The following is a 115,343-nucleotide window of genomic DNA, read 5'->3' on the forward strand; positions in this document are numbered from 1 at the left end:
AGGAGCTCTTTCCATTCGGCTTCCGATTTTTGTATAGGATAATTGCTCATATAATTTTGTTGTGTTTATTTCTGTGCCGGTATGAATTTAATGGAAACCGAATTGGTGCAAAAACGATTACCGGTAGTCTCTGTTGGGCCGTCATCAAAAACGTGTCCTAAATGCCCTCCGCAATTGGCACACATCACTTCAGTACGTGTCATGCCTAAGCTTTTGTCCTGCTTATAAATTACCGAACCGTCAATGGCCTGGTCGAAAGACGGCCATCCGCAAGGCGAATCGAATTTAGCATCTGATTTAAATAACGGATTGCCACAGGCAGCGCAAACATAAACGCCTTTCTCAAAGGTCTTATAATATTCTCCTGTAAAAGGGCGTTCGGTTGCTTTTTCGCGAAGCACGGCATACTGCTCTTCGGTAAGCACTTTTTTCCATTCGGCATCAGAGGTTTTCATGTTCAGTCCTTCTTTCTTAGCGGGTAATTGTGTCGATTCCTTCCTGGTTGCCGCGGTTTTCTTCTTTTCCTGTCCATTGCACGAGGTGAGGGAAACTAGTGTGATTAATAATACAAGTATTTTTTTCATTGTTCTTCAGTTAAAAATTGGATTATCTTTTTGATGACTTTGCTGTCGCCAAGGATTTTTCGGTGGCCGAGCCCTTTGGTAATTACCAATTCGGCATTTGTCAGGTGTTCCTTAATATGATATGCCGCGCTTACAGGCACATCGGCATCATCTTCGTCATGAAACATCAATACCGGCACATCAACTTCCTTTGCTGCTATATACGCCGAATAAGTGTTGATGGTTTCACCGAATTTCTTCTCGAACATGCGTATCATCAATTCTCCTGTTGCAACATTCATGCCTAATTTTCGAGAAAAGTCATCCATAATATCTTTGATCACGTCACCACTGCCAATGATGACTACCTTTTTTACGTTAAGCCCCCTTTTAATAGAATTCAATACCGACATTGCCCCAAGCGAATGCCCGACAGCAAACTCAAAAGGGCCGTATTGTTTTTCAAGTTCAAGAATGCATTTGATAAACTCAGTCATATCACTTGTTTTGCCTTCCGACTTTCCATGTGCAGGTGCATCGAAACTAATGGTTGAATAACCACACTTCAGCAGCTTGTCGGCAATCGAATGCAGCTGTGTGCCTCGCCCGCTCCACCCGTGAACAAGGAGTACTTTGTGTTGGCAGTCTCCATAATGATATACATTTATTTTTTTTCCTAGTACAGGAATTTCAACCATTTCCTGGCGGGTGTTACGGTCCATTTCTACTTCTCTTTTAGGAAGTGCGAATTTCATTGGGGTTGTGAACAGCTTTATTGCGAATTTGGCAGCAAGCTTAGGCGAAGTTACTTCCAATATTTTAGCGGTTACCAGTATTGGCTTAGGAATTCTCAATGACGACTGGTGTTTAGTGCTTTTTTCTGACATTTCGCTAAAACTTTAAGGCAAGTTATGAATTAAATAATTTTTGGCTATTTTTAAGAGTCTTAAATATACAATAAAATGCAGGATCAACGCAGGGTACACATAGAAAACATACAACCACAGATCAATAACGGTAAAAATTTTATCAAGCGGGTTACCGGGCAGAAGGTAAGCGTTACCGCCGATATACTTTCGGATGGGCACGATGTGATGGCCGCCGTGGTAAAATTCCGCCATGAAAAAGAAAAAAACTGGAAGGAGAACCGCATGCACGAAACTGGCAATGATGCCTGGGCAGGTGAGTTTACTGTTGAAAAGCAGGGATTTTACAGTTATTGCGTAGAAAGCTGGATAGATTATGCGCTGAACTGGCAATATGGTACCGGGCGTAAGATAAAGGATAACCAAGGGGTGACATCTGAGCTTCTTGAGGGTGCAGAATATATAAAGATCATTTATGATAAGGCCTCGAAACCTGAAAAGGACTACCTGAATACATTAGAAAAACTGTTTACGGATGAGGCTTCTTATGACCGTGCAATTGCTGAAGCGATGTCGGATAAGCTGAAAGACATCTTTAAAAAATACCCCACGAAATTCCTCTCGCACCAATCGGCAGAATTACGGGTATATGTAGACAGGCAAAAAGCATTATTCAGCACCTGGTATGAGTTTTTCCCGCGTTCGGCATCTTCTGAACCCGGAAAGCATGGTACGTTTAAAGACTGTGAAGCATTGTTGCCCCGCGTTGCCGCTATGGGATTTGATACGCTCTATTTTCCTCCAATACATCCTATAGGCGAGGTGAACCGCAAAGGGAAAAATAATGCTACAACCGCACAGCCGGGCGATGTAGGTTCGCCATGGGGCATCGGTTCGCAATATGGCGGGCATAAAAGCACACATCCGGAACTGGGTACTATAGATGAATTTAAATCACTCGTGAATGCCGCAAAGGAGCAGGGAATAGAGGTGGCAATGGATTTTGCATTGCAGGCCGCGCCGGACCACCCGTATGTTAAGGAATTTCCGCAGTGGTTCAAATGGAGGCCGGATGGTACGGTGCAATATGCCGAAAACCCCCCTAAAAAATACCAGGACATATTACCGATATATTTTGAGTCGGCCGACTGGAAAAACCTTTGGAAGGAGTTATTAAGTGCAGCCCTGTTTTGGGTAGAGAAATGCGGCATACGAGTGTTCCGTGTAGACAATCCGCATACTAAGCCTTTCTATTTTTGGGAATGGCTTATCGCCGAAGTAAAAAAGAAATACCCTGACGTGCTGTTTTTGGCGGAAGCCTTTACGCGTCCAAAGATCATGGATGAACTGGCAAAGGTGGGCTTTACACAATCGTATACGTATTTTACGTGGCGTAATAGCAAAGCAGAGCTAATTGAATATGTAAACGAACTCACGAAATCACAGCAGAAAGAATTCTTCCGCCCTAACTTTTGGCCGAACACGCCGGATATCAACCCGTTCCCGCTACAGGGAGCGAATGAAGCCACGCATTTGCAGAAATACTTTTTGGCTGCAACTCTTAGTTCAAGCGTTGGAATCTACGGGCCTGTTTTTGAGTATATGGTTACCGATGCCATTCCTGGACGCGAGGAATATATGGACTCCGAAAAATACGAAGTGCGCCATTGGGATTGGAAAAAAGAGAACAAGCTCACAACGCTCATCGGCAAGATAAACAGGATACGGAAAGAAAACGCATCATTACAGCAAACTAATAATATAGAGTTTTGTGACACCGATAACGACCAGTTGATCGCTTATTACAAATATGACGACAGCCGCCAGAATGAGACCCTGATGATCGTGAGCCTCGATGCCTATTATTCCAAACAGGGCTGGGTGAAAGTGCCGTTACAGTCACTGGGCATTCATGAAGGGCACAATATCGTAGTGACCGACCTCATTACCGGCAACAGCTACCATTGGGACAAGGAGTGGTGCTACATTGAACTGCACCCGGCACTGCCTTTTCATTTATTTAAAATCCGCAAATAATCATGGCAACCTCTATACAAGACACGTTCAATGCGCCTTTTGTCTTCAGGGCCGACTGGAAAACGGCATTTGAAGACGATGAATTCGTAAAGGTATTCGCGTCGGATATATTAGAGAATTATATCATTAAAAAAAGATGGTATGGCGGCAAGGCCAGCACGCTAAAGTATATTGAGGTGGTAGATCATTTCAAGATCGCTTCCGAAAAGAATACATATTACGGAGTGCTTATTGAAGTCAATTACAAAGAGGCGTTCCTTCAGCATTATTTTATGCCGGTGGCTTTTATGGCCGAGGATGAGCTGGATACCAAAACCCTGATAGCGCCTGTGACACTGAACGGCCTTGAGGGCTACCTTGTAGATGCGCTCCATCAGGAGGACTTCCGCAGGTTGGTCTTTGAGAGCATAGTGCATGGTGCAAAGAATGATGCTTTTAATGTAAAATACCATAAAGGCAAATCGTTGTCAAAGGATACAAAGTATATTTCCTCACGCTTTATGGGGATCGAGCAGAGTAATACCTCGATCATTTATAACGACAACCTGGTACTGAAGTTCTTTCGGCGCATTTACGTGAGCACCAACCCGGATTATGAAATAAGCCGTTTCCTTACAGAGCGTATGAAATTTAAGCATACGCCTGCTTATAAAGGCAGCATCAACGTTGCGATGGCCGAGGATAATATTACCCTGGCGCTCATGCAGGAGCTCGTGCCCAACCAGGGAGATGCCTGGAAGTACATGCTCGAAGCGGTGGATGGCGTGTTCGATAACCTGAATGCCAAGAAAATAAAGATCGACAAGCTGCCCGACCTGGAGCTTTTCAAAACCATAAAAATAAACAATATCCCGCCGGAGATCATTGACTGGGCGGGGCTTACACTGTTTCTACGAATAAGGACTTTAGCACAGCGTACTGCAGAAATGCACATTGCCCTTGGCGGCGATACGACCGATACTTCTTTTACACCAACGACCTACAATGGCGACTATACGGTTTGGCTCAAGAACCGCCTGATCTACCAGTTCCAGAACAGGCTGAATACTATTGAGAACAACCTCCACAAGCTGGACGGGCTTGCATTGGAACTGGCACATCAATTCCTCGATAAGAAGAAAGAGATACGGAAGCACTTCCTTGACTTCGACTGGACACAACTGAAGAGCGAGCGCATACGCATACACGGCGATTACCACCTCGGGCAGGTACTGGTAAATGGCGACGACTTTTACCTTCTTGATTTTGAAGGTGAACCCGAAAGTACCATCCGTGACCGAAAGGTAAAACAGCCGCCGCTAAAGGATGTGGCCGGGCTGTTCCGCTCGTTCCATTATGCGATATATGCTACTATATTTAATAACAAGGACAAGTATCCCTTTGAGCAGGAAGACCTTTTTAAAGCCGGTGAGTTGCTATTCAACTATATGGTGGGCGTGTACCTCGACACCTACGTGGAAAAGGCGCAGGAAGGCAACCTGAATATCGGATATAATAAGGAGATAGCATTCCTTTTAAAGTATTGCATCCTGGAAAAAGCTGTGTACGAACTGGGATACGAGCTCAACTCAAGGCCAAGATGGGCAGTGATACCTTTAAGGGGGATTGCAAGTATAATGGGTTATTAGATCTCAGAATGTAGATTTCAGATTTAGCTACATTCTATCGTAAGTTTGAACGGTCTGTCGGCACGTCTCGCTCCCCTCTCCTTCGGAGAGGGGTCGGGGGAGAGGACTGATTAACAAATTATATATATAAAAGATTATAAAAATAATGAATAAAGTACAGCCCCATTCTTTTTTTACCGATTTTGATATCGACCTCTTTAAGGCAGGCAAACACTACCGCCTTTACGAAAAGCTCGGTGCGCACCTTACGGAAGTAGACGGGCAGAAAGGCGTTTATTTTGCCGTTTGGGCGCCATCGGCGAAGGCCGTATCTGTTATAGGCGACTTCAATTACTGGCTGGAAGGCGAGCACCCGCTCAACGTGCGCTGGGACGGTTCCGGTATTTGGGAAGGGTTCATTCCCGGCATCGATAAAGGCACCAAATACAAATACAAAATACATTCGCATCACAACGATATAAAGACGGAGAAGGCCGACCCGTTTGCCTTTTATTGTGAAACACCGCCCAACACCGCATCGGTGGTTTGGAATACAAAACACGGCTGGAAAGATACAAAATGGATGGCTACCAGACAGGATAAGAACGGCCTGGACAAACCCTATTCTGTGTATGAAGTGCATCTTGGTTCGTGGCGCAGGGCAGAGGGTGGAAGGTTCTTAAGCTATATCGAACTTGCCGACCAGCTTGTAGCCTACGTAAAGGAAATGAACTTTACCCACGTAGAGTTCATGCCCGTGATGGAATACCCGTACGACCCTTCATGGGGTTACCAGTTGGTGGGTTATTTTGCCCCGACATCCCGTTTTGGGAAACCGGAAGATTTTATGGTTTTAGTCGATAAGCTGCACCAGGCGGGCATAGGCGTGATACTGGATTGGGTACCTTCGCACTTCCCAAGTGATGCGCACGGGTTGGGCTTTTTTGACGGAACCAATCTGTACGAGCACCCCGACATCCGCAAAGGTTACCATCCCGACTGGAAAAGCCTGATATTTAATTACGGGCGCAATGAAGTCCGCTCGTTCCTGATAAGCAATGCTGTTTTCTGGCTTGATAAATACCATATCGACGGGCTTCGTGTAGATGCTGTCGCTTCAATGCTTTACCTTGATTACTCGCGTGCTGATGGCGAATGGGAGCCGAATGTTTTTGGCGGAAGGGAAAACCTGGAGGCGGCCAGCTTCCTGAAAGACATGAATGAGGAAGTGTACCGCAGTTTTACCGGAGTACAGACCATTGCCGAGGAAAGCACTTCATTCCCAATGGTATCGCGTCCTACCTATATAGGTGGCCTGGGCTTTGGGATGAAATGGATGATGGGCTGGATGCACGACACGCTGGAATACTTTAAGAAGGAACCAATATACCGCAGGCACCACCAAAACGACCTGACCTTCAGCATGACGTATGCCTTTACAGAAAATTTCATGCTGCCGCTTTCGCATGACGAAGTGGTATACGGCAAGCACTCTATCCTTGGACGCATGCCGGGCGACGAATGGCAGCGTTTTGGCAATCTCAGGCTGTTGTATGCTTTTATGTTTACGCATCCCGGGGCAAAATTGCTCTTTATGGGCAGTGAGTTCGGGCAAAGCGGGGAGTGGAACTTCGAACAGAGCCTTGACTGGCATTTGCTGGATTATGATTATCACAAAGGGATTAAAAACCTCATAACCGCGCTCAATAAATTATATAAAAAACAGCCGGCATTATACGAAAAGCAATTCTCTGCCGACGGATTTGAGTGGATCAATTATGGAGATAATGAGAATTCGGTGCTGTCTTTTATCCGCAAAGGCAATAACCCGGAAGATAACCTTATCATTATATGCAACATGACACCGGTTATCAGGGAAGATTACCGCATCGGCATTCCTGTTGCCGGAAAGCTGAAAGAGCTTTTCAATAGTGATGACGGGCAATTTGGCGGAAGCGGCGTTACCAATAAAAAACTCAAAACAGACGATATACCATGGAACGGCAGGGACTATTCTGCCGCTATGACATTGCCGCCTTTGGGGGTGATGGTATTTTCTGTGAAGTAATTTTTTGTCATTCTGACGAAGGAAGAATCTCTTTGTTGGATTCTTCTTTCGTCATAAAGACAAGACGTCAAACCTGTTAGCCCGAAGTTATCAACAACCAACGTTTGCGTAAAAAATAAATCCCTTAAAATTCCATCAAACTTATAAATTTGAAGTTTTGCACTTTATACAGCATTTATGATAATAAATACCGAACTTGAACGTAAGGGCGACCTGTACCCCTCCAAAATAATAAAATTCAGCAAAGAGGTCGACAGCGCCTTTTTCCATACCGATAATAATGTTATCCTTAAAATAACCGTATTACGCGACAGCCTGTTGCGTTTCAGGTTTACGGCAAAGGGCTATTTTAGCAGCGATTTTTCGTATGCCATCGACGAGAACCACTCGCGCGGCTTCAACAAATTTGAAGTTACCGAGGAAGAAGAATACTATAAAATATTGACCAGTAAGCTGGAATGCCATATTCATAAAAGCGACTTACGTACAGGTATTTACGATATCAACGGTAATGTATTGCTTGAAGATGAGCAGGGCTTCCATTGGGAGGAGATCTACGAGTATGGAGGCAATGTGGTAAAAATGAGTAAGGTATCGCCGGACGGTGAGAATTTCTATGGGCTTGGTGATAAAGCTACCCATCTTAACCTGAAAGGCAAGCGCCTGGAGAACTGGGCTACCGACCAGTATGCTTACCAAAAAGACCAGGAGCCGTTGTATAAGGCTGTACCATTTTACATCGGACTTAATGGAAAAGATGCCTATGGGGTTTTCTTCGATAATACCTTCCGCAGCTTTTTCGACTTTTGCCATGAGCGCCGCAACGTAACCAGTTTTTGGGCGGATGGCGGCGAGATGAACTACTATTTCTTCTACGGTCCGCAAATGCAGGAAGTAGTTACATCCTATACCGACCTCACCGGGAAACCGGAGCTTCCGCCTATGTGGGCATTGGGCTATCACCAGTGTAAGTGGAGCTATTATCCCGAAAGCAAGGTGAAAGAGATAACCTCAAAATTCCGTGAACTGCAAATCCCGTGCGATGCCATCTATTTGGATATTGATTACATGGAAGGCTTCCGCTGCTTTACGTGGAGCAAGGAATATTTCCCCGACCCGAAACGCATGGTAGCCGAACTTGCCGAAGACGGCTTTAAGACCATTGTAATAATTGACCCGGGAATTAAGATAGACCCGGAGTATTCCGTTTATAATGAAGGCATAGAAAACGACTATTTCTGCAAACGCGCCGATGGGCCTTATATGAAAGGCAAGGTTTGGCCGGGCGAGTGCAACTTCCCCGATTATACTAACCCGGCAGTGCGCGAATGGTGGGCAGGATTGTTTAAAGAACTTGTAGCGGAAATAGGCGTGAAAGGTGTGTGGAACGATATGAATGAGCCCGCCGTAATGGAGGTGCCTACCAAGACCTTTCCGCTGGATGTACGCCACGATTATGACGGCCATCCGTGCAGCCACCGCAAGGCGCATAACATATATGGTACCCAAATGGCGCGCGCTACCTATGAGGGCGTAAAGCGTTTCTCGTATCCTAAAAGGCCGTTTATCATAACGCGTTCGGCCTACTCCGGGGCACAGCGTTATACCTCGTCGTGGACAGGTGATAACGTAGCGACATGGGAACACCTTTGGATAGCCAACGTGCAGGTACAGCGCATGAACCTGAGCGGGATGGGCTTTACCGGGAGCGATATCGGTGGTTTTGCCGAGCAGCCTACAGGGGAATTGTATGCTCGTTGGATTCAGTTGGGCGTGTTCCATCCATTCTGCCGTACGCACTCTTCGGGCCATCATGGCGAGCAGGAGCCATGGGCTTTTGGGCAGGAAGTGATCGATGTAACGCGTAAATTCATCGAGCTTCGCTACGAGCTGCTTCCGTACCTGTATACCATGTTCTGGCAATACATCGACGAAGGCCTGCCGATGCTTAAGCCTTTGTTTTACTACGACCAGGAGGACACGCAAACGCACTACAGGACCGATGAGTTCATCTTTGGTAATCACATATTAGTATGCCCGATATTGGAACCTAATGCCGTAGGCCGCAGGATGTACATCCCGAAAGGGCAGTGGTACAACTTCTGGACCAACGAATTGGTTACAGGCGGCAGGGAAATGTGGGTAGATACAGCCTTCGACCAGATCCCGATTTTTGTTAAGGCAGGTGCAATTATCCCGAAATATCCCGTGCAGCAATATGTGGGGGAAAAAGAAATTGAAGAGCTTACCCTTGATGTATATTACACAGAAGGCAAGGAGACCTCGGTAGTATTTGAAGACGCGCAGGATGGCTACGATTATACCAAAGGCAGGTATAGTTTAAGGACGTTCACCCTTACGGGAAAAGAAAATGACCTGGTGATCCGCCAGCATACCGAAGGTAAATATATACCTACATATTCAACCTTTAAGATTAACCTTACAGGGCTTCCGTTTAAAGTGCAAAGCATTGAGGTTGACAACGAAGCGGTTTCGTTAGAAGATCTTAAATTAAATATTCACAATAGTTTAACTATAAGCAAGGATTTTTCTGAATTACATATCAAAGGTATTTAGTAAATTTGAGTAAAATTTAATAATTTAAGATATGAAACGAAGCTTGCTAACCGTATCGGGCATCCTCTTCATTTTGGTTTGCGCCTGTACAACCAATCCTTTTACAGGGAAGAAGGACTTTAATATTGTGTCGAACGACCAGATTTTTCCAACAGCTTTTGCGCAGTATGACCAGTTTTTGAGCGAAAACAAGGTGATAAGCGGTACCAGCCAGGCACAAATGGTGACCAACGTTGGGCAAAAGATTAAAGCTGCTGCCGAAAAGTACCTTAATGCCAATGGCTACCAGGGCTATCTTGATGGTTACAAGTGGGAGTACCACCTGGTACAGAACAACGAAGTGAATGCATGGTGCATGCCGGGCGGCAAGATCGTGGTATATTCGGGCATACTTCCCGTTACAAAAGATGAGGCCGGCCTTGCTACGGTATTAGGCCATGAGGTAGCACATGCCTTAGTAAACCATGGTGCACAGCGTATGAGCGCAGAGACCGTTGCCCAATTAGGCGCTACAGGTGTTGCCGTTGCAACATCGGGTAAAACGGCTCAGACACAGCAATTGTTCCAGCAGGCGTACGGCCTTGGGGCACAATACGGCGCAATATTGCCTTTTAGCAGGAAACATGAGAATGAAGCGGACGAAATAGGCCTTACCCTGATGGCAATAGCAGGTTACAACCCTGATAAGGCGCTGGAATTCTGGCAAAGGATGCAGGCACAATCGTCAGGCTCGGCACCGCCGGAGTTTATGAGCACCCACCCGTCTGATGCCACCCGTATCAATAATATTAAAAGCGAGATACCAAAAGCAAAGGCACAAGCTGCTAAATTCGGTGTAAAATTTTAATCTGCTGAAAATAATAATATCCAGGAGCTGCCATGGTAGCTCTTTTTTTTTTGTGTCGGCTTCGTGCCACGCCATCCGTCACGCAGGGTTTCAATTATACATAAGTGTTATATAAAACTGGAAATTTCAATCATAATTAAGTACTGGGAGAACATCCGTGGTTATCCGCCAAAATCGCCTGACCCGCGTTCCTTAATATTTATATTGCATAGCCATTATTTCAAAAAATACATTAGTTTTGGCACACAAACCAAACCACTATGGCACAACTTGAAAAAGGAAGCAAAAAGCTCCTTAACGCCTGGGCTTTTTATGACTGGGCCAACTCTGTTTACAGTCTTGTTATCGCCTCGGCTGTATTCCCTATCTTTTATACATTGATCATTCCAAAAGGGGAGATGATCGATGTCTTCGGTACTTCAATGAAAGGCACCGCGATAATAAGCTTTACCACTGCTTTTGCATTTCTTATCGTAGCCTTCATATCACCGCTGCTTTCGGGTATTGCCGATTATGCGGGGAATAAGAAATCTTTCCTAAAAGCTTTTTGTTATATAGGGGCATTAGCATGCATCGGGCTTAACTGGTTTAGTAAAGAAAACCTTTACGTTAGCCTGGTTTGCTACTTGTTCGGGCTGGTAGGTTTTTGGGGAAGCCTCGTATTTTATAACTCTTACCTTCCGGATATAGCTTATCCCGAACAGCAGGATGCTGTTAGTGCCAGGGGCTATTCTATGGGATATATTGGCAGCGTACTTTTATTAATCTTCAACCTTGGGATGATTATGTACCCGCATGTGTTTGGAATAGATGAAGGCAACGACAGGGACACGGCAATTCTTGCTATGAAATACTCCTTTGTGTCGGTAGGCATCTGGTGGATAGTCTTTAGCCAGTACACTTACTATTATCTGCCAAAAGGCGTTAAAAGGAATAAGGTAACCGGCGATGTGATGCTCAACGGTTTCCGCGAGCTCCGCAGGGTTTGGCTCGAGCTCAAAGAAAATATGATGCTGAAAAGATATCTTGGCGCTTTCTTTGTTTACAGCATGGCAGTGCAAACCGTTATGCTTGCTGCAACTTATTTTGGTGCAGAAGAGATCAACTGGCCTGATGAGGATGCCAAAAGCATGGGGCTGATCATCAGTATTTTGGTAATACAGCTTGTGGCGGTTGCCGGTGCGATCATCACTTCAAAACTATCGGCAAAGCATGGTAATATAAAGACGCTTATACGCATCAATTGCATTTGGGCAGTGATATGTATTTGCGCGTGGTTCGTGACCGAGCCGGTACATTTCTATGTTACTGCGGCATTCGTAGGCCTGGTGATGGGGGGCATACAGTCGCTTTCACGCAGTACATACTCTAAATTTCTTCCCGAGACCAAAGACACCGCTTCCTACTTTAGCTTTTATGATGTAACCGAGAAAATTGGCATTGTGATCGGTATGCTGTTATATGGCGCTATCGACCAGCAATGGCACAGCCAGCGGTATTCAGTAGTGTTCCTTGCAGTATTTTTTATTGTGGGAATTTTACTCCTTTTAAGGGTGCCGAAAAAGTTAAAGGATTGATTTATTTTATATATTTGGCGCACTAACCCAATTAACCAATAAACTTTATGAAAACGATCAAAATGCTGTTTGCCGTTGTGCTTCTTGCTTCAATAGGCATTTCATGCGATACCGAACCTGCAGATCCGGTGCTTTCTGAACAAAATCCGGATGATAACAATCCGGGAGATGGTGGAAACAATGGCGGCGGGAACAACAATGGCGGCGATGGTACCTATTGGCCATTGGCTGTTGGAAATACCTGGACATATACGGTGAGCGGCACTAACCAGGATATGATTATAACCGGTACAGAAGCGATAGATGGGGAAACGTATTACAAAATGTCAGGAACTACAAGTGGAGGATCCGCTACAGGAAATAGCTACCTGAGATATGATAATGGCACTTATTACATGCAAAGCTCCGGTCAAACTAACGACGGGACTGTTGTTTCCGGTATACATTATGTAGTACTCAAAGATAATATAGCTGTAAATGCTACATGGACAGACAGTTTCACCCAGTCCGTTTCTTATGGTATGCCGGGTATTCCTGATATGGAATTTCCTGTTACCATTGCCGGGAAAATGCTTGAAAAAGGTATCAGCTATACGGTAGGGGGGCATACTTATAATGATGTAATACATTCACGTATTCAGCAAACTATGACTGGTGAGGGGTTTATAATAATAACCACGACAGATTACTGGTTCGCTAAGAATGTGGGGCCTGTCAAAATTGATACGATCACCGCACAGGAATCAATTGTACAGACACTCGTTTCATACGACCTGAACTAAGATAAATACAGTATATCAAGCCGCTCCTTCAGGGGCGGTTTCCATTTGGAATAGTCGCAGTCAGACTATTAACAAAATAACGTTTTTATATTAATTTAATTCTATTATATTTGAAACCTTAAAATAAAAGAAATTTCGCTATGAAAAAACTAAGCTTTTTATCAGCTTTTATACTATTGTTCGCAGCTATAGGCTTCACATCATGTGATTCTGAGCCGGTTGACCCGCTGCTTATAGATAATGGGCCGCAGCCTGCAGGCCCTGCTTCATTTAAAGTAGATTTTAATGGAGCTACCTATGCAACTGACCAGGCAACGGCAATAGTGAACGCAGGCTTAATATCCGTAACCGGTATCAAGATGCCGAGTGGAGAAAGCGTAACACTTACTGTACCGGGCACAACAACAGGTACCTATAATGGCGCAGATGGTGCTATGTTGTCCTACCATTCTTCGCTTTCTGCAACGTATTATTATATGAACGTAAACCCGTCGCTTGAGGATGATCCGAATGGTTCGATAACCATAACGTCTATCAATACGACAAATCATACCATCTCCGGAACATTTAATTTTGTAGGCTACAGGAATGACGTAGAAGAAGATGCGCCTTCGATCACCTTTACAAACGGGGCATTCCAGAACGTTCCGTATACTGGCAACGTTGGGCCTCAGCCGGAGTCATTGTTTAAGGTTAAAATTGACGGTGCCCAGTTTACCGCTGACGATGCACAGGCCACAATGGGCATAGGTTTGATATCTATAGCCGGTTTCAGGGGCGCGAATGGCGAATATGTAGCTATTATTGTAAATGCTACCACTGAAGGTACTTATACTGATCAGGCTGTATTATCTTATGCGGCAAGCGAAGATGATGAAAATGTATACAGCAGTCTTTTAATTGAAAATGCGGGAACTATTACCATATCGGATATTGACACGGTGAATCATACTATTTCGGGCACGTTTAGTTTTACTGCCTCTAACGATGCCGATGATGAGAAAGAATTTACGGAGGGTGTATTCACAAATATCCCATACACTACTGAGAATACGACCAGCGACATATTTAAAGCAACGGTAGACGGAACAGCTAAGGATTACGCCAATAGCGTTATTACATCTCTTGTTGATGGCGGAAGCGGCGCTTTTATAAACATCCAGGGAGTTGATACCAACGGTTCAGGAATCCTTTTGGTTATTTCAGACGATCTTGGGGCAGGTACCTACCCGATCAGTAATGAGATCGGAAGTGATGCTAAGGCGTTTTACATAGTGGATGAGGATACTGATCTTAGCGCTTTAACAGGCTCAGTTACTATCAGTGCCAAACAAGATGGCCACATAGTGGGCACTTTCCAGTATGTTATTACAGAACCCGGTGGAGGGGCTCCAACCCATACAATTACAAATGGGCAGTTTGATGTAGAATATGATTTCTAACAGATATTCTTATAAATATATTAAAATCCGCTACGGCGGATTTTTTTATGGCATAAAGATTGAAATACAGAGAATGCAAATTTGGATGCTATAGCGTGTTAGTGCTGTCTTCCAACAGGTAAGGACGGTTTTATTGCTATAATCCTGCCCCAATAACAAATACGTTTAATGACAAAATGACCTTTTAAGGATATGCCTAATAGAAAAATATTAAATATTGACAGTTTGTCACTTCAGGAACTTGACACAGATGCAGAATTAATTCCGTTGATGACCCCTGAAGATGAGGAGGAAATGAATAACGAAGAGCTGCCCGGCACACTGGCGATATTGCCCCTTCGTAATATGGTGCTTTTCCCGGGTGTTGTTATTCCCATAACGGCCGGCAGGGATAAGTCGATAAAGCTTATCAACGATGCTAACGCCGACAGCAAGATCATCGGTGTTGTCGCACAAAAAGACGAATCGGTAGAAGAGCCGGGTGCCGACGATATCCATACGGTAGGTACTGTAGCAAGGATATTGCGCGTACTCAAAATGCCTGATGGGAATACTACAGTAATCCTTCAGGGGAAAAAACGCTTTGAAATAGATACTGTAACTACCGACCAGCCTTACCTGAAAGCGACAACCAAAGAGGTGAGCGAAGTAAGGCCGGATAAAAAGGATGCAGAGTTCAATACGATCATAGAATCAATCAAGGACCTGGCTATTCAGATAATTAAGGAAAGTCCGAATATTCCTACCGAGGCTACTTTCGCAATTAAGAATATCGAAAGCGATTCGTTCCTGGTGAATTTCGTGTCATCGAATATGAACCTTTCGGTTAAGGAAAAGCAGGACCTTCTTGCTATAAACAACCTTAAGGACAGGGCACTGGAAACCCTTCGTTACATGAACCTTGAGCTTCAGAAACTGGAATTAAAGAATGACATCCAGAGCAAAGTGCGCTTCGACCTCGACCAGCAGCAGCGCGAGTACTTTCTGCACCAGCAGATGAAAACGATACAGGAGGAGCTTGGCGGTGTTTCGCACGATCAGGAAATCGAGGAAATGCGCCAGAAAGCAAGGTCTAAAAAATGGAATGATAAGGTAAGGGCACAGTTCGATAAGGAAGTGGCCAAGCTGCAGCGCACTAACCCGCAGGCAGCCGAATACGGCATACAGCGCAACTACCTTGAGCTGATGCTCGACCTGCCCTGGAATGAATACTCCAAAGACAATTTCGACCTGAAGCGTGCCGAAAAAGTGCTCCATAAGGACCACTATGGCCTTGAAGATGTAAAAAAACGCATTATAGAGCACCTTGCCGTGCTTAAATTGCGCAACGATATGAAGTCGCCTATCATATGCCTTTATGGCCCTCCGGGTGTAGGTAAGACCTCAATTGGCAAGTCGGTGGCCGAAGCGCTTGGAAGGGAATACATCCGTATCTCTTTGGGCGGCCTGCGCGATGAAGCGGAGATCAGGGGGCACAGGAAAACCTATATTGGCGCAATGCCGGGAAGGATTATCCAGAGCCTTAAAAAAGCAGGTACTGCCAACCCTGTGTTTGTATTGGATGAGATTGACAAGCTGAGCGTAAGCAACCAGGGCGACCCGTCTTCGGCATTGCTGGAAGTACTCGACCCGGAACAGAATGCAGAATTTTATGATAATTTCCTTGAAATGGGCTTCGATCTGTCCAAAGTGATGTTCATTGCTACAGCCAATAACCTTTCAACTATCCAGCCGGCATTGAGGGACAGGATGGAAATCATCAACATGACGGGTTATACCATCGAGGAAAAAACAGAGATTGCCAAAAAGCACTTACTGCCAAAACAGATAACAGAGCATGGGCTGAAACCTAAAGATGTACAGATAGGCAAAAAACAACTCGAAAAAATTGCTGTGGGCTATACCCGCGAATCGGGTGTGCGTGGCTTTGAAAAGCAGATTGCGAAAATGGTGCGATACGTTGCCAAATGTATTGCGATGGAGGAGGAGTATAATGTAAAAGTCACCGATGAAGATATTGTAACAGTGCTTGGTGCGCCAAAAATGGAGCGCGACAAGTACGAGAATAACGATGTTGCCGGTGTGGTTACAGGCCTTGCGTGGACAAGCGTTGGCGGTGATATTTTATTCATTGAGTCCATACTTTCTAAAGGTAAGGGCCACATGACAATGACCGGAAACCTGGGCACGGTAATGAAAGAGTCGGCTACAATCGCCCTTGAATATATAAAGTCGAATGCAGAACAGCTTGGCATCAGCCCGGAAGTGATAACAAATTATAATGTGCACATTCACGTGCCGGAAGGCGCAACCCCAAAAGACGGCCCAAGTGCCGGTGTGGCCATGCTGACATCCCTGGTATCTTCATTTACCCAAAAGCGGGTAAAGAAAAACCTGGCCATGACAGGAGAAATAACACTAAGGGGCAGGGTATTGCCTGTAGGCGGCATCAAGGAAAAGATACTGGCTGCCAAGCGTGCCAACATTAAGGAGATCATCCTTTGCGAAGAGAACAGGCAGGACATTGCAGAGATCAACCAGGATTACCTGCAGGGGCTTACTTTCCATTATGTAAGGGAAATGGGCGAAGTAATAAGGCATGCCATCACCGACCAGAAGGCAAAGCATGCAAAAGTGCTTTAAACCACTTCAAAATACACAGAAAACGGCTAAAATTCTTAGCCGTTTTTTTATTTAAAAAATAATATCTTCGCACTTGCGTTATAGTAAGCACAAAACGTATAAACAATAATGTTTAAAAACCGGTTCCTTTATCTCTTTTTATTCTGCACCACTTTGTCTTTTAGTCAGATAGGAGGTAAATATACGTACCAGTTCTTAAACCTTGTCACCTCGCCGCGCCAGGCCGCCCTTGGCGGAAAGATCATCACGCTTTACGATTATGATGTCAACCAGGGCATTTATAACCCCGCTACTATCAATCCGGAAATGGATAACCAGCTATCGGTAAATTATGGAAGCTATTATGGCGAAGTTACTTATGGTACTGCTGCCTATGCTTATACCTGGGACAGGCACATTCAGACATTCCATGCCGGGGTGAACTATGTGAATTACGGCACCTTTGAAGGCCGTGACGAATCGGGGATGCTTACCGGCGATTTTACAGGAAGCGAGATAGCGCTTTCTTTTGGCTATGCTTTTAATATTCCCTATACCGATATTTACCTGGGTGCGAATGCCAAGCTGATATCCTCCACGCTGGAAAGTTATAACTCTTTTGGAGGCGCGGTAGATATTGGCGGTATTTATATTGATGAGGATAATGATATCAATATCGCGCTTGCCATACGGAATGCGGGTATGCAGATCACAACCTACGCAGGCCTGCGGGAGCCATTACCGCTTGAGGTTATAGCCGGTATATCCCAAAAGCTGGAAAATGTACCATTGAGGTGGCACATTACCCTGGAAAACCTGCAGCAATGGAACATCGCCTTCTCTAACCCAAACAGGGCCGAGCAGAACATTGACGGCGGCAGCACCCCGGAGAAAGTATCTTTTATAAATAATGCCCTGCGCCACGTTATTCTTGGGGCAGAACTGTTCCCCGGCAAAAGCTTTAATTTGAGGGCAGGCTACAACTTCAGGAGGGGCCAGGAGCTGAGTATCCAGGACAAGCGAACTTTTTCGGGTATTTCTGTCGGTGTAGGCTTAAGATTTAATAAATTGCGGTTCGATTATTCGTACTCAAGATATACCCTTGCAGCCAATACCAGCCTGTTTGGGCTAACGATAAACCTACAGTAGCTTTGGATAAAAAAATTACCATTGCCATAGATGGCTTTTCATCTACAGGAAAAAGCACGCTTGCAAAACAGGTTGCGGCCCATTTGGGCTATGCCTATGTAGACAGCGGGGCTATGTACCGCGCCATAACGCTGTATGCCATGGAAAACGGTTTTATATCCCCATCGCATTTTGATAAGCAGGGCCTCATAAGCAGATTGCAGGATATTAAGCTCGACTTCCGTTTTAACCCTGATGCAGGATTTGCCGAAATGTATATCAACGGGCAAAATGCCGAAAAGAAGATACGGACACTGGAAGTATCCTCGCTGGTTAGTCATGTGGCGGAAGTATCCGAAGTACGTGCTAAACTCGTTGAGCAGCAGCAGCACATGGGCGAGAACAAGGGCGTTGTGATGGATGGCCGGGACATTGGTACTGTAGTTTTCCCAAACGCCGAACTCAAGCTCTTTATGACCGCCAGCCCGGAAACACGTGCCCAAAGGCGTTTTGACGAACTTACCCAAAAAGGCGAAGCTGTTACCTTCGAAGCGGTACTGAAAAACGTTCAGGAACGCGACTATATAGACTCCAACAGGGAAGATTCCCCTCTTATACAGGCAGTTGATGCCATAGCTATTGACAATTCTACATTATCTAAAGAAGAACAACTTGAATTGGTTCTTGGCCTGGCGCAGGAAGCTATCCAACTTTAACGATATAGTTGTTCCGAATATCTGTTTTTTATTATAGATTTACCGCCGTTAATAAAATGTTAATTTAGCATAGAAGATTTATGGGCATAAAGAACCGTCTTGTTATAATGAGTTTCCTCCAGTTCTTTGTATGGGGGGCCTGGCTGATCACTATCGCGAACTACTGGTTCGGTACCAAACACTGGGACGGTACACAGTTTGGGCTTGTTTTCAGCACCATGGGGTTCGCCTCTATATTCATGCCTACCCTTACCGGTATCATTGCCGACCGCTGGGTAAATGCCGAAAGGCTATATGGTGTACTGCATATACTTTATGCCGGTGCGTTATGCTGCCTGCCAATGGTTGAAGACCCTACAACATTCATTTATGTAATGTTCGCTGCCATGTGCTTTTATATGCCGACCATTTCCCTAAGCAATTCCATATCATATACCGCTTTGAAGCTTAATAACAATGATGTGGTTAAAGATTTCCCGCCTATACGGGTATGGGGTACTATAGGGTTTATTGTAGCCATGTGGATAACCAATCTTACTAATAATAAAGCTACGGAATTCCAGTTCTATATAGCTGCTATTGCCGCAGTTGCGCTTGCTGTATATGCTTTTACGCTTCCAAAATGCGAGCCGCAGCGACTTATTAAAGAGAATGCTTCCCTGGGGGAGACACTTGGCCTTGGTGCATTTAAATTATTTGGCAATTACAAGATAGCCTTGTTCTTCGTGTTCTCGATGTTTTTGGGTGGTGCACTTCAGCTGACAAATGCCTATGGCGATGTGTTCCTTGATGAATTCAAGCATTTCCCGAGATATGCCGATTCATTCGTGGTGGAGTATTCCACCATCATAATGTCAATCTCCCAGATTTCCGAAACATTATTCATACTTGCCATACCATTCTTCCTTAAGCGTTTCGGTATTAAGCAGGTAATGCTGATTAGTATGTTTGCCTGGGTATTGCGTTTTGGGTTATTTGCTTTTGGCGACCCGACAACCGGATTATGGATGATCATATTGTCCTGCATTGTTTACGGAATGGCATTTGACTTTTTCAATATTTCCGGTTCCCTGTTTGTGGAAACGAGTACGAGCGCTAAAATACGCTCATCGGCACAAGGTTTGTTTATGATGATGACCAATGGTTTCGGCGCTGTAATGGGTAGTGTGGTTTCGGGATGGCTGATTGACAGTTATTTTACAAAGTCATTCAAAAGCACTACAGAACTTGCCGCTTACCTCGATACCACAACAGATAATTCCGTTATGGCAAAATTTTTGGCGGAAAGCGGGATAAAGGTTGATGCACATGGAATTTTTAATAATGCCGTTACGATGAGGGAATGGCACGATATATGGATTTCCTTTGCTGCATATTCTTTGGTTATAGCAATTTTGTTTGCCATCATGTTCAAGCATAAGCACGACCCCACTGTAATAGGTGAGGTAAAACATTAAAAAATAAAATTGAAAAAAATATCAGGCTGCCTTTTTAGGCAGCCTGTTTTGCTTTATAATAATCACATATCACAGTCAGTTTGTCTAAAAATCAACAATCTAATACCCTTTTTTGGGCGTGTCCCTGCGGGTCGGGCTATCGCCTTATCTGCTCCGTTCCTCTGCAGGATATCGGCACTATCCCTCACGCAACCGGAAATATGATTGAAGTTTTTCGTAGAGACGCATTGAATGCGTCTGACATAAGGATTGGAAATACCACTAGCTTGTTAGAGGCATTCAATGCGTCTCTACATTCACGTTCCAATTAAAAATCAACGGATCATCGAGAAATGCCCTTTCTTTTCCTCTCCATTCTGCCTTACTACTACAAACCAGTAATCGGTTGACGGCAGCGGTTTGCCGTTTAGTGTGCCATCCCATCCCGGGCTTTCATTGTCAAAGCCGGTAATGAGCTTGCCGTAGCGGTCAAAGATATAAGTAAACATATCCGGCTCCATAATGGCGTATTTAATGCGCCATGTTTCATTGATACCGTCGCCATTGGGCGTGAAGAATTTAGGATAGGTCAGGAGGAAGGCCGGCCTGGTGGAAAGGCCACAATCGAATTTGTCCTTTACGAATACGATGTAAGGGCCTGCGGGAAGCCCTGAAAAAATATTGCTGTCCTGAAAGTTGATGCCATCCACAGAATATTCAAAGCTGGCAGCAAGGGTTTCATCTTCCATGACAACGGTGATGGTGTTGTTATTATCCGTCCAGTCGGTAATGTCAATACGTTTTATAACAGGAATCGGTGATATGGATACCTGAATTGTTTTCTCAGCTGCGCACCCATATTCGTTGGTTACCTTTACGGTGTGGCTACCGGTTTCGGATACTGTTATCGATTGTGTTGTTTGCCCGCCGGACCATTCATAGCTGGTGTATCCGGCATCGGCTGTTATTTCTACACTTTGTCCCTGGCAGGCCGTCCATATGCTGTTCATCTGCAATTGGGGGATGCTGTGCACAATAATGTCAAACGATGTGGTGGCAAAGCACTCGGTATTGTTGTTGTACACCACCCTTGCATAAATGGTAGCCGTGGCAGATTCATATAGTACTGCCACCGGATTTTGCCCGGTATCGGCATCTGCCTGGGATGTGTGATAGGTTATGTCCACCATCGTGGGGTCCTGCCCGTCGAGTATTACAGCATCCTGCTGTGACAGGTCAAATGTTTCCTTTCCATTATTGCCTTCATCGCAAAGCTCAAGGTCGCCGGGCTGCACTGCTGTAACCAGTGAGGGAAGGTCGGCCACATTGAACGTCTGTGTTTTCAGGTTGCCGCACAGATCGGTTACCCTTACGACATAAAAGGCGGTATCCAGCGCATTGAAAATATTATTTTGACCGTTGTTAATGTAAAAGGAAGTATCGCCATTCTTGCTGATTATTTCATAATTGATTGGGGCGGCGCCTTCCACATCTACCTGTACATCGCCTATTGCCCCGGAACAGGTGAGGCTTGCTATCCTTGTTATCTGGAGGTCGTTCAGGAATTCAAAGTTATATATCTGTTCATCGCAGATCTTTTTGGTCTCAACACTGCCGCTGGGGAACGACTGGAATACTTTCATAACGCGGTACTGCCCCGTTTGGGTAAGGCTATATACGGTGCTGTTATTGGTAAGCTGTAATGCATTTTCAGCATCATATGGCCCGGTGGTGGGCACTGATTCTCCGGTAACGGGGTGGCCCCATGTACCGGTAACAGCGTTGTACTTTTGCAGCCAAAACGCAAGAAAAGCTACAGCGTTACTGGTATGGTGCATCTCGAGGTCGAAAGAACCGCAATGCCGTATCAGCTCAAAATCATTCTGCGTGACCGAGTAGGCATTTAAGTTTGCCGTTCGCGTCACGCCTGTCTCGCAGGAGGTATCTACAAGGAAGCTGTAATTTCCCGGCGGAAGGTTATCCATGTAAAATGTATAGTCTATAGGGGAAATATTGAAAGACACATCATAGGGCAGGGGTTCTGTAAACCCAGCCGGCGCAGCAGTGATTCTTACCACAGTCAGCGTGCCACCGGTTGAACCCATTGTAAGACTGGCTTTTCCCGGCGTGCAGTCAGGCCGTGCGAGCGGTGTACCTACCGAACCGGGTGCCTGCTTGATTTCAAAATGAAGCGGGGGCCACACAGTACCACAGGTATCTATAAGCGTAACAACATATTCTCCTATAGGCAGGTCGTTTATTTTCAGGCCATCGTCTTCGGTGACAAATTCTGACACATCATTTGGCAACCCGTGTTCCTCTTCATAGTCTTCTGGCGCTTCGGTAACCGTTGCTGTTCCTATTATAAACCCCGGAATGTTAATTTCTACACGGCCTGTCCCCCCGGTACACCCGGCGTTAAACACGCCTGCGATAGGCTCAACTTCAGGTTCTACATATTCGGCTTCTCCTGTTCCGGTGTGCCCGCAGGAATCGGTAATGCTGTATTTATAAAGCCCGACAGGAACAGGGTTTTCCAGGGTACCATAAGTTACATGCGGATCATTAAACGGGCCCGGGTGGGCAGCATTAAAAGCCACGGGGTCAAAACCGGTGGGCGCCTGAATAAACGTAATATTATAAGGTGGGATGTATTTGCCGGGCGTAAGGATAAGCGCTTTAAAACCGCAACCCATATCATCGAATACGGGGCTTATGGCAAGTTTTTGGTCAACCAGGTTATTTTGGGACAGATATACCGTACCGCAGGGATCCACTACCTTTATGTCGTAATAATAAGGTGTGTCATAGTAAAATTGAATTACCTGCCGCACATTTGTTTCCTGAGGCCCGCCGGAGTCTACAGACTGCGTATAGACCAAAGGCGTACCACCGCCCGGCGGATGCACGGTAACAGTAACTGTCAGCGGATAGGCCATGTCAACATCATTAGACGAGCTTACAAGATTGCTGATGGTTATCTGGTCGCATGCAGGCAATATCTCGTCAGGGAAGAGTGCAGGGCCAATTCCCAGGATAGCGCTGTCTGAAAAAACTTCGTGGGTAATTACATTTCCCGAACCGCAATTGTCAACCACCCTTACGCTGTAGTTTCCGGCAGGAAGGTTGTTAAAAATGTTAGAACTTTGCGGGGGCCTTGTTACTGGGCCTACAAGTATCTCATAAGTAGCGGCAGTGCCGGATGTTACTGATATCGTAATCGAACCATCCGGGCCGCAATAGGCATTCACGTGTTGTACATCATATGTAAGCGTTACCGTATGGTCCTCTATAGTAACCTGTTCCTGGTCGGTCATAGGGCTTCCGTTGACCATCTGGGTCGCTACCACAAGATACGTTCCATCAATCAGGCCGGTAACCGATGTGTTGGAATTGTCGGAAATAGCAGTAGTGGTATTAGGAAGCGCATATACCTTGTAATTTACCGGTATACTTGGTGCAGCATTTTCAACAGAAAAAGTCATGGAGCCATTGCCGGGGCAAAGCTCATCGGTTTTACTTACATTTAAAGTAAAATCCTGTGCTGTTGCCTGCCCTGTTATGAGCAGTATTGCTATGCATATATAGCTGCATAGCGGTACTGTTTGCAGCTGCCGGTAATATTTTTCCAGGTAAATATTCATAGCAAAAAATTAAGTTTGTGCTTAATTATTTTGCTAAAGATATCATTTATAGCAATTAGTTAACAATATCTTATTGTTTTTAACATAAACCCGATTTTTTGTTTAGAATATAAATTTATGTTTTTTTAGTACTTATGACATCTATCTTACTATTGCGAAGTGCCCTTTTAATTCCCTGCCATCACCGCGTCTCACGATAAACCAGTAATCGTCCGCAGGCATTGCACGACCATTAAAAGTGCCGTCCCAGCCCTCGCTGGTTGCACCAAAATTGGTGAGAATTTTTCCGTAACGGTCAAATATCTGCACGGTAAGTCCCGGTTCAAGGGCGGCAAAAGCTATACGCCACCTGTCATTGTTGCCATCACCATTGGGTGAGAAATATTTTGGATAAGAAGCTAAAATCACTTGTTTCTCATCCGGAGGGAAGCACCCGAACCTGTCGCGTACGTATACCGTTACTATTCCCGAAGGCACGTTGGTCAGGATCGATTCGTCCTGATAATTGATACCGTCAAAAGAATATTCATAGGCAGAAGGATCTGTGCCGTCAGTAAATACTGTAATCGTATTGTTGTTATCGGTCCAGTCCGCTACTTCCAGGTTTGTTATTAGCGGTTGGTTAGCTACTACAGCAGATACCGTTTTGGAAACCTCGCAAATATCGGTAACAGTAACAGTATAATCCCCGGGTTCGGTTACGGTAATGCTTTGGGTGGTTTCTCCGGTAGACCAACTGTACGATGGGTATCCTGAATCAGCGGTTATTGTAACAGGCTGCCCATTGCACATTCCCCAGGTATCGGCCATTGCCAACTCAAATATCGGCCTTGAAACAATGTTGAAAGAACTTGTACCGTAGCACAATGGGTTTACCACCCATTCTACCCGGGCATAAATAGTAGCCGAGCCGGAGCTGTAGTTGTTCGGCAGTGGGTTAACGCCCTGGTCGGCATCCTGTTGGGTAGCGTGGTAAGTTACAACTGCAATATCGGGGTCTACATCGCCAAGTACCCCGTCATCCTGTAGCGACAGGTCGAAGGTACCCGATCCGGCTCCGGCTTCGTCGCAATATAAAAGATCGTCGGCTACGCTTGCAGTAATAAGTGGGGGTAGCTCTGCGATATTGAACTGCTCCACACGGAACTCGCCACAGGCATCGGTCACCCTTACAACATAAAGCGCCGATTCCAGCCCCGTAAAAATATTATTCTCGCCGTTGTCTACATAAAAAGAGGTGTCATTATTTTTACTGATGAGCTCGTAGCGAGGTGTGATACCCGTAGCATTCACTTCCACATCAAAATCTTCGCCTACACAGGTACGGTTATAAATGCTTGTAATGGCAAGCACGTTATAAAATTCAAACTCATAGGCTTCCTCGATACAGATCTTTTCATTTTTACCCAGGCTGCCCATACAATAAGATGTTTGCTGTTTCAATACACGAAACTCGCCATTTACGGTAAAGCCGGTGTTTGATACCGACAACGGAATTGCATTTTCGGCAGTAAGCTCGTCATTTTCGGTATAAACACTTCCTGTATTTGGATGTTCCCACATTTCGGTTTCCTCATTAAACCTTTGGAGCCAGAAACTAACCGATGCGTCCGCATTGGAAGTGTAAGCGATATTTAAACTAAAATCATCACAGGTTGGGTCTACTGTAATTGAATTTGTCGTAACCGTAAACGGCAATACTTCAACGGTTTGGCTATAGCCATTCTGGCACTCTGTGTCTACAGAAAACGTATAATTGCCCGGCGTAAGATTGTCCATGCTAAAGCTGCCTTCAAAGATATTAGAGGTAGCCGTGTAGGGTAGGGGATAGCCAAATCCCGATGGCGCGGCGGTAATGGTTACTGCTGTAACCGAAGGCTGGATCAGGATGGTTCCCATACCTGCGATACAGTCCGGGCCTGTGGTATAATCCGGGGCAAGGGCAGAAAATTGCGGGATGGTCACTGCAACATCTTCATAGCTATTGCCGCAGGAGTCGGAAAGGTCGAAGGTGTAGTTGCCGGGCGGAAGGCTGGAAACCGTAAGCCTCCCGTCATCGGTTATATTGCCGGATACATCGGTTGGGGTATCTCCTGAATAGGCCGAAGGCGCCGAAACCAGGGTACCGCTCTCAAACACTGCGCTTCCGGGTATCCTTATGGTTACCCTCCCAAGTTGTGTCTGGCAATTATTGTTCACGGCATTTACAATTGGTTCCGGTGCGGCAGGCTGGTTTATCTCTTTTGTAAAGCTGTCGGTGTGTCCGCAGGCATCGGTAATGGTGATTGCATAAGAGCCTAATGGCATTGGGTTATTTTCGGCTCCAAATACGGCCGGGCCGGTAAATGGACCGGGGTAGGAATTGTTATAATCTGAAGGGTTAAACCCTGCCGGCGCCGAAGTAATATCTATGGTATAAGGGGGCATTAGGTTTGTCGTATTTACCGTAAGGCTTTGCCCGCTGCAGGATACCTGGGTAAGATTGGCACTGGCGCGGAGCGCAACATCTGCGGTACCGTTTTGTTGGTATGCATTGCCGCATGGATCGGTTACTTTAATGCTTACCTGGTAAGGCTGGGAAAAGTAAGCAACGGCCTGGCTGACGGTAAGAAGGGATGAATCGCCGGAGGTGATATTTTGGTTGTACACCAGGTCTGCACTACCATCGGGAGGAGTAGCTGTTATCTGTACAGTAAGCGGATAGACGATACCCGATGCTGTTGCGGTAGTAACGGTGAAGTTTACATTGACAGTATTACAATTGGAGAAAACGGTATCAGGAAATTCGGGCCCGGCGAGTGTAAGCGTAGTCTGTTCGGTAACAAAGGTGTGCGTACCGGTAAACCCATTCCCGCATGTATCTGTTATCTGAACCTCATAAGTGCCTGAAGGGATGTTGCTGAAAACATTCGATGATTGTGCCGGCACAGTCACAGGCCCGCTGGTAATTTCATAAGTTGCTGCCGATCCTGCCGTAACTGTAACGGTCATATCAGTCCCTGTGCTGCAGGTGGCTGTGGTATTGCTTATATAGAATTCAATAGGCACATATAGCGACCCAATGGTTGCGTTGGCCTGGCCGGTTGAGGTGCTGTCACCAACTTCCTGTGTCGCTGTGACAAGATAGTCGCCATCCTGAAGCGCCGGCACATATGATTCGGTGCTGTTCCATACAGGTATCGTTGTTTCGGGCAGTAAATACACCTTATACACTACAGGTGCGGAAGGGCTGGCATTGGATACTGATATTGAAAGCGCGCCATAACCGGGGCAGGTTTCATCAGTTGGCGTAACAGTTACATTAAGTTGTGCGTAAGACACTCCGGTACATAGCAACGCAAGCAATGCAAAGGTATATATGTTGGCTAAAGAAGTAATATTTTTCATGCAGCACATTTGATTTTCAGTAGTTTATACTTTTGGTTTTCAGAGAATAAAATAACTGAATATAAAACGGACAGGCTGTTAAGGTGATTATAAAGAGTGTTAATCAAAAGCTATATTTTTCCTTATGATAACTTTAAGACTAATGTTTTGTAAATCAAAAAAATATCGTACATTTGCGCACCTTTTGGCAGTACAGGTTTCCTTAAGGTTTAAAAACATTTTTATGTAAAACGCTTCTGCTGTTTTGCTGCTGCACGAAACCCCGCAACGCACAGGATACAAATTTTTAAATCAGCATGTCTGAACAAACAAAAACAAAAGAGGAATTTCTACAGGAGTTTAACTGGCATAACTTCGAAGAAGGTATTGATCCGGTAGATGAGCAAAACCTGAGGGAATTTGAAACATTGGTTGAAAAGACTTTCATTTCGACTGACAGTGATGAGGTAGTAGAAGGTACAGTTGTAAGGATCACTGACAGGGATGCGATCGTTGACATCAATGCTAAATCTGAAGGTGTTATCTCCCTTAACGAATTCCGCTACAACCCGAACCTTAAAGTAGGTGACAAAGTTGAAGTGCTTATCGACGTTCGCGAAGATAAATCAGGTCAGCTTGTTCTTTCTCACAAGAAAGCGCGTACTATCAAGGCTTGGGACAGGGTTATCAGTGCTAACGAAACAGGAGAGATCGTTAATGGTTTTGTAAAATGCAGGACTAAAGGCGGTATGATCGTAGACGTTTTCGGCATTGAGGCTTTCCTTCCGGGATCTCAGATCGATGTTAAGCCGATCCGTGATTACGACCAGTACGTAAACAAAACTATGGAGTTTAAAGTTGTGAAGATCAACCACGAATTCAAAAACGTTGTTGTATCCCACAAAGCGCTTATCGAAGCGGATATCGAAGTACAGAAAAAAGAAATCATCGGGCAGCTTGAAAAAGGCCAGGTACTTGAAGGTGTTGTTAAGAACATTACTTCATACGGTGTATTCATTGACCTTGGAGGTGTTGACGGACTTATCCACATCACTGACCTTTCATGGAGCCGTATCAACCACCCAAGTGAGGTTCTTGAATTAGACCAAAAACTTAACGTGGTTATCCTTGACTTTGATGATGAGAAAACAAGGATCCAGCTTGGTCTTAAGCAATTGAACGCACACCCTTGGGATGCGCTTGATGCTAACCTTGCCGTTGGTGACAAAGTAAAAGGTAAAGTAGTGGTTATTGCTGACTACGGTGCATTTATCGAGGTTGCTGAAGGTGTTGAAGGCCTTATCCACGTTTCTGAAATGTCATGGTCTACACACCTTAGGTCTGCACAGGACTTCGTAAAAGTTGGCGATGAGGTAGAAGCAGTTATCCTTACTCTTGACAGGGAAGACCGCAAAATGTCTCTTGGCATCAAGCAGCTTTCACAAGACCCATGGACTGACATCACGACTAAATACCCTGTAGGTTCACGCCACACAGGTATCGTAAGGAACTTTACAAACTTCGGTATATTCGTAGAGCTTGAAGAAGGCATCGACGGATTGATCTACATCTCAGACCTTTCATGGACTAAGAAGATCAAGCACCCAAGTGAATTCGTAAACGTAGGCGATAAGCTTGACGTTGTAGTTCTTGAGCTTGATGTTGAAGGACGTAAACTTTCTCTTGGCCACAAACAGACTCAGGCTAACCCTTGGGACAAGTATGAGGATTCTTTCGGTGTAGGATCAGTTCACACTGGAGAGATTGCTGAAATAGTTGACAAAGGCGCTACTGTAGAGTTTGGTGACGATATCGTTGCTTTCATCCCTACACGCCACCTTGAAAAAGAAGACGGAAAAAAACTTAAAAAAGGCGAATCTGCTGAATTTAAAGTAATTGAATTCAATAAAGAATTCAAGAGGGTTGTTGCATCGCATACAGCTACTTTCCGTGATGAGGAAGAGAAGAATGTAAGGCAGCAACAGGAGTCTGTGACTTCTTCTTCAAACAATGCTGAGAAAACCACCCTTGGTGATATCGATGCACTGTCTCAATTGAAAGAAAGAATGGAAAAAGGAGAGCAGAAGTAATCCCCAGCCATTTTAGATATGAAAGCCCTTCCGGAAACGGAGGGGCTTTTTTTATTACGCTAAACCCATACGTGTCTTCGCAGTTAGAGGATGGGAATTGTAATATTTTTCAGCATTAGAATAGTTTCTATATGCACAGATAGCTACTACAGAAAAAAACGAATATTAACTCAAACTGAACGCTCTTTCATTTGGATGCCCCGAATTAAAAATTGCCAGTAAATGCTGCCGAAAAGAATGTTTTCGCATTACAAATTTTGATAGTTTTGGCAGCGGTTAAAGTGTTTTTAGCCGGGGGAAAATGAGCCGAACAGAAACCCATATACGATAGTAGGCATAACCAATCAAACCTATACCAATGAAAATTTCAAAACTACTGGTACTGCTGGCAGTACTAATGACACTAAGTGTTAGCGCACAGAAAAAAGCAACGGCTGCCAAGCCTGCCGCCAAAACAACGAGCTCCAAACCGAGCAAAGCTGAAACAATGGACTGGATTGCTGCTAAAATGCAGGAAAACCTGGCTGCACCAAGAAAATTCATTTCTTACAGCAACGGCCTTTTCGTGTATTCAAAACAAATGAATTCAGGCGACGTTTGCACCACGACAATCGACCTTAATAAAATAACAGGCCTGAGCAATGAGTATTCTGATGACTTCTTCATGTCAGGTAAACAACTGGGCGGTTCAAAGTGCGGTGATGGCAGCACAAATCAGTTTGAGTATATGTCTATTGCCGGCCCCAACTATAATGATTACAGTGCGCCGTTTAATTTTACCCCGGACCAAACACTTGTGGAAAGGATGAAGAAAGCGCTTGCTACACTTGTAGAATATAATGGTGAATCTAAAAAAGCTGCTGGAGAGAAATTCTAACTCCGGCAGAAAATAATTGAATAAAGCCACCTCAATGCAGGTGGTTTTTTTTATGACTTTAAGATTAATAACGTTTCCTTATATTTGTAATAATGGACAAAAACCTTTACATCATAGCAGGCTGCAATGGAGCGGGAAAGACAACGGCTTCCTTTACTATATTGCCCGAAATACTAGATTGTAAAGAGTTTGTCAATGCTGATGAGATAGCCAAAGGCTTGTCACCTTTCCAGCCTGAAAAGGTTTCTTTCGAAGCTGGAAGGATAATGCTCCACAGGATCAACGAACTTTTGGAAGCGGAATTACTACATTATCAACCAAAAGCTACAGGGGAAAAATTGCAATAGCACAGCAGAAAGGATATAAAGTGACCTTGCTATTTTTTTGGCTGGACAGTGTAACATTGGCTATAGAAAGGGTTGCCACAAGAGTGAAGGAGGGAGGCCATAATATCCCGGTTGATGTAATTGTCCGTAGATATAAAGGTGGCATCAGAAATTTGTTCGATATTTATATCCCGGTTGTTGACGAAGTCCTTATCTTTGATAATACAATGAATGTGCCTAAGCTAATAGCTGCAAAGAAAGAAAAAGTAGAGTTGAGTATATTTGACAATAAAATATTCGATAAATTGAGGGAGAATTATGAAGGATGAAAGATTAAGTTCCCATCAGAAAAAAATCATTGATGCTATGGCAAAAGTCAGTGAAGATTTGATCGCCTTTAAAAAGAGGATGGATAGCCCATTGGTTGTCAGCCGTGACGGAAAGATCATGCATATCAAGCCGTGGCTCGAAGAAAATGAAAACACACAAAAGAAATGATAATGGCCTTCCTGTATAGTGAAGGCTTTTTTTTTATGCGTTAATTGCGACCGTATTTCATTATTTCATAAATTAGTAATCAAAACCAACTAATTATGAAACATTTACTATTCTTTGCAATCCTGTTCACAGGCATTGCAGCCAGTGCACAAACGTACCCGAAATACAGCAATCAGGCCGGCAATAGCAAGGCCGCTTCAAAACCTGAAAGTGCCAAAAAGGAAACCGCTGTAAAAGTAGTTGAGGAAGCTGCAGCAAAAGGAAATAGGAAGCCTGAAGGCGATTTCCAGGAATTAATGGAAAAAGCTGTAGTACAGAGCAAAGCGCGCAGGTATGAAGCAGCTGTGATGATTTATAGCAAAGCGCTCGAGGTAAGCAATGAAGAACAGGCGTGGAGAGCATTGATATCGCGGGCAACAAATTATCAGATGATAGGGCAGTTTGACAAAGCTATGGCTGATTACACTACTATAATCAATGCACAAAATGCTCCTCAAAAGAACCTGGCCTACATCTATTCCTGCAGGGCAAGGCTGGCGCAGGAAAAAAATGATATGGAACTGGCATGCGCTGATGTAAAGAAAGCAAGGGAGCTTGGCCTGCCGGAAATGGCAATGCAGGGTATTAATTGTAAATAAAGAGCTACACTTACACTTTGTATTTCCACCCCGGTAACCTGAAACAAAAACGAAAAAGCCCTGCAAATTCCTTTGCAAGGCTCTCCTTCAATAACCTAAGTAACAAAAAATAACGTTATTATTGTTCTCCGGTACGTGTTGAAGTTTTCTTAGTGGATATATTGTTAATAGTCGTATTGTCCGTTAACTGCGTGCGCTCCTCGCGTTTTTGCCGTTCAAGTTGTACCCTTCGTTCCTGATCTGCTTTCTGCCGCTGTTGCTGTGCCTGCTTTGCGTCCTGCTCAACCTGTTGCTGTGTTACAACGGGCGGTTGGCGTTGCGTCACATCCTGTTTTTCCTGTGCAGCCGCAAAAGCCGTAAAGGCAAAGAAAGCGAGTAATATGAGCGCTGTTTTTTTCATGGCTGCGATTTTTTACTTTTATAAAATTAGGCATTCCCTTCGTAATCAGGAAGCTGTAAGCCTATGATTAACCTATGTTTAACGCTTACTATTAATTTGCGTTAACAATACTTACATGCCATGTTAAAAATCCTGATTTCGGCGTTACAGGGCACACCGTAATCACTATATTTGTTGTAAAATGTGCACAGTGAGCGAGATCAACAAGCTTAAGATTTTAAACGACCCTATTTACGGGTTTATTTCCATAACTAACCCGCTGGTATACGACCTTATCCAACACCCTTATTTCCAGAGGCTCCGCCGCATTTCCCAAATGGGGATGTCCTACCTGGTATATCCGGGGGCGCACCATACACGGTTTCATCACGCGCTTGGATGCATGCACATTATGCAGCGTACCGTTCAGGTACTGAAATTCAAAGGTGTTGCAATATCCCCTGAAGAAGAGGCCGCTCTCGATATAGCCATACTGTTGCACGACATTGGCCACGGCCCGTTCTCTCATGCAATGGAGCACAGTATCGTAGAGAATGTGAGCCACGAAGCTATATCGCTGCTGTTCATGGACAGCCTCAACAAAGAATTTGACGGAAAACTGACACTGGCGATACAAATATTTAAAGGCGAATACCACCGCAGGTTTATGCTGCAGCTCATATCGAGCCAGCTGGATATGGACCGGATGGATTACCTGAAGCGTGACAGCTTTTACAGCGGCGTTGCCGAAGGGAATATCAATAGTGAGCGGCTGATACAGATGTTCAATGTGCAGGATGATATGCTGGTGATAGAGGAGAAGGGGATATACTCTGTAGAGAAATTTCTTGTGGCGCGAAGGCTGATGTACTGGCAATGCTACCTCCATAAGACCAGTGTTGTTGCCGAACTGATACTTACCAAAATATTAAAGCGCGCCAAAGAACTTACACAGCATGGCAAACACCTGGGCTCCAGTGCACCATTACAGTTTTTCCTCGAAAATAAGATAAGCCTCGACGACTTCAGCGAGGAAGTGCTGGTGAAATTTTCATACCTCGACGATTTCGACATTATCAGTGCAATAAAAATGTGGCAGTTCCATGAAGACCTTGTATTGCGGGAACTGAGCAGGATGATCATTAACCGCGACCTGCTAAAAATAAAGATGCAGGCCGAAAAGGTGGATAAGGAAAAAGCTGTGGCCCTTCGCAAACGCATCATGGAACTATATGGCATTAGCGAGAAAGAGGCTGAATACTTTGTGTTTAAAGGAAAAATTAAGAACCAGGCTTACAATAAGACCGGGGAGCCCATACATATATTAAAGAAGGACAGGACCATAGAAGATGTTGTTGAGGCATCGGATCAACTGAATTTAAAGGCTTTGTCTAAGCCGGTGACCAAGTATTACCTGTGTTTTCCAAAAGTGCTTTTGGAACAGGCAGCTATTTAATTAAATTTTATATTTTTGTCGGGATGAAATTTACAGCAGAACAGATAGCAGGTTTACTGGAAGGTGACATTGTGGGCAATCCCAATGCCGAAGTCTTCAGATTGGCCAAAATAGAGGAAGGGACTGATGGTTCGCTTACTTTTTTGGCTAACCCTAAATACCTGCCCTACATATATTCCACACAGGCAACCATTACAATAGTGAACAGGACTTTTGAGCCTGAAAACGATATTACTACCACACTCATTAAGGTAGATGATGCCTACCAGTCGTTCTCCAAACTTCTGGAATACTACAACCAGGTAAAGCTGATGAAAAGCGGCATAGAGCAACCCTCTGTCCTTTCGGAAGGCGCTACCTATGGAGATAACCTGTACCTGGGGAGTTTTTGCTACATAGGCAAAAATGTAAAGATAGGCAGCAACGTGAAGATATATCCCAATACTTTTGTGGGTGACAACGTGGTCATTGGCGATGATACAATACTTTTTGCAGGTGTCCGTGTTTATTCGGAAACCGTTATAGGTAAAGGATGTACCATTCATTCCGGTGCCATTATCGGATCGGATGGCTTTGGCTTTGCGCCCAATGATGAAGGTGTTTATAATAAGATTCCACAGATTGGCAACGTAATTATAGAAGATAACGTTGATATTGGCTCCTGCACTACCGTAGACAGGGCCACGCTTGGATCGACCGTAATAAAGAAGGGCGTTAAGCTGGACAACCAGATACAGATAGCCCATAATGTGACCATAGGTGAAAATACCGTGATCGCATCCCAAACCGGGGTGGCGGGATCTACCAAGATTGGAAGGAACTGCATCATTGGAGGTCAGGTAGGGATCGTAGGGCATATCACCATTGGCAATGGCGTACGCATCCAGGCACAGTCGGGGGTTGGCAAAAGCATTCCCGACGGGGAGACTGTTCAGGGCAGCCCGGCATTAGGCTATTCCGACTTCAATAAGTCCTACGTACATTTCAGGAATTTCCCAAAAATTGTGTCGGATATTGAAGAACTCAAACAACAAAACAAACAATAACTAAAAGGATAGGTAATGGTTAAACAAACCACAATCAAGAGCGAAATATCGTTAAAAGGTGTCGGCCTGCATACCGGTAAGGAAGTTACAATGACCTTTAAGCCCGCACCGGTAAATAACGGATATACTTTTGTTAGGGTAGATTTGGAAGGCCAGCCCGTTGTAGAGGCTGATGCCAATTATGTTGTAAATACCCAAAGAGGGACAAATCTTGAAAAGAAAGGCGTTAAGATACAAACATCAGAGCACGTGCTCGCCGCATTTGTTGGGTGCGATGTAGATAATGTTATAATAGAGCTGGACGCTTCCGAACCTCCTATTATGGATGGATCGTCTAAGTTTTTTGTGGAAGCCATAGAAAAAGTAGGCGTGGAGGAACAGGATGCCGAACGCCATGTATATGTGGTAAAGGAAGTAATATCGTATACGGATGAAACTACCGGAAGCGAGATCATTGTAATGCCTTCAGACGAATACCAGGTTACCGCGATGGTAGATTTTGGCACCAAAGTACTTGGTACACAAAACGCCACGCTTAAAAATATAAGTGATTTTAAAACCGAGATTGCCGATTCGCGCACCTTCAGCTTCCTTCATGAGCTGGAAGCATTGCTGCAGAACGGACTCATAAAAGGAGGCGACCTTAACAATGCTATCGTTTATGTAGATAAGGAAATATCACCCGAGACAATGGAAAGCCTTAAGGTTGCTTTTGGGAAAGAAAGCATTGCAGTGAAGCCTAACGGGATACTGGACAACCTTACGCTGCATTACCCGAACGAGGCGGCACGCCACAAGCTGCTTGATGTAGTAGGCGACCTTGCGCTTATCGGTACACGTATCCGCGGTAAGGTAATTGCCAACAAGCCGGGGCATTTCGTGAACACGCAGTTTGCCAAGAAAATGTCGAAGATAATCAAGATTGAACAGCGCAACCAGGTGCCGGTTTATGACCTTCACAAAGAGCCTTTCATGGATGTGAACAAGATCATGAGCATGCTGCCGCACCGTCCGCCGTTCCTGTTGGTAGATAAGATCCTGGAAATGAGCGACAGCCATGTGGTAGGACTTAAGAACGTAACGATGAATGAAAGCTTCTTCGTGGGCCACTTTCCGGGTGCGCCGGTTATGCCGGGCGTGCTGATTATAGAAGCAATGGCGCAGACAGGCGGTATCCTTATCCTGAGCTCTGTGCCGGATCCGGAAAACTACCTGACCTACTTCATGAAGATAGATAATGTAAAGTTCAAGCATAAAGTACTTCCGGGAGATACCCTTGTATTCAAATGCGACCTTATTTCTCCTATACGCAGGGGGATATGCCACATGCAGGCAAATGCTTATGCCAACGGCAAACTTGTTGCCGAAGCAGAACTAATGGCACAAATTGCCAAAAACAGCTAAAACAAAAGTAAATGAACCAACCGCTAGCATACGTACATCCGGGCGCCAAGATAGCCAAGAATGTGGTAATAGAGCCTTTCACTACCATCCATAATAATGTAGAGATAGGCGAGGGAACCTGGATAGGGTCTAACGTTACCATTATGGAAGGAGCCAGGATAGGTAAAAACTGTAATATATTTCCGGGTGCCGTAATATCTGCCGTGCCGCAGGATCTTAAATTTGGGGGTGAAGAATCGCTTGCGATAATAGGAGATAACTGCACTATACGTGAGTGTGTTACCATTAACAGGGGAACTATTGCATCCGGCCAGACAAGGCTGGGCAATAACTGTTTGGTGATGGCTACCGCACATATTGCACACGACTGCCATATTGGCGATAATGCCATAATTGTAAATGGTGTGGCCTTGGCCGGTCACGTAACGGTGGGCAATTTTGCCATTATCGGAGGTCTTGCTGCCGTGCACCAGTTTATAAGCATTGGCGACCATGCTATGATTTCAGGCGGATCGCTGGTGCGTAAAGATGTGCCACCTTATACCAAGGCTGCAAAAGAGCCGCTTTCGTATGTGGGCATCAACTCTGTAGGGTTGAGGCGCAGGGGTTTTACACCGGAAAAGATCAGGGAGATACAGGATATTTACAGGATATTGTACCAGAAAAATTATAATACCACGCAGGCTCTTAGTATAATAGAGGCTGAAATGGAGGCAACCCCGGAGCGCGACGAGATCATTCTGTTCATCAGGAATTCATCTCGCGGCGTAATGAAGGGATATACCGGGTTTTAATTATTTTAGGTTGAAATAATTATATTGGTAACCAGGCAATAATAAATAGAAAACAAACAATAAAAAATTTAAAATGGCAAGTACATCAGATATCAGGAACGGCTTATGCATCAAGTTCAATAACGATATATACAAGATAATCGAATTCCTTCACGTGAAACCGGGTAAAGGCCCTGCTTTCGTAAGGACAAAGCTAAAAAGCCTTACTAACGGTAAAGTGCTTGACAACACTTTTTCTGCAGGACACAAGATCGAGGATGTAAGGGTAGAAACACACAAGTTCCAGTTCCTTTACCCTGAAGGCGACCAGTACCATTTCATGCATGCCGAAACGTATGAGCAGATATCCCTTAACAAGAACATCCTTGACGCTCCGGACCTTTTGAAAGAAGGCGAGAATGTAATGGTGATCTGGAATACGGAAACGGATGCGCCGCTATCGGTAGACATGCCTGCTTCAGTTGTTCTTGAAGTGACTTATGCAGAACCGGGCGTGAAAGGCAACACTGCCACGAACGCTACCAAACCTGCCACTGTAGAAACAGGCGCAGCGGTAAACGTGCCGCTTTTCATCAATGAAGGCGACAAGATCAAGATTGATACCGCAACCGGCCAGTACATGGAACGCGTAAAAGAGTAAGCGCGGGTGAAACGGCTTGTTACCCTTGCATTATGTCTCTCAGCACTTGGTTTAAAAGCGCAGGTTAAAGACAGTATTAACGAAAGTTCTCCGGAGAAAACGGAGAACTTTACTTTTCATGCGCAAACAACCACTATTTTTCAATACAAGCCGGGGTTTTCGGCAGATTATACCGGGCAGAACAGTTTCCATACCGAAGAAGAACGGGCAAGTTCCGTCACTTCTACACTTTTTGCGGGAGCAAGGCTCTGGAGGGGTGCATCAGTATATATTAATCCCGAAATGGCCGGAGGTTCAGGACTTAGTAAAGTACTGGGCATAGGCGATGCCACAAACGGAGAGACATTTAGGGTAGGCAGTGCAAACCCTAAGATCTACCTTGCGCGGCTATACATCACACAAGTGTTCAGCCTTGGTGGCGACTATAAATTTGCCCATTGGCAGGAAAGCGGACAAAACCAGCTGGCAGGCAAGATAGAACCAAATTACATAGCCGTAACAGCAGGTAAGATATGCCTTTCGGATTATTTTGATAACAACAGCTATAGCCATGACCCGCGTTCACAGTTCATGAACTGGGGGCTTATGAGCAATGGCGCTTGGGATTACCCGGCCAATACACGTGGCTATGTGCCGAGTGTTGTAGTTGAATATGTAACGCTGGAAAATGAGTTGCGTTTCGGTTTATCGCTCATGCCTTTGGAAGCCAATGGCCTGAAGATGAACTGGAACATATCACGTTCAAATTCAGCTACATTAGAATATACCCGGAATTATAATTTTTCCGGACGAAAAGGCGCTATTCGCGTTTTAGGATTTTTAACCAGCGGCCGTATGGGAGATTATCGCGAAAGCATAACGGTTAACCCGCAATCGCCGGTAATAGAGGCAGTACAGCAGTACGGCAACAAAAAATACGGTTTTGGTATCAACGCCGAACAGGAGCTCAGCGATAACCTGGGTGCCTTTTTCCGCGCAAGCTGGAATGATGGGCATACGCAAACCTGGGCTTTCACCGAAATAGACCGCAGCGTAAGCCTTGGCCTGAGCGCTAAAGGAAGCTGGTGGGGCCGCAATAACGATACCGCCGGACTTGCCACGGTGCTTTCCGGAATTTCCGGGCCGCACAAAGATTATCTTGCGGCAGGAGGTTACGGTTTCATGCTGGGTGATGGCAGGCTGTCCTTTGCGGCGGAAAGCGCAACGGAATTTTATTATGCGGCCGAATTAAATAATAATCTGTATATTACATGCGGTTACCAGTTGCTGCTAAATCCGGGCTATAACCGGGACAGGAGCGGGCCGGTAAACGTTTTTTCACTCCGGCTGCATGCCGAAATATAACTTTTTTTGAAATATGAAATTTCCAAAAGTACATACCCTTAAAGATATCGCGGCTATAATAGATAGCACGTATGTGGGCGATGATAATTTCCCGGTACACGGCATGAACGAAATACATGTTGTTACACCGGGTGATATTGTGTTCGTAGACCATCCCAAATACTACGACAAAGCATTGCAGTCGGCTGCTACAATCGTGCTTATCAATAAGGAAGTAGACTGTCCGGAAGGAAAAGCATTGCTCATATCAGACGATCCGTTCAGGGACTTCAACAAGCTTACAAGGCATTTCAGGCCGTTCGTATCCTCTGCCGCTTCTGTTTCGCCATCTGCAGAAATAGGAGAGGGGACCGTGATACAACCGAATACCTTTGTTGGCAATAATGTAACGATTGGGAAGAACTGCCTTATCCATTCGAACGTTGCCATTTATGACAATACCATCATTGGCGATAATTGTATCATTCATGCGGGCACTGTACTTGGCGCAGATGCGTTTTATTATAAAAAACGCCCCGAAGGCTACGATCAGCTGTTGTCAGGCGGCAGGGTAGTGATAGGCAACGATGTGGGTATTGGTGCCTTGTGTACCATTGACAAAGGCGTTACAGGTGATACTACGATCGGCGATGGCAGCAAGATCGACAACCAGGTGCACCTTGGGCATGATACGGTTGTTGGCAAAAAAATGCCTTATTGCGGCGCAAACAGGCATTGCAGGCTGTGTAGTGATAGAAGACGAAGTGACCATCTGGGGCCAGGTAGGCAGTACCAGCGGTATAACCATTGGGAAAGGTGCAGTTATACATGCACAAACTGGAATCAGCAAATCGCTGGAAGGCGGAAAAGTATACTGGGGTACACCTGCACAGGAAGCCAGGGAAACTATGAGGCAAATGGCCAATGTGAAGCGCATACCGGAACTATTTGAAAAACTGAAATAATATGACCGCAAAAGAAGTTGTAACGGAATACTACCTGTCCGGCGCTTCGAGGACAGCAGCAGGCGTAAAGCGTTACCTGCATGAAGATCTTATGCTGAAATGGCACAGTTCTAAAGGCTACCTGCAGCTTGAAAAAAACGATGTACTTACGCTGGTGGCCGAACTTGAAAAATCGTATTGTGCCTCAAGGCTGGAAATAAGCCATATCTTAGCCGAAGGCGACACGGTATCGGTACGCTATACGCATTATGTCAATGCTTTTGAGAACCCGCACGAAGAGATGATCCTTGCCCATTTTGTGGTGATATGGGAAGTGAAGGACGACTTGCTTCACACAGGCTACCTTATGAGCCAGTTGGGTTAATTTTACGCAAAAACTATAAAATTATCCTTATAAAATTTACCGGAATTCCCGATTATATTTTATAAAAACCCTATTTTTGCATCACGATTTAAAAATAATTTAAAAAATATATCATGAGTGTTCTGGTTAATAAAGATTCCAAGATAATTGTTCAGGGATTTACAGGAAGCGAAGGTACTTTCCACGCTACCCAAATGATAGAATATGGTACTAATGTAGTTGGCGGTGTAACGCCGGGCAAAGGCGGTACTACGCACCTTGACCGCCCTGTATTCAACACTGTAAGAGATGCAGTAGAGATAGCAGGTGCCGATACTACCATCATATTCGTTCCGCCGGCCTTTGCCGCTGACGCAATTATGGAAGCTGCCGAAGCAGGCATCAAAGTGATCATCACGATCACTGAAGGTATTCCTGTTGCGGACATGATCAAGGCTTATGACTACATACAGGATAAAGACTGCCGCCTGATAGGCCCTAACTGTCCGGGTGTTATCACTCCGGGAGAAGCTAAGGTAGGTATCATGCCGGGCTTCGTTTTCAAAAAAGGTAAAGTAGGTATCGTATCAAAATCAGGTACGCTTACGTATGAAGCTGCTGACCAGGTTGTAAAACAAGGCCTTGGCATCACGACAGCTATCGGTATCGGTGGCGACCCTATCATCGGGACAACGACAAAAGAAGCTGTTGAGCTTTTAATGAACGACCCTGAGACAGAAGCCATCATCATGATTGGTGAGATTGGTGGCCAGCTTGAGGCTGACGCTGCTAAATGGGTTAAAGCTGACGGTAACCGCAAGCCTGTTATTGGCTTCATTGCCGGTGAGACTGCCCCTAAAGGCCGCACTATGGGCCACGCGGGCGCTATCGTTGGCGGCGCTGATGATACTGCTGAAGCGAAAAAACGCATCATGAGAGAGAACGGCATCCACGTGGTGGATTCTCCTGCTGAAATAGGCAAAAAAGTGAAAGAAGTATTGGGATAATTTATCCCATTAGATATATTAAAGGCTGTCCGAGAGGATGGCCTTTTTGTTTTAAGCACTGTAACCATTTTTATATTGCAGAAGTTACCATTTTTTGGTACTTTTGAAACAAAGATATTGTCATGGGTAAAAACACATCCATATCATTAGGAAACCATTTTGAAGATTTCATTGAGAGTTCAATAAACACCGGAAGATTCAATAACGCAAGTGAAGTTGTTCGTGCGGGTTTAAGATTATTGGAAGACGAAGAAAATAAAGTAATCGCCCTAAGGAAAGCCATTCAGGAAGGCATTGATAGCGGCATCGCCGAAGATTTTGAGCCTAAAGCATTTTTAGCATCTTTAAAGGCACGGAAAGAATAATGGCAAAATTCCATTTTTCTAAAAAGGCGCTCGATGATCTTACATCAATTTGGGATTACACTGTCAGAGAATGGTCAGAAAGCCAGGCTGAAAAGTATTATCACCTGATATTGGCTTCATGTGCCGATTTAGCGGAGAATCCACAGCTCGGTAAATCGTATGATGTCCTTGCAATGAATATTCTTGGTTACAAATGTAGCCAGCATATAATATTTTTCCATCAGATATCTAAAAAAGAAATCGTAGTAGAAAGGATACTGCACGGAATGATGGATTTGAAGAACCATCTTTAGAGAAATTTTTACCATGCGGCTTAGGAAGCTATACATTAAGACAGCTTTTTGCGCATGACTGTACTACCCCAACTTATCCAACAGCTCCTTCAGATCTACAGCATTATCAAAAAAGTCTTCCCATAAGTCGCCTTTTTCTTTTACCCGTTCCGGCAGTGTCTTGATGTTGTAATTCTTTACCGTAAAATTCTTTTCATCCAGTTCTTCCCATTCTAATGGTGTGCTTGCTGTAGCGCCATCTCGCGGTCGGAGGGAATAGGCGCAGGACATGGTTTTACCTTTCCCGTTTTGAAGGAAGTCGAGGTACACCTTGCCAATGCGTTTTTTAGGCATACGTTCCAGGCTGGTTATTTTCGGCAGTGCATTATTTACTGCCTGGCTGATAATATGCGAAAAATCACGGCTTTGCTCGTAAGTATATTTAGGCTTGATGGGGATAAAAATATGAAGCCCTTTGCCACCCGAGGTTTTAAGGTAGCCTTTAATGCCAAGCGTATCCAGTATCTCTTTCACCTTTTTTGCCGTAGTAACAAGGTTTTCCATGGTGGTTTCATTGGGATCCAGGTCGAAGATAATATAGTCAGGATTATCCAGCGAACCTAAGCGGCTGCTCCATGGGTTGATTTCAATGCAGCCCAAATTGGCCATGTAAATCAGCGTCTCTTTATCATTGCAGATAAGGTATTCAATATCCTCATCGGTAGAATCAGAATGGATCTTCTCCGTTTGAGCCCAGTCCGGTGCGGAGCCGGCTACATTCTTTTGAAAGAATCCCTCATGGTCAATCCCATTTGGTGTCCTGCGCATTGACTGCGGCCTGTCTTTGATGTACGGTAATATCCACTTCGCCATTTCATCATAGTAATTGATCACATCGCCCTTGGTATAACCTTCCTTCGGCCAAAATACTTTCTCAGGATGGGTTACCTCGACTTTTTCGGTGTCCCATCCGGGCTTACCTGTTTTGGATTTTTTTTTTGTGACTGTTTTAGCTTTTGGTGTTCCGGTTTTAGTTTCATCAGCAGGCTTTTCTTTAGCTTTCGCCGAAGTTTTTGTTATTGTGCTTTCTTCAGCTTTTTCGATAGCCTTCGTCTTTTTAACTTCTTTTTTTCCTTTCTCTTCAGGAACTACTTTATCGGTAGGTGTCGCAATTTCTTTTTTCACGTCTTTTGGTTTTTTATCGGTACGTAGCGCGATAAATACAGGATGGCGCAGGCTGTTGGTCTCTGTCCACTCCGAGTATTTTATCTGGGCAACGAGTTCCGGCTTTATCCAGTGTACTTTTGGCTCTCTCGGTTTTACTTTAAAAGGCGATGTTTTCTGTACCAAAGCCGTCAGTTTTTCATACATATCCTTTAACGAGTCTTCGTTAAATCCTGTTCCTACCTTACCGGTATAAATCAGGTCGTTGCCTTCATAATAACCCAGCAGGAGGGAACCGAACCCACTGCGGGAACCCTTTGGTTCCGTAAAACCGCCTATCACCATCTCTTGTTCTTTGGTGACTTTTATTTTCAGCCATTCCTTGCTGCGCTTGTTCACATGGTAATGGGAGGTTATCTTTTTTGCGATAAGCCCTTCCGTGCCCTTTGCTTCAGCTTCTTTCATGGCTTTTGTGCCTTCGCCTGCAATGTGTCCGGAATAAATGATCTCGTCCGTTTGCGGAAGCACAGCTTCCAGTATACGCTTGCGTTGCAGCAATTCCAGTGAAGTAAGGTCGTAACCGTTAAAATACAAAATGTCGAACACATAGCATTTCAACTTCCCGCGATTAGGGTTCTCGGCAAAATACTGCAGCCATTGGAAATGGCTCAGCCCTTTTTCATCTTCCACAACGATCTCGCCATCCAGGATCATATCGTCTTTTATAATACTAAAGGCTTCAACCAGTTCCTTGTATTTTGAATTGAATGACAAGCTATTACGGGATACTAATTCAACCTTCCCTTTGTGTATTTGAATCAGGGCCCTATAGCCGTCATATTTGTTTTCGAATACCCATTCGTCACTATCAAAAATGGCATCGGCCAGTGTTGCCAGCTGTGGTTTCCATTCCTTAGGGAAGGTCTTGCGGACTTTGGCAGCGGCCACATCTTCGGCTGTGAAAGTGGGGGAGTTTTTAGTCGAAGTCAAAGTCTCAGTTTTTTCAGTAGCTTTAGTTTTCTTTTTTGCTGTCGGCTTTGACTTTGATTTCGACTGAGACTGAGAACTCTTCTCAGGTTCTTCATCGAGGATATGATCTACATCGCCGTGGAAGCTCTTTTTTTCTTCCCTGTTGCTTTGCCATACTTCCGATTTGTTGTCGTTTTCAATTTCCTCCAGCGTTCGCCCTGTAAGTACCGAATGCTGGTCGAATTCCCTTTTATCTGCATATTCATCCTTGCCTTTTAGCAGCAGCCATTCGTCCTCTTTCCCGCTCATACGGACTAAGTGATAGGAGCCTTTCAGCTTTTTGCCATGCATAACGACTTTAATATTACCATCCTTATGCATCTTCCTGAGCATCTTCTCACTCTCCGCCACGTCATCTGAACCTTCTGCCAGATAAGTCCCCGTATCCCATACCATCACGGTACCGCCGCCATATTGCCCTTTGGGTATCGTACCTTCAAAATCAATATAGTCCATGGGGTGGTCTTCCACATGCATGGCAAGCCGCTTTACCGAAGTATCCGCAATAGGCCCTTTTGGTACCGCCCAGCTTACCAGCACGCCATTGATCTCGAGCCTCCAGTCATAGTGAAGCCGCGAAGCATCATGTTTCTGTACAACAAAATGCAGTTCCTTTCCCGACTTTTTTACTTTACCTTCAGGTTCCTTTGTCTTGTCGAAATCACGTTTGCGGTTATATTCAGATAGCTTCTTCATAGGGATTAATTTTTAATTGCGGCAAGGCTTGCTTTAAGCTGGTCAAGCAGGTCGTCTTTGGCTGCAGGCGTTTTCCTGCGTTTTGTAGGAGCAGGTTCTTTCGCACCGGGTTTTGCAGCTGCTTTTTTCTTAATCATTTTTATGAGTTCCGCTTTGTAGGTGTCCTTGTATTTTTCCGGCTCAAATTTGTCTGTAAGCTGGTCGATGATGCTCATGGCCATGTCCAGTTCCTTCTTGGATATCGTAATGTCTTTTGGTATCATGCCGGCTTCGTCAGGGTCGCGTAATTCATCCTGGAACCGTATTTGTATCAGTAATATGGCATCATCCTCAACTTTCAGGATGCCCAGGTGCTCGGTGGTTCGCATCACAAATTTGCAAAGGCCAACTTTGCCCGACTTCCTCAGGGCTTCGCGCAATAAGGCATATACTTTCTTAGCTTCTTTGGCAGGCTCGGTTATATATGGCTTTTCAAGATATTTGGAAGGTATCTCATCTTCATTGATGAATTCAAATATATCCAGCGATTGCGTTTTTTCGGGCATCACTTTAGCGAAATCATCTTTATCGATGATAACATAGTCCCCATTCTCCTTACGGTAACCCTTGGCAATATCCTCCCACGGCACCTCTTTACCGTCTTTTTTACAGACACGCACATATTGTATAGCGCACTTGTCTTTTTCGCGTACCATATCCAGGGCGATGCGGTGCGTCTGTGTACCGCTGTATAATTTAATGGGTATATGCACAAGCCCGAAGCTGATGCTGCCTTTCCATAATGCTTTCATAATGTTGTATTTTGTTTAAAGAGGTATAGTAACCTAAAGGTTAGCGTATCCTAAGTTAGCTACAACCATCAGAACATCAAAGGTTTTTAATACTACTTTCACATCATTTTCGAAAATCGAGGTACGTAGCTGTAAGTTTATTAGCCTTAAATTTTTGTTAATGCAATTTTTAATACCGAGATTTGCAACTCCATATAAGTATCTGGAATTCATATTACATAATTCACCATTTTTATTGCATAATAATGAAACTTCATTTCTTAAAAGCATTATTGCTTTTTTATATTCTTACAACTAATGTTTTTGCACAGGAAGTATTGACCGAAACTCAGGAAAGATATACCTCACACAACAAAGGAAAGTTCTTCGTTTACTGGGGAGGAAATCGTGAAAGCTATTCTAAATCGGATATAAATTTTACCGGAAACGGCTATAATTTCACGCTGTATGATGTAGAAGCGCACGACAAGCCAAAAGGGTGGAGTGTAGATTACGTTAATCCGTGCCGTATGACCATTCCCCAAACCAATGCGCGTATTGGTTATTACATTTCCGACCACTACAGTATTGGCATTGGGCTGGACCATATGAAATATGTGATGACACAAAATAATTCGGTGAAAATGAACGGGTATATAGACCTTCCGCAGGATGAGGCAGGGTCGGTTTTCAATGGGACCTACAATAATGTGCCGGTGGTGCTTACTGAGGATTTCCTTACGTTCGAACATACCGACGGGCTTAACTTCGTTAACGCAGGCGTATCGCGTATAGATGATTTTTCTAAATATTTCGGAATTACAAATACCGACATCGTGCAGCTGAACCTCGTTGAAGGTGTATATGGAGGCTTTTTATATCCCAAGACAAATGCAAAGGTTCTTGAGAAAAGAAGGCATGATGATTTTCACATTTCAGGTTTTGGCATCATGGCCGAAGCAGGTATAAACATCACTTTTCTTAAGCACTTTTTTATTGTGGGGGAATTTAAGACCGGTTATATCGATATGCCGGATATCCGTACTACCTACCAGGGTGCCGACAGGGCCTCGCAGCATTTCACTTATTTCCAAAAGATGATTTCTTTCGGCGGAACCTTCAGGCTGTAAAGCTTAAAATACAAGCATCATAAAAGGCGGCAACCTGATAAGGTTGCTGCCTTTTTTATTAGCTATTCCCCGGTTTCGTAATGTGGCGCATCTACAGGCTTGGATTGGGAAGATCCCTGCTGCCTTAAATAAATGGAAAGCACGATAATGGCAAATACCGAGAGGAATTCGCTTTGCCAGTTCTGGAAGGATTCGAACCAAAAGCGGGAATCGGCAATATAATCGCCTGCAGTTTCCAATGCTTTGCCTTTAAGCTGGTTTTGTACGTTCTGGTCTTTAAGGCTGCCGTAAAAATGTGCTACAAACGACAACAGGAATAAAATGAAAAGCGCAATGGTGAGTGAGTGCTTGTATAGCTTGAGTATAAACCCGCCTTTTTTCACCGGCCATGGCGCGTCTTTCCGGTTTGGGTCGGGCTCGCGGTCTACCTCTTCATCTTTATCGAAACTTTTTGATTCTGATGAACCTTTTTCCTTTAAGAAAATGGTAAGCAACACGAGCAGTGCCATTTGCAGGAATTCGCTTTCCCAGTTCTCGAAAGTTGATTCGATAAAATGTCCTGATGTAAAATACTGCGACAGGGTAACGGCTGTGCCACCATCGTCAATAAGGTCGTTATTATATTCCTTGATGCCAAAGGCCACTTGTGCGCCCAGCGAAACCGCAAATAATATAAAAAAGGTAAGCGACAAGCTATTGTTTTTTATAAACTCTTTCATAATGTGCTGTAAAATTGATTATATAAAAAATGGGGTTCATTACAAACCCCATCTTTCAAGAATGCTGCTGCATTACTCCATCATACTATCATCTGCATCAGCAGCATCAAAGTTTATGGTGTTATAAGCGGCTTCCGTAAGTGTTGTGTCAGCTTCTTTCTCTTCAGCAAGTGTCTGCTCAAGAAGTGCGACTGCTTCATCTTCGCCCAATGTCTGGGCAAAGGCGCGGATAGTCCCGTAAGTAGCGATTTCATAATGTTCGATCTTTTGCGAGGCGGCAATGATGCCGGCATCACGCACCGGGCCCGGCTCAGTGCTTTCCATAATGTCCTGGCCTTCTTTGATAAGTCCGTCCATTGCTTCGCATTTTTTTGCTACTGCTTTTTTACCGGCAAGCTCAAATACTTTTTCAAGGCGTGCTACCTGCTCTTCCGTCACGTTAAGGTGGTCTTCAAGCGCCGCTATCAGGTTAGGGTTTTCAGCATTTTTAGCCATTTTTGGCAGTGCTTTTGTCAACGCTTTTTCTGCCCAGTAAATGTCTTTAAGCGAGTCGATGTATAGCTCGCGAAGGCCTTCGGCTGCAGTCCTCTTTGGTTTTATCTGACCCCTTGAGTTGGTTGAAGGTGCTTTGGTTCCTGTTTTTGCGCTGCTTTTAGAGGCAGTTGATTTGGAACCCGTACTTTTTGTTGCTGTTGTTTTAGCAGTAGATTTTGTTGCTGTTTTCATAATGTTTATTCTTAATTTGATTAATTATCCTTAATTTGTTACAGGCTATTATGTCAAAATTATAGAATGCATTACAGTTGCTTTCCTAACGAACTCATAAAATAAATTACGCTAACAGTGTTTTAACTCACTGTGTTACAGAATACTTAAAAAACATTTTATTAATTATACTTTAGTGAATTAAATTTATATCCTGATGAAAAAAGCTTTTCCGCCAATTGCAGATATAAATTCTCAAATAGTGATCCTCGGTACCATGCCGGGCGAAAAGTCGCTTGAATTGCAGGAATATTACGGGAATAAGGGCAACCAATTCTGGAAATTGCTGTTTACAATTTTCAATACAGAGTTTACCCATGATTACAACGAGAAACAAAAGCTGCTTAAAACGCACCATATAGCGGTTTGGGATGTACTGGGATATTGTGAAAGGGAAGGAAGCCTGGACAGCCGGATAAGGAATGAAGTGCCAAACGATTTTGCTACTTTCTACAAGGAATATCCCAATATAAAGAATGTACTTTTTTCGAGTAAGAATGCTGCAGCCTATTATGATAAATATGTGGGCAGAAAAGGTGGTATTGATTATGCCGTCCTGCCATCACCGAGCGGGGCGAATGCTTCTATGTCATTTGCCAAAAAGCTGGAGGCATGGAAAGAAAAAATCCTGCCGCTTACCTTAGAAGAATAAATGGAAGGATTCTCGTTCTTAAGTCAGGAAGTGAAATACTTCTTCAGCCGTCGGTGCCTGTAGCTTCTTATACTTGCATGTATAAAATGCTTCAATCTGTTTTTTAGGTTAGTCAAGTTCATGGGGATTGCTTTTTTCCTGTTAAACGCACTGCAAGTTCAAAAAATAAAAATAGATTTTTTTTAAATTAATATTAAAGATTTGTTACCTTGAAATTTTTACTAAAGTAATATTTTTTTAATTAAAAAATTAAATAATAAATATATATTTTCTTATAATAGTGCTGTAAGTATATTTTATAAAAAAAGTTTTCTTAAATTTTAGTAGATATTGCTTATATGTAAGACAAAAGTAATTACATATGATCTTTTGTAAAAGGTAGAAATTACCTGTTTCATTAAGTACGTAGTTTTACCAAAGGCTTATAAAGGAATCATTAAACGGAGCAATGCCTGTAAAATCAGTAAAAATCCTACAGAAAATGTGTTTAAATATAAGAGGTGTAATGCAGTGCGAAATAAAATTATACATATATTTGAAGCGTTTATACTTTTAGTGTAAAATACTGATTTACATGAGAAAAATCATTCTACTTTTATTGTTTTCGACAACCTGCTGGTCACAGGCGACCAATTTCATTGCGCGAAAAAAAAACCTGGTATGGGAAAATGTAGTGATAAGTGACCAGGCCAATATTCCCGAACTGATATCAAAGCATCCAAGGCTTACTGTCACTTCTTCAAATAATTCTGTTTATAAAGGAAAAGGAACACTCATTAAAAATACATGCCCGAATACATCACCTTTTATGGAGAATGAATTCAGCTTTGATTTTGAGATTGAGCCCGGCGAAGGCAAATACAGGGTGACTGTTTCCAACATTGTCTACTCGCATGCCAAAAGTAAGAACACTACCGCTGCCGAAAAATATTTTCTTGAAAAAGGAAACCTGAAACAGGATACACAGTCAAAAACCGATCTGGAATGCCTCAGCCTTTATTTCAGCAGGATATTTACAATGACAATGGTTTACAAAAACAAGATGTAACCGACACGATCTGAATTTGGACATGACATGAAAGCATAAAAAAAATCCGGTTGTATAAACAACCGGATTTTTAGTATCCTGACGGGCTCATTATTTACCTCCCTGGCCTTTCATTTCTTTTTCGATCATATCGTAGAACTGGTCAATTTTAGGCAATACAAGTATCCTTGTCCTCCTGTTTGTAGCTCTTCCTTCAGCAGTGTCGTTGCCTGTAAGCGGCACATATTCGCCACGTCCTGCAGCCACAAGGCGTTTAGGGTCGATGCCAAAGTCATTTTGCAGTATCCTCACGATAGAAGTAGCACGCTTAACACTCAAATCCCAGTTGTCCTGAAGCACAGGGTTTTTGATAGGCACATTATCCGTGTGGCCTTCTACCATGCATTCAAATTCAGATTTGTCTTTTACGATCGCTGCAACTTTGCCTAAGATTTCCTTAGCACGGTCGCTCACCTGGTAGCTTCCGCTTTTGAAAAGCAGTTTATCAGCAATAGATATATATACCACGCCTTTCTCAACATTTACCTGGATATCCGGGTCGTTTACGCCAACAGCCCTTTTTATGCTTGTTACAAGCGCAATAGTAACTGAATCTTTGCGGGTAAGCGCATCCTGCAGGCGTGTGATCTTAAGGTCTTTTTCTTTGAGGCTTTCCAACGTCTTTTCAAGGTTCTCAGCGCCTTTAGACGATAACGTAGTTATCTGGTCCTTAGTTGTGATCAGTTGGTTGTTACTTGACTTAAGGTCCTCGATACGGGCAGCCATAACGTCTTTCTCTGCAAGACAGGTATTTAGCTTCACAGTAGCTGAATTCAACATGTCCTGGCATTCCTTGTTCTTGGCTTCAAGCTCGGCAATTTTTTTCTTTGCCCCGCACGAAGTCAGCGTCATAGCTGATAATGTGAGTAATACAATGGCTCTTTTCATACATTCGTGTTTTTAAATTTTAACAAAATTAAGAATTACGCGACAAAATAATAACGCATTTGTCTATAAACTATTGTTAAAATTTTTATCAAACACCTTACCGCCTTTCACGAAATAAGTCCAAATGATACTTTTTGTCTTGTAGTAATTTTTGTACTTATTTGATTTCCTTTTGTTTAGAAAGTGAAAAAATTTTACATAAAGATAGTAATGTGCCATCAGGATCGCCCAAAAATGTGACAGCTGTCCGCTAAATAAAAACCGTATTCCGGCTATGCCGTCCAGCACCATTCGCATAACCAGTACGGGAAACAGCTTACCTGCAGGAAGGTTCTTAACCATCATCCATAGGGAATTCCTAAAATTTAGGTGTGTTTTACGCGGATTGCCGGTGCTTAGGGTTGCCCCGCCCACGTGATAAATTACCGACTTATAGCAGAACGTTGCTTTGTAATTAAGGTTGAAAGCCCGCCAGCAAAGGTCGATTTCTTCCTGGTGCGCAAAAAAGTCTTCATCGAACCCGCCCAATTCCCGATAAACATCTTTTCTTATAAAGAAACATGCGCCCGAAGCCCAGAAAATTTCTGTAGTATCATCATACTGGCCATTGTCTTTTTCTATGGTGTCAAAAATCCTGCCCCTGCAAAAAGGATAGCCGTATTTGTCGATGAACCCACCGGCAGCGCCTGCATATTCAAAGTGTGTTTTGTTCTTGTAGTCGAGTATTTTAGGCTGTATGATCGCCGTCTCAGTGTCTTTTTCGAAAAGCTCTATCACAGGTTCCAGCCAGCCCTCAGTTACTTCTACATCCGAATTGACGAGCGCATAAATTTCTTCCTCAACAACCTGAAGCGCGTCGTTATAACCTTTTGCGTAGCCAAAGTTACCTTTGTTCTCTATAATTTGTATCGCCGGATAGTTCGCTTTTACAAAAGCAACCGAATCGTCTGTAGAGGCATTGTCGGCTACATAAATCGCTGCTCCTTCAGAATGTGCCATTACCGATGGAAGGAACTGTTCCAGCAGGCCTTTGCCATTCCAGTTCAATATTACAATCGCGATGCTTTTCATAGATTCGGGGTATATTCAGGCAGGCCTGGTAGAAAAATATATTTTTCCTGCTCATGGTCCATTTGGCAAAAATAATGATTTAGCCCGTTCGTAACCATCATGTGCATGGCGTTTACGGTCATATTATAGCGCGCTATCTGGTCGAAGGTGCTTTGCGATATCGGCACGCCGGGAGCCTTGCATTCTACGAGTAAGAATATCTTCCCATCAGGCTGGAAAACAACAGCATCGTATCGTTTGGTTAAACCGTTTATCCTGATGATCTTTTCTACATTGATAAGCGATTTAGGGTATTTTTTTTGCTCCAGCAGAAAACGTACCACATGTTGCCGCACCCATTCCTCGGGAGTAAGGACAATAAATTTTTTACGGATCTCGTCAAAAATAGCGACCTTATTTTCACTATTTTTGAATCGGAAAGTATAGTCGGGAAAATTCAGTTTTTGCATCACGCAAATTTATGGTTTTTGGCTACACCATCAATAATTGTTTTAAAAAGCCACATGGACGAAGTAGTAAAGATTGTTAACGATATAAAGCAGGGCAATATAAAGCCCATTTATTTTTTAATGGGGGAGGAGCCCTATTATATTGACAGGCTCACCGAATATATCGAGAACAATATCCTTACCGAAGAAGAAAAAGGCTTTAACCAGATGGTGCTTTACGGGAAAGATGTAAGTATCGAAGATGTTATATCGAATGCCAAGCGCTACCCGATGATGGCCGACAGGCAGGTGGTTATCGTTAAGGAAGCACAGGAGCTATCCCGCAACATAGAAAAACTCGAAAGTTATGCCGAAAACCCGCAGTCTACCACGGTTTTGGTTTTTGCTTATAAATACAAAACCCTCGACAAACGCAAGAAGGTGACCAAAATGCTTGAGAAAGCAGGTGTGGTTTACGAGAGTAAAAAAATGTATGACAACCAAGTGGGTGACTGGATCAAGCGGCTGCTTTCAGGGAAAAATTACGGCATCGAACCCAAAGCCGCCGCCATGCTTGTTGAGTTTTTGGGCAACGACCTGAGTAAAATAAGCAATGAGCTGGACAAGTTGATGATTATCCTGCCCCCCGGCAGTACCGTTACGCCACAGGTGATCGAAGATAATATAGGCATCAGCAAAGATTATAATGTATTCGAATTCCGCAAGGCCATAGGGGAGCGTGACCAGCTGAAGGCTTACAAAATAGCCGAGTATTTTTCGCAGAACCCTAAAGATAATCCGCTGGTAATGACGGTCGGGCTGGTATTCGGGTTCTTTTCCCAACTACTGCAATACCACGGCCTCAAGGATAAGAACCCATCAAACGTGGCAAAATTGTTGAGGATAAACCCATACTTCGTTAAAGATTACGATATTGCCTTACGCAACTATCCCATGAAAAAAGTGAGCGGCATTGTGGCGACCCTGCGCGATGTGGATGTTAAGAGCAAAGGAGTCGGCGCCGGTAATATACCTCAGGCAGATTTGCTGAAAGAGATGCTGGTGAAGATTTTTAATTAGAGATATATTCCCGATATTTGCAGGCTTAAATGAAAAGATAACTATGGGAATGAATAAAAATACCATCCTTGGGTGGGCCACCTTTATAATGATATTAATGGGATTGCTGCTTATAGGCCTGGGTGTATACCGTTACGCCGATGTTGCGGGATGGGGCTTTAGCGCAGTGGGCATAGGCTTCTTTGCCATTGCATGGGTATTCAGCGCATTGAAGGGACGGGTATAGTTACGATAACAAAGCAATAAGCTTTTCTTTTACCTCATGCCATTCGGTATCAATGATGCTGAAATAAGCAGAGTTTCTTTTTGTCCCGTTATGCCTGATCATATCATTCCTCAGGAGACCTTCAAATTGGGCACCAATCTTAAGGATGGCCTTTCGCGAACGGATATTATTCTCATCCGTTTTTAGCTGGACCCTCGAAACCATTAATTCTTCAAAGCAAAAAGTGAGCAGCATCAACTTGCATTCGGTATTGATCTTGGTATGCCAATAATCAGGGTGCAGCCACGTCCAGCCGATCTCCAGCTTATTATGGTCAGGTTGTATGTCGAGAAAGCGTGTACTGCCTATCACAGTGCCGGTTTCACGAAGCATGATCACGAAAGGATATTGCAGCGTGTCGGTAAGGGAGCTGTTAAGGCTTTGCCCCAATACTTCCGGGTCGCTGCCGTCAATGGTGTAGTGCTGCCAGATGCTTTTTTCCTTTGCCAAAGCTATAAGGTTTTCAAAATGAGATTTTTCAAGCGGCAACAGGCTAACCTTTTCGCCATGCAGGATGATGGGTCGTGACAGTTTATTCATTATCATAGGCAGTTACTTATTTTCATCGTTCAGGTATTCATCCGTAAAATGTTGTTTATGCTTAGGCTGCGAAAACTTCTGCGAATTGAATTCTTTTGAATTGCCTTTTGGTATGGAGAGCCATTCCCATTTGCCTGCGGCCATTTTCCCTATAAAAACAATCTGCCCTATGTGGTAAGGATAATGCGCAAGCTGCCTGTTGATAGCTTCCATAACCGTATGCCCCTGATTGCGTATGTATATTATTTTTGAAAGGTCTTCGTCTTTAAGGGACTTCAATGTATCGAGAAATACCTTCCAGCCTGAATCCCATTTTTGCAGCATTTCTTCTTTTGTGGCAATGCTGTTTTCAAATTCGCCGTCGCGATCACGCCATTCTTTTTCGCCATCTGTGGTCAGAAAGTCAGTCCAGCGGCTCAACATGTTGCCCCACAGGTGCTTCACTATAGTGGCGATGCTGTTGCTGTCTTCATTATACTGCCAGAACAGCTTTTCGTCCGGCAGTTGCGCAAATGTTTTATCGCCCAGTAATTTGTAGTATTCAAATTGTTTGATCGTGCTTTCTAAGTACCCTTCCATGATGATTATTTTTTACAAAGTTGCGGGAATGTCCTCAAGCAATTGTTGCTCAGGCAGCTCAAAAACTTTTGCTTCCCGTCCATTTTCAGACTGGAACTGCTTTGGCGATATGCCGAAATGCTTTTTAAATTCATTGCTGAATGCCGAAAGGTTTTCATAACCGAGCTCAGTGTAGATTTCGGAAGGGCGCTTTCCCAACGAAAGAAGTACTTTTGCGTGTACCATTTTCTGCTGTAAAAAATACTTTTGAGGAGGCATATTATAAAGAGAAAAAAAATGCCGTTTGAATGTTGAGACGCTCATATTGCACAAAAATGCAAGCTCTTCTATAGTTAGCCCTTTATGCAGGTTCATTTCAACTATCTGTTTAATCTTAACGCCGTGGTTAACCGAAAGTGCCCGGGCAACGAAATGATTAAAAACGTTGGGGAAAGAGGTGCTGATATATCCCAAAATTTCCTGCACCTTAAAAGCGTACATACTGTTGTTCCCCTGTTCTTTTAAAAGCTGCAATGACCGGCAAAAGTTTTTCAGGAATGCATCCTGTGAAAATTTAAAGATGGAAGCAGAAGGCGCCTTTTCAGTAATGGCAACTTTGTTCTTTACGCAGAAATCGGTTAGAGTCTGGTTGCCAAAGAAGATAAGTATAGCTTCATATTTGCCTATCGGAGTACGTTCGGTCATTAAGGTGCTTCCGGCCGTGAGCAGCAGTACCTCGTTATTGGTAATAATCTCCTTTCCCGCAGCATTGTGCACTTCCTTTTCGCCATGCTGCAGCAGGCAAAGCATGTTTTTGGTAAATACTACCTTGTTCTTTACAGAAGGCCTGTCATTGGTATAAAAATAGATCATCGTGTCGGCAGAACCAATGTTGAAGTCTTCCGGCAAAGTGTAAATTTCGCTGCTCATAACAGGATAAAGGTAAACATTTTGCCGTTAGCATCATTTGCTTTTATTGCTTTAAAAGCTATCTTTGTTTTCAAATAATCAATATAATGTCAGACGATAAGAAAGTAATATTTTCAATGTCCCGTGTGGGCAAGACGTATCCGGGCGCACAAAAGCCGGTTTTAAAAGATATTTACCTGAGTTTTTTCTATGGTGCTAAAATTGGCATCCTGGGGCTTAACGGTTCGGGTAAATCGTCATTGCTTAAAATCATTGCCGGTGTAGATAAGAACTTCCAGGGCGATGTGGTTTTCGCACCGGGCTATACCGTAGGCTACCTGGAGCAGGAGCCATTGCTTGACGAAAGCAAAACAGTTATTGAAGTCGTTCGCGAAGGCGTGGCCGAAACGGTTGCACTCCTGGATGAGTTCAACAAGATAAATGACAGTTTTGGCGACCCTGAAGTATATGAGGATGCCGACAAAATGCAGAAGCTGATGGACCGCCAGGCCGAGCTGCAGGACAGGATCGATGCTTCGGGTGCGTGGGAACTTGATACCAAGCTGGAGATCGCTATGGATGCCCTTCGTACGCCGGAACCGGATACCCCAATAAATGTGCTTTCGGGTGGTGAGAAAAGGCGCGTGGCATTGTGCCGACTGTTGCTTCAGCAGCCGGATGTGCTTTTGCTTGACGAGCCTACCAACCACCTTGATGCCGAGAGCGTACTTTGGCTTGAGCAGCATTTGCAGCATTATGCGGGAACGGTTATCGCTGTAACGCACGACCGTTATTTCCTTGATAATGTAGCAGGATGGATATTGGAACTGGACAGGGGAGAAGGCATTCCGTGGAAAGGCAACTATTCCTCATGGCTTGACCAGAAATCGAAACGTATGGAGCAGGAAGAAAAAACAGCTTCCAAGCGCAGGAAAACCCTTGAGCGCGAACTTGACTGGGTACGCCAGGGAGCCAAAGGCCGCCAGACCAAACAGAAAGCGCGTCTGCAAAACTATGACAGGCTATTAAACGAAGACCAGAAAGAGCTTGACGAAAAGCTGGAAATATACATCCCGAACGGGCCAAGGCTGGGTACCAATGTTATCGAAGCCAAAGGCGTTGCTAAGGCTTACGGCGATAAATTGCTGTACGACAACCTAAACTTTACGCTGCCACAGGCGGGAATAGTAGGTATCATCGGGCCGAACGGTGCCGGTAAGACTACGATATTCAGGATGATCATGGGAGAGCAGGAGCCCGATAAAGGAGAATTTACCGTGGGTGAAACTGTAAAAATTGCTTACGTTGACCAGTCACACTCCAACATCGACCCTAATAAAACGATATGGGAAAACTTCTGCGACGGGCAGGAGCTTATCATGATGGGGGGCAGGCAGGTGAACTCACGTGCGTACCTGAGCCGTTTTAACTTTAGCGGAAGCGACCAGAATAAAAAGGTGAATACATTATCGGGAGGTGAGAGGAACAGGCTGCACCTTGCAATAACGCTGAAAGAAGAAGGTAACGTGCTGCTACTGGATGAGCCTACCAACGACCTTGACATCAATACGCTACGTGCGCTTGAGGAAGGTTTGGAAAACTTTGCAGGTTGTGCGGTAGTTATCTCCCACGACAGATGGTTCTTGGACAGGGTATGTACGCACATCCTTGCTTTTGAAGGCAACTCCGAAGTCTATTTCTTTGAAGGCAGTTTCTCGGAATATGAAGAGAACAAGAAAAAACGCCTTGGTGGTGACTTGACACCGAAGAGGATTAAATATAAAAAGCTTATAAGAGGATAACAAAAAACCCACGCATCGCGTGGGTTTTTACTTTATATCGTTCCGGTTATTAGAATTTATACCTGATAGCAAGTGCGATGTCCGGACCAAAATTATCATCACGGAAATCATCATTAAAATATAGCTCCGGCCTGAAGTCAAGTGCAAGTTGCAAAGGAATATCAAAGTTGTATTCAATACCTATGTCGCCCGCAGCAAAAAGGAAAGTACCGCTGTCATCATTGCCGTGATAGTACGGAGGAATGTGTTTATCGTCAATCGACCATGTTCCTAAACCACCACCTACGCCGGCATACCAATTGAAACCACCTTCAATGTTCCACACCCATTGGTACAGGGCCGCAAGTTTAACCGCATCATAATAATCTGAGTTGCGCCATCCAAGGTCAAGTTCCAGCCTGTTGCTTGAAGCAAATGTCCTTTGGTAAGAAACTTCAGCACCAAAGCCATCGTTGTCGCCGAAGCGTAAACCAAGTGCATTTCTGTCCTGTGCCTGTGAGCTAAATGCTAATCCTATTAGCATAAAAGCAGATAACAATAGTTTTTTCATTATTTGATCTATTAGTTGTTTATGGGACAAATTTAATATGACGTTTTTTGTAAGAATATCCTAATGTTAATGTTTTAACAGTTATCGTTTTGTTAAACTTGATTTTATGGCGTTTTGATTATTGATAATTAAGCGTTTGCAACAGAATGGTTATAAAAAAGAAAAGCCTTAAAGATTTTTACATCGTTAAGGCTTTACATATTACTACTTTTGATTATTCTACGTTGTAGTCATCCAGTACTTCTTCCTGATGCTCCGACGCTGATGCCGGAACGGGCAGCTGTGATGTGAATGGTGATGTCTCATCAAGCTGATATTGGAAATCACTTGTTACGTGAACGACGCCTATCCCTTCGGCATAATATTGAGTTGAGGTGAGGACATTTTGTTCGGGCAGTATAGTAATAGTGAGGGGGAAACCTTGAATATCCAATGTTGTTGATATTTTCAGTTGCAATGCAGTTTCCACTTTCTTTACGTTTGTATAATTGTGCCCGTTTACGCTATACGTTGCTAAGTCTCCTTTTGCGGTTGTTGTCAGTGTATAATCAAAATCGAGCGGATAATTCTGGTACGTCTGGCTGATAGTTCCGTCAACCTGGTCAAGCATGGCATTAGCAGAAGCGCCTTCTTTAAATATTGTAAAATCAGTGATGGAAATGCTTATCGGGAAATCCTGTGAAAAAGGTATTGTTACCTCACCTGAAACTATTAGTTCGTCACCTGCTACCCTCATAGCGTTATTGCTTAATGCGCCGGAAAAGAAACCATTGGGGAGGAATTTTGTTTTCAGTTTTTTATAGGTGTTGCTGCCTATAACGGTATCATTGGCTATATACAGTGAATCCCTACCGCTTCCAAGGTTTTCGCCTGCTACATCATATACCCAGTAGTTTCCGTTTGCCTGAGGCAAAAAATTAGTGATATTGCCGGTAGTGTTGTTATTGCTGTCGTCACTGGAACATGAGGCAGTAAAGAAGCCAAGGCTAAGTAATAAAAATCCGATTTTTCTCATAGGGTTAGTTAATTAAGTTCCCGCGAATATAGCTATTTTTTAATAGCAATATGTTGTATAGTAAGTTATATGGAAATTTTACGTCCTGTTTTGAAGCGTGTATCCTTAAATTATAAAAAGTAAGGCTTACTTTTGTTGGAACACATTTATAGTATAGCGTAATGGCGGGAAATACATTTGGGAAATTATTCAGGCTTACAACATTTGGGGAGTCGCACGGTGCGGCAATTGGCGGCGTTATAGATGGTTGCCCCCCCGGGCTTATTGTTGATATGGATGCTGTGCAACGCGACCTTGACAGGAGGAAACCGGGCCAGTCAGCAATTGTATCGCAACGGAAAGAAAATGATGGGGTGCAATTCCTTTCCGGTATTTTTGAAGGAAAGACTACCGGGGCACCGATAGGTTTTGTTGTAAATAATACTAACCAGAAACCTGAAGATTATTCGCATATAAAAGATGTCTACCGGCCTTCGCACGCGGATTATACCTATGATAAAAAGTATGGTATAAGAGACTATCGTGGTGGCGGGCGGAGTTCTGCGCGCGAAACGATAAGCAGGGTGGTAGGGGGCGCTATAGCAAAGCAGCTGATGCCGGATGTAAAGATCAATGCTTTTGTCTCATCGGTAGGAGAGATATTTATTGATAAGCCCTACCAGGCACTTGATTTTTCATTGACCGAAAGCAATGCTGTCCGTTGCCCTGACCTGGCTACTGCCAAAAAAATGGAAGACTATATTAAGGAGATACGAAAGGAGGGCGATACAGTAGGAGGGACCATAACCTGTGTTTTGCAAAATGTCCCGGCGGGGCTTGGAGAGCCGGTATTTGATAAGCTCCATGCAGAACTGGGTAAAGCTATGCTTTCTATAAATGCCGTAAAAGGCTTTGAATATGGCAGCGGTTTTTGCGGGGCAAAAATGAAAGGCAGTGAGCATAATGATCTTTTTAATCCTGACGGAACCACAAATTCGAACCTTTCCGGAGGTATCCAGGGTGGAATAAGTAACGGAATGGATATCTATTTCAGGGTGGCTTTTAAGCCGGTAGCTACGATAATGCAGCAGCAACAAACAATCGATGCCCATGGGAAAGAAGTAACCATGCAGGGAAAGGGGAGGCATGACCCATGTGTAGTACCCAGGGCAGTACCTATTGTTGAAGCGATGGCGGCATTGGTGCTGGCTGATTTTTTATTGCAAAATAAAATATACCAGGATTAAAAATTTGCAATCAGTTATTTATTATTAGCTAAGCTTTTCTTTACATGGACAGTAATATTAAAGGATAATCAGAACATGACAATTCCCCGATAATAAAAGCCATATTAACTCAAAACTTATAAAAAAAATGGTTTTAACAGCCTTTTTATGATTATTTTCCAGTTAATAAAGTTGGAACTGAATATATTTTTTCTATTTTTGAAAAAATTAAAAAAACTATCATCATGAAAAAACAATTACTTTTAGGTGCTTTCCTAATGGCATCTATGTTTACTGCGAAGGCGCAGTTAAGCGAGGATTTTGAAGGCACGGCATTCCCACCCGAAGGCTGGACTGTAGAAACTACAAACCCTGATGCAACTTGGGAGCGATTTACAGGAAACAATTCGATTGGCGGAACCGGTTCTGCTGGTGTAGGATATGATTTTGACCAGGATGAATCGCTTATCTCACCGTCGTTTAACCTTGCAGGAGCGAACCCTGTACTTACATTTAATATTTTGATGGGTTATACATGGGGTGTAAATCCAAATAATAACTATGATGTTATCGTATCTGTTTCAAACGATGGCGGAACTTCATGGGATCAGGTATGGGATGAGAGCGAGTTAGGTGTTTTTACTGATTATGATATTATTCCCGTTACAGTACAACTAGCTGCTTATTCGGGCGATGATATTAAGATCAAATTCGAATATGTTGGTAATGATGGTGATGTATTGATCATAGACGACATTGCTGTTGTTGCTTGTGCAGTGCCTTCAGGGTTTAGTTATTTAGATCCAGCTCCATCTTTGACAGCTGTTAACATAGGATGGGATGCCCCTGCAGGTTCTCCTGAAGGATACCAGTTCGAGTACGGCCCAAGAGGGTTCACACAGGGCGGTGCAGGTTCAATGATAATTAACCCTACATTACCTGCGGCGAATCTCACTGACCTTGATCCAAGCACTATTTATGATTTCTATGTAAGGACTCATTGTGGTGGTGACGATTATAGTGAGTGGATAGGCCCTGTATCTTTCGCTACATTATTTGATGCTGTTACACCACCATACAATACAAGCTTTGAAGAAAATAATCTTGATTTTGTAGGATGGATTGATGGCACGGATCCTGATGCAGGAGTTGAGCCTTGGGGCGTTAATGTTGCAGTAGAAGGCGACGCCACAGTTCAGGATGGTGCAAATTCATTATTCACATTTGCTCCAACAAATCTTGATTCAAATGCATGGTTATTATCAAGAGGTATCAACCTTACAGGTGGAAGCCAGGTTACAGTTAGTTTTTGGGCAAGGAATTTACTTGGTCAAGGAGCTACAGGTTCTGCAAGCTATAATCTTACTGTAGGTAATGCTCAAAATGCCGCAGCGCAAACAACAAATATCGCTACTGAAAATGATCTGTCTAGTACAACATTTGTGCAGAAAACATATACTTTCAGCCCTGCGACCTCAGGAGTGTACTACTTCGGTATAAACAACATATCACCATCGAATCCTAATGCTCAGGTATTATTGGTTGATAACTTCTCTGTAACTGAAATTTTGGGTACAAAAGATGTACTAGCTTCGCAACTGTCAATATTCCCTAATCCTGCTACAAATGTTATCAACATTACAAACGCTGATAATATCCTTGTAAATGGTGTTGTAATCGCTGATCTTAACGGGCGTACAGTTAAGTCGGCTAAATTTGACGGTGTTGCTGAAGCTCAGGTTAATATATCAGATCTTGCAAACGGTATGTATATGATGACAGTTTCTTCTGACAAAGGTACAATGACTAAGAAAATTGTAAAAAACTAACTGGTAATTAGTCAGTTTTGATGAAACAGGCCTTATGGCCTGTTTTTTTTTTACATTTTTCGAACAATAACGCTTAAGATAATGTTTTTTCCTTATTTTTGGGAAAAATTAAAATTATCACAATGAAAAAACAATTACTTCTTGGAGCTTTATTTTTAGGCTCCATTTTGACAGTGCAGGCACAAGACACTTGTGACACTGCTGCAGAACTTACAGAAGGTGTTACTGTAGTAGGTGCCATTAACGGTACATATCTTACATCTGCTAATGGTGGATGCTGGGGAACACAGGCTTCTGCTCCGAATGCAGAGTGGTACTATATCACGCCTGCAGAAAATGCAATGATCAGGCTTAATACCAATATTGCAGCCAATCCTGCAAATACAGATACAAGGATATCTGTATATACAGGAGATTGCGGTGCCCTACAGTGTTATAATGCAGCTGATGACGTAGATGCTACAAATGGCCCTTTTTCAACTGACCTTACTTTTGCTGCAGAAGCAGGTACAACCTACTACATTGCATTTGACGACCGTTGGGCAGCAGTAAGTTTTAGCGTTGAAGTTACAATTACTCCAACTAGTTGCTTCCAGGTAGAATCATTTGGATATGCTGCAGACCCTACAGATACAACAGTATCAATAGGATGGGCAGCGCCTATAGGTAACCCGACAGGCTATATTTTTGAATACGGCCCTGTAGGCTTTACACCGGGTGAAGGTGAAATCTTTGAACTTACTGATGAACAAGTAGATCTTGACAACCTTACTCCAAGCACTGAGTATCAATTCTACCTTACTACAGTATGTGGTATTAATGGACAGACAGAAGCTATCGGACCAATAGCTTTCAGCACACTTTTCGAGCCTGCAGACCTTCCGTATACATATGGATTTGAAACGCCGCTTCTTGGTGGTTGGACTGTAGAAACTGCTACCAGCGCTGGTGGCCCTTGGGATACTATGGCTGATGCAGATGCTAACTGGGAGCCACAAGAAGGTGAAACTGCAATGGGTGTTGGTGCATTTTCAGTAGCTGTAGATGCATGGTTGTTTTCAAGAGGTGTAAACCTTCCTGCTAATCAGCCTGTAACTATTACGTATTATCTACGTAAGAGAGTAGGAGCTGGTACTGGAGCTAACAACAATGTTGTTGTTACTATCGGTTCAGAAGCTGCTTCTGCTGCACAAACTACAACTCTTGCAACTCACAACGCTTTCCCTACAACTGACAGCTGGACAATGCAGACAGTTACATTCACTGCTCCAACTGCAGGTACTTATTTCCTTGGTTTCCATAGCACTTCTCCAGCTCAGGCTGCTGCAAACTTTGGATGGATAACTCTTGACAATGTTTCATTCAACACTACCGCAGGTACAAATGATAACCAACTTTCTCAATTGTCTGTTTTCCCTAACCCTGCTACAAACGTTATCAACGTTGCTAACAATGCAGGTATCCTTGTAAACGGTGTTCAGATCGTTGACCTTAATGGACGTACAGTTAAATCTGTTAAGTTTGATGGTGTTACTGAAGCTCAGATCAACATATCTGACCTTGCTAACGGTATGTATATGATGACTGTTTCTTCTGATAAAGGAACAATGACTCAAAAAATCGTTAAAAACTAATTATAGTTTTTCAGATAAATTAAGAAGCCTCCGCATTGCGGAGGCTTCTTTGTTTTATGACATAGTTATTTTAAAATAAATTATAAAAACTTTGCTTTCATCTCAGGTGTCGGTATCATACAGGCCTCTTTTTTGCCATACCATTTATAACGATTTTTTGCTATATAATCATATACCCTGTTGGAAAGCCATTTCGGCAGGATCAAGAACATCCCCATCAGTATGAAAAAGCCACCAAGCTTTTTTGCAATTTTTATAGCAGCTTCTGCTTTATAATAATAAGCATGACCTGGATCGTATAAAATAATAGAATCAGTTTTTGAAGTATCAATGCCAATATGGTTTATGATCTGCTGGCCCAGTTCCGATTGTATCGCCACAAAACGGAAAATATCTTTCCTGTCACGTTTGATAATAAATTGTACCGTGGCATCGCAAAGGTTGCACACGCCATCAAACAATATTATCTTTTTATCTTTAGGAAGGTTATCCATTTTATTTCCTTACTGCTTCCACAAGTTCCAATGAATCCAGGTCGACTTTAGATGTAAAGATTCCGTAATTCACTGTAGCTTTGTTTTTCTCTATCGCATCGAGTGTCCCCACTGATTTTCCGTCTACCATCCGCACACGGTCGCCTACCTTCAAAATTGCTTTCGGTTTCTCTACGGCTTTTTCCTTCAGTTTCTTTTCTTTCTTCTCTTTGCGTATTTCCTCAACTTTCACCTGCACTTCGGCAATGACCTGCTTTTGTACAATTTCCTTTTGCTTTTTCTCCTTTGGGGTGGCTTTCCTGCGTTTGGAGTTCTCGATCTCAACCATCTTCAGGAACTCGCCTATAAGTTCTTTCTTATTCTTATTGTTGAAATATTTCTCGCTGATATCGTCAAGCTTTTGCCCCATATAAATGAGGCGTTGGTTGGCGTCATACAACTCCTGGTAGCTTTCGAGCTTCTGTTGGATCTTCGTATTGATGTTTTCCATCTTTTTGCCTTCTTCACGCGCCCGTATTTCTTCCTCTTTAAGGTTTTGGGAAGTTTTTTCAAGCTTAGAGCGTTCTTTTTGGAGTGTAGCAATGGTTTTGTCAAAACGTACCTTGCTGCCCTCTATTTTCTTTTTAGCGCGATTGATCAACCCGTAAGGGATGCCATTTTTCTGTGCCACCTCAAAGGTAAATGAGCTTCCTGCCTGGCCAAGTATCAGCTTATACATCGGCTCCAGCGACTTTTCGTCAAAGAGCATGTTGGCATTGGTAGCGTAAGGCAGTTCATTTGCCAGTATCTTCAGGTTGGTGTAATGTGTCGTAATGATGCCGAAAGCTTCCCTATGGTAAAATTCCTCAAGGAATATTTCTGCCAAAGCCCCGCCCAGCTCGGGGTCGGAACCTGTACCGAATTCATCGATAAGGAATAAGGTCCTGTCGTTGCACTTCTTCAGGAAGTAGTTCATGTTCTTGAGCCTGTAGCTGTAGGTGCTCAAATGGTTCTCGATCGACTGGTTATCGCCAATATCGGTCATTATCCTGTCTAACAAAAATGTCTCACTGCGCTCATGTACGGGTATAAGCAGTCCGCATTGCAGCATTAGCTGAAGCAGTCCTATTGTCTTAAGCGTGATGCTCTTTCCACCTGCATTGGGCCCGGAGATGACAATGATCCTGTTCTCCTGCGTAAGCTCTATTGTCTGCGGATAGGTAACTTCGCCTTTCCTCTTATTATTCGAATACAGGATAGGGTGGAAGGCTTCCCTGAAATAAAGGCGTTTTTCGTCGGTGATAGTAGGGAGCAGCCCGTTTATCCTTTTGGCATATTTGGCCTTACCGGATACAACGTCAATATCCGTAAGGAATTCCTGATAATCATATAATAAAGGTACAAATGGCCTGATGACGTTGCTAAGCTGCTTAAGTATCCGCTTGATCTCTTCTTTCTCCTCATACTCATAGTTGTTCAGCTCGCGCGAAAAACGCAATGTAGCTTCCGGCTCTATATAGGTGATGCTCCCGGTTTTAGAACTGCCAAGGATAGATCCTTTCACCTTTCTGCGGTACATGGCCAAAACGGCAAGCACGCGGCGGTTCTCTACAACGCTTTCCCTGATATCATCCAGATAGCCCATGCCATTATACTGGGTAAGCGCAGCTGCAAAGCTTTGGTTTATCTTACCCTTTACAAATGCCATCTCCCGGCGTATGGATGCCAGTTCCGGTGAGGCATCGTCTTTTATTTCCCCATATTTATCAACGATCTTGTCGATGTTTTTTAATATCTCCTTGGTATATTCTACTTCTTCAGCCCTTGCATTGAGATTTGGGTAATAATCGTTGAACTTCTCAAGGAATTTAACCAGTGTATTTACAGTATCCGAAACATTAGCAATTTTCCTGAATGCCGAAGCCTCAAGATAGCTGTCTTCGATAGCGAGAAATTTAACTTCGTTGGTTATCGGCTCAAAGCCATGGTTGGGCAATGCGTTATTATTATCAAAAGACGAAACATATTCCGATGTCTGCAGCAGCGACCTCATCAGTTCTTCCTTATTTTTAAAAGGAGTGATGAGTAGCGCCTTCTCCTGTCCGGGTTCTGTGGTACAGCTTGCAGAAACGGATTCGAGTACGGTATAAAATTCTAAATCTTTTAAGGTCTTTTCTGTTATAGTGATCATTCTTTTTGTAAAGCAAATTCTATGCAAAAATACTACATAAACCCGCAGGCTGCACATTTGGCAGTAAGTTTAAGATTGCTTTATATATCTGCAATGCGCGCCATTCCCTATATTTGCGTATAATTGAAAAGCAATGAACGTAGCGATACACGACTCCTGGAAAAAAGTACTGGCCGAAGAATTTGAAAAACCTTATTTTGAAAGCCTTATTGGTTTTGTAAAAAAAGAATACGCAGAGCATACCTGTTACCCACCCGGAAAGCAGATATTCTCGGCGTTCGACCATTGTCATTTCGATAAGGTAGAAGTAGTTATACTGGGACAGGACCCTTATCACGGGCCGGGGCAGGCGCACGGGCTGTGCTTTTCGGTAAATGAAACCGTTCCCATGCCTCCGTCCTTAATCAATATTTTCCGCGAGATACAGGATAACCTGGGCAAGCCATTCCCGCCAACAGGAAATCTCGAGCGCTGGGCCGACCAGGGCGTGCTGCTTCTCAATGCTGTGCTTACAGTAAGAAGGGGAGAAGCCAACAGCCATCAGGGAAAAGGCTGGGAAGTATTTACCGATGCGGTCATCCAAAAAATATCCGATGAAAAGAAAGATGTAGTATTCCTGCTTTGGGGCGGTCCTGCTAAAAAGAAAGGCGCACGCGTAGACAGGAGTAAACACCTCGTACTGGAATCCGGGCACCCATCGCCTTTGAGCGCCAATAAAGGGCACTGGTTCGGTAATAAGCATTTCAGTAAAACAAACGCGTTTTTGGCTGAAAAAGGAAAGAAACAGATCGAGTGGTAAAATTGTCGAAGTCTAAGTCGGAGGCAAACAACATAGGATATCTTACTTCAGACAAAAATCAATTAAACGTAAGCGCCCCTAAAATCTCTTCGCTCATAAATGGGCCACCGGGAAATTTGGCAGTATAATCAAGGTTAAGCCATACCTGCCCGCGCTCGTCAATATGGTAGTGGATCTCTTTCCCGCGGCTTTCTTCTACGAATAGCAGCTCTTTGATAAGGTAGTTGGCTGTTTCAAGGTCGGCTTCGCTGCCCACAAGCATTTCCGGGTACATATGGTCTCCGGTATGAATGATCCTTGGTGTGCCGCCGATAGCCCTGATAGATGCTGCCATGAGTATCGCATGGTCGTCACAATCACCTGAAAAATGCTGTAGCGATTCGCTGGCATAGGCAATATATTCACGGTTCTTTGGGTCGTTCACATAGTTCCAGTTATTCCGTATCTCCTTGAATACGGCAAAACATTGTATCATCAGCCGGTGCTGCTTATATCCTTTTACATCCTTAAAATATTTGGTAGTTGCCATCAGTGCAAAATTCCGCACCTTAGGGTTGCTGTAATCTACCGCATCTATCACTTTCGATTTGTTAGGGAAAGGCAGCAGTTTAGAAATAATCACATCCTGTGGGTGCGGATCTTCGGCCATAGTATACATCATGGCGCGGTAGTCTTCATATACGGCATTAAACCCATATGTTCCTGACAGCGAGCCGAAAATAAGCGCTATGAGATATAAGGCTATACAGATGATAAGTATCGTCCGCAGCTTGTATAGGATAAACTGGATAGTAGCTGAAATGGCAATAAATATCAATATCCTGTCAAGCTGGTAAGGCCATTCAGGGTCGCCTACGTTCTGGTGGACAATGATAAAGACAGGTATTGAGATAAGGATGTTCAGTACAAAAATGATAATGGAATCCCACGGCTTCTTTACCTGAAGCTTTGCTTTTATCTTTTCTATTTTAGCAAGGTAGGGCTTTATCATTATGCATAAAAAATAAAACGATTTGTTTTATCCTGCTACGGTTTCAAAGGCAGCTTTTCCCTCAATAATATTCAGTTCGAATAATTGGTCTTGTACCTGTTCAAACGTAGCTTTGTCCAGTTTCTTTTGCGACCAGCGGGTTAATTTCAGCCATTCGTTAATATCTTCAATTTTCTGGTTATAACGCTCCGAAAGCATCCTGTCGATACTTGGTATTTCCTTGAAATCCTCGGTAGTCTGGTTAATGATATCCAAAAGCGTACCAATGGCATCGGAATGCTTTTCCAATACTTCATTACGTACTGCAATTACAAAACTTGGCCACGGCGTGAGGCAGTCATCAATCCTTCTGAAAATACCTTTATCAACAATTGGTTTCGTCATAAAGCGCTCCCACATGAAGTAATCAGCTTTGCCATCCGTAAGGGCCTCTACAGCACCGTCAAGCGTATTGACCAATTCAAACTGCATATTTTGTATATCCCATCCCTGCTGCTTTGCATTCACGATTGCCATCAAGTGTGAACCTGAACCGTAACGGCTTATGGCAACCTTACCGGATTTAATATCTTCCAAAGTTTGAAAAGACGAACCTGCTGCCACATGGATACCCCATATCAGCGGCGACTCTACATATATCTGAACGATCCTGCTTTCATTTCCGGCAGCAATATCTTTTATGATTCCTTCGCTGAGTATTACCGCGATGTCGGTGCTGCCGTCGCGAAGCATCTGGCAGAGCTTGCCCGTGCCTTCGGGTACATCAGTCCATTCGGCATTAATGCCCGCATTCTCAAATTCGCCGCCTTCAATACACAAATGCCACGGCAGGTTGAAATGTTCCGGTACACCGGCTATTTTTAATGTTGTCATGAATTAGCTATTTGCGATTTTGTCAAGCGTATATTCTATAAGGCTGTTAACGGCAGCGTATGGGTCGGCACTGAACGTCCCATTGGCACGGTTGGCAATGATGGCATTTAGCGAAAGCGCCTCATGGCCCAACAATGCCGAAAGCCCATAGATAGCCGCAGTTTCCATTTCGAGGTTGGTTATCCTGTGGCTGTTATAGCTGAAGTTGTCCATTTTAGCGTTCAACTCACTATCCTGGAGGGCAAGTCGCAGTACACGACCCTGCGGCCCGTAAAATCCTCCCGATGTTGCAGTGATTCCCTTATGCATCTCATCGCTGAAAATCATGTCCTGCAACTTTTTACTGCATTTTACGACATACGGATGCCCCTTGCGAACGTCCCAGTTGGTGTGCTTCATAAACGCTTCTTCCAGTGCAGGGTGGCTCACTTTATCTACTGCATACGAACGCATCATATTATCCAGCCCAAGGCCGTATTCCGACAGCACAAAGCCATTCACAGGTATATCCGGCTGCAAGGCTCCCGATGTACCGATACGAATTATATTCAGTGATTTATGTTCCTCTCTGATAAGCCTTGTCTCAAGGTCGATATTTACCAACGCATCCAGCTCATTAATCACAATATCAATATTATCCGGGCCTATACCGGTGGACATCACCGTCATACGCCTTCCTTTGTATATTCCCGTCTGTGTTTTGAACTCCCTTTTCTGCTTGGTGAATTCAATGCTGTCAAAATGCTTGGTTATCTTTTCCACGCGGTCCTGGTCGCCCACGAATATAATGTCTTTCGCAATGTCTTCCGGCCTGAGGTTCAGGTGATACACACTACCGTCAGGGTTTAATATAAGTTCTGATTCTTTAATTTTCATGATTTATTTGTTGTCCGAAGTCGGAGGTCGGATGTCCGATGCCGTTCTTCAATTTGTGATTTGTTTTATTGCTTTTATGTAGAAAGCTGAAGGTCGGAAGTCCGATGCCTGAAGCTATGTTTGTAATTTGTGATTTGTCTTTTGGAATTTTACCCTCCAACCCTCTTCACCTTGTATCCCTCTTTAATTAGGAAGTCCATTATCTTATCCCTGAAATTCCCTTGTATGATTATCTCGCCATCTTTAGCCGAACCGCCGACCCCACACAGTGTTTTGAGCTGCTTGGCAAGCGATTTGAGGTCATCATCGCTGCCTTCAAATCCTTTTATTACGGTCGCGACTTTACCGCCCCGGTTTTTTTTATCAAGATGTGCTTCAAGGCGTTGCTCGCTATTGGACAGCGTTTCATGTGGTTCGTCATTATTGTCGAACTCAAAGTCTTTATTTGTGGAGAACACGAATCCACCCAGATCGTCAAGGCTGCTAAGTTTTTTTGCCATATCTATTATAATTACAAAAACAAAAAAGCATCAGGCTGTTACACCCAATGCCTTTTAACGGTATAAAAATAATGATTATTTCTTTATCAAACCTAAATCTACCAAACGTTCGTGAAGGAATTCTCCCGCAGTGATATCATCGTATAGTTTAGGATGGTTTTCATCGATGCAGTTCTCCAGGCAGTCCAGCTTCATTTCACTGACAGGGTGCATAAAGAATGGGATAGAATAGCGCGACGTGCCCCAAAGTTCCCTTGGCGGGTTCACCACCTGGTGGATGGTGCTCTTCAGGCGATTGTTGGTGTGGCGGCTAAGCATATCGCCTACGTTTATAACCAGTTCGTCCGGCTCTGCAATAGCGTTGATCCATTCGCCGTTATGGTTCTGCACCTGAAGCCCGCGGCCCTGTGCGCCCATAAGTAGGGTAATCAGGTTAATGTCGCCATGCGCTGCTGCACGTACCGCATTTTCAGGCTCCGAAGTGATAGGAGGGTAGTGGATAGGCCGCAGGATGCTATTGCCTTCTTCGGCATACTTGTCAAAATAAAACTCATCAAGGCCAAGATAAAGAGCCAAAGCACGCAGCACATAGATACCCGTCTTTTCAAGCATCTGGTACGCTTCTTTACCTACTTCATTGAACTTAGGAAGTTCCGTTACTTCAACGTTGTCAGGATATTCACCCTGGCGTTTTGAGCCTTCGTCGAGGTACTGGCCAAAATGCCAGAACTCCTTGAGGTCGCCTTCTTTTTTACCTTTGGCATGTTCCTTTCCGAACGACACATAGCCGCGCTGGCCACCAATGCCGGGAATCTCGTACTTCTCCTTGGTTTCCAGTGGAAGACTGAAGAAGTTCTTCACTTCGGCATACAGGCTGTCCACGAGTTGGTCGTCAAGAAAATGCCCTTTTAATGCTACAAATCCTATGTCTTCATAGGCTTTACCGATTTCATTTACAAATTTTTGTTTGCGTTCCGGGTCACCCGAAAGGAAATCACGCAGGTCCACACTTGGGATGTTTTGCATAAAAATTGGATTTAAAATCGCTCAGGTAATGAGCAACTACAAAGTTAAAAATTAATTTTTAGCAATAGTTAAGGAAAAGTTATGAAAAGGGGGACGAAGGGCACGTTTTCGGCATTACCAATCATAACCGGCACCCACATATTCGATACCCTTCCGGCTAAAAAAACTTTTATAAATAGCCACTTCTTTTCGAATATCCCCGAGGTCATCTTTTACTTTTTGTTTGTTAAAGCTCCATTTCCTTGTATTATTTAGGTCGGCCCATTCTATATATTCTCCCGAATGCGATACCTGAATTCCTTGTATCCATCCACTGCATGCGGGCAGCCCGCAGCAACAGGAAAAAATGAAATACTCACCATCTGCCTCAAGGCTCTTCAGGAATTCTCCTATATTAATAATATCACCATCAGAACAAGGCTTTTCACCATTGATCCTGATCTCAATATTTCCCTGCATCCATATATTATCTGCACTCATCTGGCAGGCTGTGACCACCAATTCTATTAGGATACTATCAGATGGATTGTTCATGATGAGTAAAAATTAGTTTTCAGCAATAGTAAGGAAAAGTTATCATAAGCGGGAGCTAATGGCTAAGGATTTTCAGGAAGCGTCATTCCCTGCCTTTCCCGGCGGGCAGGCTGCTTTCGCCTTTATCTGCCTTCGCAGGCTGCGGCAGGATACCGGTTCTATCAGGGCTATTGTGGAAAGGTAGTTTGTGTTTAGAAGCTTGAATGGGGCAGCCATTACCGTCATCGCGAGCAAGAAGCGATCTTTATAAATTAATAATTAGGGGACTGTTTTTTAAACTCTTCCCAATTGTTATTCAGGATTGAGAGCAGCATTTCAAAATCTGTTTTCAATCCATTAGGTGTAATCGAAATTGGCGAACCATAGGTTTTATAGTTAGTGGCCATCATTCTCTTTTTAAGAAAGTTAGTCTGCCTTTTAATATAATCCCCGGGATTAGAAACTCCTATCATTATAAATTTCTGATTCATTACCTGAGTTGTGTAAATATGCCTTACGTCTTCCCATGGTATAAAGCCTGCGCTTACTCCGCTTGCATTATCGGTTATTCCTTTTTCATCGATAATTAACCCCGGCCTTGTATCAAAAAGCTTCTTAATAAAGATTATCGTGGTTAAACCAAAGAATATAATACCTGCGATTCCTGCACCATATTTTACGATTAGGTTATTAAGCAGAACATTGCTGCTAACAGGCTTAAATACTAAAATCCAGATTCCAATAGTCACAAAAATAATGGATCCGATAAGCAGTAAGGTGAGTTTGCCCTTGCTTAATTGGATAATTACCGGTTCTTTCGACATAACTATAAATTTCGGCAAATTTATCGAATTTGCCATTCAATAACTATTGGTTTTACATTTAGGGTAGTAGTGGCGCTCCTTATGGGTTTTAACTTACCATTACATTTCAACAAAGTTTTCCAGTAGTTGTTATTGTCAATCGCATTTACCTGACCCAGCGGCTTGCAGGATAACTGATGATTAAACAATCAGGAACCATCGTTTTTTTTGGTTTATATTGCATTGATTTCCGATAACAGGTAACGTTATGAAGCAATTACAAAAAGGGCAGTTTTTTGGGGAGACGAATACCACTATTTCACTGGATGGCATTACTCTGACGGATACTGTTTATACTCATGATAAAGTCGATTGGCATTATCATGAGAATGCCTATTTTACATTTATACTCCAGGGGAATGTAATCGAAGGGAATAAAAAAGAAATTTACCATTGTGGGCCGGGAGCCCTGCTTTTCCATAATTGGGATGAGTCGCATTACAATATCAAGCCGCCCGGATTTACGCGCGGTTTCCATGTCGAGATAGAAAGGCAATGGCTTGATGAGGCAGGGCTTGGCAAAACATCTCTTGAAGGCAGTAAAGCTATTGCCAATATTGATGTTAAGTTGCTGATGTATAAAATATTCAGGGCAGGGAAAATGAATGACGGGCTTACAGCTATTGCGGTTCAGTCACTACTCATAGAAACCTTATCAACATTGCAGAAGGACAGTCACCAGGTTTTGCTAAAGAAACCGAAATGGGTAAGCATGATCGATGACATCCTTCATTCACAAACAGGCAACAACGTTACGCTGGAACATCTATCAAAATTGCTGGATATCCACCCGGTACATCTGTCGCGGGATTTCCCGAAGTATTTTCGCTGTAATTTAGGCGAATACATACGAAAACTTAAAGTAGAAAAGGCATTGTCGCTCATGGCAATGGGGAAGTTATCACTTACTGAGATAGCCTATAAATGCGGCTTTTCGGACCAAAGCCATTTTACGAGAAGCTTCAGGGAGATTAACGGACTGAATCCCTCGATGCACCGAAAACTGCTTTTAAAAAAATAAGGCATGTTAATCCTGTTCAATTTTTGAAGCTGCTCACATCATAGCTTTGCAGTAAATCCTTTAACTAGTAATCATGAAGCGAATGTTGCTGCTTTTAACCGGCTTATTTTCGATTATTGCCAGTGCGCAAATCAAAGACCTGTATGTAACGGAAGGTATTATCAATGAGCTGCACAGGTTCAACATTGGTAAGGTCACTTTTATGGAAGGCAATATCCCTTTGGACAAATACAAAAAATCCGACTTCCTGAAATCCTACGCACTCTCACAAAAATCCGACCTGAATATCAGGGTTTTTATGGATAATTCGGTTGCCAATTACCTGCACCGGCTTGCTCCCGCGCTGCCTGCCGAAGAACTTATGAAAAAAGGCAACCTGCAATTTTCTTTTTATGTTGATGACACGTTTATCTATAAAGAAAACATTCATCACGGCTGCAATTTCGGGTCGGGTGGAAATAAGAATACTTCCACAACATTCAGGGTGCCGTTTACCAGCACCAAAGGGGAAGACTGGTGGGCTATGTATATGTGGGACAGGTTTAAGGCAAATGGCGGCGAAAACGCCCTGAGCGATGGCATGCACAGGCTCAGGATAGAAATACGGCCCTACATAAATAATAATAATACTATTACAACCGGAGAACTGATCGCGCAGGGCGGAGTAGAGCTGATTATTAAAACGTCAAAGATCACTGCCAAAGAAATAGCGGTACAACCCATTAACCCCGGCAGTGGATGGGAAGTTTCGGAATTACCATATGATAAAAAGAAAATTGAAGCGCTTAATTTGGATATTGCCAACTATACTCTTAAAGAAATTACAAGCATCATTGTCATCCGCGATGGGAAGTTGATGCTGGAAGAGTATTTTAATGATGCTGGCAGGAATACATTGCACGACACGCGGTCGGCAGGGAAATCATTTACCTCAACACTAATGGGGTTGGCTATTACTGACGGCTATATTAAAAATGAAAAGCAAACGCTTGACACGTTCTATGACCTAAAGCAGTTTGCCAACTATGAAGCAAGGAAAGACAGCGTAAAAGTAGCTGACCTGCTCATGATGAGTTCTGCTTTTGCAGGTTCCGACTCCAATAATGATTCGCCCGGAAATGAAGAAAATATGTACCCGACGGATAATTGGGTAAAATTCACGCTTGACCTTCCGATGGACCCCGCTAAAACTAATGGCGGCCAGTGGGATTATTTTACGGCCGGTGTAGTGGTGCTTGGCGATATTTTAAACAAAACAATTCCCGGCGGACTGGAAAAATATGCTGATGAAAAGCTTTTTAAACCGCTCGGCATAACTAAATACCAATGGCAGTACACACCGCAGCATGTGGTAAATACGGCAGGCAGCCTGCAAATGCGTTCCCTGGATTATGCAAAATACGCCCAACTGTATAAGAACAATGGAATTTGGAACGCGAAGCAATTACTTTCTTCCGACTGGGTACAAAAGACTCTTACAATGCAGATACAGATTCCCGGAAGGGACAATCAGTTCTACGGCTACCTGTTCTGGAACAAAACGTATAGCTACAAAGGCAAGAACCACGAAGTATTCTATTGTGCAGGTAATGGTGGCAATGAATTTATCATCTTTAAAGACCTGCCGCTTGTCGTTATCATAACGTCGAAAGCGTATAATAAACCTTACGGCCATCCGCAGGCAGATAGGATAGTGGGGGAATATTTACTGCCGGCAGTATTAAACTAAAAATTATTGCGATTTAATTAAACGCCTGCCTAAACTCTAAAGGAGACAAATTTGTCTTTGTCCTGAACAATTTACTAAACGACTGCGAATGCTCAAAGCCTAATTCATAAGCAATTTCACTGACGGAAAGGGTAGTGGTAGATAGCTTTTCTTTAGCTTTTTCAATCAGTTTGTCATGGATGTGCTGCTGCGTGCTCTGGCCTGTCAACACCTTCAATAATCCACTTAAGTAATTGGGTGAAACATTCAGGCTGTCAGCAATATATTGCACTGTTGGAAGCCCATTGATCGAAAGCGCATCGCTGTTGAAATAAGCCGTCAGAAGGCTTTCCAGTTTGTCCAGTATTTTATGGTTGGATATTTTCCTGGTCAGGAACTGGCGGTGGTAGAACCGGTCGGCATAGCCCAACAGCAGCTCCAGTTGGGCGATGATGATATTCTGGCTAAAACGGTCGATATTCGAATTGTATTCCCTGTCGATATTTTCTGCGATATTGGTAATGATTACTTTTTCCTTATCAGAAAGGAACAGGGCCTCATTTACCGAATAGCCAAAAAAATCATAGTGCTTTATAGCTTTGGATAAAGGCGTATTCCAAAGGAAATCGGGATGGATGAGCAATACCCATCCCGAATGCCTGAGGACCCCCCCCGCATCGATAGAATAGACCTGACCGGGCGAAATAAAGAACATGGTGCCTTCATCAAAATCGTATTCCTGCTGGCCATACCTCATTTTACCACTGATAATCGTTTTCAGGGCAATAGTGTAAAAATCATTCATGATTGCTTTAGGCTCGGTTTCCTTAAGACGGATAGCCTCTACATTGACAAGGCTGATAAGCGGGTGCTGCGGCTTTGGCAGCTCCCTGAACTGGTGGTATTCGCTTATTGTCCTGAAACGCTGTGGTGATGTGGCTGCCATGCTCTAATATAATTAATTCTGTTTAAATGCCAAAGCAAATTCTTTTGCAAAGTCGGTCATTTTAACTTTACCCATAACCGGCCTGTTGCGGAAATAATCTTCCGAAAGCAATCCGGTGTGCAATGCTCCGTACATTTCAACCAGCCCGGCTGCAATCTTCGGGTTCATCCCGATAGAGGTCAGTCCGTTAAGCGCTTCCTCATCAGAAATCAATATCCATTTAAGGTCCGGCTTCCCGATAGCTTCACCTAATATTTTCGCAACTTCATTCCCGGTAAGTTCCTCACTGCCAACATAACGTATCTTCCTTCCGGTAAATGGTGTTGTAAGCTCTTCGGCAACAGCCGCGGCAATATCAATAGGGGATACCCACGGGATAAGGTCGTCTGCGCCATAGTTGGCGGCAATTACGCCCGCGTTTTTTATCATGTCGGTATAACCGTACAGGTTGTAATAAAACGACGTAGGCCGCATGTGGGTGATAGAAACTTCCTCAGGCAACTGGTCAAGGATTTTTGCAACATTGTGTGCGCCAACTAGTATTCCCGAACCTTTTTCCAAATGCGCCCCAATGGTACTGAGATTTACCAACCGCTTTACACCCGAATCTTTAATAGCCTGCGCATAATTGTTGCCCAGCCTGATGTAATAAGCGATCAGGTCAAAATCATGGTTAAAGTAATTGTTTGGCGGTACCATGCTGTACACGGCATCTGCGCCTGTAAATGTTTCAGTAAGGAAAGCGGTATCTTCCAGCGAACCGATAGCCGCAGTAGCACCCAACGCTTCAATTTCTGCCTGTTTTTCAGGGTTGCTGCTGATAACCGTTACGTCATGTCCTTTTTGCACTAATTCCTGTGTGAGTGGTTTCCCGATGTGGCCCAGTGAGCCTGTTACAATGATTTTCATATTACTGTTTTTTTGTTACTGCAAAGTTCCGCAGCAATCAAAAAACAGTTGTAGCCGAATCTATTGTCGTTGTAGCCAAATCTATACAGTGTCAGAATTGTTTAAACGATAACAACCTTGAAATTCACTTTTATGTTTTTAAATGAAGATATGATTTGGAACGCGCGTGAGGGACAGGAGCGGCATCCCCGCCTTTTTCTGGCGGGATATAGCGGATGGCCCGACGGCGGAGGAACGAAGCCGGCACGCCCAAAAAATTAACTTAAGTCGATACCATGTAATTGGGCCAGATTTTCGAAAACTTCTTTTGTCCAGCTTTTTATAGCTTGGTGAAAACTATAAAAGATTGTTTCAGGCATAGTTGTGAAGTATTCAAGCTGATTAGTTACCAACCCTGATATAGAAGTATATAATGTTGTATCATTAAAATTAAAGAAATATTGTTCACCAGAAATTCCTGTCATACTTATTGTATCATCATCATAAATTTCTTTTAACCCGAAATTTTTGATTTTGGTAATTTTTTCAAATTGCTGCTGAATTGCTGCAGGTAATGTCCCTTCAAGGTAAAACACAGGTGCACCGGAATTTTTTGGACGGAAAAAATCTATATGAAGAGAGTATTGATACAAGATATTGACATATAGCTGAATGGAGAGCAGCCTGTGCGTAAAACCATCAAAATAACGATAGGCAAATATGTGATCCTTATCCAGTTCCCATTTATTAGAGACATGGTTCATTTTTAAAATAGCGGCCGTGTCCTTGCTCATATTATATTCGGTTAACCAGCTTTTCCCTCACAATCTCCATACCCTCACTGCCCACTTTAGCAATAACTTCCACCGGATTTGTCATATACGGTATTGTAGCGGGATTCGGGTCAACATAAAAAATCGGCACATTGGGTTTTGCATAATCCATTAATCCTGCGGCAGGATATACCTGTAGTGAAGTACCAACAACAACTACAAAATCTGCTTCTTCAACAATTTCAATAGCTTCGGAAATGGCAGGGACAGCCTCGCCAAACCACACGATATGCGGGCGTAATTGGTGACCATCGGTATGCAGGTCGCCCAGGTTGATGTCCTCTTTCCATTCAAAAGCGTCATAACTGTTAATGCTGCGAGCTTTCAGCAGTTCGCCGTGGAGGTGCAGTACATTGGTGCTCCCGGCGCGTTCGTGAAGGTCATCTACATTTTGGGTTATTACGGTAACATCAAAATCCTCTTCCAGTTCTGCGATAATGCTGTGCGCTTTATTGGGCTGCACTTCAAAAAGCTGCCTTCGGCGTTGGTTGTAAAAATCGAGCACGAGCGCAGGGTTTTTACGGAAGCCTTCCGGAGAAGCTACTTCCATAACGTCATGGCCTTCCCACAGCCCGCCGGCATCGCGAAAGGTATTAATGCCACTCTCGGCGCTCACACCGGCACCGGAGAGTATTACAAGTTTCTTTTTCATTATTGGTTAGTTTCTCACAAAGTTTATTTTTTCACGTAAAGGCGCAAAGCCGCTAAGACTCATGCCGCAAAATTCCTGTATAGATCTTAAGCCGCAAAGGAGCAATGATCCGCATTCTCAACTTTGCGTCTTTGCGCCTTTGCGTGAAATTAAGCTATAGCGAATTAAAAAATCTTTGCTTGGACAAAATTACACCTTCCCTAAAGTATACAGCTGCTCCATAGTCGGCGATGCGCTTCCACCCGCCGGCTCAAGTGTGATACCGAAAGCATCTGCCTCATCGAAGTTCTCTACCTGAAGTATGCCATTGGTTTTCGAAGCGTTGTCAAGCACGCCGATGCTGGTAGGGGTAAGCGGGTCGAGCTTTAAAGCCCAAACCTGGTATACCTTGCCTTCGGGAGCTGCCGGGAGCCCGGCTATATCTACGTAAATCTCTTTCTTATTGGGGTTCACATACACCTTGGCGTAAGCTTCCGGCGCTGCGGCCTGGCCTTCGAGCGTTACGACCTTGCTGAACTTATCCCTTATAACCGAAAGTGCTTTCTCACTCTCATTATTTTTCACCTGCAGGCTGGCCACCATCTGTTCAAACTTGCCGCGCTCTTTGGTTACGGCCTGCACTTCTTTGGTCACCTCATTATATTGGTAGTACTGGTATCCTAAGCCGAACATAAGAATGACAGCTGCTGCCCACCCGAGCCAGGGCGACATACCGCGCTTCGGCTTCATTTCTACCACGCCTGAGTGTTTCTCGATAAGCTGCTGGCGGATCTTTTCGTAATTCTCCGCAGACAGGTAAGGCGCAACGCTATACGACAGGTTAATGACCGCTTTTTCAATGGAGATAATCTCGTCCCGCACTTCCTGGCTGCTTTCGGCCATTTGGTGCACCTCGTCGTTCTCCTCATCGGAAAGCCGCCCGAACACGTAAAGTTCTAATATTCCTGAATCTATGTATTCTCTCGTGTTCATTGTACTTGTAGTATGGTTCGTAATTCCTTGATGCAGCTGCGGTTTTGCGTTTTCACTGTTCCGATGGGTATTTCAAGCTCTTCCGAGGCTTCCTGCTGCGTATAGCCTTTAAAGAAAAGCAGATCGATCAGGCGGATGCATTTCGGTTTCAGCTTCTGGATGAATTCCCTTATCCCGATAGCGTCTATTTTGTTGATCACGCTGCTGTTATGGTCAAGGATATGTACGAAATTGTCGGCAGAGAGGTTTTTAAGGCTGTTATTATGGCTCTTGGAACGCAGCTTGTCGATAGACGAATTGCGCGCAATGTTGAGTATCCAGGTAAAGAACCTGCCCTTGGTGGTATTATAAGAATCGATGTTTTTCCAGATTTTTACAAAAACTTCCTGCAGTACGTCTTCGCTTTCTTCCTTGTCTTTCAGTATGTTGAAGATAATGCCGTACAGGCTTTTGGAATACATGTCATAAAGGAGCGTAAACGCCCTGCCATCTTTTTTGTAGATTTGTTCGAGTAATTCTTCCTGTGTCATGGTTTGTATTTGGTAGCCTAAATATAGGAAGATTTTTTTAACAACTGCACACCTTATGAAAAATACGGCCGATACCGCCTATCTCAATTACCTCGAAAACTTTATAACCCCGGAGCGGAGCGCTAAATTCCTGAAGGTGCTTTCGCAACGGTCGCGGCATTTTACCGTGGCTGTAGAAGATATTTTCCAGTTGCACAACACCAGCGCTGTGATGCGCACCTGCGAGATATTCGGCATACAGGACCTGAATGTGGTAGAGGAGAAGTATGGCAAGACTATCGACAAGGAAATTGCTATGGGTGCGCAAAAGTGGGTGGATGTGCACCGTTACAACTCGGTGAATGCCTGTATCGCAAAGCTAAAAGCCGATGGTTACCGGATTATTGCTACATCGCCCCACGAGGATTCCTGTATGATGGAGGATTTCGACATCGCTCAAAAGGCTGCCTTGTTCTTCGGTACGGAACGGCTGGGACTGAGCGAGGAGGTATTAAGGCAGGCCGACGGCTTCCTGAAGATTCCCATGGTTGGCTTTACCGAAAGCCTCAACATATCGTCATCAGCGGCTATTATTATCCAAAACCTTTCGCAAAGGCTGCGGCAGTCGGATATTCAATGGCAGCTTAGCGAAGGCGATATCCTGGCAAAGCGCATCGACTGGGCCGAGAAAACAATTAAGGATATTGACTTTGTGAAGGCGAGGTATTTGGAGAATTTGGAACGCGGATCAGATTGATAAAAGGACAGGCTTATATTTTAATTGAATTTATAAGCATTTCAATCTTTAATAACTTCGAATCATTAACCTTAAAATTCTTGTTATAAACATCTTCTAGATTTTCTACATAACTCTCTGATTGAAATATTTCGTTACCTAATTTTTTACTAATCAAAGAAAGTGAATTTAAAAGATTTATATAAATGTATTCATCATAACCATTTTTATATTCTAATAATTTAAGGATCGCTGGCTTAATAAAGTCCTCACGAAGTTTTAAAATATCTGTTTCTCGAGAATTTTCTCGCCTTACAATTTCAAAATAGCTCCTAAGTACCTCAAAATCTTTTACAACAGGTGTGACAATCATAGTGTTAACTATGGAGTTTAGTTTTTCACCTTCAGAATGTATTAGATCAATTTTGTCTTTAAGCTGCTTTTCATAATATAGTTTAAGTCCTTTTAGCAATTCATCATAAAAATGTAAATAATCCAGAACTTTTATGAAATCTTCTTCCCAGCTAATATTTTTATCTTTAAAATAAAAAACTAATGCTTTATAGCTTTCGAGTAAATCAAGTTTTAAAAAATTTTGATAAGCAGAAGATGTCGGTGAAGAATACATATTGCCAGATAGTGGATTATCTTTTTCCTTTGCGATAAAAACTTGTAAACTTTTGCCACTAGATTTATAAAACTCTAATAGCGAGTATAATAATGCTTTAATTATTTTTAATCTTGCTAAATTCTCTTTTTTCTCATTATCAATTTCTTTTTCTTTTTCCCTATTTAGTGTATCATTAAAAATTTTCCTTTGAATTTGATTAGCCTTTATTTGCATATAAAATGCCAAAAAAATAATAAGTATTCCAACTAAAGCTATGAAAGGATTCATTATCCCCCCTAAGGTGTCACCAATTGCTCCTGTCTTTGTAAAATCAAAATTTGAATTACTAGTATATCTAGTAAAGAGATATGGAGTAAAAAATGAAAATATTATTAAAACAATAGAAAATATAAGTAGAGAAATTGTAACTCTATCCCAATTTCTAATTTCTTTAAATTTAGTTTCTTGTTCCATAGATTAATTGTTAAAGCAAATCTACAGAATTGATTTTTAATTCCTTTGAGTAAAACCACCTGTTTTAATCAGCCACGTAATTTCCACCAATAATATATGGCTCCGACCTTTGGAACCACAATCCAACGACCCAACATTTTGATTATTTGAAATAGGAGATAAGTAGTAGGAATATAAGAAATTTTACTTGCTCTCATTTATGAATTTTGAGATTTCTCCACTCCGCAGGCTACGGTCGAAATGACACGCACCATAAGAAAATCCGCGTCATCCGCGTTCCATAAAATGCAAACTAAAACCTAATTCCTATGCAGTACCTTATATTCCTCATAGCACCCACTAATGGCATCCATGATCTGTAGGTCATTGGCGGTGGCGATGAATTCCTGGGAGTAGTTGCAATGCTCGAGTACATCGGCAATATCATCTTTAGTAATGCCTAACAGTGCGGCCAGTGTTTCGCGGTCAAACTTCGTGGCAAGGGCATTGCGCACGGTGTCGTCCTTTTTCATTTCCCGGAGCCTTCGCATTTCGTTGGGTTTCTTCCCGAAAATGTTGTTTAGCAGGTCGGCGGGGTTCAGCATACTGCTCAAAACCCTACGGAAGGCATTAGGGGAGTGTTCGCCGCCTTCGTATCCGTAAGGGAGTCCGGTAATGCTGTAACGGTAATTCTCTTTTACAGGAGCCAGCTTAGAGTCGATCTGGAGATAGCCTGTGAGATGGTATTTGTCAATAACAACTTCCTCAAGCGTATAAGCGCGCTCGGTCAGTGGTATTTTGGTAACGTTCTTGAATTTTATCCAGTCATTGGTTACCCTGACTTTAATGGACTGGAAACCGATATAGGAGATATGCAGCGTATCATTTACAGCCGCCTCAATGGTAAAATTACCTTTCACATCGGTCGTTACGCCTTTAACCCTGTTGATATTGATGATATTCACTCCTGGTATGGGCTGCAGGGTAATGTCGGTTATAATGGTACCCGACACTGTTTCGGCCTTTGGGCGGTCCTGCGAAAAAGAGGCAAGGGTAAAAAATGAAAATAAAAAAACTACAAAATATCTCATCGGCTGCTTATATGTCGTAAAAGTAATAAACAAACGGGATATTTTGTAGTTAGTATATATTTAAGCTAAATATTTTCTTTTAGCTCCTTCTTGGCTTCCTTGAAGGGGATAGAGAATCGCTCCTTCTTGGCGGGCGTCCCGAAGAACTCTGGTTCCTTGCGCCACTCCTGCCACCGCCAAAAGATTCGCCCCTGCGCTCATTCCTGGCGCCGCGGTCGGTACTCCTGTCGCCGCCGCCACTGCGTCCAAAGCTGCCACCGCCGCTTCTTCCGTTGTGGTCCCTGCGTCCGCCGTTATCGCGTCCGTCATTCTTGGAAACTTCAACATTGATCCTGCGGCCCTCAAGGTGCATGCTGTTCAGTGTGTCAAGCACAAGCTGCGAGTGTTCGGCATCCGTATTAAAGAATGAGAAACCTTCTTTTACATCTACTTTAAACACATCGTCACGGCCAAGCCCAAGCGTATCGCGAAGGAAATCTTTAAGGCTCATCCAGTCGAAGTTATCCCTAGACCCGATGTTCACGAAGTAGCGTGTTGCGCCGCTTCCGCTTCCGCCGCTGTTCGACTCGAAACTTTCCCTTCTGTCCGAACCTGCTTTTTGCGCAGAAAGGTCCCTGTTCTTTTTGTAGTAGCTGATGAACCTGTTGAACTCTACCGATACCATTTTCTTGATAAGCTCCTCTTTGGTAAGGTCTTTCATCACTTCATATATGGCAGGAAGGTAGGAATCGATCTCGTGGTCAACCTCTACATCTTTAATTTTATTGGCAAGGTGGAAAAGCTGTATCTCACAGATTTCCATTCCCGAAGGTATTGTTTTCTCCTCAAACTTTTGTTTGATAATGCGCTCAATAGCAGATATTTTGCGTAGCTCACTTTTAGTGATGATTACGATAGAGGTACCCAGTTTTCCGGCACGGCCTGTACGCCCGCTACGGTGGTTGTAAGTCTCTATCTCGTCAGGAAGCTGGTAGTTCACCACGTGCGTTATGCTGTCAACGTCGATACCCCTTGCGGCAACGTCGGTAGCCACAAGCATTTGTATCTGCCTGTTACGGAACGATTTCATTACGCTGTCGCGCTGCGCCTGGGAAAGGTCGCCGTGCAGCGCTGCTGCGTTGTATCCATCCTCGATAAGCTTTTCAGCGACAGCCTGCGTGTCCCTTTTGGTACGGCAGAAAACTACCGAGAAAATGTCGGGGTTGGCATCAGCTAAACGCTTAAGCGCCTCATAACGGTCGCGTGCATTTACAAGGTAAAACTCGTGCGATACGGTAGACGAACCTGAGTTCTTGTGGCCTACGGTAATCTCAAGCGGCTTGCGCATGAATTCTTTTGCGATCCTGGCAACTTCCTGCGGCATGGTAGCCGAGAAAAGCCATGTGCTCTTGTCGTCCGGCGATGTAGAAAGGATGTTTACGATATCATCGTAAAAGCCCATGTTCAGCATCTCATCGGCCTCATCAAGGATACAGAAATCGATTTTAGAGATGTTTACCAGCCCGCGGTTGATCATGTCCTGCATCCTTCCCGGAGTAGCAACGATGATCTGCGCGCCGCGCTTAATTTCCCTGGCCTGTTCTGTAATGCTCGCCCCACCGTAAACGGCAACGGTATTGATGCCTTTAATGTACTTGGAGTAAAGCTTGATTTCGTTGGTGATCTGGAGGCAAAGCTCACGTGTAGGTGAGAGTATAAGTGCCTGTGTGTTCCTGTTTTCAGGGTTTATTTTTTGGATAAGCGGAAAACCGAATGCCGCTGTTTTCCCTGTCCCCGTTTGCGCAAGCGCTACAATATCTGTATCTTTTTCCAATAAGAGGGGAATCGCTTTCTCCTGTACTTCTGACGGATTCTCAAATCCTAGATCGTTTATCGCCTTCAGAAGCGATTCATTCAATCCTAATTGTTCAAATTTATTCATGTATATTTTTAAAATTGGTGCAAAGGTACTGTATATTAGCGACATAATCTAATACGGTTTGCAGTTTTATTCTAATTAAATAAATTGAAAATCAGAATGTTAAGAATCTGTAAAATTGATAACAGGCGTTATGTGCTGACATGAACGTCAAAATTGTGTATTCTTGACGAACAATCTTTACGCTAATTTAAGTGTAATCTTACAGGGAGCTGAATATAAATTTTGGGCGTGCCGCTTCCGCAGGCCTGCCTCTGCCGGCAGGCAGGCTACAGCGCCGGGCCATCCGCTATATCCCTCCGCAAGCTACGGGGATGCCGCTTCTGTCCCTCACGCAACTTCACTCGGACGGCACAGGTGGGCGTGTCATTCTTACAAACGAAAAAGTTCCGCAAAGTCAGAGACATTCCGAAGCAGATGTTCATTCTGCGAAAAAATTAGTGGAATTTGTAGCAAAAATCCGTGAAAATCCGCCCTATCCGCGTCATCCGCGTTCCATTTTCAGGATTTAGCCTTTCAAAAACGCAATCAACTGCGCCACGGCCCGTCCGCGATGGCTCATCTGTGCTTTTTCGTCCAGCGATATTTGTGCAAAAGTTTTGTCGAGCCCTTCGGGGATGAAAATAGGGTCGTAGCCAAAGCCGCCTTCACCTGCCTTTTCATAAGTGATGTGGCCGTTCACTATTCCGGTGAATAAATGCTGCTGGCTGTTTAGGTTCAGCGCAATAACGGTTTTAAAATTGGCATTACGGTTAGGATTGTTGCCAAGTTCCAATAACAGCCGGTGCATATTATCGTTGGCATCCTTCTGTTCGCCTGCATACCGCGCCGAATATACGCCGGGTGCACCGTTCAGCACATCGACTTCAAGGCCGGTATCGTCGGCAAAGCAGTCATAGCCGTAGTTTTGGGTAACATAGTCGGCTTTCAGGATTGCATTCCCTTCAATTGTATCGGCAGTTTCGGGGATATCTTCAAAACAGCCAATATCCTCCAGGCTGAGCAGCTCAATGTCCCGCGGAAGCTGGTGCTTTATCTCGAGTATTTTGTTCTTGTTATTGGATGCGAAAACCAGCTTCATTCCGCTTACAATTTATAAGGGTCGCGGTTTTCCTTTGCGCACAGGGCATCGGTAATATTGGCAATAAGGAACCAGCGTACGTTATAACCTTTCTTCACCTGGGTTGCGGTATAGATCACGCTGAAAAATTCCACAAGATTAAAGAACAGCACCAACGATAGGTAGATCCAGTAGTATATCGTTGCAGAAGAAAAAATATCAATTACTGTCGCGTGGTGCTCATAGTAGGTATGCCTTTCAATGTCGCGGAGGTCTATGGAATCGTTTTTAAAGATGATCGACACCGTCCACCAGAAAAGAAAGCTGTTAAATGGCAGCATGACCAACTGTGCCAGTATCGACTGTATGCAGTGCCACCTGATGAAATATATAGTCCTCCTGTTGGCAAGATAATACCCAAACGAGGCGAGAACATTAATAATAGGTAGCGGAAGGCCTGCTATTATGGCTACTACCGTCATAAGGTAGGCGTTGGCAGCCTTTTCGTATTCCTGCGGGTATATTATTTCTTCGTGCTTTATAGTCCCTTCTGTATATTCCATGCCCAGTTTAAAATTATAAGGATAGCCAGAAGTATGGCGACCCATTTTATCCTAACAATATTTTCAAATTTCAGGTAACCTTTGTATAAAGTATCTTTTTTTGTAATGACGTCATAAACCAGCCACAAGGGGAGCGCTATCATTAATAAAGCCATGAACAAGCCTATCGGGTTTATTAGGATGGCTTCAGTAATGTGTCCTTTGGCAACTGCCATTACAGATCGGGTAGTGCCACAAGAAGGGCAGGCTACACCTGTTGCGTTTTTAAACAGGCAGGGCGTAAAGCTGCTGTGCTGCGCATGTTTCCATGCATAGGCCAGCCAGCCGTATCCGCCTGCAATTATAAAACCGGTCAGCAGGTATAACCTGTTTCTTGTCATTTTACTATAGGAATGGCTGTAGCTTCTCCATGTTTTTCTGGCGGGTGGCATCCATGATAAGGAACCAGTCTACGATAGACCATATACCCATACCGCCGCATGTTAGCAATTTACCTACTCCAAGGCCTGTATCTCCGATAAGGAAACGGTCGATACCAAAACCTCCTGCAAGAAGCGAAACGATGATGATTGTTGTAGGGTCTTTATACTCAATAGATTGTATCATTGCCCATTTTGAATCGTCAGCCGCAAGAAGCCTTTCGCGGATGTAGTTAAGGTGTTGGCTCTGAAAAAATTTGCCGTTCGTCATTAGGAACATGTCTACCTTTTGTGCGTCCATTTTAATTGGTGTTTTTGGTTATTAATGCCGTAAAACTATAAAAATATTTTTATTAGTTAAGTATTTCTTAAATTTTAACAGATATATTGATTGAACTTCCATTATGTGACAGAAAATTGCGTGCGAAGCCATGCGTGCAAAAACACAACGATTTATTGCCGTAATGTTTCAAAATTATTATGACAAAACAGATTTAATAATTACTTTTGGTGCGTTTTTTAAAGCACACAATACTTGAATTATGGTAAAAGATCTTTTTGAAAGGATACAAAAAAATAAAGGCCCTTTAGGGAAGTGGGCTTCACAGGCTGAAGGCTATTATGTTTTCCCTAAGCTGGAAGGCCCGTTGTCAAGCAGGATGATGTTCCATGGTAAGGAAGTCCTAAACTGGAGCATCAATGATTACCTTGGCCTTGCCAACCACCCGGAAGTTAGAAAAGTGGACGCAGAGGCTGCAGCTGAATATGGTTCGGCCTACCCGATGGGGGCGAGGATGATGAGCGGGCACACTACGTTCCACGAGCAGCTGGAACGGGAACTGGCATCCTTTGTACAAAAAGAATCGGCTTATCTTTTGAATTTCGGTTACCAGGGCATGGTATCTACCATTGATGCCCTTGTTTCTAAGAACGATGTTATTGTTTATGACGTTGACTCACACGCGTGTATTATAGATGGTGTGCGCCTACACATGGGCAAGCGCTTTACCTACAAGCATAATGATGTGGAAAGCCTCGAAAAAAACCTGGAGCGCGCTACCAATATGGCCGAGACCACAGGCGGCGGTATCCTTGTTATAACCGAAGGTGTTTTCGGTATGCGCGGACAGCAGGGTAAACTAAAAGAAATCGTTGCACTTAAAGAAAAATATAACTTCAGGCTGTTAGTAGATGACGCGCACGGTTTTGGCACATTAGGTAATACAGGTGCCGGGGCGGGCGAGGAGCAGGGCTGCCAAGACGGTATCGATGTATATTTTTCTACATTCGCAAAATCCATGGCAAGTATAGGCGCTTTTGTGGCTGCCGATAAAGATGTGATCGACTTCCTGAAATACAACCTTCGTTCACAGATGTTCGCCAAGTCATTACCGATGTTGCTCGTAAAAGGTGCACTGAAACGCCTTGATATGCTGCGCACTATGCCGGAACTGAAAGCAAAACTTTGGGAAAATGTAGATGCATTGCAGAATGGCCTTAAGGAAAGAGGCTTCAACATAGGAGATACCAATACCTGCGTTACGCCTGTGTACCTTGAAGGAAGCATACCGGAAGCCATGGTGATGGTAAACGATCTCAGGGAGAATTACAGCATATTCCTTTCTATAGTGGTGTACCCTGTTATCCCGAAAGGTATTATACTTTTAAGGATGATCCCTACCGCAACACATACTATGGAAGATATCAACCAGACACTGGCTGCTTATGAAGCCATCCGCGAAAAGCTCGAGAACGGTACTTACAAACAGATAGCTGCCGCGACTACAGTGGATGTAGATGCTGAATAAACTTTATAATAGCAATAAAAACGCCCCGTATTCCGGGGCGTTTTTGTTATAAATCTTTACGATAGGTCCTCCTTCTCTTATTTACAACAGGATCAAAGTTCTTCCAGAGGTTGTGCATGGCATAATTATCCTCCAGCTCCGGGGTGCGGATACAGTTGCGGATATTGTTCTTTTTAAAGACTTTATAATACTCGTCGAATATAATGGCCGTAACACCTTTATTCTGGTATTCCGGCAGGATGCCTATCAGGTAGAAAACCACGTCCTTGCTGTTCTTTTTTGCCTTAAGCAAGTGGATGAAACCGAAAGGGAAAAGTTTCCCGTTGGCTTTTTTCATGGCTTCAGAGAAGGAAGGCATTACAATTGTAAATGCTACTAACTTGCCGTTGGCATCTTCAATGAATTTTATATAGTCAGGATTAATAAGGCCGACATATTTCTTTTTGAAATATTCCTTCTGTACATCGGTCACTGCTACAAATGATGAAAGCTTTTCATAGGTTTCGTTAAAAAGGTCGAACATTTTATCTACATAGGGCATAACCTCTTTGGTCGACCTGAAATTTATAGCCTTAAGGCCATAGCGCTTTTTGATCAGCTCGCTGGCTTTCAGGAACGGAGCCGGGTCTACGTTGTTAAATGAAAAGATGCTCTCGCGGTATTCTTTTTCCATCACGAAGCCAAGCTTTTCAAGATGCTCTTTATAATAAGGGTAATTGTACCAGGTAATCATGGTGCCCATCTGGTCAAAGCCTTCGGTAAGCACGCCTACCTTATCTAGATTGGAAAACCCGAGCGGGCCTTCGGCATACTCCATGTGGTTCTCCCTTCCATATTCATATACTTTTTCCAGGAGGGCTTTAGTTACTTCAATATCATCAATAACATCGAACCAGCCGAAGCGTACCTTCTTTTTTTGCTGGTTGTTCACTTCTTCCCAGTTGATGATGGCCGCTATCTTTCCAACAATCTTATTGTCGCGGTAGGCAAGGTAGAAATGGGCATCGGCATGTTGGAAAGCCGGGTTCTTTTCTTTATCAAAACTCTCGAGTTCCTCGCTTATCAATGGCGGTATCCAGTACGGGTTGTCTTTGTACAGGCCAAAAGAAAATGTAACAAAGTCTTTGAGCTCCTTTTTTGTCTTAGCTTCTTTAATGGTTATCATAGCGCTTAATTTCCTTCTACAGGGGCAACTTCATCGATTCTTTTATTCTTGTCCTTTTTGCGTTTTTCCTTCTCCGCTTTTTTCTTCTCTTTTTCTTTTTTCAGCTCATCTTCGCGGTCGCCTTTGCCAGGCATGAGCACATCTTTATAGTCCGCATCAAATCGCCAGGAAAAGCCAATGCCGCCATACAATATCGAAGGCGTGTTCTTAAAGTTCGTGCTGACAGACGCATCAAGCTGCATACTTTCGTTCAACAGGTGCGCCGCCCCAACCCGTACGATCCCATCGGCATAATAATCGCTTTTGTACCCCTGGAATTCTGCAAAACCTGACCATGTGGCATTAAAACCTCTTGTCAGTGTCGTAATAAAGCCATAGCTAGGATAGTCGGTGGTAACTTTGTCAGCTATAAAGTTGTTTACCCACACCCATTTGCCGAAATGATTGTGCGTTATAAGCATTGCTTTAGGGCTTATTCCGTCGTTGGGAAATGTGTACGGATTGTTCTTGCCCATTATATTCACGCCTACATAGCCTGCGAGCGCCGGTATCAGGCTGCGCCAGCGGAATTTGCGGTTGGCCTTCCAGCTGTAAAGATTCTGTTTCGGGGCATAATTTTTATCAGGGTCATAGAACATATATTTCCCGCCAATCACCATTTGCCTGAAGTTATTGCGGGTATAGGTCTCTAACGCATTGGTATACTGGTCGAACTGGTATTGTGTATTGACGATCAGTTCCAGCTCTTCCATAAAAGCGCCATAACGTAAGGTAAAGTCGAGCCCCGCGCCACGAGCCTTATAATTAAGTACATCATGCTTTTCCGTGATGCCGTAAATCCCGGTTTCGAACTGCATGACACTCTGCCCCACAGCAAAGGCTGACATCGACTGGCCGGGCCTGTTGGTGTTGATCTCATCGGTATATTGTGCTGATGCAATCGCAGAACTCAGTGCTAAAACGAGGGAAAATAATTTTCTTGTAGTAGTCATGTTTGGCGCGTTTATTGGACGTAGTTAGTTATGGTAATCCAAAAGTAGTATATTTATTATTATTTTAAGAGCCGCGATTTAATTTTAAGGAACAGATTAATTAATTTTGATAAAATTTTAAGATACATGGTTACGGCATCTTTTACAGGATTTTTGAAAACAATCATTATATTGATATTGGTATACTACACGCTTAAGTATCTGCTGAAGCTATTTGCACCGGTGATTATCCAGCAGGTAGTAAAAAAAGCAGAACAGTCGTTTTACGAGCAGCAGCAAAATGTACAACAGCCCCGGCAGCAGGAGTTTACCAATACCTCAGCAAGGCCAAGGGAAAAGAAAAAAGTTGGCGAATACATAGACTTTGAAGAACTTGAATGATACAGCCCCTCATAGTGAGGGGTTTTTTATTTCTTTGTTAATAAGTTTGACCGAAAGAGCATACAGCATTAATTACGCCACAATGACAGCAGTTTTCGGGAAAATAAGTATCTTCACGGCGTTTTTTACAAATACACTTTATGAAGAATATCAATAAGCTCTACCCGCATTTCCTGGCAATTATAGGATTTGTATTTGTTTCCCTTATCTACTTTTATCCTGTGCTGCAGGGCAAAAAAATCTACCAGTCGGATATTGCGCAGTACACCGGGATGGCCAAGGAACAGAACGATTTCCGTAAGGAAACAGGGCAGGAGCCTTATTGGACAAACTCGGCTTTTGGCGGTATGCCCACCTACCAGATGGGTGCCAACTATCCGCATAATTATATCAAACAGCTGGATGCGGCAATACGCTTCCTTCCACGTCCGGCAGATTATATGTTCTTGTATTTCGCAAGCTTCTATGTGCTGCTGTGCACGCTGAAAATAGATCCGCTCAAGGCATTTTTCGGGGCATTGGCATTCGGGCTTTCCACCTATCTGGTCATAATATTGGGTGTAGGGCACAATGCCAAGGCGCACGCCATTGCCTATATGCCGTTGGTTGTAGCGGGAGTGCTTATGGTATTCAGGCAACGATATATAGCGGGGGGATTACTGACGATGGTTGCTGCCGCCCTGGAGATCAATGCCAACCACTTCCAGATGACCTATTACCTGTTATTGTTGCTACTCGTAATTTATATGTACTACCCCGTGCATGCAATCAAAATAAAAGAATACAGGCACATAGCAATTTCTGCCGGTGTGTTTGCCATAGCTGGCCTCCTGGCAATTGGCGTAAATGCTACCAACCTGATGGCAACTTCTGAATATGCCGATGCGAGTATCAGGGGTAAAAGCGAACTGACCCTGAACCCTGACGGCACTAAAAATACCACGGAGTCGTCTATGGACCACGACTATATTACAGAATACAGCTATGGCATTGCGGAGAGCTTCGACCTAATAGCCCCGCGGCTTTTTGGCGGTGGCAATGGCGAGAACGTAGGCAAGGATTCCCATATGTACAATTTTGTACTGGAACAGGGCGCGTCTCCTGCCGAAGCAGACCAATTCGCTGCAAATGTCCCGACCTACTGGGGTGACCAGCCTATTGTTGAAGCCCCGGCTTATATAGGTGCGATAATATTTTTTCTTGCCGTGTTGGCCTTATTCAATGATAAGAGGAAAATTAAATATGCTTTTTTGGCAGGCACATTGCTGTCGCTGTTTTTGTCATGGGGCAAGAACTTCCCGGCGCTTACCGACTTCTTTATAAATTATGTGCCGCTTTACGACAAGTTCAGGGCAGTATCATCCATCCAGGTAATACTCGAGCTGTGTATGCCTTTACTGGCATTCATGGGGCTGCAGTCGTTTTTTAAATCCGACAAAGAGCAGCAATGGAAATCACTTTGGATGTCGGGCGCGGTGGTGCTGGGCATTCTTGTATTGCTATTCGTATTCAAGGGCAGCTTCAGTTTTGTCGGCCTGAACGATATGAAATATAAGGAGATGTATGGCGAAATGGGCCAGGCCTTTGTAGATGCATTGCAACAGCAGCGGAAGGACATGTATTCTTCCGACCTCATCCGTTCGTTTATACTTATACTTTTGGCAGCCGCAACATTATGGGCTTTTATCAAAAATAAGCTTTCGGGTACTGTGACTATAATAGTAGTTGGATTATTAGTGGTGGGCGACCTGTTCTTTATCGACAGGAATTACGTGAACAATGAAAATTTTGTATCTGCCAGCAAGGTTGACAGGCCGTTTGAGGCAACACCCGCAGACGAATTCATACTACAGGATACTACTTACTACAGGGTGTATGATTTCCAGGGAAGGTTGCAGGGCCGTACATCCAACTTCCACAACGCAGTAGGGGGATACAGCGCGGTAAGGCCTCGCAGGTTCGAACAGCTGTTCAATTATATTGTAGAGCCGGGTATCGCTAACCTGATGGGTTCTATCGACCAGAAAACAATGTCTATAACTAAGCCGGTTCCTGTGCTTGATATGCTGAATGTAAAGTACATATTGCTGCAATCGCAGGAAGGCGAAGATATTCCGGTTACCAATACGTTTGCCAATGGACCTGCGTGGTTTGTAAGCAGCGTAAAGCCTGTTGATACGGCCGATAAAGAGATACAGTCGCTAAAAGAGATCGACTCCAAAAAAGTCGCGGTTATCAATACGGTGCAGTTCAAAGATGCCGTTAAAAAAACGACCTATCAGGCGGACAGTACTGCCACCATAAAGCTGGTAACACACAAGCCGAATTATTTAAAGTATACTAGTAATAATGCCAATGAAGGCCTGGCCGTATTCTCTGAAACCTATTATGCTGACGGGTGGAATGCCTATATTGATGGCAAGGCAGCGCCGCATTTCAGGGCCGATTATGTGTTGCGTGCCATGAATGTCCCTGCCGGAAAGCACACTATAGAATTCAAATTTGAGCCACAGGTAGTAAAAACAGGAAGCAGGATAGCATTATTCAGCTTTATAGGAATGCTGCTGTTGCTTGTGGCGGGGATCTATTTTGAAACGAAGAAGGCAAAGTCGCAGTCCCAGTCCCAGTTCAAATAGTTTCGGCTAAAGTCTAGTAATCTAATATCTAACGATCTTGAAAAAGGTTCTCATAGTCACCTACTATTGGCCGCCTGCGGGTGGGCCGGGCGTACAGCGCTGGCTGAAATTTGTGAAGTACCTGCCTGAGTATGGTATCGAGCCTGTTGTCTACATCCCTGAGAACCCTACCTACCCATTACTTGATGAGGGATTGCTGAGTGAAGTAAATCCTGATGTGACGATCATAAAGCAAAAGATTACTGAGCCGTATGCCTGGGCTTCGATGTTCTCGAAAGGGAGTACCAAAAAAATAAGCTCGGGTATTATCCCGAATAAAAAGAAGCAGTCCTTTGTTCAGCGTATGATGCTGTGGGTGCGGGGCAACCTGTTCATTCCCGATGCACGTGTGCTGTGGGTAAAGCCATCCGTTGCATTTCTTTCCAAATATATTCAGGAAAATGACATTAACACTGTAATCACCACCGGGCCGCCGCACAGCCTGCACCTGATAGGGTTGAAGCTAAAGCAAAAAATAGACATAAAATGGGTGGCCGATTTCCGTGATCCCTGGACGACCATAGGTTACCACAAAGAACTGAGGCTTTCTGCTTCCGCAGAAAAAAAGCATAAATTGCTCGAAAAGCAGGTACTTACATCGGCAGATACAATCCTTGTAACCAGCCCGACCACCAAAAAGGAGTTTGAAGCACTGACTTCAAGGCCTATCCATGTGATCACCAATGGCTATGATGTTGAAAAAATAGCGAAACAGCCTTTGGATGGGAAATTCACGCTGGCGCACATCGGGTCGTTCCTTTCAGAGCGCAACCCCGCAATATTATGGGAAGCTTTGTCAGAACTGGTTTTGGAAAATGAAGAATTCAAATCGCAATTTGAACTAAAGCTCATCGGTGCAGTTAGCCAGGAAGTGCTGAATTCCATCGCCAGCATGAAGTTGGATGTTTATATAAATAATTTAGGTTATGTACCGCACGAAAAGGCGATAGCAGAGCAGCGGAGATCGCAGGTGCTTTTATTGGTCGAAATTGATAGTGACGATACCAAATGCATCATTCCCGGAAAGCTCTTCGAGTATATGGTTTCCGAAAGGCCGATAGTAGCTATCGGTCCAAAGGATGCTGATTTTGCTGAAATTATGAGGTCTACAAACACAGGTATTTTTGTCACGTATGATGAAAAAGCAAAGCTTAAGCAGGGTATACTGAACTATTTCGAAGCCTATTCCCAAGGCAATTTGAAATCACATCCTGTTGGGCTGCAGCAATATTCCCGTAAGAATTTGACCGGGGAGTTGGCTAAGGTTTTAAGAGGAATTGCAAAGTAGCAAAGTTTCAAAGTAATAAAGTTTGATTCCTGTCTAAAAATCTAAAAGTCTAATATCTAACAGTCTGAATAAAAAAATCCCGCCATCTGCGTGAGATGACGGGACTTAACAAACCAACCAACCAATTATTACAAAGCTCATGAATGAGATCCATGTATAATGTCTATTGCAAGTTGTGTGCCAAAACCTGATATTAATGTAATTATTTTTATTACAATTATTTTTGGTGAATGTGCCTGTTTTTGCTGTGTCTTTCATGGTAATATACACCAGCAGAGATAAGAAAATACAACCTGTCACATACCAATAAAAATACGTTTCATGGCCGGACTCCTTAAATGACAGTGCGATATATTCGGCTGTGCCGCCAAATACTGCCACCGAAACAGAGTAGGAGAAGCCAACGCCCAGTGCGCGTATTGCTGTTGGGAAGAGTTCGGCCTTTACTACGGCATTAATAGAAGTATAACCGCTCACAATAATGAGTGCTATCATAATAAGCCCGAAAGCTTCCCATTTTCCAGTGGCCGCACTTATGCCCGAAAGCAGCGGATAGGTGGCAAGTGTGCCTAATATCCCGAAACCTGTCAGCAGGGGCTTGCGGCCTATCTTATCAGACAAGGCGCCAAACAAGGGCTGGAGTGCTGCGAACAGTATTAGCGACAGGAAGATGATAAGCGTTGACTCACTTTTGGTAAGCTGTCCGGTATTGACAAGGAATTTTTGCATATAGGTGCTGTAGGTATAAAAGGCCAGCGTACCGCCCATGGTAAGGCCTACTACGGTAAGCAGGGCCTTTGGATGACGGAAGAGTTCTTTTAGTGAGCCGTTTCCCTTTTTTATACTAGCCGGTGTTTCCGTTTTTTCAAATTCGGGGGTTTCTTCCATGTGGGAACGAAGATAGAGCGCGACTAAAGACAAAACCGCGCCAATAGCAAATGGTATCCGCCAGCCCCATTCGCTCAATTGCACTTCGGTAAGGAAAAGCTTTTGTAGTGCAAGCTGTATGCCTAATGCTATAAGCTGGCCGCCAATGAGGGTAACATACTGAAAGCTCGAATAAAATCCCCTGTTATTTGCTGTGGCCATTTCGCTTAGGTACGTGGCCGAAATACCGTATTCGCCGCCAACGCTCAGGCCCTGCAATAGCCTGGCAAGCAATAAAAGCGCCGGTGCCAGCACACCAATAGTGGCGTATGAAGGTGTCAGTGCAATAAGCAGCGACCCGACGACATGAGCAATACCGATAATGTCATCGAGTATTTACGTCCCACTTTATCCGCCAGGCTGCCAAAAAGCCACCCGCCAATGGGGCGCATCAGGAACCCGACCGCAAAAATGCCCGCCGTATTAAGCAGTTGTGCGGTGCTGTCGCTTTCCGGAAAGAAAACCGGCGCAAAGTAGATAGAAAAGGCAGAATAGGCATACCAGTCATACCATTCTACAAGGTTGCCGGCAGAGCCGCTGATAATAGACCTTAGACGTGATGAGGTGGTTCTTGTTGTGTTTATATCTGTGTTCATTCGGGTTATATTCCTAACGAATATAATCAATCCCCCAAAGACTTCCATAAACGGATTGATATTTGATATCACGATCTATTTCAGTAATTTTATTGCATGAAAGAGCTTACAGTAAAAAGACAGGATAAATTATATACAATTTATAATGGTGACTCTGTTTACGGGCAAATCATTTTTGATGATAAAGGATTCGGGGCAGCGATTATTGTTGATGGGAACATCTACCGAACCGAACAGGAAAACCCAAAAAGTGCAAATAAAATATTGAAACATAATGATACAATACTCTTCAGATTTAAATATGATAAAATTTGGGGAGGTGCCACATTACAATCAGGTAATGAGGATATGGGTTACAGTATCATTGGGAAATGGTTTAAGCCGGGAACGCGGCTTATAGATAAGGATAAAACCGATCTTGTCGTGGTAGTTTCCAGCCAGGGATTTAAGACTAAAATTAGAACGGAAATCCACGACGAAACTATTGCACCTGTCATGGTAATGGCCACTATTTATTATCATTTGTATGCATCTGCCGCGAAAACTATGGCAGTAGGCATAATTAGCGGTATGTAATCACAATCCCTGAAATCATAAATTTTCAAGATCCGAGATCCTGTAAAACCTCATATTATTTGTTTTCACGTAGTCGCAGATGGCAAAAAGCGTGTCATAGTCCGTTTCGTATTCTCCATTAACGGCTTCAACCGGACGATGCGCATAAAAGATTACAATCTTATTATGGTCGCGGGCATATTCTAAAAGCGACAGGAAATAGGGAACGCTAAAATGAGGATAGCTTTTATCGAGGCCAAGCCCGTATACAAGATGGTTGCCCGTATAATAACAATTTTGCGAAGAGGGTGGCAGCTGCCCATAGGTTGTGCCCCGCACCATACCAAATTCTTTTAAGAGGACACCATCTGTTGTTGCATTCCTCGAGCCGAAAGGATAAGCAAACGATTCGGCATGAAGCTGGTTGGCATCCATCAGCGCCATCATAGGGTAAATTTCAGTTTCAAGGTAAGCATCGGCTCCGTGCTGGGCTATGTAGTTGCGCGCATCGAGATGGTTTAGTCCATGGGCTGCAATTTCATGCCCGTAGTCTTTCAACGTATGCAGCTCCCCAATTTGTGAACTGTTAAGCGTACCAAATTTTGTTACAAAGAAAGTAGCCTTCCAGCCTGTAGGTTTTAATGCCTGGTGAACATCGGCCCAGTCGTCTATATAATCATCATCAAAAGTAATCACTACGCCGGGCTGGTAACCGGTTTCAATACTTGTACGGCCGTTTTCGTTGGTACATGAAAACAAAACAAGCACCAACGCTATAAGGTAGTATCGGGTTAATTTCATCGATTGGGAAACAAAAAAAATCCTACAAAAAATCAAATGTAAAGAAAAAGTTAATATTTACGTCATTAACTTAAATATCTATTTTTTTCTGCTTTTCTCGACTATTATTACAATTGCAATTCCAATGATATACGTAAGGATGTCCATCCATGCAAAAGATGTCCCAATAACTGTCCTGAAAAATTTTGAATCCTGCAGGCCCAGCACTTCAATGATTTTCAGGTATTGAAGGGTCTCCACCAAAAAAGCAAAGAGCAGTACGCCTATTGCTACAGGAGTTTCCGGCACCCTGAAAAACGATTTTATAAAGCAATAGATAAGAATGACAACCAACACATCGCCGATATAAGGCCTGATGATCCTGTCATGCACGTAGAGCGCTATAACGACTTCGATAACAAATAGCAGGATTGTAATTATGAAATAATTTCTTTTGAAGGTGAACATAGCTTGATCAGTGTTGATATGATATCAACGCTGCCGGCTGTTAAAAATTATCTTACAATTCAAAATTAAAAAAGCCGCTCAAAAAAGCGGCTTCCGTTTGTGAATAGTATGTTATCCCCTTGTACTTGTAGCAGGCTTGCGATAGTAAACATCGTTGTCGTCATAGTCGGTTGTGCCTCCGTTGTAGCCTCCCTGTTGGTAGTTACCGTCATAGTAGCCTGTGGCAGGGCATGCATCGTAAACGTAGCTCCTGTTGTTAGCGTTGATGTAGCCGATAGCGTCTACAATATGGCCTGAACGGTTATATATGAGGCGAAGGTTTCCTATCTGTGCCAGCGCAAAGCTGTTATAGCTCATGTACACAGTCCCGATACGCTTTACACGGCCTATTGCGTCGTAGTTGATGAACACGTTGCCTACGCGTCGTACACGGCCGTTGTAATCGTGTTCTACCCGTACGCCACGTCCGTTGCTGTAAGTGCCGGGTGCGCCATAAGTAGCGTTGCTCTGGTTCCGGTCGCTCCTGCGGTAGTAAGTGCCACTGCCGGTAGAAGGCTGAGTATTAAAATCCATTTCGCCGTTAGGAAAAACAAGGAACTCAATGCCGCGCTCCATGAACACGATAGGTTCGGCTTCCCTGTAATCAATTGCGTAATGTGTTGGGTTGCCAGAAAAAATTGTTGATTCTGACGCTAAGGCCAGGCTACCGCTTAGGAGTAATCCGGCAACTAAAAAGGTAATTTTTTTCATGACATTTAAAATTTAATATGGTACCTACTCTGTGCTTTTCGGCTTCCGCAGGAACTTTAATTTTGTTCCTGATTACCACAATCCAAATGCCGTGCCAAACTTCGCAAACGTTATAGTTAAGATATTATCTTATAGTTTGGCGTTGATAATCATAATTTTAGCCGGTAAAAATATTTTTAAAAACTGTTTGAATTTAATTTATAGTCTAATGGTGTATAGATTTTTTAGCATTATTATCAATAGTTATCTGTTTAAGATTTAAACGCTTATCCTCAAAATCCCTACGAATGTTCATTTATTTTGTAATAATCCGCTTCTTAAAGTTAACTTAAAACCAAAATTTCTATATTCGGGGCTCAATAACCTTAAACCAAAATAATGGATATTTCTACCGAACATCTGGAACTAATGCAGCGCATCACGGCGCATTTGGAGCCCCACTTAAAAGAAGGGCGCACCTACCACCAGGAATTTTATAAATCAAGATATGGCAGCAGTGGCGGCAGTGTATTCCAGGTACATGAAGGGAAAAGCTACACCCCATGGCACGCAGAACACAATCCTGAAGATACACTTACACAGGGCCTCAAAGAACTTGATGATGTAATCAGGGGTATGAGGGGCAACCTCAACCTGAGCGACCTTTATTATCACCTACCGGCCGATACCAAGGTGCGTTTTACCCATGTAAAAGGCCAGCCGATGCAAATGCTTGTGATGGATGTTCCGCATTTACTGGAAGACCTGAAAAAAACGATAAGGGAAGATGCTATGCGCTACACCACCGATAATCCGGAATTTATAAGTGCCGAAGCTATAATGAGGTTTGTACAGCAGGCTGATGAGCTGGGCATTTATACCGATGAGACTACAGTGCTTTCTACACGGACGAGTTCGGGCTCATCGCCGGCGGATACCAACCTTATCAAATGCATAAATAAAGCCTTGGGCGGGCATCTGGAGAAGCTATATTATAAGCTGGAAGGTGATACATTTGTGTTGCAGTCCAAACCGGGCTTCCCTGAATTTGGAATTACTGAGTTGGAACCGGAAAACGAAACCATTGACCTTGCACCCGAATACAAAGAGCGTAAAGATGCACAGGCCGAAGCGATCCGCCTCAGGACTGAATTTTACAAGACTTTGGGAACCATGCTCCCGGTGCCAATTTACCTGAACGTAGGCGGTTTCCGCAGCCATAGCTGGCCCGAGGGAAGCCATTACCATACATCGGAAGTGTTGCGGGTGATCTATACCAAAGATTCGACCATTGTAATCACCGATGGCCTTAGCGACGTATATACTTCCGAACGTTCTGATGCCAATTTGGAATATAATGGTGTTGGAGCAGAATTTTACCTGGAGTTTGAAGGCCATGTGACCTTTGAAGAGGTAAGAAACCATTTTTGTACGGCACTCCTAAACAGCGTGACCCAAATAGCTATAGAACATGGCGATTTCAAAGCACTTATCGAAAATAATGAACACGCCACCATTGAGTTCAGGCAGGACAATGTAGAGCTATGGTGCATTAAAGGCATGAACGGCGCATCAAACGATATCAGTATATTTTTCAGGCATGGACAATATGCTCCGGATGATTTCGGCGCTTTCCTGAATATGCCTTCGAAAAATGTTCCCGCGAAATTACAGCTAAACCTCGAAGAGATACTGCTTATAAATATCAAGCCTTTTTCTAATGAATGGCTGACATCTTATAAGCTTAGAAGCGAGGACGAAGAAGTAAAAAAAGAGGTGCGTGAAGAAATGATGGCCCATTTTGAAGCTATTGGCGAAGACAATAAGATTCCTTTGACTTATGTGGAGGAAGGTGTGGATAATACGCTTGGGGAGCTTTTCCCGCTATCGGACGTTGAGCCAAGGGGCAGTGAGATTAATAATGAGCTTATAGAAAGCCTTGCGAAAAATGAGGAGCTAAGCCATGATACGATCAATGAAATGCTGGAACAGCACAGCGAATTCCTTGACGGGGGAGGTGATGACGGCCATTTTGAACAGCTTTATACTGCAAGCCTGCCGCTTAATATTTATATGACACAGACAAAGGCGGGAAAACAATTTAAGCCGGGTATGAAAACGATACCTAAAGATTTCAGCTTTGAAGATGCGGACCTGCGTTCTTCCGAATTCACGGGATGCATTGCAGACGGTGTCGATTTTAGGGATGCCGACCTCACCGGATCGTTGTTTACTAACGGATTTTTCCGTGGGGCGAATTTTGAAGGCGCTGACCTGACCAGTGTCGATTTTACCGATTCGGATGTAACCGGGGCTAATTTCAGGAATACAGTCCTGGATGGTGCTGATTTTGAGATCACTAACTGTACCGGTGCCGATTTTACAGGCGCTAATACTACCGATGCGACTTTTAAAGGAGCGAACATGAAAGATGTGAAATACTAAAAAAATTGTAATAAATAATCTGCCCATAACGGCACAATACCTGGAAATAATGACTTACGTATACATAGGCGGCGGCATAGTCGTACTCTTTATTATCTATTCGCTGTTCGCAGCAAAAAACAACCTGAAAAAAGCGCCGGAAAAACTGATCGATGCGCAGCGAAAATTTGATGCCGGCGAAACCAATGCTGCCCTGAGGGCGCTGGGCGAGGCTTTTGTAATTCCGCTCAACGATCATTTGAATCCGGAACAGAAAGCGCACCTTATTGCTGTGCTGGACCTTTTGAGGAAAGTATTTGCCGAAATGAACATTTCCGGCGCAAAGCTTATCGACCCGCTTTATGATAAAATGAAAAATTCCGTAAATGCTACGGTGGTGCTGAATGAAGGTAACTATAAGCCGCTTCAGGATTTTTTTGATGAGACCGATACCGATGCCAAGCTGGTAAAATATCTTAAGGAATCTGTGTTTGGAGGAGAAATAGGCGTTGCGGATTCTGCTTCTTCTGACAGGTCGTCATTTCCAGAAACCAGCAGCAGGACTACACCTTTTATCAATACTGCAGGAAAGCTTATCATGGGCCGCAAATACCAGGCGGCCATAGATGTATATAAAGATGCGCTTACCCAGGAATGGGACGATACCGACAGAGCGTTCCTCCATGACCAGCTGGGGTCGTGTTATCTCATGAATAAAGACCTGATTAATGCTGAGGCCAATTACAAGGAAAGCATTGCCATAAAATCATATTTCCTGAACAACTGGAACTATGCTGATTTTTTAGTTTACCACAAGCGAAAAGACGATGCGGCAGTACAGCTCCCGAAAGTTGAAGCGCTGATAGCGAACCCAACCGACAGAAAAGAGTATAACAAATTGCAGAAAAATTTTGATGCGTTGAAATAACGATTCTTTTATAAAATACAAAGCCCGACAGAATGATAACTGCCGGGCTTTTTAAATTATTATCTTTTGTTGCTTAGAACATCTAAACTTTAAAAAAATTAATTTTAACCACATAGGTACATAGCCTTAGGCGAAATTGTAAAGTGCAATTAAAAGAACACAGAGCATGAAGCTTCGCTTCACTATGGCAAATATGTTTCCTTCAACAACAATAGATAACTATGAAACCTATGTATCTATGTGGTTGAATTTAGAAGTAATTTAATCTCAAAAAAAAACTAAACTTTGAGCTCAATCCACACCGGTGCATGGTCGCTGGTTTTTTCCCAACCCCGCACATACTTATCCACACCACCGGCTTTCAGTTTTCCTTTCAGTTCATCGCTCAAAAGGAAATGGTCGATACGCAGGCCTGCATCGCGGCCATAGGCATTACGAAAATAATCCCAAAAGGTGTATATCTTTTCGTCAGGGTAGAGGGTGCGTATGGCATCCGTCCAGCCTTGTGCTACAAGGTTGTGGAAAGCCTGACGCGTCTCGGGACGGAAGAGGGCATCGTTCACCCAGCGTTCCGGCTTGTACACATCCAGTTCGGTAGGCATCACATTGAAATCACCCATCATTACTACCGGGATCTTGAATTCCAGCAGCTGTTTGGCGCGCACAGTGAGGCGTTCGAACCACTTCAGCTTATAATCGAATTTCGGCCCCGGTGCAGGATTGCCGTTGGGGAGATAAAGGCAGCATACGAGTACGTCATTTACAAGCGCCTCAATATAGCGGCTCTGTACATCTTCAGGATCGCCCGGCAGGCCGCGCCCGACTTCCTTCATCTCGAGCCCGTTACGTACCAGTATTGCTACGCCGTTCCATTGCTTCTGCCCGTGCCAGATGGCCTGGTAGCCTGCGGCATCAATAGCATCGATAGGGAATTTTTCCTGAGGGGCTTTCAGTTCCTGGAGGCAGGCCACATCGGGTTTTGCTTCGTCAAGCCATTTCAGGAGAACATTCAGCCTTCCATTTACACCGTTTACATTATAGGTTGCGAGTTTCATAAGGTTAAGTTACGAAGAGTTCGCATTAGATAGGATAAGTGTTAACAGATTTTTTGATTAGCAGCAGCAGGCAAAGGTCTTTTTCAGGAAAGTCCGTACCTGCTGTCCGCTCTATCTGCTTTCGCTTTGCTACAGCAGAATACCGCTTCCATCAGGGCTAAAGGGAGAAGTGGTTTTGTGCTTGGCTACTCTACCGCAACTTTATTGAGATATTTGATTAAATTTTCTTTCTAATGCATCAATAAGTAATCCAACATCTGCTTTGTAGAATCCGGCACTGTTGACACAATTAACTTCAACAATTTTCCAACCTTCGGAAGTAAGGCAAACATCCATAACAAAGGCATCAGCGACTTCATATATCTCTGCCATTTTTTGAGCAAATGCCAGTGCATCTTCTGAAACTTTTTCTTCAAATGGCAAATCACCATGAAACAGATAATAGGAACTTGTAATAACCTTTCCTTCCACAATCCATATCCTGGCTTCCTTAATTATGGTTTTCGGATAAGAAACCTGAATAAGTGTATTGTTGTTTAAAAGAGTTTGGGGCATGCTAGTTAACGCCTGTTCAACAAAATCTTTCCATTTAGTTTCGGTAAATTTCTTTCCGGTAAAAACCTTTGCATCTTTGGCAGGGCGAATGAATTTTTGCTCACCAACTTTCCACTCTAAAGTATCACTAAGTTTATAAATTATACTGTCATGGTTCAGCAAATGTTCGCCATAATATTTCGAATATATTTCAAAAGAATGGTTACCACCGTAAAAAGAACCAGGATACCAATCATATTTTTGCGCCATTTTCGCGAGTTTCACAGAACCATACACGAAAACGTTCGTATGAAATGTACCAAATTCAAACGCTTCAGCAAAAGGCATAATTTTTACAATTTCATAAGGAATATTACGCCGTTCTAACTCCTCAAATATTTTATTATAATTTGGTTCCTCAAATATATTTTCCTGAATGATATAATACATTTTTTTTGGCCTATCTTTTTCCAATTTCTATAACCGAGCTTCCGTAAATCCTGATAGTCGATTTTATAAAATCTTCCTCATTGGCTTTATAGATGTTATCCACATATTTCTGCGGGTTGCGGTCGATGTAAGGGAACCAAGTGCTGTGCACCTGTATCATTATGCGGTGGCCTTTTTTAAAGGTGTGCAGTATGTCCTGCAGCGGAACATTTACCCTTGTAATCTGATTGGGTACAAAAGGCTCGGGTTTTTCAAAGCTGTTCCTGAAACGCCCGCGGAATACTTCCGAGCGTACCAGCTGCTGGTAATCACCCATCATGATATTTTTCGGGTTATCTTCAAAATTAGGCTCATCATCTGGATACACATCAATTAGCTTTACGATGAAGTCGGCATCAGTACCCGTCATCGAAACGTCGAGTTTGGCAAGTATCTCTCCGGAAAACTCCATATCTTCTGTCAGCACATCCGATTCAAACGTGAGTACATCCGGCCTGCGTGACGCATTCCGTTGGTCGTCCGACATAAAATTACGCGGCGTGAACGTCAGCCCCTCAATCTGCGAAGTGTAAGGAACCGGTTTGGCAGGGTCGCTTATATATTCGAATACAGCTTTGTCATTTATTGGCTTATTGATGCCGAGCTTACCTTTTTCGCCAAAATAAATCTTTGTGTTGGATGCGGCTTTTGGCGGCCATACATCAAAGGTTTTCCATTTCTTAACACCGGTGTCAAACATATAGGCTTCCGGCAGGTTGGGGTTTGCACCGTCTTTGAGGTAGTGGGCAAAGAATTTACGCTCAATCTCCTTTTGGTAAAAAGTAGCAATGCTGTCGCCAAAGTAAATATGGTTGTGGGTAGATTTGCCGCCTTCATGTGCCCATGCACCGTGCGACCACGGCCCCATTACGATAGTGTTCTTAGCTTTCGGGGTAGATTTTTCAATGGCTTTATAAATATTTAGCGGGCCGGAAAGGTCTTCGGCATCAAACCATCCGCCAACCGTCATCACGGCAGGGGTGATATTTTTAAGGTGCGGGAGGATGCTCCTTTTCTGCCAGAACTCATCATAATTAGGATGGTCGACAACCTGTTTCCAAAAGAAATTATCATAATGGTATTTTTCAGTAATATTTTTCAAAGGCCCAAGGCGCAGGTAAAAGTCATAAGCATCATGGGACGGATTCGTATAAAAGCGCATGATCTCGTTTTCGAACCAGTTGTCTTTAGTGTTTTCCTTCTTTTGGTAACCAAATACCGCAAAGGCAGGAGTATAGCTTTCAAGGTAAGCGCCCATGTGGTGAAAATCGTCAAAATAAAAATCCGAAACCGGTGCCTGTGGAGACACGGCTTTCAATGCAGGGTGCGCGTCTGGGAGGGCCGCAGCGCTATAGAATCCCGGATAGGAGATGCCATATATCCCCACTTTCCCATTGTTGCCTTTTATATTTTTGAGCATCCAATCGATAGAATCATAGGTGTCGGAGCTTTCATCGATAGCTTTTTTATCCTTGCGGTCATTGCCTGTAATATTGGGTGTCATGTTATCAAACACGCCATCCGACATATAGCGCCCCCGCACATCCTGGAATACCAATATGTAATTATCATGCACAAGGTACGTTGACGGATGCCCATGGGGGTCAAAGTTGGCATAATTCGAAGCGTTATAACACGTGCGGTTCATCAATATCGGGTAGGTCTTCGACTTGTCTTTTGGCACATACACTACTGTAAAAAGTTTCGCGCCATCCCGCATCGGTATACGGTACTCGAACTTCTCATAGTTCTGGCGCATATAGATGGAATCTGTATTTTGCTTTTGTGCGAAAGCAGAGAAGGAAAGGAGGGTTATTAAAAGTAGTTGTATTGTTTTCATTCTTATTTCATTTAGTATTTAGTCCGGCATATTCCATGTACATGCATTCTAACTTTTTCCATTGAATCAATAAATGTAATACCATACTTTTCTTCAACAGCGGCATTCATCGCTTTTTCATAGCAAAGATATCCAAACTTGTCTTCTGGCGGTGTCCCAAGACAACTAACTCCATATACATCAGTCCTGATGCCTTTTTTTAAAAATGCTTTTTTAAGGTATTCAATCTCACATTCTGTAGTACCCAAACCAACTCCCAAAAAATATTTATAGCCGTATTTTTTTATTTCATTCTGAACTCGACAATCAGCATTTATACAAGCAGTATCAATTATCTTGAAAATCTTTTTATTGCCGTCCATATATCCGCCAAGTTTAGCATACATCATGACATTATATACAACAATGGTATCATTTTCCTTTATGACTAAATCCTTTTCTTTCGATTTACCACAGGAAACCATCACAAATAGCAATGACAGTATGAATAATGGTAGTATAGATCGCTGCATAAATAGAAAATAGTCAGTAAAAAATCATCAATTAAAAAACTCCCCAAAGTGCCACAATATCCCTGAAGGGTCGTGTACAAAGCATTCCTTGCCCCAGTCCATGGTGCGTACCGGTACAACTTTTACATTCTCGTACTTGCTTGGCAGGTTAAGTGCCACAAGCTCTTTGTAGAAACGTTCGGTATCATCTACTTCCATAAAGACCATAGTGTTGTCTACCCAGTCTTTCAGATAATAGTCCTGCAGGTAGAACGACAGTGCGCCACTATGAAAGACCGACATATTATGGCTTATAACATTTTCCTCAAAGCCCAGGTCGCGGTAAAATGCACGGGAAATTTCGAAGTCTTTAGCCCCGATGAATGGGCGGATGGATTTGCCTTTATGGTTCATTGCTTACATTATTGGTTAAAGTAAATGTAGCAATTATCCCATTATAATCCCAAATAATATAAGGACGATCAAAAAGACTACGAACAGGTAGGCATAGTCTTCGGAATAGTCATTGCCTTTGGGCTCTTTTACGGGGTTGTACCGTATGTTGCTGAGCACAGATACCTTTTCACGTAGCATTACATTGCCATGTGCAAGCCTTATGAGCTTCCTGTAAAGAATTATTTTTGACGGATCATCGAGAAATTTTGAGGCAATGACCAGTTCATCAATGATCAGCCCGTTGGTCGCAATATCTTCTACATCTACAAGGTAGTTAAGGTTCTCGGTACAAAGCACTTCATTAATGATCTCAAATAAAGTAGCGCTTTCTATGTGGCTGCCCGTATTAAAAACCCTTTCGCGGATATTCCTGAATACCATAAGAAAAGACACAGCCATCGCGTTCCCCGATTCCGGCCTTTCGGTTGCCGGCTTGCTTTGTTGGTGCTGCCAATCGTCATACGCCTTACGGCTTGATTTATCTACGAGTATAAAATAAGATTCCGAAATCTCTTTGAATAGCTCTTCACTCTGGCGGCTGCCGTTATTCCGGTCGGGATGGTGCCGGAGCGCAAGGAGCCGGTAGGCCTTTTTGACTTCGTCCTGTGAAGAACCGGGGCTAACGCCAAGTATTTTGTAATGGTCCTTCATCAGGCTTATTATTCAGGGAATCAATTTATTTGATACTATTCATAACGCAATATATGAAAGAATAATATCTCAATTCGGGAAAATTTAATATTCGCGATCTTATGTTAAAATGCCAGTGCAAGAATGATTATAACGATAAGCAGGATAAAAAAATAAGCTTTACCATTGCCTTCTTTTGAATTGACCGCCACTGGCGCCTCGTAGGGGCTTTCGCTTTTTTCATTCATTACTGCGATCTTTTCCACAGTCCGCGGATCACTGTTAGCCAGCACAAGCAGCTTGTTATAGATTGACGATTTTGAACTGTCACTAAGGAACACGCCCGCAATAAGTATTTCGTCGATAATGAGGTTGATGGTACATACATCGCCGGTACGGACTAAAAACGCCAGGTTCTCTTCGGAAAGCACATCATCCATTACCTTATAAAGTGCATATTTGTTGATATAACCCCCGGCATTAAACACCCTGTTCCTGATATCCTTAAAAATAATAAGGAAAGTTGCAGCTGTTTTTTTTGCTTTCGGATCTGCTGTCCGCAATACTTTCCCGGGGTTGGCGACCAGGTAGTCGTAATCCTGCCTCCGGGTGAAGTCGCCCAGGATCTCATACGATTCCGCGATCTCCTTGAAACGTTCCTCGCTGGCACTATCACCTTCATTCCTGTCCGGATGATGCTGCAAAGCCAGTACGCGATAGGCTTTCTTTATCTCATCAGGGGAAGAGGCAGGTGCAACGCCAAGTATTTTATAGTAGTCTTTCATTAAGAAAGTTTCAAACCACTAAGGTAAGGGAATGCTGTGATATTGCAAAATCAATTGTTATCGCATAAACACACTGAATTGAGATCGCGGCCTGTCTATGCGATAGAGGCTGTAAACTATTTACCAACCCATTTATTCAACAGCTTTTTATTCCCCGTCAAACTCCCGATCATAAAGAACTTATTGTTTGCCAAAGCCGCCGACTCACTGATTTTTTCCTTCATTACGCCTTTTCTTTTAATATAGTTGGAATGCAGGAAATAACTGCCCGAAGTGTCTTTTACTATATAGCCCGTATGGAAATCCAGCCCAACGATGAAAACGGAATTCTCCGGCTGCTTCTCCATATAGGCCTCAAACTTTTTGATGCCCGAAAAAGTATGGATGTCGGTACACAATACTTTTATCATATCGCCCGAAGCACACTGGGCCAGCTTTGCGCGCTGTATGGCAAAGCCAAGGTCGTCCAGCGTATTGGTAACGAAATAGCCACAGGCGATCTCACCCTGCTGCGGGGTTCTGGTCATTCCGTAAAAATCCCAGGGCGTGCCGTTCCAGTAGGCGGGGAGGCTGTCGTTCACCAAATGGAATAAATAACCCGAAACCTCGCTATAGGGCTTACCCGAAAGTTCCCCTTTGTGTTTGGTTATAGAGGCTTTAAAGTTTTCGTAATCGGCAGGGGCTTTTACGATAGTAGATGCGGGTTTGGTTTTATCCCATTGGCATGCTATCAGGGCAAATACGGCAAGCAGGGCAGGTAATAGTTTTTGCATAGGTCGTTTTGTTGGTTACCTATATAACTGATATTCTGCGTACCTATTGTGTTATGGGATAATCATTTACCATTTAAAGTTTAAATTAACCACATAGGTATATAGGTTTATTGTGATCTATTGATACTTAAGGAAACATATTAGCACATAGTGAAGCGAAGCTTCATGCTCTGTGTCACTTAATTGGGTTTTATGATTCCTTTCTAAAAGCTATGTGCCTATGTGGTTAAATATTTTTTGCTTAATCGTCATCAGGCGGGGTCTCGATATGTTCTATATAAAATACTTGGTAATGAAGGTTGTCGGCCAACGGCCTGGCGTGGTTAGCTATTTTCAATCTTTTCAGCATTTCACGGCCAAACCCGGGCATTTTATCAAAACCTTCATCCGCCTTGATACCAACCGCAGCATAGCTTGTATAAGTACCGGGCCTGTCCAGCTTGTCGTGCATTTCATTGGATAATACAAATCCATCTTCGTAAACGGCTACAATATCCTCTTCGGTGACTTGTTGCAAGGCGTTGAAAAATTCATTAGGGACGTAACCGTGGTGGGCTTCAAGTTCTCTGCCGCCGGGCATACGGAATAAGGCTTTATAGTAAGGCATGTAATTTTATTTACTTCAAATTTACAGATATCCGGTAAAACTGCAAACGGTACAAGGCCTCTTTAAAAAAGCTTTAACGAGTGGATAGATGTTAGCATTGATGAAATGTTATTGCCAACGCTGTTTAAAAGATCACAAAACTTTGTAAAAATAAATTTACAATAGAGGCACTTTTTTGGGGAGAATTACTATGTTAGCAATATCGCATAATAAGAGTGACATGGAACTACTGAAACAGTTTAAGCAAACGAATTGGCTTAAGATATTAGCTTTTTACGGAATTATCCTGACCGGGACCTACTTCGCACGCAAGCTGCCAAACGTATTCAGCCTGGTTATGTCCGAAATTACAGATGTATCTTTCCCGTTTAACTATAATCATGGTTTGGTAACCCTGGCCGTTGCCCTTTTATTCTATGCATTTGACAGGCAGAAACAGGAGATTACGTTATTGGGAGATAATAAAGTGAAAAGCCTGTTGTTCCCGGCGGTGTTGTTTATTTGTTATTCGGTGTACGGTATAAACAATAGCCAGGGAATTGACAACCATTTGTGGGCCGCTATGTTTTGTGGGTTTGCGCTGGTTTACAATATCATGGAAGAGTATGCCTGGAGAGGTTACCTTATCGAAAGCCAAAGCAAAATGAACTACGTGTTTAAGAGCCTCCTCTCAGGAGTTTTATGGGCGATCTGGCACTTATTGATCTTTGAAAACTTTAACCAGTACGGTGGCTTTTGGATCTTCCTGGTTTTTTGCATCATCTTTTCTTTCCTGCTTACATTCGCAGTTATACGAACCAACTCGATACTTGCTGCTGCCGCCATACACGCGTTTATTATACAAACCAATATAGTGGCGTTAATCTGCTTTGTGATCTTTATCCTGCTGCTTGTCACCTGGAATAAAAAGATACCGAAAGAAAGGAAAAGTGATTTCTGACTAAGCTAAGGGTAATCAGGATTATCGGGTGGTTGGTAATGATCTAATTGTAAGAAAGGAAAATAATCAGGATGGCAGAATGGTGCTATACAACAGTATTAATTCATCATTTTAAACCCATTGCTTCATGCTTTCGGGTGTAAGGATACGTTTCGGTTGTTGCGGGTTCAGGTCGAGAATTAATTCCAGATTAGCATAATCAACCGAACCATCACCTAAAACCTTCGATGCGTACAATCGCCCTTCTTTCGTAGCAATAATCCTATTATTGTTATCTGTATCAGCCCATTTTATGCCCTTAAGTTTCGTCTTTTTGTCTTTTTTTGCGATATAAAAAAAGTCAAAATTTTTCCGGTGTTCACTATGATAAAAACTTATCCTGAGTAGCGATGTGCTGTTTGTAATTGCTTTTTTCCAAAGCTTGGGCACTATCAGCTCAAGGCTTGCATGTTGTAGCTCAGCCCAAATAGGGTTGGGATTTCTATGTGTTATCCCTGAAGTTTCAGCAGCCACAAATTTATCATCCGATATTTCAGCCCATCCCTCTCTTTGCAGGCGATGGTCCAGCAGTGTATTGATTTGGCCTTTCCAAACGTTATAGTCATTCCCCGTTTTCACAGTCGCAATCTTTACCGATGCAGGAATGGGCAGGCCGGAGAGTGGTTCAACAGGGTTATTGACATTAAGCACGATAGTGTTTTCGTCATCAAATAATCCGCCGCCGGTACCAAATAAAGTATTCTCGTGTTCCCAGGCTGCCAGGTCCATCCAGTAAGGCGGGCGGCTGATAACAGTGCGGGTGATAATGCGGCTGGGCTGGTACTCCTCATGATCTATAAGATAAATCAGGTAAGTGCCTGTAGGGGAAATATCGCAACGCCTTACCTGTATTTTCTTATCGATCCATTGCCCGGGCTCAATGCTGTCGTTGTCAAGATTCCAGATAAGCATTTGGGTCCATTTCGTAGGCCCATGCCGAAATAGGACAGCTTTATTAGCTTCCCTTGCTTTTATAAAAAAGATCCGTGCGTACATTTTTCAAAAGTAGGAAAGAATGTTGATATAAATATAAATGGTTATCGGTTGTGAATTTAGCCTCCACGCTTTTTAAATTCGATAGCAAAATATTTGTGGAATATAAAAAACTGTACGAATTCCTGTTTCGTTATTGCTTATCCGTTCCAATCATACCAGTAATGCCTTCCAAGCCCTAAATCATGGAATAGCTGAAAATAGATTACTACTAATATAGGAAACAAAATTATCGCTATAATTTTAAATATTTTCGATTCGAAGGATTTTAAAATTGTAATCAATAAAATAATAAAAGACGGTATTAATCCGATGAGCGTAAAACAGTGAATCCATTCAAGACCTTCGTTATCATGTGTTCCTCCAGAATAAAGCTTTATAAAAATATCATTGAGCGCTATAAATAGAAAGGCGAAAATACTTTTCCAAATTGCCTTTACATTCTTAGTGCCAAAAGCAACTAATGATGTAGTTGCAATTATTATAATTGGTGTGAACGATATTCCATTGGGAGCAAAAAAGTGTCCGATAATGCCGTTAAATATTACTATTATAAATGCAAGAATAAGTACTAATTTGTCTCTCATTATCTCTATATTTTTACCCGACAATACCATTTTCACCACCCAGATCACTGATCCCCCGTTAGCGCGAGTGTCACGCTCGTGCCGATAATGTTTGGGCTATAGTGCCTGTGCCTGCACGAGTGTGACGCTCGCGCCAGCACTTCAACCCTTAACTCCAAACCCGAAACCCCTAACCTTTAGAGCTTAGAGAGTAAATACTCCCCCGTAACACTCTTACTATTCTTCGCCACTTCCTCCGGTGTCCCGAATGCCACTAAGTGCCCGCCGTTCTCACCGCCTTCAGGGCCGATGTCGATGATGTAGTCGGCACACTTGATGAGGTCAAGGTTGTGCTCGATCACGATGATGGAATGCCCTTTGTCAAGCAGTGCTTCAAATGAGGCCAATAACTTCCTGATATCATGAAAGTGAAGGCCGGTTGTAGGCTCATCGAAAACAAAAAGCACTTTGTCTTTGGTCGCACCTTTTACAAGAAATGATGCCAGCTTGATACGCTGCGCCTCACCGCCCGAAAGGGTAGAGGAGGACTGCCCCAACTGCACATATCCAAGGCCGACATCCTGCAATGGCTGCAACTTGGTCATGATCTTGGCCTGCTTGTGCTCGCTGAAGAATGCTACGGCATCGTCTACCGTCATGGTCAGCACGTCGTCGATATTCTTGCCTTCAAACGTTATTTCGAGTATTTCTTTCTTAAAACGCTTGCCATTGCAGGTCTCGCACTCGAGGTGCACGTCGGCCATGAACTGCATCTCGATGGTCACTTCGCCTTCGCCTTTACAGGTATCGCAACGCCCGCCATCTACGTTAAAGGAGAAATGCTTGCTTTGGTAGCCCCTGTGCTGGGATAATTTCTGCTTTGCGAACAGGTCGCGGATATCGTCATACGCCTTAATGTACGTCACCGGATTGGAACGCGAGCTGCGTCCTATCGGGTTCTGGTCTACGTACTCAATATGCTTTATGTGGCTGTAGCTGCCCTGCAATTCGGTGAACTGCCCTGCCTTTTCGCCTACACCTTCCAGTTTCTTTTGCAATGCAGGAAACAATATTTTCTTAACGAGCGTACTCTTGCCACTGCCCGAAACACCCGTGATCACGGTAAGGCAGTCCAACGGGAACGTTACGTCGATATTTTGCAGATTGTTCTCCCGCGCGCCGATCACGTCGATATGGTTCTTGAACTTGCGGCGTTTTTTCGGTACGGAAATCTCAAGGTCGCCGTTGAGGTATTTCGCGGTAAGCGAATCAGATTTCAGTATCTCATCATACGTGCCCTGCGCCACAAGCTCCCCACCAAACGAACCCGCTTCAGGCCCGATGTCGATGATCATGTCGGCGGCCTTCATGATGTCCTCGTCGTGCTCCACCACAATAACGGTGTTGCCCAGGTTGCGCAGGCCTTCGAGCACCGCAATGAGCCTTTCGGTGTCTTTAGGATGCAGGCCGATGCTCGGTTCGTCGAGGATATACATCGAGCCTACAAGACTGCTGCCCAGCGATGTCGCCAGGTTGATGCGCTGCGACTCCCCGCCCGAAAGCGTATTGGAACGGCGGTTTAGCGTTAGGTAGCTAAGCCCAACCTCCTGTAAAAAGCGTATGCGGCTGTTGATCTCCACCAAAAGGCGCTTGGCCACCGTAGTATCATATTCATTAAGTTGGAGGTTATCAAAAAACTCGGCAAGATTCTTTATTGGAAGGTCTACCAGATCACTTATGGTGCGTCCGCCGATCTTAATATAATTGGCTTCCGGCCTCAGGCGCTTGCCTTTGCAATCAGGGCATTTGGTCTTGCCCCGGTAGCGCGAAAGCATCACGCGGTTTTGTATTTTATAGTTTTTTTCTTCAAGCTCAGCAAAGAAATCGTTGAGCCCGGTAAAGTATTTGTTGCCTGTCCATACCAGCTGCCTGTCGCTTTCCGATAGCTGGAAATAGGGCTTGTGCACCGGAAAATCAAACTTGTGGCTGTTGTTCACCAATTGGTCGCGGTACCAGCCCATACTTTCGCCGCGCCACGGGAAAATTGCATTTTCATAGATGGACAACGCAGTGTTTGGAACCACCAATTCTTCATCAATACCGATAATGCTGCCGTAGCCTTCGCAGCTCGGACACGCACCATACGGGTTATTAAAGCTGAAAAGGTGCACGTTCGGCTCCGGAAAGCTTATACCATCTAACTCAAAATTATTGCTGTAAACAAGGCGGTTGCCGGTTGACACCTGCTGCAGGTAGGCTTCTCCCTTGCCTTCGTAAAAGGCCGTCTGCACAGCATCGGCAAGGCGGTTGTAAAATTCCTCCTCGTCCTTCACCACGATACGGTCGACAACCAAAAGCACTTCTTTGTTTGAAAAGTCAACGCCCTCCAGTTCGTCCAGGCGCAATGTCTCGTTATCGACCAGAATACGTGCAAAGCCCTGTTGCAGCAGTACGCCCA

At 43.6% G+C, this 115,343-nt stretch carries 105 protein-coding genes and 3 pseudogenes (2 of these 108 running past the window's edge); 50 read left to right on the top strand and 58 right to left on the bottom strand.

Features of this window, described 5'->3' with window-relative positions; all coding sequences use genetic code 11:
• The 3 genes in view from msrB (HYN59_RS12185) to HYN59_RS12195 are tightly spaced (at most 15 nt apart) and all read right to left on the bottom strand, a layout consistent with a single transcriptional unit that may run on beyond the window.
• Positions 1–50, bottom strand: the 5' end (the start) of a protein-coding gene (msrB, locus tag HYN59_RS12185) for a peptide-methionine (R)-S-oxide reductase MsrB (RefSeq protein ID WP_108778517.1). It extends 349 nt beyond the left edge of the window; 50 of the gene's 399 nt are visible here — the first part of the coding sequence; it begins with the start codon at positions 48–50; its stop codon lies off the left edge, out of view.
• A 15-nt stretch (positions 51–65) separates the two neighbouring features.
• Positions 66–584 carry a peptide-methionine (R)-S-oxide reductase MsrB gene (msrB, locus tag HYN59_RS12190; protein WP_108778518.1) on the bottom strand — a complete coding sequence of 173 codons (519 nt, stop codon included), beginning with the start codon at positions 582–584 and terminating at the stop codon, positions 66–68.
• Complete coding sequence (locus tag HYN59_RS12195) at positions 581–1,450, bottom strand: alpha/beta fold hydrolase (protein ID WP_108778519.1); 870 nt, start codon at positions 1,448–1,450, stop codon at positions 581–583. The genes msrB (HYN59_RS12190) and HYN59_RS12195 overlap by 4 nt, the downstream gene beginning before the upstream one ends.
• 75 nt (positions 1,451–1,525) lie before the next feature.
• On the opposite strand from HYN59_RS12195, the gene HYN59_RS12200 reads away from it, so the two are divergent.
• The 12 genes from HYN59_RS12200 (at position 1,526) to HYN59_RS12255 (ending at position 20,289) form a co-directional block, all read left to right on the top strand.
• Positions 1,526–3,466: an alpha-1,4-glucan--maltose-1-phosphate maltosyltransferase gene (locus HYN59_RS12200; RefSeq protein WP_108778520.1), complete on the top strand. Its 1,941-nt coding sequence runs from the start codon at positions 1,526–1,528 to the stop codon at positions 3,464–3,466.
• 2 nt (positions 3,467–3,468) lie between these two features.
• Positions 3,469–5,094, top strand: coding sequence for a maltokinase N-terminal cap-like domain-containing protein (locus HYN59_RS12205; protein WP_108778521.1), 1,626 nt, complete (start codon positions 3,469–3,471; stop codon positions 5,092–5,094).
• A gap of 145 nt (positions 5,095–5,239) precedes the next feature.
• Entirely contained in the window at positions 5,240–7,141 is a 1,902-nt protein-coding gene (glgB, locus tag HYN59_RS12210) for a 1,4-alpha-glucan branching protein GlgB (RefSeq protein ID WP_108778522.1), read from the top strand.
• A 177-nt stretch (positions 7,142–7,318) separates the two neighbouring features.
• Positions 7,319–9,718, top strand: a complete 2,400-nt coding sequence (locus HYN59_RS12215; RefSeq protein ID WP_108778523.1) for a glycoside hydrolase family 31 protein — start codon at positions 7,319–7,321, stop codon at positions 9,716–9,718.
• Positions 9,719–9,749: 31 nt separating this feature from the next.
• Positions 9,750–10,565: a M48 family metallopeptidase gene (locus HYN59_RS12220; protein ID WP_108778524.1), complete on the top strand. Its 816-nt coding sequence runs from the start codon at positions 9,750–9,752 to the stop codon at positions 10,563–10,565.
• 260 nt (positions 10,566–10,825) lie between these two features.
• Positions 10,826–12,142 carry an MFS transporter gene (locus HYN59_RS12225; protein ID WP_108778525.1) on the top strand — a complete coding sequence of 439 codons (1,317 nt, stop codon included), beginning with the start codon at positions 10,826–10,828 and terminating at the stop codon, positions 12,140–12,142.
• A gap of 47 nt (positions 12,143–12,189) precedes the next feature.
• Positions 12,190–12,924 carry a hypothetical protein gene (locus HYN59_RS12230; protein WP_108778526.1) on the top strand — a complete coding sequence of 245 codons (735 nt, stop codon included), beginning with the start codon at positions 12,190–12,192 and terminating at the stop codon, positions 12,922–12,924.
• A 140-nt stretch (positions 12,925–13,064) separates the two neighbouring features.
• On the top strand, positions 13,065–14,366 hold the full coding sequence (locus HYN59_RS12235; protein WP_108778527.1) for a DUF6252 domain-containing protein: 1,302 nt from the start codon (positions 13,065–13,067) through the stop codon (positions 14,364–14,366).
• 192 nt (positions 14,367–14,558) lie between these two features.
• Positions 14,559–17,009 (top strand): endopeptidase La, encoded by a 2,451-nt coding sequence (gene lon, locus HYN59_RS12240; protein ID WP_108778528.1) that lies wholly within the window; start codon positions 14,559–14,561, stop codon positions 17,007–17,009.
• Between the two features lie 108 nt (positions 17,010–17,117).
• Positions 17,118–18,137 (top strand): type IX secretion system protein PorQ, encoded by a 1,020-nt coding sequence (gene porQ / locus HYN59_RS12245; RefSeq protein ID WP_108778529.1) that lies wholly within the window; start codon positions 17,118–17,120, stop codon positions 18,135–18,137.
• 2 nt (positions 18,138–18,139) lie between these two features.
• A complete protein-coding gene (cmk, locus tag HYN59_RS12250; RefSeq protein ID WP_108778530.1) occupies positions 18,140–18,832 on the top strand; it encodes a (d)CMP kinase in 693 nt (230 codons plus the stop codon).
• Positions 18,833–18,912: 80 nt separating this feature from the next.
• The gene (locus HYN59_RS12255) at positions 18,913–20,289 is read left to right on the top strand and encodes a nucleoside permease (RefSeq protein WP_108778531.1); all 1,377 of its coding nucleotides are present in this window, start codon (positions 18,913–18,915) and stop codon (positions 20,287–20,289) included.
• 314 nt (positions 20,290–20,603) lie between these two features.
• Here the strand turns inward: HYN59_RS12255 and HYN59_RS12260 are convergent, their stop codons facing one another.
• A complete protein-coding gene (locus HYN59_RS12260; RefSeq protein ID WP_108778532.1) occupies positions 20,604–23,912 on the bottom strand; it encodes a T9SS type B sorting domain-containing protein in 3,309 nt (1,102 codons plus the stop codon).
• A 141-nt stretch (positions 23,913–24,053) separates the two neighbouring features.
• Positions 24,054–27,299, bottom strand: coding sequence for a T9SS type B sorting domain-containing protein (locus HYN59_RS12265; protein WP_181369431.1), 3,246 nt, complete (start codon positions 27,297–27,299; stop codon positions 24,054–24,056).
• Positions 27,300–27,595: 296 nt separating this feature from the next.
• On the opposite strand from HYN59_RS12265, the gene rpsA reads away from it, so the two are divergent.
• The 5 genes and pseudogenes from rpsA to HYN59_RS12295 all read left to right on the top strand — a co-directional run bounded on the left by rpsA (position 27,596) and on the right by HYN59_RS12295 (position 31,707).
• A complete protein-coding gene (rpsA, locus tag HYN59_RS12275; protein WP_108778535.1) occupies positions 27,596–29,368 on the top strand; it encodes a 30S ribosomal protein S1 in 1,773 nt (590 codons plus the stop codon).
• Positions 29,369–29,726: 358 nt separating this feature from the next.
• Positions 29,727–30,245: a hypothetical protein gene (locus HYN59_RS12280; protein WP_108778536.1), complete on the top strand. Its 519-nt coding sequence runs from the start codon at positions 29,727–29,729 to the stop codon at positions 30,243–30,245.
• 92 nt (positions 30,246–30,337) lie between these two features.
• Positions 30,338–30,900, top strand: a pseudogene (locus tag HYN59_RS12285) (ATPase).
• A 37-nt stretch (positions 30,901–30,937) separates the two neighbouring features.
• On the top strand, positions 30,938–31,069 hold the full coding sequence (locus tag HYN59_RS18345) for a hypothetical protein (protein WP_281261165.1): 132 nt from the start codon (positions 30,938–30,940) through the stop codon (positions 31,067–31,069).
• A 95-nt stretch (positions 31,070–31,164) separates the two neighbouring features.
• A complete protein-coding gene (locus tag HYN59_RS12295; protein WP_108778538.1) occupies positions 31,165–31,707 on the top strand; it encodes a tetratricopeptide repeat protein in 543 nt (180 codons plus the stop codon).
• Between the two features lie 118 nt (positions 31,708–31,825).
• On the opposite strand, the gene HYN59_RS12300 is transcribed toward HYN59_RS12295, so the two are convergent.
• Positions 31,826–32,107, bottom strand: a complete 282-nt coding sequence (locus tag HYN59_RS12300; protein WP_108778539.1) for a hypothetical protein — start codon at positions 32,105–32,107, stop codon at positions 31,826–31,828.
• A 190-nt stretch (positions 32,108–32,297) separates the two neighbouring features.
• On the opposite strand from HYN59_RS12300, the gene HYN59_RS12305 reads away from it, so the two are divergent.
• From HYN59_RS12305 to HYN59_RS12355, 11 genes and pseudogenes are all read left to right on the top strand, one after another.
• A complete protein-coding gene (locus HYN59_RS12305; RefSeq protein ID WP_108779732.1) occupies positions 32,298–33,542 on the top strand; it encodes an HD domain-containing protein in 1,245 nt (414 codons plus the stop codon).
• A gap of 23 nt (positions 33,543–33,565) precedes the next feature.
• On the top strand, positions 33,566–34,588 hold the full coding sequence (gene lpxD / locus HYN59_RS12310; RefSeq protein WP_108779733.1) for a UDP-3-O-(3-hydroxymyristoyl)glucosamine N-acyltransferase: 1,023 nt from the start codon (positions 33,566–33,568) through the stop codon (positions 34,586–34,588).
• Positions 34,589–34,603: 15 nt separating this feature from the next.
• Positions 34,604–35,992 carry a bifunctional UDP-3-O-[3-hydroxymyristoyl] N-acetylglucosamine deacetylase/3-hydroxyacyl-ACP dehydratase gene (locus HYN59_RS12315; RefSeq protein ID WP_108778540.1) on the top strand — a complete coding sequence of 463 codons (1,389 nt, stop codon included), beginning with the start codon at positions 34,604–34,606 and terminating at the stop codon, positions 35,990–35,992.
• An 11-nt stretch (positions 35,993–36,003) separates the two neighbouring features.
• Entirely contained in the window at positions 36,004–36,786 is a 783-nt protein-coding gene (lpxA, locus tag HYN59_RS12320) for an acyl-ACP--UDP-N-acetylglucosamine O-acyltransferase (RefSeq protein WP_108778541.1), read from the top strand.
• A 73-nt stretch (positions 36,787–36,859) separates the two neighbouring features.
• Positions 36,860–37,426 carry an elongation factor P gene (gene efp / locus HYN59_RS12325; RefSeq protein WP_108778542.1) on the top strand — a complete coding sequence of 189 codons (567 nt, stop codon included), beginning with the start codon at positions 36,860–36,862 and terminating at the stop codon, positions 37,424–37,426.
• A 6-nt stretch (positions 37,427–37,432) separates the two neighbouring features.
• Entirely contained in the window at positions 37,433–38,770 is a 1,338-nt protein-coding gene (locus tag HYN59_RS12330) for a carbohydrate porin (protein ID WP_108778543.1), read from the top strand.
• Between the two features lie 13 nt (positions 38,771–38,783).
• A pseudogene (locus HYN59_RS12335) lies at positions 38,784–39,714 on the top strand (UDP-3-O-(3-hydroxymyristoyl)glucosamine N-acyltransferase).
• A gap of 1 nt (position 39,715) precedes the next feature.
• Positions 39,716–40,078, top strand: a complete 363-nt coding sequence (locus tag HYN59_RS12340; protein ID WP_108778544.1) for a nuclear transport factor 2-like protein — start codon at positions 39,716–39,718, stop codon at positions 40,076–40,078.
• Between the two features lie 113 nt (positions 40,079–40,191).
• Positions 40,192–41,064, top strand: a complete 873-nt coding sequence (gene sucD, locus HYN59_RS12345) for a succinate--CoA ligase subunit alpha (protein WP_108778545.1) — start codon at positions 40,192–40,194, stop codon at positions 41,062–41,064.
• Positions 41,065–41,186: 122 nt separating this feature from the next.
• Positions 41,187–41,429 carry a type II toxin-antitoxin system ParD family antitoxin gene (locus HYN59_RS12350; protein WP_108778546.1) on the top strand — a complete coding sequence of 81 codons (243 nt, stop codon included), beginning with the start codon at positions 41,187–41,189 and terminating at the stop codon, positions 41,427–41,429.
• The gene (locus tag HYN59_RS12355; protein WP_108778547.1) at positions 41,429–41,722 is read left to right on the top strand and encodes a type II toxin-antitoxin system RelE/ParE family toxin; all 294 of its coding nucleotides are present in this window, start codon (positions 41,429–41,431) and stop codon (positions 41,720–41,722) included. The genes HYN59_RS12350 and HYN59_RS12355 overlap by 1 nt, the downstream gene beginning before the upstream one ends.
• Positions 41,723–41,785: 63 nt before the next feature.
• On the opposite strand, the gene ligD is transcribed toward HYN59_RS12355, so the two are convergent.
• On the bottom strand, positions 41,786–44,590 hold the full coding sequence (ligD, locus tag HYN59_RS12360) for a DNA ligase D (protein WP_108778548.1): 2,805 nt from the start codon (positions 44,588–44,590) through the stop codon (positions 41,786–41,788).
• Between the two features lie 5 nt (positions 44,591–44,595).
• Positions 44,596–45,381 carry a non-homologous end joining protein Ku gene (gene ku, locus HYN59_RS12365; RefSeq protein ID WP_108778549.1) on the bottom strand — a complete coding sequence of 262 codons (786 nt, stop codon included), beginning with the start codon at positions 45,379–45,381 and terminating at the stop codon, positions 44,596–44,598.
• A gap of 245 nt (positions 45,382–45,626) precedes the next feature.
• Between ku and HYN59_RS12370 the strand changes: the two genes are divergently transcribed.
• Complete coding sequence (locus tag HYN59_RS12370; protein WP_108778550.1) at positions 45,627–46,490, top strand: hypothetical protein; 864 nt, start codon at positions 45,627–45,629, stop codon at positions 46,488–46,490.
• 62 nt (positions 46,491–46,552) lie between these two features.
• On the opposite strand, the gene HYN59_RS12375 is transcribed toward HYN59_RS12370, so the two are convergent.
• Entirely contained in the window at positions 46,553–47,209 is a 657-nt protein-coding gene (locus HYN59_RS12375) for a DUF6766 family protein (protein WP_108778551.1), read from the bottom strand.
• Positions 47,210–47,281: 72 nt separating this feature from the next.
• Positions 47,282–47,935, bottom strand: coding sequence for a YciE/YciF ferroxidase family protein (locus HYN59_RS12380; protein ID WP_108778552.1), 654 nt, complete (start codon positions 47,933–47,935; stop codon positions 47,282–47,284).
• 196 nt (positions 47,936–48,131) lie between these two features.
• Here HYN59_RS12380 and HYN59_RS12385 point away from each other — a divergent pair, with 196 nt between their 5' ends.
• Positions 48,132–48,626 (top strand): DNA-deoxyinosine glycosylase, encoded by a 495-nt coding sequence (locus tag HYN59_RS12385; protein WP_108778553.1) that lies wholly within the window; start codon positions 48,132–48,134, stop codon positions 48,624–48,626.
• A gap of 574 nt (positions 48,627–49,200) precedes the next feature.
• Positions 49,201–49,674: a hypothetical protein gene (locus HYN59_RS12390; protein ID WP_146185932.1), complete on the top strand. Its 474-nt coding sequence runs from the start codon at positions 49,201–49,203 to the stop codon at positions 49,672–49,674.
• Positions 49,675–49,764: 90 nt separating this feature from the next.
• On the opposite strand, the gene HYN59_RS12395 is transcribed toward HYN59_RS12390, so the two are convergent.
• The 3 genes from HYN59_RS12395 to HYN59_RS12405 all read right to left on the bottom strand — a co-directional run bounded on the left by HYN59_RS12395 (position 49,765) and on the right by HYN59_RS12405 (position 52,121).
• Positions 49,765–50,601 carry an OmpA family protein gene (locus HYN59_RS12395; RefSeq protein WP_108778555.1) on the bottom strand — a complete coding sequence of 279 codons (837 nt, stop codon included), beginning with the start codon at positions 50,599–50,601 and terminating at the stop codon, positions 49,765–49,767.
• A 63-nt stretch (positions 50,602–50,664) separates the two neighbouring features.
• Positions 50,665–51,672, bottom strand: coding sequence for a glycosyltransferase family 2 protein (locus HYN59_RS12400; RefSeq protein WP_108778556.1), 1,008 nt, complete (start codon positions 51,670–51,672; stop codon positions 50,665–50,667).
• Positions 51,669–52,121 carry a type I restriction enzyme HsdR N-terminal domain-containing protein gene (locus HYN59_RS12405; RefSeq protein ID WP_108778557.1) on the bottom strand — a complete coding sequence of 151 codons (453 nt, stop codon included), beginning with the start codon at positions 52,119–52,121 and terminating at the stop codon, positions 51,669–51,671. Before HYN59_RS12405 ends, HYN59_RS12400 begins: the two co-directional genes overlap by 4 nt.
• Before the next feature lie 54 nt (positions 52,122–52,175).
• Between HYN59_RS12405 and holA the strand changes: the two genes are divergently transcribed.
• Both holA and HYN59_RS12415 read left to right on the top strand, forming a co-directional pair.
• Positions 52,176–53,180, top strand: coding sequence for a DNA polymerase III subunit delta (holA, locus tag HYN59_RS12410; RefSeq protein ID WP_108778558.1), 1,005 nt, complete (start codon positions 52,176–52,178; stop codon positions 53,178–53,180).
• 43 nt (positions 53,181–53,223) lie between these two features.
• A complete protein-coding gene (locus HYN59_RS12415; protein ID WP_108778559.1) occupies positions 53,224–53,406 on the top strand; it encodes a CAL67264 family membrane protein in 183 nt (60 codons plus the stop codon).
• Here HYN59_RS12415 and HYN59_RS12420 read toward each other — a convergent pair whose 3' ends face one another.
• Genes HYN59_RS12420 through HYN59_RS12430 form a run of 3 tightly spaced genes read right to left on the bottom strand, consistent with a single transcriptional unit; the run spans position 53,407 to position 55,473 of the window.
• Positions 53,407–53,991, bottom strand: coding sequence for a GNAT family N-acetyltransferase (locus HYN59_RS12420; RefSeq protein WP_219928774.1), 585 nt, complete (start codon positions 53,989–53,991; stop codon positions 53,407–53,409). It lies immediately after the preceding gene.
• A gap of 6 nt (positions 53,992–53,997) precedes the next feature.
• Positions 53,998–54,564 carry a DUF1572 family protein gene (locus tag HYN59_RS12425; RefSeq protein WP_219928775.1) on the bottom strand — a complete coding sequence of 189 codons (567 nt, stop codon included), beginning with the start codon at positions 54,562–54,564 and terminating at the stop codon, positions 53,998–54,000.
• A 12-nt stretch (positions 54,565–54,576) separates the two neighbouring features.
• Positions 54,577–55,473: a helix-turn-helix domain-containing protein gene (locus HYN59_RS12430; RefSeq protein WP_108778561.1), complete on the bottom strand. Its 897-nt coding sequence runs from the start codon at positions 55,471–55,473 to the stop codon at positions 54,577–54,579.
• An 86-nt stretch (positions 55,474–55,559) separates the two neighbouring features.
• Here HYN59_RS12430 and ettA point away from each other — a divergent pair, with 86 nt between their 5' ends.
• The gene (ettA, locus tag HYN59_RS12435; RefSeq protein ID WP_108778562.1) at positions 55,560–57,254 is read left to right on the top strand and encodes an energy-dependent translational throttle protein EttA; all 1,695 of its coding nucleotides are present in this window, start codon (positions 55,560–55,562) and stop codon (positions 57,252–57,254) included.
• A gap of 49 nt (positions 57,255–57,303) precedes the next feature.
• Here the strand turns inward: ettA and HYN59_RS12440 are convergent, their stop codons facing one another.
• Both HYN59_RS12440 and HYN59_RS12445 read right to left on the bottom strand, forming a co-directional pair.
• On the bottom strand, positions 57,304–57,804 hold the full coding sequence (locus HYN59_RS12440) for a hypothetical protein (RefSeq protein ID WP_108778563.1): 501 nt from the start codon (positions 57,802–57,804) through the stop codon (positions 57,304–57,306).
• Positions 57,805–58,018: 214 nt separating this feature from the next.
• On the bottom strand, positions 58,019–58,819 hold the full coding sequence (locus HYN59_RS12445) for a hypothetical protein (RefSeq protein WP_108778564.1): 801 nt from the start codon (positions 58,817–58,819) through the stop codon (positions 58,019–58,021).
• A gap of 161 nt (positions 58,820–58,980) precedes the next feature.
• Here HYN59_RS12445 and aroC point away from each other — a divergent pair, with 161 nt between their 5' ends.
• From aroC to HYN59_RS12460, 3 genes are all read left to right on the top strand, one after another.
• Positions 58,981–60,045: a chorismate synthase gene (gene aroC, locus HYN59_RS12450; RefSeq protein ID WP_108778565.1), complete on the top strand. Its 1,065-nt coding sequence runs from the start codon at positions 58,981–58,983 to the stop codon at positions 60,043–60,045.
• A gap of 224 nt (positions 60,046–60,269) precedes the next feature.
• Positions 60,270–61,853, top strand: coding sequence for a T9SS-dependent choice-of-anchor J family protein (locus HYN59_RS12455; RefSeq protein ID WP_108778566.1), 1,584 nt, complete (start codon positions 60,270–60,272; stop codon positions 61,851–61,853).
• Positions 61,854–61,975: 122 nt separating this feature from the next.
• Positions 61,976–63,487 carry a T9SS-dependent choice-of-anchor J family protein gene (locus HYN59_RS12460; RefSeq protein ID WP_108778567.1) on the top strand — a complete coding sequence of 504 codons (1,512 nt, stop codon included), beginning with the start codon at positions 61,976–61,978 and terminating at the stop codon, positions 63,485–63,487.
• Between the two features lie 80 nt (positions 63,488–63,567).
• On the opposite strand, the gene HYN59_RS12465 is transcribed toward HYN59_RS12460, so the two are convergent.
• Entirely contained in the window at positions 63,568–63,981 is a 414-nt protein-coding gene (locus tag HYN59_RS12465; RefSeq protein ID WP_108778568.1) for a thiol-disulfide oxidoreductase DCC family protein, read from the bottom strand.
• A 1-nt stretch (position 63,982) separates the two neighbouring features.
• Entirely contained in the window at positions 63,983–66,151 is a 2,169-nt protein-coding gene (locus HYN59_RS12470) for an endonuclease MutS2 (RefSeq protein ID WP_108778569.1), read from the bottom strand.
• Between the two features lie 133 nt (positions 66,152–66,284).
• On the opposite strand from HYN59_RS12470, the gene HYN59_RS12475 reads away from it, so the two are divergent.
• A complete protein-coding gene (locus HYN59_RS12475) occupies positions 66,285–66,950 on the top strand; it encodes a uracil-DNA glycosylase (RefSeq protein ID WP_108778570.1) in 666 nt (221 codons plus the stop codon).
• 58 nt (positions 66,951–67,008) lie between these two features.
• On the opposite strand, the gene HYN59_RS12480 is transcribed toward HYN59_RS12475, so the two are convergent.
• The 6 genes from HYN59_RS12480 to HYN59_RS12505 form a co-directional block, all read right to left on the bottom strand.
• Positions 67,009–67,941: a transglutaminase domain-containing protein gene (locus HYN59_RS12480; RefSeq protein WP_108778571.1), complete on the bottom strand. Its 933-nt coding sequence runs from the start codon at positions 67,939–67,941 to the stop codon at positions 67,009–67,011.
• 27 nt (positions 67,942–67,968) lie between these two features.
• A complete protein-coding gene (locus HYN59_RS12485; protein ID WP_108778572.1) occupies positions 67,969–68,814 on the bottom strand; it encodes a substrate-binding domain-containing protein in 846 nt (281 codons plus the stop codon).
• 3 nt (positions 68,815–68,817) lie between these two features.
• Complete coding sequence (locus tag HYN59_RS12490; RefSeq protein WP_108778573.1) at positions 68,818–69,690, bottom strand: nucleoside phosphorylase; 873 nt, start codon at positions 69,688–69,690, stop codon at positions 68,818–68,820.
• A 149-nt stretch (positions 69,691–69,839) separates the two neighbouring features.
• Entirely contained in the window at positions 69,840–70,190 is a 351-nt protein-coding gene (locus tag HYN59_RS12495) for a translation initiation factor (RefSeq protein WP_108778574.1), read from the bottom strand.
• Between the two features lie 75 nt (positions 70,191–70,265).
• A complete protein-coding gene (locus HYN59_RS12500; protein WP_108778575.1) occupies positions 70,266–71,216 on the bottom strand; it encodes an isopenicillin N synthase family dioxygenase in 951 nt (316 codons plus the stop codon).
• Between the two features lie 114 nt (positions 71,217–71,330).
• Positions 71,331–71,750 carry a hypothetical protein gene (locus tag HYN59_RS12505; protein ID WP_146185933.1) on the bottom strand — a complete coding sequence of 140 codons (420 nt, stop codon included), beginning with the start codon at positions 71,748–71,750 and terminating at the stop codon, positions 71,331–71,333.
• A 58-nt stretch (positions 71,751–71,808) separates the two neighbouring features.
• On the opposite strand from HYN59_RS12505, the gene HYN59_RS18350 reads away from it, so the two are divergent.
• On the top strand, positions 71,809–71,934 hold the full coding sequence (locus HYN59_RS18350; RefSeq protein ID WP_281261166.1) for a hypothetical protein: 126 nt from the start codon (positions 71,809–71,811) through the stop codon (positions 71,932–71,934).
• A gap of 67 nt (positions 71,935–72,001) precedes the next feature.
• Here the strand turns inward: HYN59_RS18350 and HYN59_RS12510 are convergent, their stop codons facing one another.
• Complete coding sequence (locus HYN59_RS12510; RefSeq protein ID WP_245895563.1) at positions 72,002–72,589, bottom strand: STM3941 family protein; 588 nt, start codon at positions 72,587–72,589, stop codon at positions 72,002–72,004.
• Between the two features lie 211 nt (positions 72,590–72,800).
• Here HYN59_RS12510 and HYN59_RS12515 point away from each other — a divergent pair, with 211 nt between their 5' ends.
• A complete protein-coding gene (locus HYN59_RS12515; RefSeq protein ID WP_108778578.1) occupies positions 72,801–73,613 on the top strand; it encodes an AraC family transcriptional regulator in 813 nt (270 codons plus the stop codon).
• Positions 73,614–73,686: 73 nt separating this feature from the next.
• Positions 73,687–75,342 (top strand): serine hydrolase domain-containing protein, encoded by a 1,656-nt coding sequence (locus tag HYN59_RS12520; RefSeq protein WP_108778579.1) that lies wholly within the window; start codon positions 73,687–73,689, stop codon positions 75,340–75,342.
• A 13-nt stretch (positions 75,343–75,355) separates the two neighbouring features.
• On the opposite strand, the gene HYN59_RS12525 is transcribed toward HYN59_RS12520, so the two are convergent.
• The 6 genes from HYN59_RS12525 to HYN59_RS12550 all read right to left on the bottom strand — a co-directional run bounded on the left by HYN59_RS12525 (position 75,356) and on the right by HYN59_RS12550 (position 80,142).
• Positions 75,356–76,267, bottom strand: a complete 912-nt coding sequence (locus HYN59_RS12525) for a helix-turn-helix domain-containing protein (RefSeq protein WP_108778580.1) — start codon at positions 76,265–76,267, stop codon at positions 75,356–75,358.
• A gap of 12 nt (positions 76,268–76,279) precedes the next feature.
• On the bottom strand, positions 76,280–77,176 hold the full coding sequence (locus HYN59_RS12530; RefSeq protein WP_108778581.1) for an NmrA family NAD(P)-binding protein: 897 nt from the start codon (positions 77,174–77,176) through the stop codon (positions 76,280–76,282).
• 257 nt (positions 77,177–77,433) lie between these two features.
• Positions 77,434–77,949: a hypothetical protein gene (locus tag HYN59_RS12535; protein ID WP_108778582.1), complete on the bottom strand. Its 516-nt coding sequence runs from the start codon at positions 77,947–77,949 to the stop codon at positions 77,434–77,436.
• 1 nt (position 77,950) lies between these two features.
• Positions 77,951–78,640, bottom strand: coding sequence for an SIR2 family NAD-dependent protein deacylase (locus HYN59_RS12540; protein WP_108778583.1), 690 nt, complete (start codon positions 78,638–78,640; stop codon positions 77,951–77,953).
• Between the two features lie 189 nt (positions 78,641–78,829).
• Positions 78,830–79,612: an anti-sigma factor gene (locus HYN59_RS12545; RefSeq protein WP_108778584.1), complete on the bottom strand. Its 783-nt coding sequence runs from the start codon at positions 79,610–79,612 to the stop codon at positions 78,830–78,832.
• Positions 79,609–80,142 carry an RNA polymerase sigma factor gene (locus HYN59_RS12550; protein WP_108778585.1) on the bottom strand — a complete coding sequence of 178 codons (534 nt, stop codon included), beginning with the start codon at positions 80,140–80,142 and terminating at the stop codon, positions 79,609–79,611. The genes HYN59_RS12545 and HYN59_RS12550 overlap by 4 nt, the downstream gene beginning before the upstream one ends.
• Positions 80,143–80,197: 55 nt before the next feature.
• On the opposite strand from HYN59_RS12550, the gene HYN59_RS12555 reads away from it, so the two are divergent.
• Positions 80,198–80,878 (top strand): TrmH family RNA methyltransferase, encoded by a 681-nt coding sequence (locus HYN59_RS12555; protein ID WP_108778586.1) that lies wholly within the window; start codon positions 80,198–80,200, stop codon positions 80,876–80,878.
• Between the two features lie 13 nt (positions 80,879–80,891).
• Here HYN59_RS12555 and HYN59_RS12560 read toward each other — a convergent pair whose 3' ends face one another.
• The 7 genes from HYN59_RS12560 to HYN59_RS12590 all read right to left on the bottom strand — a co-directional run bounded on the left by HYN59_RS12560 (position 80,892) and on the right by HYN59_RS12590 (position 87,272).
• Positions 80,892–81,941 carry a hypothetical protein gene (locus tag HYN59_RS12560; RefSeq protein WP_108778587.1) on the bottom strand — a complete coding sequence of 350 codons (1,050 nt, stop codon included), beginning with the start codon at positions 81,939–81,941 and terminating at the stop codon, positions 80,892–80,894.
• Positions 81,942–82,240: 299 nt separating this feature from the next.
• Positions 82,241–83,011: a carboxypeptidase-like regulatory domain-containing protein gene (locus HYN59_RS12565; RefSeq protein ID WP_108778588.1), complete on the bottom strand. Its 771-nt coding sequence runs from the start codon at positions 83,009–83,011 to the stop codon at positions 82,241–82,243.
• A gap of 79 nt (positions 83,012–83,090) precedes the next feature.
• Positions 83,091–84,932 carry a DEAD/DEAH box helicase gene (locus HYN59_RS12570; protein WP_108778589.1) on the bottom strand — a complete coding sequence of 614 codons (1,842 nt, stop codon included), beginning with the start codon at positions 84,930–84,932 and terminating at the stop codon, positions 83,091–83,093.
• Positions 84,933–85,437: 505 nt separating this feature from the next.
• Positions 85,438–86,010: a non-canonical purine NTP diphosphatase gene (locus HYN59_RS12575; RefSeq protein WP_108778590.1), complete on the bottom strand. Its 573-nt coding sequence runs from the start codon at positions 86,008–86,010 to the stop codon at positions 85,438–85,440.
• A 5-nt stretch (positions 86,011–86,015) separates the two neighbouring features.
• A complete protein-coding gene (locus tag HYN59_RS12580; protein WP_108778591.1) occupies positions 86,016–86,552 on the bottom strand; it encodes a hypothetical protein in 537 nt (178 codons plus the stop codon).
• Positions 86,528–86,932: a DUF2752 domain-containing protein gene (locus HYN59_RS12585; RefSeq protein WP_181369433.1), complete on the bottom strand. Its 405-nt coding sequence runs from the start codon at positions 86,930–86,932 to the stop codon at positions 86,528–86,530. The genes HYN59_RS12580 and HYN59_RS12585 overlap by 25 nt, the downstream gene beginning before the upstream one ends.
• Before the next feature lie 4 nt (positions 86,933–86,936).
• Positions 86,937–87,272: a TM2 domain-containing protein gene (locus tag HYN59_RS12590; protein ID WP_108778593.1), complete on the bottom strand. Its 336-nt coding sequence runs from the start codon at positions 87,270–87,272 to the stop codon at positions 86,937–86,939.
• 241 nt (positions 87,273–87,513) lie between these two features.
• Between HYN59_RS12590 and capB the strand changes: the two genes are divergently transcribed.
• Entirely contained in the window at positions 87,514–88,779 is a 1,266-nt protein-coding gene (gene capB, locus HYN59_RS12595; RefSeq protein WP_108778594.1) for a cysteate-C-fatty acyltransferase, read from the top strand.
• 46 nt (positions 88,780–88,825) lie between these two features.
• Here the strand turns inward: capB and HYN59_RS12600 are convergent, their stop codons facing one another.
• The gene (locus tag HYN59_RS12600; RefSeq protein WP_108778595.1) at positions 88,826–89,944 is read right to left on the bottom strand and encodes a GTP cyclohydrolase; all 1,119 of its coding nucleotides are present in this window, start codon (positions 89,942–89,944) and stop codon (positions 88,826–88,828) included.
• 5 nt (positions 89,945–89,949) lie between these two features.
• On the bottom strand, positions 89,950–90,936 hold the full coding sequence (locus tag HYN59_RS12605; RefSeq protein ID WP_108778596.1) for a transporter: 987 nt from the start codon (positions 90,934–90,936) through the stop codon (positions 89,950–89,952).
• A gap of 126 nt (positions 90,937–91,062) precedes the next feature.
• Here HYN59_RS12605 and HYN59_RS12610 point away from each other — a divergent pair, with 126 nt between their 5' ends.
• From HYN59_RS12610 to HYN59_RS12620, 3 genes are all read left to right on the top strand, one after another.
• A complete protein-coding gene (locus HYN59_RS12610) occupies positions 91,063–91,317 on the top strand; it encodes a DUF4834 domain-containing protein (RefSeq protein WP_108778597.1) in 255 nt (84 codons plus the stop codon).
• Between the two features lie 140 nt (positions 91,318–91,457).
• Positions 91,458–93,953, top strand: a complete 2,496-nt coding sequence (locus HYN59_RS12615) for a YfhO family protein (protein ID WP_108778598.1) — start codon at positions 91,458–91,460, stop codon at positions 93,951–93,953.
• Between the two features lie 37 nt (positions 93,954–93,990).
• A complete protein-coding gene (locus HYN59_RS12620) occupies positions 93,991–95,280 on the top strand; it encodes a glycosyltransferase family 4 protein (RefSeq protein ID WP_108778599.1) in 1,290 nt (429 codons plus the stop codon).
• A gap of 105 nt (positions 95,281–95,385) precedes the next feature.
• Here the strand turns inward: HYN59_RS12620 and HYN59_RS12625 are convergent.
• Positions 95,386–96,851, bottom strand: a pseudogene (locus HYN59_RS12625) (MFS transporter).
• Positions 96,852–96,899: 48 nt separating this feature from the next.
• On the opposite strand from HYN59_RS12625, the gene HYN59_RS12630 reads away from it, so the two are divergent.
• On the top strand, positions 96,900–97,379 hold the full coding sequence (locus HYN59_RS12630) for a hypothetical protein (RefSeq protein WP_108778600.1): 480 nt from the start codon (positions 96,900–96,902) through the stop codon (positions 97,377–97,379).
• Between the two features lie 15 nt (positions 97,380–97,394).
• Here the strand turns inward: HYN59_RS12630 and HYN59_RS12635 are convergent, their stop codons facing one another.
• The 3 genes from HYN59_RS12635 to HYN59_RS12645 all read right to left on the bottom strand — a co-directional run bounded on the left by HYN59_RS12635 (position 97,395) and on the right by HYN59_RS12645 (position 99,356).
• Positions 97,395–98,159, bottom strand: coding sequence for a polysaccharide deacetylase family protein (locus HYN59_RS12635; RefSeq protein WP_108778601.1), 765 nt, complete (start codon positions 98,157–98,159; stop codon positions 97,395–97,397).
• A 78-nt stretch (positions 98,160–98,237) separates the two neighbouring features.
• A complete protein-coding gene (locus HYN59_RS12640) occupies positions 98,238–98,606 on the bottom strand; it encodes a ribosomal maturation YjgA family protein (RefSeq protein ID WP_108778602.1) in 369 nt (122 codons plus the stop codon).
• 111 nt (positions 98,607–98,717) lie between these two features.
• Positions 98,718–99,356 carry a hypothetical protein gene (locus tag HYN59_RS12645; RefSeq protein WP_108778603.1) on the bottom strand — a complete coding sequence of 213 codons (639 nt, stop codon included), beginning with the start codon at positions 99,354–99,356 and terminating at the stop codon, positions 98,718–98,720.
• A gap of 378 nt (positions 99,357–99,734) precedes the next feature.
• Here HYN59_RS12645 and HYN59_RS12650 point away from each other — a divergent pair, with 378 nt between their 5' ends.
• Both HYN59_RS12650 and HYN59_RS12655 read left to right on the top strand, forming a co-directional pair.
• Positions 99,735–101,780 (top strand): pentapeptide repeat-containing protein, encoded by a 2,046-nt coding sequence (locus tag HYN59_RS12650; protein ID WP_108778604.1) that lies wholly within the window; start codon positions 99,735–99,737, stop codon positions 101,778–101,780.
• A 49-nt stretch (positions 101,781–101,829) separates the two neighbouring features.
• On the top strand, positions 101,830–102,687 hold the full coding sequence (locus HYN59_RS12655; RefSeq protein ID WP_108778605.1) for a tetratricopeptide repeat protein: 858 nt from the start codon (positions 101,830–101,832) through the stop codon (positions 102,685–102,687).
• A gap of 278 nt (positions 102,688–102,965) precedes the next feature.
• Here the strand turns inward: HYN59_RS12655 and xth are convergent, their stop codons facing one another.
• The 9 genes from xth to HYN59_RS12700 all read right to left on the bottom strand — a co-directional run bounded on the left by xth (position 102,966) and on the right by HYN59_RS12700 (position 110,347).
• Positions 102,966–103,742 (bottom strand): exodeoxyribonuclease III, encoded by a 777-nt coding sequence (gene xth / locus HYN59_RS12660; protein WP_108778606.1) that lies wholly within the window; start codon positions 103,740–103,742, stop codon positions 102,966–102,968.
• A gap of 201 nt (positions 103,743–103,943) precedes the next feature.
• Entirely contained in the window at positions 103,944–104,726 is a 783-nt protein-coding gene (locus tag HYN59_RS12665; protein ID WP_108779735.1) for an ATP-grasp domain-containing protein, read from the bottom strand.
• Positions 104,727–104,736: 10 nt separating this feature from the next.
• Positions 104,737–106,605, bottom strand: coding sequence for a CocE/NonD family hydrolase (locus HYN59_RS12670; RefSeq protein WP_108778607.1), 1,869 nt, complete (start codon positions 106,603–106,605; stop codon positions 104,737–104,739).
• A gap of 11 nt (positions 106,606–106,616) precedes the next feature.
• Positions 106,617–107,117, bottom strand: a complete 501-nt coding sequence (locus tag HYN59_RS12675; protein WP_108778608.1) for a hypothetical protein — start codon at positions 107,115–107,117, stop codon at positions 106,617–106,619.
• A 27-nt stretch (positions 107,118–107,144) separates the two neighbouring features.
• The gene (locus HYN59_RS12680; RefSeq protein WP_108778609.1) at positions 107,145–107,510 is read right to left on the bottom strand and encodes a VOC family protein; all 366 of its coding nucleotides are present in this window, start codon (positions 107,508–107,510) and stop codon (positions 107,145–107,147) included.
• 33 nt (positions 107,511–107,543) lie between these two features.
• Positions 107,544–108,203 carry a J domain-containing protein gene (locus HYN59_RS12685; RefSeq protein WP_108778610.1) on the bottom strand — a complete coding sequence of 220 codons (660 nt, stop codon included), beginning with the start codon at positions 108,201–108,203 and terminating at the stop codon, positions 107,544–107,546.
• 104 nt (positions 108,204–108,307) lie between these two features.
• Complete coding sequence (locus tag HYN59_RS12690) at positions 108,308–108,967, bottom strand: DnaJ domain-containing protein (RefSeq protein WP_108778611.1); 660 nt, start codon at positions 108,965–108,967, stop codon at positions 108,308–108,310.
• Positions 108,968–109,083: 116 nt separating this feature from the next.
• Complete coding sequence (locus HYN59_RS12695; protein ID WP_108778612.1) at positions 109,084–109,740, bottom strand: hypothetical protein; 657 nt, start codon at positions 109,738–109,740, stop codon at positions 109,084–109,086.
• A 241-nt stretch (positions 109,741–109,981) separates the two neighbouring features.
• Entirely contained in the window at positions 109,982–110,347 is a 366-nt protein-coding gene (locus tag HYN59_RS12700) for a hypothetical protein (protein WP_108778613.1), read from the bottom strand.
• Positions 110,348–110,567: 220 nt separating this feature from the next.
• On the opposite strand from HYN59_RS12700, the gene HYN59_RS12705 reads away from it, so the two are divergent.
• Positions 110,568–111,287 carry a CPBP family intramembrane glutamic endopeptidase gene (locus HYN59_RS12705; protein ID WP_245895567.1) on the top strand — a complete coding sequence of 240 codons (720 nt, stop codon included), beginning with the start codon at positions 110,568–110,570 and terminating at the stop codon, positions 111,285–111,287.
• Between the two features lie 111 nt (positions 111,288–111,398).
• On the opposite strand, the gene HYN59_RS12710 is transcribed toward HYN59_RS12705, so the two are convergent.
• The 3 genes from HYN59_RS12710 to uvrA form a co-directional block, all read right to left on the bottom strand.
• Positions 111,399–112,238 (bottom strand): hypothetical protein, encoded by an 840-nt coding sequence (locus HYN59_RS12710; RefSeq protein ID WP_146185934.1) that lies wholly within the window; start codon positions 112,236–112,238, stop codon positions 111,399–111,401.
• Positions 112,239–112,459: 221 nt separating this feature from the next.
• Positions 112,460–112,906, bottom strand: coding sequence for a hypothetical protein (locus HYN59_RS12715; RefSeq protein ID WP_108778615.1), 447 nt, complete (start codon positions 112,904–112,906; stop codon positions 112,460–112,462).
• Between the two features lie 176 nt (positions 112,907–113,082).
• On the bottom strand, positions 113,083–115,343 hold the 3' portion of the coding sequence (gene uvrA / locus HYN59_RS12720; protein WP_108778616.1) for an excinuclease ABC subunit UvrA. 529 nt of this gene lie beyond the right edge of the window; the window shows 2,261 of its 2,790 coding nt (coding positions 530–2,790); its start codon lies off the right edge, out of view; the stop codon is at positions 113,083–113,085.

This window comes from Flavobacterium album (assembly GCF_003096035.1).
Taxonomy (GTDB): Bacteria; Bacteroidota; Bacteroidia; order Flavobacteriales; family Flavobacteriaceae; genus Flavobacterium; species Flavobacterium album.

Excerpts from the sequence above, each read along its gene's own strand:
- msrB (WP_108778518.1), bottom strand. The coding sequence starts at position 584 with ATGAAAAAAATACTTGTATTATTAATCACACTAGTTTCCCTCACCTCG.
- HYN59_RS12195 (WP_108778519.1), bottom strand. The coding sequence starts at position 1,450 with ATGTCAGAAAAAAGCACTAAACACCAGTCGTCATTGAGAATTCCTAAG.
- HYN59_RS12200 (WP_108778520.1), top strand. The coding sequence starts at position 1,526 with ATGCAGGATCAACGCAGGGTACACATAGAAAACATACAACCACAGATC.
- HYN59_RS12205 (WP_108778521.1), top strand. The coding sequence starts at position 3,469 with ATGGCAACCTCTATACAAGACACGTTCAATGCGCCTTTTGTCTTCAGG.
- glgB (WP_108778522.1), top strand. The coding sequence starts at position 5,240 with ATGAATAAAGTACAGCCCCATTCTTTTTTTACCGATTTTGATATCGAC.
- HYN59_RS12215 (WP_108778523.1), top strand. The coding sequence starts at position 7,319 with ATGATAATAAATACCGAACTTGAACGTAAGGGCGACCTGTACCCCTCC.
- HYN59_RS12220 (WP_108778524.1), top strand. The coding sequence starts at position 9,750 with ATGAAACGAAGCTTGCTAACCGTATCGGGCATCCTCTTCATTTTGGTT.
- HYN59_RS12225 (WP_108778525.1), top strand. The coding sequence starts at position 10,826 with ATGGCACAACTTGAAAAAGGAAGCAAAAAGCTCCTTAACGCCTGGGCT.
- HYN59_RS12230 (WP_108778526.1), top strand. The coding sequence starts at position 12,190 with ATGAAAACGATCAAAATGCTGTTTGCCGTTGTGCTTCTTGCTTCAATA.
- HYN59_RS12235 (WP_108778527.1), top strand. The coding sequence starts at position 13,065 with ATGAAAAAACTAAGCTTTTTATCAGCTTTTATACTATTGTTCGCAGCT.
- lon (WP_108778528.1), top strand. The coding sequence starts at position 14,559 with ATGCCTAATAGAAAAATATTAAATATTGACAGTTTGTCACTTCAGGAA.
- porQ (WP_108778529.1), top strand. The coding sequence starts at position 17,118 with ATGTTTAAAAACCGGTTCCTTTATCTCTTTTTATTCTGCACCACTTTG.
- HYN59_RS12255 (WP_108778531.1), top strand. The coding sequence starts at position 18,913 with ATGGGCATAAAGAACCGTCTTGTTATAATGAGTTTCCTCCAGTTCTTT.
- HYN59_RS12260 (WP_108778532.1), bottom strand. The coding sequence starts at position 23,912 with ATGAATATTTACCTGGAAAAATATTACCGGCAGCTGCAAACAGTACCG.
- HYN59_RS12265 (WP_181369431.1), bottom strand. The coding sequence starts at position 27,299 with ATGAAAAATATTACTTCTTTAGCCAACATATATACCTTTGCATTGCTT.
- rpsA (WP_108778535.1), top strand. The coding sequence starts at position 27,596 with ATGTCTGAACAAACAAAAACAAAAGAGGAATTTCTACAGGAGTTTAAC.
- HYN59_RS12280 (WP_108778536.1), top strand. The coding sequence starts at position 29,727 with ATGAAAATTTCAAAACTACTGGTACTGCTGGCAGTACTAATGACACTA.
- HYN59_RS18345 (WP_281261165.1), top strand. The coding sequence starts at position 30,938 with ATGGCAAAAGTCAGTGAAGATTTGATCGCCTTTAAAAAGAGGATGGAT.
- HYN59_RS12295 (WP_108778538.1), top strand. The coding sequence starts at position 31,165 with ATGAAACATTTACTATTCTTTGCAATCCTGTTCACAGGCATTGCAGCC.
- HYN59_RS12300 (WP_108778539.1), bottom strand. The coding sequence starts at position 32,107 with ATGAAAAAAACAGCGCTCATATTACTCGCTTTCTTTGCCTTTACGGCT.
- lpxD (WP_108779733.1), top strand. The coding sequence starts at position 33,566 with ATGAAATTTACAGCAGAACAGATAGCAGGTTTACTGGAAGGTGACATT.
- HYN59_RS12315 (WP_108778540.1), top strand. The coding sequence starts at position 34,604 with ATGGTTAAACAAACCACAATCAAGAGCGAAATATCGTTAAAAGGTGTC.
- lpxA (WP_108778541.1), top strand. The coding sequence starts at position 36,004 with ATGAACCAACCGCTAGCATACGTACATCCGGGCGCCAAGATAGCCAAG.
- efp (WP_108778542.1), top strand. The coding sequence starts at position 36,860 with ATGGCAAGTACATCAGATATCAGGAACGGCTTATGCATCAAGTTCAAT.
- HYN59_RS12340 (WP_108778544.1), top strand. The coding sequence starts at position 39,716 with ATGACCGCAAAAGAAGTTGTAACGGAATACTACCTGTCCGGCGCTTCG.
- sucD (WP_108778545.1), top strand. The coding sequence starts at position 40,192 with ATGAGTGTTCTGGTTAATAAAGATTCCAAGATAATTGTTCAGGGATTT.
- HYN59_RS12350 (WP_108778546.1), top strand. The coding sequence starts at position 41,187 with ATGGGTAAAAACACATCCATATCATTAGGAAACCATTTTGAAGATTTC.
- HYN59_RS12355 (WP_108778547.1), top strand. The coding sequence starts at position 41,429 with ATGGCAAAATTCCATTTTTCTAAAAAGGCGCTCGATGATCTTACATCA.
- ligD (WP_108778548.1), bottom strand. The coding sequence starts at position 44,590 with ATGAAGAAGCTATCTGAATATAACCGCAAACGTGATTTCGACAAGACA.
- ku (WP_108778549.1), bottom strand. The coding sequence starts at position 45,381 with ATGAAAGCATTATGGAAAGGCAGCATCAGCTTCGGGCTTGTGCATATA.
- HYN59_RS12370 (WP_108778550.1), top strand. The coding sequence starts at position 45,627 with ATGAAACTTCATTTCTTAAAAGCATTATTGCTTTTTTATATTCTTACA.
- HYN59_RS12375 (WP_108778551.1), bottom strand. The coding sequence starts at position 47,209 with ATGAAAGAGTTTATAAAAAACAATAGCTTGTCGCTTACCTTTTTTATA.
- HYN59_RS12380 (WP_108778552.1), bottom strand. The coding sequence starts at position 47,935 with ATGAAAACAGCAACAAAATCTACTGCTAAAACAACAGCAACAAAAAGT.
- HYN59_RS12385 (WP_108778553.1), top strand. The coding sequence starts at position 48,132 with ATGAAAAAAGCTTTTCCGCCAATTGCAGATATAAATTCTCAAATAGTG.
- HYN59_RS12390 (WP_146185932.1), top strand. The coding sequence starts at position 49,201 with ATGAGAAAAATCATTCTACTTTTATTGTTTTCGACAACCTGCTGGTCA.
- HYN59_RS12395 (WP_108778555.1), bottom strand. The coding sequence starts at position 50,601 with ATGAAAAGAGCCATTGTATTACTCACATTATCAGCTATGACGCTGACT.
- HYN59_RS12400 (WP_108778556.1), bottom strand. The coding sequence starts at position 51,672 with ATGAAAAGCATCGCGATTGTAATATTGAACTGGAATGGCAAAGGCCTG.
- HYN59_RS12405 (WP_108778557.1), bottom strand. The coding sequence starts at position 52,121 with ATGCAAAAACTGAATTTTCCCGACTATACTTTCCGATTCAAAAATAGT.
- holA (WP_108778558.1), top strand. The coding sequence starts at position 52,176 with ATGGACGAAGTAGTAAAGATTGTTAACGATATAAAGCAGGGCAATATA.
- HYN59_RS12415 (WP_108778559.1), top strand. The coding sequence starts at position 53,224 with ATGGGAATGAATAAAAATACCATCCTTGGGTGGGCCACCTTTATAATG.
- HYN59_RS12420 (WP_219928774.1), bottom strand. The coding sequence starts at position 53,991 with ATGATAATGAATAAACTGTCACGACCCATCATCCTGCATGGCGAAAAG.
- HYN59_RS12425 (WP_219928775.1), bottom strand. The coding sequence starts at position 54,564 with ATGGAAGGGTACTTAGAAAGCACGATCAAACAATTTGAATACTACAAA.
- HYN59_RS12430 (WP_108778561.1), bottom strand. The coding sequence starts at position 55,473 with ATGAGCAGCGAAATTTACACTTTGCCGGAAGACTTCAACATTGGTTCT.
- ettA (WP_108778562.1), top strand. The coding sequence starts at position 55,560 with ATGTCAGACGATAAGAAAGTAATATTTTCAATGTCCCGTGTGGGCAAG.
- HYN59_RS12440 (WP_108778563.1), bottom strand. The coding sequence starts at position 57,804 with ATGAAAAAACTATTGTTATCTGCTTTTATGCTAATAGGATTAGCATTT.
- HYN59_RS12445 (WP_108778564.1), bottom strand. The coding sequence starts at position 58,819 with ATGAGAAAAATCGGATTTTTATTACTTAGCCTTGGCTTCTTTACTGCC.
- aroC (WP_108778565.1), top strand. The coding sequence starts at position 58,981 with ATGGCGGGAAATACATTTGGGAAATTATTCAGGCTTACAACATTTGGG.
- HYN59_RS12455 (WP_108778566.1), top strand. The coding sequence starts at position 60,270 with ATGAAAAAACAATTACTTTTAGGTGCTTTCCTAATGGCATCTATGTTT.
- HYN59_RS12460 (WP_108778567.1), top strand. The coding sequence starts at position 61,976 with ATGAAAAAACAATTACTTCTTGGAGCTTTATTTTTAGGCTCCATTTTG.
- HYN59_RS12465 (WP_108778568.1), bottom strand. The coding sequence starts at position 63,981 with ATGGATAACCTTCCTAAAGATAAAAAGATAATATTGTTTGATGGCGTG.
- HYN59_RS12470 (WP_108778569.1), bottom strand. The coding sequence starts at position 66,151 with ATGATCACTATAACAGAAAAGACCTTAAAAGATTTAGAATTTTATACC.
- HYN59_RS12475 (WP_108778570.1), top strand. The coding sequence starts at position 66,285 with ATGAACGTAGCGATACACGACTCCTGGAAAAAAGTACTGGCCGAAGAA.
- HYN59_RS12480 (WP_108778571.1), bottom strand. The coding sequence starts at position 67,941 with ATGATAAAGCCCTACCTTGCTAAAATAGAAAAGATAAAAGCAAAGCTT.
- HYN59_RS12485 (WP_108778572.1), bottom strand. The coding sequence starts at position 68,814 with ATGACAACATTAAAAATAGCCGGTGTACCGGAACATTTCAACCTGCCG.
- HYN59_RS12490 (WP_108778573.1), bottom strand. The coding sequence starts at position 69,690 with ATGAAAATTAAAGAATCAGAACTTATATTAAACCCTGACGGTAGTGTG.
- HYN59_RS12495 (WP_108778574.1), bottom strand. The coding sequence starts at position 70,190 with ATGGCAAAAAAACTTAGCAGCCTTGACGATCTGGGTGGATTCGTGTTC.
- HYN59_RS12500 (WP_108778575.1), bottom strand. The coding sequence starts at position 71,216 with ATGCAAAACATCCCAAGTGTGGACCTGCGTGATTTCCTTTCGGGTGAC.
- HYN59_RS12505 (WP_146185933.1), bottom strand. The coding sequence starts at position 71,750 with ATGAACAATCCATCTGATAGTATCCTAATAGAATTGGTGGTCACAGCC.
- HYN59_RS18350 (WP_281261166.1), top strand. The coding sequence starts at position 71,809 with ATGGCTAAGGATTTTCAGGAAGCGTCATTCCCTGCCTTTCCCGGCGGG.
- HYN59_RS12510 (WP_245895563.1), bottom strand. The coding sequence starts at position 72,589 with ATGGCAAATTCGATAAATTTGCCGAAATTTATAGTTATGTCGAAAGAA.
- HYN59_RS12515 (WP_108778578.1), top strand. The coding sequence starts at position 72,801 with ATGAAGCAATTACAAAAAGGGCAGTTTTTTGGGGAGACGAATACCACT.
- HYN59_RS12520 (WP_108778579.1), top strand. The coding sequence starts at position 73,687 with ATGAAGCGAATGTTGCTGCTTTTAACCGGCTTATTTTCGATTATTGCC.
- HYN59_RS12525 (WP_108778580.1), bottom strand. The coding sequence starts at position 76,267 with ATGGCAGCCACATCACCACAGCGTTTCAGGACAATAAGCGAATACCAC.
- HYN59_RS12530 (WP_108778581.1), bottom strand. The coding sequence starts at position 77,176 with ATGAAAATCATTGTAACAGGCTCACTGGGCCACATCGGGAAACCACTC.
- HYN59_RS12535 (WP_108778582.1), bottom strand. The coding sequence starts at position 77,949 with ATGAGCAAGGACACGGCCGCTATTTTAAAAATGAACCATGTCTCTAAT.
- HYN59_RS12540 (WP_108778583.1), bottom strand. The coding sequence starts at position 78,640 with ATGAAAAAGAAACTTGTAATACTCTCCGGTGCCGGTGTGAGCGCCGAG.
- HYN59_RS12545 (WP_108778584.1), bottom strand. The coding sequence starts at position 79,612 with ATGAACACGAGAGAATACATAGATTCAGGAATATTAGAACTTTACGTG.
- HYN59_RS12550 (WP_108778585.1), bottom strand. The coding sequence starts at position 80,142 with ATGACACAGGAAGAATTACTCGAACAAATCTACAAAAAAGATGGCAGG.
- HYN59_RS12555 (WP_108778586.1), top strand. The coding sequence starts at position 80,198 with ATGAAAAATACGGCCGATACCGCCTATCTCAATTACCTCGAAAACTTT.
- HYN59_RS12560 (WP_108778587.1), bottom strand. The coding sequence starts at position 81,941 with ATGGAACAAGAAACTAAATTTAAAGAAATTAGAAATTGGGATAGAGTT.
- HYN59_RS12565 (WP_108778588.1), bottom strand. The coding sequence starts at position 83,011 with ATGAGATATTTTGTAGTTTTTTTATTTTCATTTTTTACCCTTGCCTCT.
- HYN59_RS12570 (WP_108778589.1), bottom strand. The coding sequence starts at position 84,932 with ATGAATAAATTTGAACAATTAGGATTGAATGAATCGCTTCTGAAGGCG.
- HYN59_RS12575 (WP_108778590.1), bottom strand. The coding sequence starts at position 86,010 with ATGAAGCTGGTTTTCGCATCCAATAACAAGAACAAAATACTCGAGATA.
- HYN59_RS12580 (WP_108778591.1), bottom strand. The coding sequence starts at position 86,552 with ATGGAATATACAGAAGGGACTATAAAGCACGAAGAAATAATATACCCG.
- HYN59_RS12585 (WP_181369433.1), bottom strand. The coding sequence starts at position 86,932 with ATGACAAGAAACAGGTTATACCTGCTGACCGGTTTTATAATTGCAGGC.
- HYN59_RS12590 (WP_108778593.1), bottom strand. The coding sequence starts at position 87,272 with ATGGACGCACAAAAGGTAGACATGTTCCTAATGACGAACGGCAAATTT.
- capB (WP_108778594.1), top strand. The coding sequence starts at position 87,514 with ATGGTAAAAGATCTTTTTGAAAGGATACAAAAAAATAAAGGCCCTTTA.
- HYN59_RS12600 (WP_108778595.1), bottom strand. The coding sequence starts at position 89,944 with ATGATAACCATTAAAGAAGCTAAGACAAAAAAGGAGCTCAAAGACTTT.
- HYN59_RS12605 (WP_108778596.1), bottom strand. The coding sequence starts at position 90,936 with ATGACTACTACAAGAAAATTATTTTCCCTCGTTTTAGCACTGAGTTCT.
- HYN59_RS12610 (WP_108778597.1), top strand. The coding sequence starts at position 91,063 with ATGGTTACGGCATCTTTTACAGGATTTTTGAAAACAATCATTATATTG.
- HYN59_RS12615 (WP_108778598.1), top strand. The coding sequence starts at position 91,458 with ATGAAGAATATCAATAAGCTCTACCCGCATTTCCTGGCAATTATAGGA.
- HYN59_RS12630 (WP_108778600.1), top strand. The coding sequence starts at position 96,900 with ATGAAAGAGCTTACAGTAAAAAGACAGGATAAATTATATACAATTTAT.
- HYN59_RS12635 (WP_108778601.1), bottom strand. The coding sequence starts at position 98,159 with ATGAAATTAACCCGATACTACCTTATAGCGTTGGTGCTTGTTTTGTTT.
- HYN59_RS12640 (WP_108778602.1), bottom strand. The coding sequence starts at position 98,606 with ATGTTCACCTTCAAAAGAAATTATTTCATAATTACAATCCTGCTATTT.
- HYN59_RS12645 (WP_108778603.1), bottom strand. The coding sequence starts at position 99,356 with ATGAAAAAAATTACCTTTTTAGTTGCCGGATTACTCCTAAGCGGTAGC.
- HYN59_RS12650 (WP_108778604.1), top strand. The coding sequence starts at position 99,735 with ATGGATATTTCTACCGAACATCTGGAACTAATGCAGCGCATCACGGCG.
- HYN59_RS12655 (WP_108778605.1), top strand. The coding sequence starts at position 101,830 with ATGACTTACGTATACATAGGCGGCGGCATAGTCGTACTCTTTATTATC.
- xth (WP_108778606.1), bottom strand. The coding sequence starts at position 103,742 with ATGAAACTCGCAACCTATAATGTAAACGGTGTAAATGGAAGGCTGAAT.
- HYN59_RS12665 (WP_108779735.1), bottom strand. The coding sequence starts at position 104,726 with ATGTATTATATCATTCAGGAAAATATATTTGAGGAACCAAATTATAAT.
- HYN59_RS12670 (WP_108778607.1), bottom strand. The coding sequence starts at position 106,605 with ATGAAAACAATACAACTACTTTTAATAACCCTCCTTTCCTTCTCTGCT.
- HYN59_RS12675 (WP_108778608.1), bottom strand. The coding sequence starts at position 107,117 with ATGCAGCGATCTATACTACCATTATTCATACTGTCATTGCTATTTGTG.
- HYN59_RS12680 (WP_108778609.1), bottom strand. The coding sequence starts at position 107,510 with ATGAACCATAAAGGCAAATCCATCCGCCCATTCATCGGGGCTAAAGAC.
- HYN59_RS12685 (WP_108778610.1), bottom strand. The coding sequence starts at position 108,203 with ATGAAGGACCATTACAAAATACTTGGCGTTAGCCCCGGTTCTTCACAG.
- HYN59_RS12690 (WP_108778611.1), bottom strand. The coding sequence starts at position 108,967 with ATGAAAGACTACTATAAAATACTTGGCGTTGCACCTGCCTCTTCCCCT.
- HYN59_RS12695 (WP_108778612.1), bottom strand. The coding sequence starts at position 109,740 with ATGCAAAAACTATTACCTGCCCTGCTTGCCGTATTTGCCCTGATAGCA.
- HYN59_RS12700 (WP_108778613.1), bottom strand. The coding sequence starts at position 110,347 with ATGCCTTACTATAAAGCCTTATTCCGTATGCCCGGCGGCAGAGAACTT.
- HYN59_RS12705 (WP_245895567.1), top strand. The coding sequence starts at position 110,568 with ATGGAACTACTGAAACAGTTTAAGCAAACGAATTGGCTTAAGATATTA.
- HYN59_RS12710 (WP_146185934.1), bottom strand. The coding sequence starts at position 112,238 with ATGCTTATCTGGAATCTTGACAACGACAGCATTGAGCCCGGGCAATGG.
- HYN59_RS12715 (WP_108778615.1), bottom strand. The coding sequence starts at position 112,906 with ATGAGAGACAAATTAGTACTTATTCTTGCATTTATAATAGTAATATTT.